We start from the raw sequence: 80,806 nt of genomic DNA, 5'->3' as shown, positions 1-80,806 counted from the left end.
CTCACGACGCACTAGAAAAAATGTCCCCGGTAGCATATGCAAAAAAATATTCTTCTGGGGCTAGCCCCAGAAGAATAAAAAATAATAACTTTATCGAAGTTTTAGAAAAATGAACAGTTCTAATTAAGGGAAGCTTACAGTATATTGCGAAGTTCTTCATTTCAAATTAACGCCAACGGTTTTGTGTATGATTTCGTTGCGTGTTTAAGCACTAAAGTTAGCAAATAAATCACAAATAGAAAGTCCGCGAGGACTTTCATAAATAGGCTATAACTAGCAATGAATTATACACGGTGTTGGCATTTCGTTGTTTTTTATTTTAGTTTTTTTTCTCTTTTTCTGATTGTTTCTTTAAGCTATAACGAGTTGAAAAACCTGTAAATGTTCCAAAAAACAAAAAGTTAAAAACAAATCTCCATATTCTAAAGTTCTCTCCATCATAATAATCAAATCCTGCCATAACTCCAGCATAAACGATTCCTCCGACTAAACCTCCGATTAATATTGATTTTAATTCTGTTTTCATTTTTTAATTAAATTTTATTCCGCAAACTTTTTCAATTCCGATTGAGTGAGCAATTATGCAACTTGCTAAATTCCGCATTCGATTAGGACTTTGCTTTTCAATTCAGTTTCCGATTCCGCAAACGAGCTAAAAGTCAAACGTTTTGTTTTAATTCACTCTTTTTTATATTTCTTATGTTCTATTTTCTTTTTTTCTAAAATCGCATAAAATTTTCGTGGCGAGATTTTCAGGTCTTTTGTTATTTCGCTCACTTTTTTCTTTCCTTTCTTATACAGCTTTAAATTCTCGTTTACTTTTTTATCAAAGTAATGTTTTTCCAGTTTCTCAACAATTAGTAATTCAGTCAGATTTGAGTCATTCGCATATTTTTCAATTTCCGATTTAATGTCTTTTAAATTACTCATAATTGTCATTTTTAACGGTTCTGCTCAATGAATGCCAACGGTTAGTATATGAAAAGTAGGCGATTGCGAAGCTCAATACTTTCGGTTAAGCACAAGGTTTGAAACGAGCCAAAAGCCTTTATTTTACAACTATTTCGCCTATTTTTTATATACATTGTTAGCGGTTCGGCTTTATTTTTTTTCTATTCCAAGTTGTAGAAACACTGACTTCCAATTGCTCCGCCACTGTATTCTAAAACAAGTTTTTTGTTCACTAAAATATATGTACAACTATCATTATACTGTTCAATCAAATTATCGGGAATTGGTTGGTCAAAAACGTTAAATGAATACATTCCCATTCCACTTCTTTGAAAACTAATATTACAAGGTTCTCCGCTTGTAACACCAATACAATTCGCTTTGTCTAATTTATCTTTAAGAGTTTTTAAATCTTCTACTGTCCAACTAAGCTTCTGTAATAATGTGTCAGCTTTACCCGAATTAATTTTTACATCCCAATTACTTTCAAATTTATCGTCCACCTTTACGTGAAAAATCCCCAAAGTGTTATTGTCTTCAAACTCTATATGAGCTAATTTATTTGAGGGCGTTATTTTGTTTACAAAGTTTTTCACTTCATAAATTTCAGTCTTCTTAGCTTCAAAGTTTTCTTTAAGTTCTGTTACTGAATAATCTTTATCAAAACCACCAAAAGCGGAAATAATCATAACTATATAACCTACGAAAATTAGAAGTCCAATTCCGACTACAATTGATATTCCGATGAGTATTTTTTTTAACATTTGATTCTCGTTTCGTTTTTCAGCTGACCGCTAACGTGTGCGTATATTGCTTGTTGCGTGAAAACACGCGCGATTTATTCGGTTGAAAACCAAATATAGCAAATTTTGATAAAACCCGGAATAAAAACTTTCGTAGCAATAAGCTATATGCGGTGTTAGCGGTAGAATTTTTATAATCTCGAATGATAGTCGGTTGTTCGATTAAAGACATACATTGAATTATTTCATTTCAGAGTGATATTTCAGGATTTACATTTATTTGCCGAATTTTTCCGTTTTTAAAAATCTATATTATTTTTTCGTTCTGCTGATAAAATTAATAAAATCGGAACTAGGGCGGAGGCAAACTATTCAGTTGAAATTAAATTTCTGGAAAAAGCGAACTTTAATTCAGTCGTTTTTCACTTTCAAATCTCGCTTAAATTTCAAATTCATTTTAGTCAAAATTCCGCGCTGCGCTTTTTATTCCGCCGAAACTTTGTAAATCTTATCTAACTTTGAGTTTTTAAAAAGCTTTTTTGAACCAGCAAAATGTCGGTTTTATTTTACCGCTAACGGTCTCGGCTATGAGTAGTTGCGTGGTTTAGTACTTAACTTAGCAAGTATACACCAAACTGAAAATCCGCGAGGATTTTCAGAAGTAGGCGAGAACAAGCAATTACTTATAGCCATTGTTAGGCACTGGTATTTTTTATCTTAACTGTAATTTCCTTATTGAATAATTCAATTAATTTTGGTAATCCGATACAGTCAATATTCAATTCCTTGCAAATTGCAGGAATCTTTTTGTATAGTTTGTTATCATTATTAGAACTAGTTTCTTCAGTCACAACAGTTATATGATTATCCAAAGTTTTTGAAATCTCAATTGCCTTAAGGATTATTTTTGCATCGGCTGATTTTAGAAAATCATTAGTTAAAGATTCAATATCAACTTCTGATAGTAATCTTTTTTGGATTTGATTACAGAACTGATTATCTAATAAGTTATAGAATTTTTTAGTTGGAAGAAGACTTGTCGTTTTTGTAATTAGATTTTTATCTGTGATAAAATCTAACTCTTTTATAACTATTTTTTTTGAAACAAAGGAGCATTCTATTGATACTTCTGATAATAAGATAAATTCACCAGCTTTAATTTTTTGTTTAAAAAAATCATATATAACTGAACTATTATCAAATGGCTTGTAGTATTTAACTAAAGAAACCCAAGTACTTGTATCAATTATAAATCTCATTAGATGTATTTCTCGATTTTTTCGGGTTTAATATTCAGTTTTTTACAGAAATCATATTCGTTAATTACTCCTCCATATAATGCTGTTTGTAATGTGTTAACAAATAATGGTGAATTAATAGGTTTTGGAACAGAACCACCTCTTTTAATTCCAGAAAGCTTATCAAGCTCCTTTTTTCTGTTTTCTTCTTCTATTTTTTTTCGATAAAGTTCATCAAGTTCGTTTTTAACGTTGTTGTAACCTTTATTTGAAATCTTTTTAGAATACAATAACCTTGTATATAAAGCTAATGTGCTTAAATTGGTTTCTCTCGAAATTCTTTGAATTAAATCAAAATGATAGTCATTAGACGAATCAGCTCTTTTTAATTTCTCGATAGTATTGGCAAAACTACCAACTAAAAAGAAATAGGAAAACTCGTTGCACCAATTTTCAATTTTGCTTAAATCCTTTTGAGAAATTGATTTAACATCAACTTCTTCAATTTCTTCCTCATTGAGTAAGTAATGACCTAATTCGTGAATTAATGTGAAAATTTCTCGTCTGAATGATTTTTGTTGTCTTTTAAGAACAATTACATTCGGTTTTAAATAAAAACCATTAATGTTTGCGGTATCTTTTTTATTCCAAGTTTCAATGAACTCAAATACCATTATATTGTTTTCTGCAAATTTAGATATGAGTTCTTTTAAAAAGTCTCTTAAAACAGGTGAAAATTCATCAGGATATAACAGCTTTCTAATTTCTTCTGCAACTTTTTTCGGATTATCCTTTATTGAATAGATTGGAATTTTTCTTTCGAAATGAATATCTGAAAGTTTAGAAATTGCCGTTAAGGAGTTTTTTAAATCTTCAAATTGATTAACAATTTTCTTTGCTCCAATATTTAAATCAGAGTTAAATTTATCCTTTCTAAAAAAAATACTAGCTTCTTTGTTTTCAGTTAAAGGTTTAGGGTTTATATAGTACTCAAGACCTTTATTAAAAACTTTATCTATTTTTTTTAAGTGACTAATTTTAATTTCACTAGAGTATAAGTCATCTTTAGTTATTGGATTTTTCAGACCTTCGCTGATTTTTTCCAATAACTCATTTAAAGTTAATCCATATAACTTTAAAAGATAATTTATACGTGATATGTTATGCTCTATTGTCAAGAATCTGATAAATAATTTTACTTATGGCAAATGTACATTTTTTTACTGAATTTTCATTTGAGTCATACTTGTGCCTAACGTGTGCGTATATTGCTTGTTGCGTGAAAACACGCGCTAATTTTTCGGTTGAAAACCAAATATAGCAAATTTTGACAAAACCCGGAATAAAAACTTTCGTAGCAATAAGCTATATGCGGTGTTAGCGGTAGAATTTTTATAATCTCGAATGATAGTCGGTTGGTCGATTAATTACATACATTGAATTATTTCTTTTCAGAGTGATATTTCAGGATTTACATTTATTTGCCGAATTTTTCCGTTTTTAAAAATCTATATTCTTTTTTCGTTCTGCTGATAAAATTAATAAAATCGGAACTAGGGCGGAGGCAAACTATTCAGTTGAAATTAAATTTCTGGAAAAAGCGAACTTTAATTCAGTCGTTTTTCACTTTCAAATCTCGCTTAAATTTCAAATTATTTTTCGTCAAAATTCCGCGCTGCGCTTTTTATTCCGCCGAAACTTTGTAAATCTTATCTAACTTTGAATTTTTAGCCACTTTTTTTGAACCAGCAAAATGTCGGTTTTATTTTACCGCTAACGTGTTTGTGTATGATTAGTTGCGTGGTTCAGCAACTAATTTAGCAAACTTTTACGAACCCGTGAAAATTCCGCAGGAATTTTCACAAGTAGGGAAGAACAAAGCAATTAATTATACACGGTGTTGTAAGTAGTGCTTTTTTATTCACTTACTTAATTTCAATATTCTAAATGCTCCTTGAATTACCAAAACAAAAACGATTGTTCCGATAATCAAATCAGGTTTGCTCGAACTCAACCAATTTACCAAAATTCCAGCAATTATTACTCCTAAATTGATAATCACGTCATTTGATGTGAAAATCATACTCGCTTTCATATGAGCCTCTTCTTTGCTTTTTGACTTTTGCAAAATGTAAAGACAAATTCCGTTTGCAATAAGTGCAAAAATCGAAACGATAATCATTGTCGAAAAATCGGGAAGTTTCTCGTTTCCAAAAAATCTTCTTAAAACTTCCACAAATCCAATAATCGCAAGTGTTATTTGAAAATATCCAGCAAGTTTTGCAATCCGCTTTTTCTTAATCAACGTTCCGCCAACCGCAAACAAGCTAATTCCGTATACGAAACTGTCGGCAAGCATATCCAAACTATCGGCAACAAGACCCATTGATTTTGAGATTATTCCTGTTGTCATTTCGATAATAAAAAAGGCAAAATTGATTGCAAGTACAGACCAAAGTAGCTTTTTTTGGTTTGCATTTTCATTAAATTCTGTTTGGTCGGTCTGTTCGGTCGAGATTTTCTTTCCGCCTAAATTTAGTTCAATAACGGACTTTTCGATTTGGTCGGATTCTCCGCTGTGAAAAACAGTCAGTTTTCGGTTCGGAATATCAAAGTCCAAATTCGCAATACTTGAAATTCCGTCCAATTTCATTCGGATTAGATTTTCCTCTGAAGGACAGTCCATTTTGGTAATTTCGAATATTGTTTTTTTCATTCGGTTTCTGGGTTTTTCGGCATTACTTACAACGGTCTTGGCTATGATGTCGTTGCGGACTCATTCGCAGAATTATTCCGCTGGTAAACGAAAATACTATTTTAACTGGAATTTTCAACAGAAAATTCCAACCCGCAATGCATTATAGCCGTTGTTACACATTGACACGACACGTTCTGATTAGGACGAAGCACTTTTCACGTTTCTGATTTTTTTCGTTTTGCTTTTCAATTCCGTCGAGAAGAGCAGAAGTTTCGCTAAATAAAACTAAATTTTCAAATTCTGTTTTCAAGAGTAAAGTCATTTGTTTTCGAACGTGATAAAAATTCCGCTGTGTTACTTTTCCAATTTTATATTTTGTTTTTCACGCTTTATTTTTCAAATTCAGATAACTGCTCAATGCTCAACATTCGTCAAAAGTCATATTTAGGATTCTGATTCGTTTATTTGGATTAGAAAACCAATTTTCGATAGAAGCGGAGATTTCGACTTTTAAAAACAGCTTTTCAATTCGTTTCAGGTAATGCTTGGTAAATTCAGATTTCCAATTGTCATATATCCGACCCGAGTTTTTTCGGAGTGTTTATGTGTAACGTGTGCGTATATGACAAGTAGCGTGCAAAAAAGAGTGAATTTTTCGGTTGCGCCACGAGCCAATTTTTTTGTTTAAGTTTTTATCTTTAAACCTCTAAAACGCCAAATAAAAAATTGGCGACATTCCAAATATACCAAAATTTTCGATTTAGAAAAGACGAAGCTATTTGTTATATACGGTGTTGTGGTTAGTTATTTTCTTTAGTTTTATTATAATCATTTATTATTTTCTTACTCTTTTCGGAAACTTTTTCATTATCCGAAACAAATACTTCTTTCTCGAAATATTTATAATGGTTAATGATTTTCCATGAAATTGAGTCTTTATTTATGTCATCGGTTTGTATTATCTTTTCTTCAATCTGTCCCTTTACAATTTGTTTTCCAAGTTTGTGGCCAAAAATGCCAAAATAAGGTTTCAAAGTTCTATTAGTGAATGTGTCATTTTTAACATTATTATCGGCGTATTTATTTTCAATAATTACAGATAAGTATCGCTTATAAACGTTATTAAAATCACTGACATAGTTTTTTACAAAACCCAAGTTTTTCCCAATATTAATAGTGTCGGGGATTTCAAGTTCAAAGTAAGTGCTTGGTTCCATTCTTATTTTTTCATTATTATCGAACACTAAACTTTGATTTTTGTGTATAATGTCATTTCCCATTGGTTTCCATTCAATTTTTTCTTTAACCATTCCGTTTTTTCTGAAGTAGATCCACCAACCATTTTCAGCCCCATTTTTTACGAGTCCTTTTTTTTTAATTATTCCATTTTCATAATAGTAAAAAAGTGTGTCAATTGGTTCTCCATTTTTATAGAACGACATAGATTTTAAATTCCCATTTGAATAAAGTTCACCGCCATATCCAGTAAAAGTAGAGTCGGTTTTGGTTTCAAAGTTATCAAGTTTTACTCTAACTAATTGTCCATTATATTCATAAAAAGCTTCTTCTTTTTCAGATTTGCAATTTAAAAGAATTAGTAAAATTAATATGTATTTCAGTTTTTTCATAATTAACCACAACGTGTTGCGTATATGGTTTGTGGCGGGCAAAAATGCGCTAATTTTTCGGTTAAGGTTTTACGTTTCTAAAAATACAAAAATTTTGGATTTGGCACTAATTCCGCCATAAACTATATGCGCTGTTGGCAGTAGTACTTTATTATTCAATCCGCTTTTCATCATTCATTTTAGTCGGATTTTGTCGTGTGTCAAAGACATCATTAATTATAATTTCATTATCTACAATTCTGTAAATCAGTTTATAATGTCCACTTATTAAGTATCGGTGATTTTTATTTAGAAATTGTCAAATTAGGTTCTACGGGACCAGAATTCGGGTTTTTTATTAATTGTTTCGAGGATTTAAGTATTTGTTTTCTGATTTTATGAGCAAGTTTTTTATTTACTTCAATAGCATAATAATCAAAAATGTCTTTTAAATTTCTGATAGCAAAATCAGTCCAAACTATTTTCATTGTTACCAATTTGCTGATATTCTCTCTAAATCTTCTTGACTTTTTACATTTCCATTTTTGAAATCCGATTCAGATTTTTCAATTCGATTAACTAATTCCTGGACAGTAAATGGTTTTAATTCAGGATTGTGTTCAATCTCTCTTTTTAGGATATAATTTTCCAATTTGTCAAATAATATCTCGTCCTTAATTTGGGCTAGATAAGTTATTAAATTGAGTTTTCGAGTTTGTAAATCCATAATTTTCGTATTTAATCAAAAATACAATTTTTTTACTAAATGTTTATTTGAAAAATGATTTTCTTGTATTACTGCCAACGGTCTAGCATATACTTTAGTGCGACCTTAATTAGTATTTATTTCGTTTTCAAGTTACAGACTTTTATAAAAATACTCAAACTTATTTTTCATACACTACCCCGAGCATTAAGTATATGCATTGTTATACGCAGTTTTTTACTTTCCGATTCAGCACTTGAATTTAATCATATTTAAACCTTAGAAATCCTCTAAAAATTTCGAATTTTTTCGGCGCGCATTGCTTTTCATCACTTTCGTATCCGCTAAGATTAATTCCACTATAATTATTAATTCGATAAGATAGCTTTAATCATATTTTCACGTCAATTTTAAATCCATTGATTTTGTCCAGTTCGTCATTATTCTCCAGTTAAAAATCCGTTTGGCTGGTTTGCTGATTTTTCACCGTAGCGATTTTCAATTCCGAAGCTTTTGGCGAGCTTGTCCTAAATCTTAGTATAAATTCCATTTGGCAAGCGACCGAATTCATTCCTATTTCCAGAGTGATTTTACAGATTTCTGATTAATTTTTGATTTACAAAATTCAATTTATAATCGAAATTATTTGAGGATTAAGTTCTGTCTTAAATTGCGTATAACGGTCTCGTATAACCGTCAGTTACGGGTGAAATTAGCGATTATTTTCGGTTAAACACAGGCTTTAGCAATTCCGAGTGGATTCGGACGTAGTCGAATCCGCCGTAATTGCGGTTATACATTGTTGTGGTGCGTTTTTTTTCCATTAATTTATTCAATCGGTAGTACTTTATTGAGCCAAGTAATTTCTTCAAGGGAATTTTTATTTTCAAATAGTTCATTCATTAAGTTCGTATCTAAAAAGCATCCTAAACAATTATAGACAAGAATTGATGAAGATTTCCAAAATTTTATTTTTTCTAATTCTTTATCTTTCAATATGTAGTTTTTATTTTGATTCAGCCGTTCTAATGTTATGATAGCAAGAAATATTTCTCCACTATTTTTAGACTCTAACCAAGACGAAATTTCAGAGTATTTTTTTTCTTTTATTAAATCAGTAATTTTATCCACAAGCGGTGTAGTTCCAGCAGAAACTCCGCACACAAAGCCAACAGTCAACTTTTCACGTTTTTCAGATTGTCCGAAAATCAAAGTCGGAATCAAAAATAAAGCGGTTAATAAAAGTAATTTATTCTTATTCATTTAATTTTTTTCAAATGCACCACAACGTGTTTGTATATGAAAAGTAGCGTAGAAATTAGCGATTAATTTTCCGCCATAAAACAAGCCAAAACTTTTGCATTTTGATTTTACCTTTACTTTTCAAAAGCCAAATCAAAAGATTTGGTGACTTACCAAATATAAACAAATTTTTAGGTTAGGGCAGAAGAAGCTATTTTTTATATACGTTGTTCTACACCGTTTTATTTAATTATTTTTATAGTTTTGAAACTTTTATTAATTGGAGTTAGTGATTCTTTGACAGTATTTAATACGTATTGATTTGTGAATATACTATCCGTTTCTATTAAAATATCTTTTCTTTCTAGCTGAAGTTTATTATTTTTTAATTTATATTCTCCTTGAAATGTACAGCTATATTCAATGCTATGATAAGTAGCACCAAAAGTTCCATTTTTATATAACTTTAAAGTTCCACTTGGAGATCTTCCCTCAACTTGAATAATTCCAGATAACTTAACTGTTGTCCAAAACTTTTTATTTTCAAGACTCATAATTATGTATCCGATTATTCCAAAGGATAAAATTAAAATTAAAGGAAATAAATCAAATTTTTGTTTCTTTTTATAGATTTTGATCAGGTTAATAATTGTTACAATAAAAAAAGTTAGGATTAGTAAACCTGCAAAAAATAAAAAATTTAAACCACTTAAAAGTCCGCTACAATAATCACCAATCGGAATAAATTGGTAAATCATAGCTATTCCAAAAAATGATAATATTCCGTATTTAGTTATATTTTTTTTCAAATGGTGTAGAACGGTCTCGTATATAATAAGTTGCGTGTGAAAATGCGCGGACTTGTCGGCGTGACCTATTTTTTTAAAAATGAAAATTACCTTTTTTCAAAACCAAAAACAAGCAATTTTTTATATACGTTGTTGCCCACCGTTTTATTTTTACGCAACACTATTAATTCCGAGTTCGTAGTAGGTTTTTTTGGTCAAATTTATTTTCAAGTTAAAATAACAATTGCCACCATCTTGAATTAAAGGAATTTCAGTTTCATAGCTTTCATCATAGTTGCATAAAAAATTTATCCAAATTACTTTATCTCCATTTTTATCAATTACCGGCACATATTGTCGATAATAATCTTTTTCAATTTGAATTTCAAATCCAGTTTCCGTCCATTGATATTCAGGATGCTGTTCGTTGTGGTCTAATAAATATTTTCTTTGATTTTCGTTATGTTCGGCAATAGCTTTTATTAAAATCGGTTCAATTTCTTCCATTTCCCTCTCTGTAAGATTAGTCGGTTTTGCATTTTCAAAAATCCAGTTATTGTCTTTGTGATATTTTAAAATCGTAAAGTCATTGTCCGATATTATCGGTTGTCGTTTTTCATTTTCTTTACAACCAAAAATAATTATTAAAAATAGAATTAATATCGATTTATTCATTCTGAGATTTTTTTTCAAATGGTGGGCAACGTGTTTGGCTATGGTTTCGTTGCGTGAAAATCCGCGAGGATTTTCCGCTGTAAACCGAAGATAGCAAATTTGCGAAGACTTTCCGAGAGGAAAGTCAGAAGCAATGAACTATAGCCGGTGTTGTGTGCAGTTATTATTTAAATTTTATTGTTCCAATTTTCCCAGTATATGGATTCAAATTTGGTGATGTTGAAAAATTATCAATTATTGTATTGTTCGGAGCTGTTCTCATATGTGATTCTACATAAGTTCCATCTGATTTGTAATATCCATCTACTTGTACGTGGTTTGGATTTGTATTGGTAGAATAATATTGAGAAGGTAAGTTCGGGACAGAAATACTGGAATAGTCACTATACGAGTTATTCCAAGTCCTAGAGGTTGAATAACTACTCGAGGGATAATTCGAGTAACTGTTATATTCCCTTTGTTTTTCCAATCTTTTTAATTCCCTTTCCAGTTCAATTTGAGCAATTAATTCCTGTCTTTTTCTTTCATTTTCTGCCTCAATTTGTTTTGCTAATTTTAATCCTCTAGAAGCTGAAGCTAATTCTAAAAGTTTTGTTGAATTTTTGTATCTAGTTGCCGTTGAGTCTATAGAATTTATTACCGAAGTAACGTAAAAAATGTCAGCTTCATAAAGTTTTATTGAATACAAGTCTTGTTCTATTTCATCTATATATCTATTTAGTTCGGTTAAATCATTTTTTTGCCATTCATAATATTTTTGGTTTTCCTCAATTTCTGTATTTAATTTTCTTAAGGTTTCAATGTAATTTTCATAATCAGAAAGAGAGTTACCGGGCTTGTAGATTAGATTGTATAGAGTATATTAAGCTCAATTCTAAACTCTTCAAGTTTATTTATTTCACTTTGTGCTTTGTCTTTTAGCTTATCAAGATTGTATTCGTCATTTTCATATGCTAGGGCTAATAAATCCACACTTTTTTCTTTAGCTTTATATTTTTCATAAGTTGTGTAATATCTATATTCTCCAGCTATATATTCAGATTGTTTATGTAGGAAAATTGAATATAAAACTGCCAAAACAACAATGATTGTTAATATTATAATCGGTTTTCTCATTTTTGGTTTAATTGCACACAACGGTCTCGTATAACCGTCAGTTACGGGATTAAAGTTAATAATTTTCGGTTAAGAACTGACGTTAGCAATTCCGAGTGGATTCGGACGTAGTCGAATCCGCCGTAATTGCGGTTATACATTGTTACCACACGTTTTTTTTATTCAGTTAATATTTCGTTTAATATAAAATTCAAGTTTTCTTTTCCAATTTTACTTAATCCACCATATTTCATATTCGGTGAAAATGGTTCAGATTCTGTCATTCCACAACTTTCCAAACATAACCAAACCTTTCCTATTTCCTTATTTTCTTTGTTGTAAAATCTCAAAATATATTCCGATTCAGATAAACTCCAAGTAGTCTCTGACCAATTGAAATTGCTTGGATTATTGAAAAATGTAATCAAATCAGCCTTATTCAATTCCGACACAGTTTTGGAAGTCAAACGACTCGTTAGAAAGTTATTCTTAAACAGCTTAATTTTCGCAACGTGTTCTCTTGGGAATTTATATTTTCCAAATCCGAAATTCTTTTCAAACGCCTTTTTTTGTTGTTCGGTCGTTTTACGCATATAAAATTCGTTCAATTCGTCAGTCGGAATGTGTTTCGAGTAGAATTGTCCTCTGTCAGCTATATCCCAAATAATAGCAAATCCTATGATTGCAAAAATTCCAATTATTAATAATATTTTTTTCAGGATATTCAATTAGTGACGATTTTTTCAAATGTGTGGTAACGTGTTTGTACATGATTACGTTGCGTGTACAGGCACTAAGATAGTAAATAAACCCGTACAAGAAAATCCGATAGGATTTTCGGAAGTAAAAGGAACTAGCAATGAATTATGTACGGTGTTAGCATACGTTTTTTAATTCAGTGTTGTTCAACCCAAACCTCAATCTTTTTGTCGTTTTCGTCAAGCGAAATTGCAAGGAAGTCGAAGTCTATTCCAAATCCGCTGTACGCTCCAACAGGATAAAGCATTAAATTCAGCGTGTCATTTTTCGATTCCACGTATCGCTTTTCCAATTCAAATGGTTTTCCAAGCAGATTTATAACTTGGGTTTTATTCATTTCTTTATTCAGATAATTTTCTCGTAAATCCGAAAGCATATTCCATCTCGGACTTTTATGATTTCCGTCATCGTTATGCTTTAACCATTCTTTTTGGTCAAACTTTATTTCCAGTTCACGTCTTTCCAGAAATTCTTTATATTCTTTTTCCGCTTCTCCAGATTCTATTGCTTTATTCAACGCATTCATATCAAAAGGGTTAGAAATAGAATCCTTTTTAGATTCCGTTTCTTTTTCAGTTTTTGATTGTCCACAACTTACTAATTGTAAAGTCAGAAGTAGAATTGTAATTGCGTTTTTCATAAATGTATGCTAACGGTCTTGTATAACAATCAGTTGCGGATTGGTTTGAAACTAAGATAGCTAAAATTACTGACTTTTATGCTTGCGCGGTTGTGTCCGCAGGACACAAAGCCGCAATTGTTGTTATACGGTGTTACCTGTAGTATTTTATTCTAAGCTTTCTAAACAATCGTTTATAGAATAATTATCTCCACGAGCCATTCTATTTTGGAAATTTATAGCAATTTGCTGCATTAAATCTAATCTTTCAAAATCTTCCATTCTCGCAGGAAATAATTTAATATAATCAGCTATGAAGATACTTATTAATATTATTGCTTCCCTTAAACTTGTATAAGTTAATTCTAAAAACGGCTTATCATTGCCAAACATTCCTTGAAATTGAAATACAGCAACATTTGTTGGATGTGTATGTAAAGAAAAATGATTATAAATATTATCAAACATTTTAGTCGTAAAACCTAATGTAGAAGTAAGATCTTGCCAATTCAAAAACTCTACATTATCAGCATCAATTTTAATCTTATAATCTTTTTTTCTGATTTTTGTAATTATTTTTTTTTGGTTTTTATCGTCAAGTGATTTAAACAAATCAGTATTAAAAATTTCTTCTTTAAGATCTTCAATAATCTTCTTTTCCGCTTCTAACTTTTCAATACTTTGATTAAGTTTTGCGGCTTCTTCAAATCGTTTTCTATACTTAAGTCCAGAAATGACCCAAAGATTATAAAGAATCGTTCTTTTCTCCTTTTTATCAGGATAAATAAAAATTAAATTAAAAATAGCAACCGTTTCGTATAGGTTTCTTATTAAAGAAGAAATAATTGTAGGATCTATAACCCTATTTAAAAAAGCATCGTCTTTTCTATATTCGACTCCTTCTAAGTTTTTCCTTAAATGAGAAATTTTAGTAAAAATCATTTGTAACATAATTTTTGCATCGGACTCTGCTTGTGAATCAACATTATGATTAGGATGATCCATAATTAACTCAAAGAGAAAATTCTGATAAATATCTAAGACTTCGAAACAGGTATCGAAGTCTTCACAATTCAATAACCTTCTTGCTTCATTTCTTAATTGTTCTTTATTTTCCATATTACAGGTAACGTCTAAGTATAACCGTCAGTTGCGGTTGGTTTGACAACTAAATTACGAAAAAATGCCAAGCCTGAGGAAAATTCGGTAGAATTTTCCGTGTAATGCAGAAACCAGCAATTGCTGTTATACAATGTTGGCAATAGTATTTTTTCCTTCAAGTTTTTCATTAATTTTCCGTTGCTTTATTTCAATCAATTATTTATGCCAAAAGTGAAGCGAAAGCTTGGCTTTTACATATTAATCCGCCAAAAGTGTTTTGCAAAAACTTTTTTGGCTAACCGCAAAGGTGCTCAAGTAGTGATTTTCCATTAAGCTATTTTTCCACGTTACGTTTTACGTTCAGCTAATTTTATCAATCGAAAACCGGAACAAGAATTTAAGTTCAAATATTTTCAGAGTTCTCTTTTTTTATTTTCCGTTATGATTTTTTTCAGCGTTGTGTTTTGGGTTCGGTTATTTTTATCAATTGGAAATCTAAATAGGAATTTTAGTTCTGCATTTCAGTTATTTCCTTTTCAGCGAGCTAAAAGATTGGATGGAAATCCGAATTTTTAAACTGATTTTATGATCAGAAATTTTTTCGGTTTATATTATTGCCAACGGTCTTGTATAACAATCAGTTGCGGATTGTTTGAGAACTAAGATAGCTAAAATTCCCGACTTTTATGCCTGCGCGGTTGTGTCCGCAGGACACAAAGCCGCAATTGTTGTTATACGGTGTTGTACAACGTACTTTATTTTTCATTATCAATAAGCCAGGGTTGTTCAAATTCCGTTGTTTCTGTTAATTCTTGGTTTAATTTTTTTCGGTTTAGATCCAATTGGGAATATTCTGCTCGTTCATAAAGCAAGTTGTGAGCAGATTGATGAAGTCCGTATTTTTTTAATTTATAAAAGTTTGATTTTGCTTTTTCAGAATTCAAATTGTCGGTATCAAACTCAATTTTTAAAAGGTCAAATAATGTGTCATTTACAAATTGGTTTTCATTATTCTGTTGTTTTTTGTTCATTTTCATTGAGTTGAATTCTCGAATGATTTCATAAATTATTGAATCATTTTTCTCCGCTTTTCTGCGATTCCAAAATTCAGCGTAATATTTTGTTTGTATTTCAGGTTTGTTATAGGTCAATTCCAAACTGTCTATTAAATTCTCGAAATTCCGTTTTATATAAATTCCTTCGATTAGGAAATGACTTTTGCTTTTTGAAATCAGATTCTCAAGTTTTCCATACCCAAAATTTTTAAACGATTCGTGAACCATTTTTAGATTTTCAGGTTTTCTAATCCACGAGTTTTTTGTCCAGTCTCCATTTCTCAAATCGAAAAATGAAGTTTGATTTTCTGTATAAAATTCCAATTCAGATTTCTTGTCGTTTTTACAGGACAGAAATAAGAAAATCAGTAGTGAAATTGTCAGCAGTTTGTTCATTTCGGGTATGTTGTACAACGGTCTTGTATAACAATCAGTTGCGGATTGTTTAGAAACTAAGATAGCTAAAATTACCGGCTTTTATGCTTGCACGGTTGTGTCCGTAGGAAACAAAGCCGCAATTGTTGTTATACGGTGTTAGCCACTGGCTTTTTTCCATTTATTCTGCTTCTTTCTCCTCTTGTCTTCTAATTATGTTCTCTACGTCAAAAATGAAAAAATCGGTTTTATGACTTTCCATTTTAATTCCTAAATCATATTGAAGTAACTCATATTTCTCAATTATTTGTTCTGTTAAATATTGTATATCAGATTCAATTGATTCTCTGTCCTTTTTCCTTTTAGCTCTTTTCTTTTCAAAAGTTTTTACCTTGATATTAGAAAGGTCATTTTTCAAGTTTTCCAAAGTTTCTTTTTTCATAAAATTCTATTTATTTTTTGAAAATATAGCAGATTCACCATCAAGAAATGAAATTTTAAAATTCAATTTTTCATCAAATCCTTTATCATAGATTTCTGTTATGCAATTTTCAATGTCAGTATAATTTTGTCGGTCAGCTTTATGCCACAAGACAGCAACGTGTCCTTCTTTATTTCTAAAAACTTTGGCTGTTTTCAAACCTTTTTCAAAATCAGAGTTATTACTTGAAGTAATTACTTCCGAAATGTTTTCTATTAAAGAGTTTAAAGTATAAGTGTCAGCTGGATTTAATATGTTTAAATTCGGTATTTTATTAAATTTTGTCGGTTTGTTAGGGTTTGGGATTTTCTTTTTTTTGACTTTATTTATGCAATAGTCATTTTTTAAGAATAATGATTTAAGTAGAAGTTCAGTGCCTATTCCAATAAATAATCTTTTTTGGATATTTCTTGCCATTAATTTAAAAGGTTCTTTTATAGAAATGTCCTTTTTTAAAATTTTGGCAGAATTCTCAAAGTAGAAATCAGCCATTAACTTAAAGGTCATCCAATCTGATGAGTCAAAAACTTTAGAATACTGATTTTTTATATCACTCTCAATGCTCATAGGTTGGTTTAGCTTGTGGCTAACGGTTTTGTATATGGCTCGTAGCGTGTAAATTAGTGATAAATGTTCGGTTAAGCACGAGCCGAATTTTTTAATTTTCTTATTCCCTTTCTTTTCAATAAGCCAAATTAAAAAATTTGGCGACTTTCCAAATATGCCTTAACTTCGATTAAATAACTCACTAGCTATGAGCTATATACGTTGTTGTGGCGCGTTTTTTCTGCTCAATTGTAAAGTCAAAAGCTCAATTTTATTTCCACTAACTTCAAGTATCTTCTCTGTTAATTCGTATTCATCATCTTCTTTCATTTCGCTTGGGACAATAAATAAAATTCCAGTTTTTATGTTCGTGTGAATTAAATATGAAAGTAATTGGTCTTCGAATATTCTTTCGTTCATAAATCCTCTTCTGTCTCTTCGATTTATTTTTACTTCAATTAATACTTTTTTCTTTTTTTCTTCTAAAATTAAATCTGGGCGTAATTGTCTATTTCCTGATTTTATAATTGGCTCTACATCTATCTTGATATTCTTGTCAAGTGCTTCAATGTACGCTGTTAAACTTCCAATTATTTCCGTTTCAAATCGGCTTCTCCGAACTTCCTCATCTGTCTTGGTAATATTACGTTTTCCAAATGCTTGCAATATTGTTTTTACTTTGTCTTTTAAAGCGAAATTTTTATAATCGTTTTCAATTCCTTTTTGAATTTTACTCAATTCATTTTTTACTGCTGTCTTTTCTTTTTTGTAATATACTTTTTCAAGTATTTGTGTCATAAAAACGTGTACAAAAGAGCTAATCGACATAATTGCCAAAAATGCTTCATCGTATGTGAAAAATAAATTGTGGTCGTGTGTTGAAGGATTTCTCCATTTCTCACGGTAGTTTGTAAGTAACTCAATTACTCTTTCGTTAAGTAATTCGTGCTCCAAAAGATGTTTTTCAATTTGGTATGGCGTTTTTCTATCTTCATTTTTTCCCGTAAGAACTCGAAAGGATTCTTTTAAAATTCCCTCGTAACTGTGATTTGTTCGGTAGATTACATCCGTGAAATATTGGTCATCTTCTTGAGCTTGTGCCAAATTCAATAAGGATTCAGCTCTTTTAATATGAGTAAAAACAGAATTTAGTCCAATTAGCGATTCATCTAATTTTGTAGCTTCGTCTATTTGGTCTTTTATAAGCTTTAAAATGTTCATAGTTTTTTTTCAAATGCGCCACAACGTGTTTGTATATGGCTCGTAGCGTGTAAATTAGCGATAATTATTCGGTTAAGCACAAGCCAGATTTTTAAATTTTCTTATTACCTTTTTTCTCAATAAGCCAAATTAAAAAATTTGGCGGACTTGCAAATATGCATTAACTTCGATTAAGCAACTAATTAGCTATGAGCTATATACGGTGTTGTGCATAGTTATTTTTTCATAGCATTAATTTCATTCAACTTTTTGATTAATTCAGTATCGTTAATCTTCCTTTTTCTTTCGGACGTTGAATATTGAAATTTCCTATTTTTAGGATCAATATTAATTTTATGAATATCAATTAGTAAAAAATTTATAGTTTTTTCTTCTAAAATATCCGCCAAGCTTTTAAAATCAGTTTTTAGAAATTTAGCGTATTCAATAATTTTTTCATCTCGTATTTCATTTAGGTGTTTTTGTACGTTTTGAATATAATCTTGTGCATAAAAAATTTCTTTTCTTAGTTCCCACTCTAACCAATGTGAATTGAAATTAACAGCATTATGGAATTTCCAAATAAAGTTCTCAAAATCCTTTTTAGAACTCAAAACGCCTGGATATGTAATGAAATAGGATTTTTGATCAATTTCGTGAGTAGAAACCATTGTTCTTAATAATTTTGTGATTTCTAAAATTTCTTCGTGAGCTTTAAGTCTTCTGTCAAAAATTTTCTCTTTTATCCTAAGTCGACTTTCTTTAGACTTTAACTTCCAACTAATAATATTTGAAACCACAACTCCTAAAACAACCCCAAATAATCCTATTGCAGCAATAATTATAGAATTAATAAATTCAGAATTTCTATAAGTTTCTTCAATCAATTTACTTTATTTTTTTATAATTATGCACAACGTATTTGCATATGACAAGTAGCGTGCAAATTGATTATAATTTTCGCCTACGCCACAAGCCAAATTTTTGTTTTCCGTTTTTATCTTTAAATTTCTAAAACGTCAAAATAAAAATTTGGCGACTTGGTAAAGTTATCAAAATTTCCGGTTTAGAAAAAATGGAGCTATTTGTTATATGCGGTGTTGGCATAAGTTTTTTTAGAACCAGTTGTCATATTCAATATCAAATCGACCATCAAGAATTTCTACTATTTCATTAGTTTCGGGATTTAAACAACTAAAATAAAACACACCAGAAATTATTTGGTTTTCTTCATCAACTAAATTAAAAGTTATTTCTCCATTATAATTTTCTGTTGTGATGTGATTGAATGAATTATAATAATAAATGTTTGGATTATCTGGGTCTTGAGTATTTGTTGAAAAACTATATTCTGCTGAAATATTACCATTATTTTTTATAGTTATTGGATAAGTTTCTCCAGTCATTATTGGTTCATTTGATGCAGGTAATTCTATTCTAATGCTTTTGTTTGTTAAAGAATTATAGGCGCTAATAGCTAGATGATATCCTGGTTCTAGTCCATAATATTCGTATTCATAGTAGCGGTATTGTGCTCTCAATACAGTAGTATAACCTGCACTAAATCCACCATTATTTTTGGGTAGAAAAGTTTCTCCGTCAATTTTACATCCAAAAGTATTTTTTCCTTCGGAAGTTATCGCAGGCAGAGAACTTCCTGTTCCATCGTCATCATTCGAACACGAATAAAGACTTAAAATCATAAATAATATTAATAGTTTTCTCATTTTTTTCAAATTTATGCCAACGGTCTTGGCTATGATGTCGTTGCGGAATCATTCGCAGAATTATTCCGCTGATAAACGAAAATACACTTTTAACTGGAATTTTCAATAGAAAATTCCAAACCGCAATGCATTATAGCCGTTGTTGCACACTGACACGACACGTTCTGCTTGGTACGAAGCACTTTTTACGTATCAAAATTTTTTTCTCAGAGCTTTTGAATTCCGTCGAGTAGGGCAGAAGTTTTGCTATATAAATCTAGATTTTCAAATTCTGTTTTCGAACGTGCTAAAATTCCGCTGTGCTGATTTTTATTCGGTTATTTTATGTTTTGCTAAATAATTGTCAGTTGTCAAATATGTTCCTAAATATCGATTAAAATCCAATTATGTAATTTATTCGTTGCTAAGATTTTCCGCTTTATTTTTTAAATTCAGATAGCTGCTCAATGCTCAACATTTATCTAAAGTCTTATTTTAAGATTCTGTTTCGTTAATTCAGATTTAAAAACCAATTTTCGTTAGAAGCGTTAATTTCGACTTTTAAAAATAGCTTTCAATTCGTTTCAGGTAATGCTTGGTAAATTCAGATTCTCAACTGTCATTTATCCGACCCGAGTTTTTTCGGAGTGTTTGTGTGCAACGTGTTTGTATATGGTTTGTTGCGTGGTTAAGCACCTAATTTAGCAAATAAAAACCGAATAGAAAATCCGAGATGATTTTCGTAAGTAGGCTAGTACCAAGCAATAAATTATATACGGTGTTGCCACCAGTTTTTTATTCAGATAATTTAATTTCAATTTTCCGAGGAATGATTGTCATTAAAATATTTTCCATTTTTCTAATATTCTTTTTCGATAATTCAAGTGGTGAAAACATTACTATGTAAAAAATAAAATCTTTAAATTCCACAAATCCAGTATATTCAGGAATTAGGTGTTTTTTATATTTAACTTTCCTCAAGACAATTTTAGAGTCATTTCTTTTTATTGTGTTTAAATATTCAATTTCAACTTCGTAATTCCCTTGCTTAAATCCTTGTTTTTGGATTTTGAGCAGGTCTTCTACATTATCATTGTTTTTTGTCCTATCCCAAAAATTTACATACATCCATTCGTCCATTTCCACATTAAATTCAGTTCCACGTTGATAAAGTGTCGCTAACCAATTTGGGGAAGTTCGAGCATCAATAATCCAACCAAATGGTGCAAATAAATCTACTGCATTATTTCCAGCGAAAGGCAAAGCATATTCCGATTGGAATTCTTTTAATTGGTCGAAATTTAATATATCAAGTTCAATGTCAGTTGGGTCATAATATGCTCGATTTATTGCAGTTTGAGAATATCCAACATTTGTTATTAAAAGACCTTTATGTGCTTCAATGTCATTTAGCATTGAAATGTAATTCTCAACCGTTTTTACATCTATTTTCTTGTTGAAAAATTTTGCGTCAATCGCAATTCTTAATTTATTTCCAGCAACGTATTGTTCAATCAGAATATCAATCTGTCGACTTCTTTTAGAATATCTACCAACGATTTTTGCATCGAAAGTTATTTCGGCATCTGGGTATTCATTTCTGAAAATTTGAAATATTTCTTTTTCGTATTTTTTCCAGTTCATTTTCAAATTGGTGGCAACGGTTTTGTGTATGATTAGTGGCGTGTTTAAACACCTAATTTAGCAAATAAAAACCGAATAGAAAATCCGCGAGGATTTTCGTAAGTAGGCGAGGACTAGCCATTAATTATACACGTTGTTGGCAGTAGTACTTTATTATTCAATCCGATTTTCATCATTCATTTTAGTCGGGTTTTGTCGTGTGTCAAAGACATCATTAATTATAATTTCATTATCTACAATTCTGTAAATAAGTTTATAATGTCCGCTTATTAAGTATCGGTGATTTTTATTTAGAATTGTCAAATTAGGTTCTACTGGACCAGAATTCGGGTTTTTTATTAATTGTTTAGAGGATTTAAGTATTTGTTTTCTGATTTTATGAGCAAGTTTTTTATTTACTTCAATAGAATAATAATCAAAAATGTCTTTTAAATTTCTGATAGCAAAATCAGTCCAAACTATTTTCATTGTTACCAATTTGCTGATATTCTCTCTAAATCTTCTTGACTTTTTACATTCCCATTTTTGAAATCCAATTCAGATTTTTCAATTCGATTAATTAATTCCTCGACAGTAAATGGTTTTAATTCAGGATTGTGTTCAATCTCTCTTTTTAGGATATAATTTTCCAATTTGTCAAATAATATCTCGTCCTTAATTTGGGCTAGATAAGTTATTAAATTGAGTTTTCGAGTTTGTAAATCCATAATTCGTGTATTTAATCAAAAATACAATTTTTTTACTAAATGTTTATTTGAAAAACGATTTTCTTGTATTACTGCCAACGTTCTTGTATATGGCTCGTAGCGTACAAAATAGAAAATTATTTTCGGATTAAGCACAAGCCAGATTTTTAAATTTTACTACTTATTTTATTTTTTTGGGAAGTTGTCAAATTTAAAAATTTGGCGACTTTCCAAATATGCCTTAACTTCGTTTAAGCAACTTATTAGCTATGAGTTATATACGTTGTTGTGAGCAGTGCTTTATTCAACTGCTAATTCCTTGCTTATTATTTCAATAAATTTCTCATTCCAAATTTTATAATCGTGTCCACCATTAAATTCATTAATTTCCGCAACTAAATTTAGCTCATTAAATTTTGTTTTTAAAAAATTAGCATCTTCCTTAAGAAAGAAAGGTTCGTCACTTCCATATTCTAAAAATAGTTTAGGGTAATCCACATTGGGTTTCCAAACATTGGTTTGAATATCTCCGCCAAATGTTGAAAAACAAAAATATGTTCCAATAATATTCGGGTGATTATTTAACATACTTAATCCAAAACCTGCACCATTAGAAACGCCATAGAAATATCTACTGCCTTTGGTAACATTTTGGTCAAATTTTTGTTCAACTGATGTAATTAGCTCTTCTTTAAAATATTGCATATGTTCTTTAAACCTATTAGCTAATTTCGGATTTATAGATTCAATAAATGGATGATTCACATATTCATAATTTCGATATTGTAAATAAACTTTCTTTCCATTACCAGTTTTTGTTGAAGTGCTATCAGCTATTTTACCATTAGAATGACTCCCAACATAAATTATAGGTTCAATAATCTTATTTTCAATCAAAGAGTCTAAAGATTTTTTGATAAAACTGTTCTCAATTTTATTACTACCGTCAGTTGCATATAAAATCGGATATTTTTTTACTTTTTCAAATCCTTTTGGTAAATAAACATTGTGTTTTCGATATTCTTTTAAATGTTTACTATAAATTGAATCAGTAAAAAATTCAGATTGCGAGAGATTAGGTGCTTTTTTTGAATCGCAAGAAGTTAAAAAAACTCCCAAAATTCCAAACAGTATTATTCCGATTTTTATTCTCATTCGATTTTTTTTTCGCATTGCTCACAACGTGTTTGGCTATGGTTTCGTTGCGTGAAAATCCGCGAGGATTTTCCGCCGTAAACCGAAGATAGCAAATTTGCAAGGACTTTCCGAGAGGAAAGTCAGAAGCAATGAACTATAGCCGGTGTTGGCAGTAGTTTTTATTTCTCCGGATTTATTTTTGGAATTTCAAAGTTTCCAACTTTTATTATTAGACTATTTTTATTTTTTTTAAGGTTTTCAAAAAATTCTCCTATTTCATTTTCGTAAGCCCTTTCACTTACAGAGAAAAGCAATACCCCTTTCGTTTTTTCAGTTTCTATATTTGTATATCTATAAATATTTCTCTCAACAACTAACAATTTTTTTCCGTCTTTTGAACTTACGCTCATTAAGAAATCAATTATTGTTTCTCCGTCTTTTTCTAAAACTGTATAATTTATTATTGGATTAGATTTTTTCGCATTTTCAAGTTCTTGTATTTTTTGATTTACTAAATCTTTTACTTTAAACTCTCCTTTTAAGAAGTCAATTGTTACCATTGATTTGAATTTCTCAAGAGTTTGTTCTTTTGTTAAATATTCCTGTTTATAATAAACTTCATTCGGGTGAGAACTCCACACTAAATTATAATTCTGATTGTCGAACTTAATTGTCTTATCCGCTTCAAGATAATTTTCAACATTCTGAGAATTCACAACAATTGATAAAAAAAGTAAAAATGTTGTAACTATTAATTTACTCATATTTTCTATATTTTTTTTTGATTTCGTTTTTTAATTACTGCCAACGTTTAGTATATGAAAAGTAGGCGATTTCGAAGCACTAAACTTTCGATTAAGCACAAATTTTGAAACGAGCCAAAAGCTTTGATTTTATTACTGTTTCGCCTATTTTTTATATACATTGTTAGCGGTTCGGGTTTTATTTTTTTTAGTCAAGTATGTCTCTTACAAATACTTCGGTACTATCAAGATTTGTCCAAATAGTTTGGATATTCCTACTGTCATCTGTCGAGAATTCATAAACCAATATTGTGTCGCCTAAAGTCGTTGGGTTAAACCAATCTAAAGTTTCTCCGAGTGGAATTTTTCCGTTCCAATTATCAGTCGAAAGTTTCTCATTATTAAAATCGTGCTTTGATAAAATCCGTTCAAGTTCCTTTGGGCAAGTTTTAAAATGAAGCCAAATAGCATAGTCTATCTTAGGAACAACTTGGTCTTGATAGTTCAAAATTTCAACACAATCTGTTTTTCTTTTGTCGAATAGTGCATCATATATCTCGTCACCCGTTCTCATTTTAAACGTGTCAGCAACTTTGTTATAGGTCTTATTGACAATTTTATAACCTGTCCAACCCACACAAACGATAAAAGCGAAGAACACAAACAAAGAAGTCAATTTTAATTTCTTATTCTTCTTTGTGAATCCTAAAATGATAGTCACGAGGAAAGTCAAGAAAACAAGTCCTGTTAATATGGTTAAGATTATTACTTCTTTCATTCTTGTCTTTTGGTGTCTTTCGGTTTTCTTACCTGACCGCTAACTGTCTTGTATAACAATCAGTTGCGGATTGTTTGGAAACTAAGATAGCTAAAATTCCCGACTTTTATGCTTGCGCGGTTGTGTCCGCAGGACACAAAGCCGCAATTGTTGTTATATGTTGTTGGGTAACGTTTTTATTAATCATTAAAATACTTTATTAATCGTTCTCCTTTTACATAGGGCACTTCTTCTTCATTGGCATACATCCAATACATTGTCCAGTTACCATATTTATCATACTCATAAGTATAGGTACGTACATCGGTAACTTTTTTACCTGCATCCATATCTTTGGCTTCTACCACATCTCCATATTCATTATAGGTGAATACAGTATAAGTACTAACAAAATTTCGTTGTATAGGAGCTCCCGGCCATATATATACTTCTTTTTTGGCGAGGTCATCTCCGTCTTCACGATAAGTATAGCTCTCTTCCCAAAATTTTTGATTATTCACCAATAAGGTCATGCTAATGATACGATCCTGATGATCGTACTGGTAGGTATGTTTAACTTGGTCACTTGAACTTACATAAAATCTCTCATCTAGCCAAACACTTAACATGCCCCAAGCATCCCTATCTTCCCAATAAAAATGTTGTGTAGCGGTAACTTGCCCTTGGTCGTTATAACTATAAGCGGTACGCTCCACCGGTTTATGATTTTTTGGGGGTACAGAATCTTTTACTGGAGTCAAAAACTCTTTATAGCCCTCTATTTTGTCATCATTTTTAAACGTATAGCGATAATCACTGAATGAATTTGGCATCGAATGGTTATATTCTTTTTTAGTTAGATAGATAGCATGATAGTTATATTTATTTAATTTTAAAAAATATGGGTGATAGACTTGGTAAGGAATTTTATAGGGAATTTTATAGTTTAAATTATTTTTATATTCAATATCCTCAGGGAAATGTTGATAAACAACGGTTTTGGTTAAAGCAATACTATCATTTATCTCTTCATTGATGGAATCTAAAGTATAGACTGTTATATACTTTTCTTTCAATCTAATAGTCATATGACTAATCATTAAACCTAAAGTGTCAAACTTAATAAGATATCCCCCTCCTTTTAAAGCTCCATCAAATGCCGCTTTATTTTTATAAAACTTTGCTTTATTCTCCGGAGCATTATTTTGATAGGCATAAACTGTCCTAAGCTCTTGTACCCGGCCTTTAAGATTGTATTGGTGCCAACCCGTTTCATAATTTTTAGATTGCGCAAAAGAAACTGTGTAAGAAAGAATTACTAAAAAGTAAAAGATGTATTTCATTATTTTTTTAATGTTACCCAACGGTCTCGGCTATGAGTAGTTGCGTGGGTTAGCACTTAACTTTGCAAGTACACACCAAACTGAAAATCCGAGAGGATTTTCAGAAGTAGGCGAGAACAAGCAATTACTTATAGCCATTGTTGTGTGTAGTTTTTATTCATTTTTTTTAAATCCGCTTCCAATTCCGTCAACGTAATTGTCAGAAATTGTCAATGTATCAGAACTTATAATTCTTATTATTCCGCTTAACACTACATTTTGGTTTTGATAGTTTCCAGTGTATGTAATAAACCTTTCTTGTTCTGTCGAATAGATTGATTCTCTCATTGATAGTTCATATGTTCCATTTGAAATTTCAGTTCCATTTTCTAAAATCTCAAACGAATAATTTGAGTTAAGATGTAATTCAATTTCAGTTCCAGTTGATTCAGGATTTTCGTGAATATGATAGGCAATTCCACCGTCAGTCGAATACCAATTCCATTTTCCTATTAAATCAGAATTGTTGATTTTTGTTTCATCATCAGAACTACAAGAAATTATTCCTAAAGTCAGAACAAAGAGATAAACCATTTTTTTCATAATTCCATTTTTATAATTAGATGCTAAAATTAGACTTTAGTTGCGTCAAATTACACACAACTCGTTATATAAGTTCAAATATACTCGTTTATAAATTAAAATCTCCGGATAACAACACTTTTTTGTCAGGATAACCCGACTGGCGTAAGCTCGATAAAGCAGAATCTAACGGACTCTTAATGTTCATTAACTGCTTGTTGCTAACGTGCGTATAAATCATAGTGGTTTCCGGTTTGCTATGGCCCAACAATTCCTGAATAAGTCGCAAATCTACCCCGTTTTCCAACAAATGCGTCGCAAAAGAGTGCCTGAGCGTATGCGGTGTCACCCGCTTCAAAATCTTGGCGCGCTTAACAGATTTCCGTAAAAAATTCCGCACACTGCTGCTACTATAAGTAGACATAGCCGTACCTTCAATCAAAAAATAACGCGGCCGGTAGGTTTGCAGGTAATTATATAACAAAGGCAAAACACTTTCAGCCAAAATAACCACTCGGTCTTTTCGGCCTTTGCCACTTCTCACAAAAACCTCTTTCCGCTCAATATCAATATCCTCCACCTTCAAATTTAACAACTCGCCAATTCGCAACCCAGACGAATAAATCAACGCAATAATAAAACGATGCTTTAAATTTTTGGTCACCTGCAACAAGCGTATAACCTCCTGCAAAGACAAAACCGTAGGCAACAACTTGCTTTTAGACGGCCGCATAGCATCCCAATCTTTTTCCAAAACCACGTCAAACAGCTCTGCATAATGCTTTAACGCACTAACGCATTGCCGGTGAGAGCTAACCGAATAGTTTTGCTTGGTAATTACCTGCTCCAAAAAATCGGTCACATCCTTATCCACGAGCGCATCCGGCTCTTTCTGGCAAAAAACCTCAAATTTTAAAGCAAAAGTGTAGTAAGTGCGCACCGTACTTTCGCTAAAACGTTTTCCGCGTAAATAAGAAACATAACGGTGCATTCTGCCAACCCCATTTTTAGAAAGATCTTCCTTATTTACTTTTAAAAATTTTGTTTTTTTACGCTTTCGCGGAAGAGACTCGGCTAGACCAAATAACTGTCGATAGTTTATATAACAATTCATATTCCGGTAATGCTCAAATAATTTAGTTTGCGTATCCCGTTCAAATAAAACATAAAAACACTTGTGCGTGCGTGACCAAAGAACCCCTTTTATTTTTTTAGTATGCTCTTTTAAAACTTCATCATAATCAAAACAAATACCTATTTGCAAACTACCCCGATGCTCAAATGGCTTTAAAATAATACTTTTCATAAGCTAAAAAATTAAAAAACAACCTTCTAAGATAACCAAAAAAATAGACAAAAACTAAAAAACTCAATCCCAAAAACCCAAAAATCAGTAAATTAAAGAAAGTTATAAAACTCACTTTCACTTTCAATTTCAATTTCAAAACAAACTCCCTTCCCTCAGGGAAGGGCTGGGGATGGGATGTACATTTTGAACTTCAACACCAAACTGATCACTAAACACTCAACTTCAATTTCAATTTCAACTTCAATTTCATTTTTTTCACAACTAATCACTCAACACTCAACACTCAACACTAATCACTGATCACTCAACACGCAACTTCATTTTCCCCCGGAAGGTTAAAAAAAAAATAAAGTATCTAGCTAAAACTTCAAAAATACCGATATTGACGCCAACACTTTTTAAACAACTACAAAACCACAAAACACACACCATGAAAATCAATAAAGTACTTGTAGCAAACCGCGGCGAAATTGCAATTAGGATCTTTAGAGCCTGTACAGAAATTGGTCTGCGCACCGTTGGTATCTACACCTTCGAAGACAGATATTCGCTTCACCGGTATAAAGCAGACGAAGCTTACCAAATTGGCGAAGACGACGAGCCATTAAAACCTTATCTAGATATAGACAAGATTATACGCATTGCCAAAGAAAATAATATAGATGCCATACATCCGGGCTACGGATTTTTATCAGAAAATGCTGCTTTTGCCCAAGCTTGCCAAGATAACGATATAATTTTTGTGGGACCAGATGTTTCTATCCTCAAAGCTTTGGGAGACAAAGTTATGGCCAAAAAAGTAGCCATAGACAGCAATGTTCCGGTTATAGAAAGCAATAAAGAAGAATTGTCTTCTGTTGATATTGCGCTAAAAGAAGCAGACAGAATTGGCTATCCGGTTATGTTAAAAGCAGCTTCTGGCGGCGGCGGACGCGGAATGCGTGTTTTACACAACCAAGACGAACTTAAAAAAGCCTATCCGGAGTCTAAACGCGAAGCTGCAAATGCCTTTGGAGACGATACCGTTTTTATAGAAAAGTTTGTAGAAAATCCCAAACACATAGAAATTCAAATTCTAGGAGATCAACACGGCAATTTGGTGCATCTTTTTGAAAGAGATTGCTCGGTACAGCGTCGTTACCAAAAAGTAATAGAAATTGCGCCATCTGTAGAGTTACCGGAAGAGGTTAAAAACAAACTCTACAAATATGCTTTAGATATTGGTAAAGCGGTAAATTATAACAACGCTGGTACGGTAGAGTTTTTGGTAGATCAAGACCAAAGCATCTATTTTATAGAGGTAAATCCGCGTATTCAGGTAGAACATACGGTTACCGAAGTAGTTACTGGAATAGATATTGTAAAATCACAATTATTTATTGCCGGCGGCTATAAATTATCAGATCAGCAAATAAAAATTTACGGCCAGGATAAAGTAAAAACTACCGGCTATGCCGTGCAATGTCGTATTACTACAGAAGATCCTAAAAACGATTTTAAACCGGATTATGGCACAATTACAACCTATCGTAGCGCCAGTGGTTTTGGTATTCGTTTAGATGCCGGTAGCGTTTATCAAGGCGTTTCGGTTTCGCCGTTTTTTGATTCTATGTTAACCAAAATTACCGCTAATAGTCGTACTTTAGACGGTGCTTGCCGTAAAATGCGTCGTGCCTTGGCAGAATTTCGCGTACGTGGTGTAAAAACCAATATGGCGTTTTTAGACAATATTTTAAAAGATGCTACCTTTAGGGAAGGAAAAGTTACTGTAAACTACATTAAAAACACGCCGGAACTTTTTGATATTAAAGAACCCCGAAACCGAGCGACAAAAATGCTCAACTTTTTGGGAGATATTATCGTAAACGGAAATCCGGATGTAAATTTTATAGATCCCAACAAAAAATTAATCAAACCGCAAGTTCCTAAGTACGATAAGCAAGCTGCTTATCCCAAAGGTACTAAAGATCTCTTAACGGAATTAGGACCGGACGAATTTTCTAAATGGCTAAAAAACGAAAAGAAAATTCATTATACAGATACCACAATGCGCGATGCGCACCAAAGTTTGTTGGCTACCAGAATGCGAACCTACGATTTGGAAAAAGTGGCCGAAGGTTTTGCCAAAAACCATCCCGAAGTTTTTAGTATGGAAGTTTGGGGCGGCGCTACTTTTGATGTTTGTATGCGTTTTCTAAAAGAAAATCCGTGGGAGCGTTTGCGTGTTTTGCGCAAAGCCATTCCTAATGTGCTTTTTCAAATGCTTTTACGTGGTTCCAATGGCGTTGGTTACACCGCATATCCAGATAATTTAATAGAGCGTTTTGTAGCTGAAGCTTGGGAAAATGGTGTAGATATTTTTAGAATTTTCGACTCGCAAAACTGGATGCAATCTATTGGGCCGGCAATAGAACACGTGCGCAAGCAAACAAAAGGTATTGCAGAAGGTTCTATGTGTTATACCGGCGATATTTTAGACCCAAAAGCTTCTAAATACGATTTAAATTATTATCTGCAACTAGCAAAAGATATAGAAAATGCCGGTGCACATATTTTGGCAATTAAAGATATGGCGGGCCTTTTAAAACCGTATGCCGCAAAAGAGTTGATTACCGCGCTTAAAGACGAGGTAAATATACCTATTCATTTACATACGCACGACACGTCTTCCATCCAATCTGCTACCTACACCAAAGCTATAGAAGCCGGTGTAGATGTGGTAGATGTTGCTTTGGCAGGATTAAGCGGACTTACCTCACAGCCTAATTTTAACGCAATGGCAGAAAGTATGCGCTACCAAGAGCGTGAAAATAAATTAGACATCAATAAACTTAACGAGTATGCAACCTATTGGTCAGATGTTCGCGAATATTATTATCCGTTTGAGTCCGGATTAAAATCTGGTACTGCAGAGGTTTACAAACACGAAATTCCTGGCGGACAGTATTCTAATTTAATTCCGCAAGCAGAATCTTTAGGTTTAAAAGATCGGTTTACAGAAATTACCGATATGTACGCGCAAGTAAACGAACTTTTTGGTAACGTGATAAAAGTTACGCCAAGTAGTAAAGTAGTGGGAGATATGGCACAATATCTGGTAAGCAACAATCTAAGCATTCAAGAGTTTTTAGAGAAAGGAGATAGCCTTTCCTTTCCGGAATCGGTTAAGAGCTTCTTTAAAGGAGATTTGGGTCAGCCGGTTGGCGGTTTCCCGGAAAAGGTGCAAAAAATTGTATTGCGGGATGAAAAACCATATACAGACAGACCAAACGCACATTTAGAACCAATAGATTTTGATAAAGAATTTGCCGACTTTAAAAAAGAGTTTAAACAAGGTATGGATAGAGAATGGGATATAACAGATTTTCTGTCCTATAAATTGTACCCTAAAGTCTTTACGGAATTGTACGAGCATTACATCAAATACGGTAAAGTGATGCAAATACCTACCAAAAATTTCTTTTACGGAATGCAACCCGGCGAAGAAATAATTGTAGAACTTGACAAAGGAAAAACTCTGTTAATAGAACTCATTTCTATAACCGAAGCAGACGACGAAGGCGAAAAAGCGGTTTTCTTTAAAGTTAACGGACAAACAAGAGCGGCAAATATTAAAGACGAAAGTATTGCCGTAGAGAAAGTGGTACACAAAAAAGTAGATAAAGACAACCCAAAAGAAGTTGGCGCTCCTTTACAAGGTTCGTTAGCATCTATTATGGTAAAAGAAGGCGATGAGGTGCAAAAAAATCAACCACTTTTTGTAATAGAAGCCATGAAAATGGGAACCACCATAACCGCCAACACCAACGGAAAGGTCAAAAAAATACACCTATCCGAAAACACAATGGTTCACAGCGACGATTTGGTAGTAGAAATGGAGTAGAAAAATAAAACTTCGTCTGCGCTCAGTGTGACAAGTAATGTCAGACTGAACGCAATTGTCAGTCTGAGACCCACTACAAAAAATTTGAAAAGTGGCAAAATTGACGTTTCAAAGCAGCGCTTTGCAATCTTTTTCTTCAGTATAAGTTTTGTTTTGCGTTAAAAAGTCTTGAAGCCTTGGAAAGATTTTAGCAAAACAAAACTGGTTTTCAGCTTTGCTGAAAAATACCTTAGAAAAAGCGCCTTTTCTTTTGTTTCGTTTTCTCTTGTATCCGACGAGCAGAGTGAGAGGAATACAAAGCAAAGAAAATGAAAAGAGATTATTTTAAATGCAATATTAAAATCGCTTTAAACCAGTTCTTTATGAAAATATGTCAATGATAGCGCAGTCAAAGACCGTTTAAAAAGTTTAAAACCTCTTAAATAAAACCTCAAAATAGCATTTCAAAACCAATGTTTAAACACCAACACCCTTACAAACCATATATTCCTGAAACTGCTACAAAACTAATAGTTGGCACTTTGCCGCCACCGCGTTTTACCACCGGAGAATTGAAGCCCGGCGATGTAGATTTTTGTTACGGAAGTCGGGACGGACAATTATGGCAAATAATAGATAAGATCTTTGAATTGGATTTAGATTTCGAAAACACAGCAAAAGCCATACAACAGCGCGAAGATTTTTTACATAGACAGAGAATTGGCATTTGCGATATGGTAGAAGTAGCTTATCGCGAAAAAATTGACGCTTCTGACATTGGCATGCAAAAAGCAGAATTGCGGCCGTTAATTCCAATTTTGAAGGAACACAAATCTATACAAACACTTTTATTTACCGGAGGCAATTCTAAAAAAGGGCCGGAGTACTTTTTTAGGAAACACGTAAAAAACTATCCGGAGATAAAATTAAAAACGGTAAACCAATCGGTGCCTAGAATTTATCAATTTCAATTAGAAGAAAATCGTATAATAAAAACCGTTTCTTTAACGGCGCCATCTGGCGCGGCAAATAGGGCAGTGGGAAGTATGGCTTTATATAAAACCTTAAAAAAACAAAACCCCAAAATCAATACTATAGATTTTAGGGTTTTGCAATATGAACCGTATTTTAAAAACTATTAACGTGAATACAATATAATAGCTTTTGCTATTTTAATTCTTTTTCTTCAGTGTAGCTAAGCTTATCCGTAAAGAATTTTTGTCCCCAAATCTATTTGGGGATTGGTTCGTTTTCTCTTGTATCCGACGAGTGAAACGAGAGGAATACAAAGCAAAGAAAATGAACAAAGCTTCTTAAAACGCAATATCTCTAATGATGTCAATATTTACGATTAAGAAGCTATTCAAATTATCATTTAATTTTTAGACGCTTGTTTCATACCATCTTCAATCATTCCAAAGAATTGATCTAATTTAGGCAGAACTACAATTCGTGTTCTTCTGTTTTTGGCTTTTCCTGCAGAAGATTCGTTTCCTGCAACAGGAATATATTCTCCGCGGCCGGCAGCTGTCATACGCGCAGGCTCTACGTTAAATTCGTTTTGTAAAATACGTACGATAGAGGTAGCACGTTTTACAGATAAATCCCAGTTGTCTTCCATACAGCTAGTACTAATTGGGTCTGTATCTGTGTGACCTTCTACCATAAACTCAAAGTCCGGCTTGTTTTTAACTACTTTAGCAACTTTTCCTAATACTTCACGTGCGCGGTTAGAAACTTTATAGCTTCCGCTTTGGAAAAGTAATTTATCAGAAATAGAAACAAATACTACTCCTTTTTCTACGTTTATCTGGATGTCCTCATCATCTAAACTTCCTAAAGCACCTTTTAAACTGGTAACCAATGCCAAAGTAACCGAATCTTTTTTATTGATTGCTTCGCGCATTGTCTTAATTTGCAAGTCTTTTTCTTTAATACTTTCTAAAGAACGCTCTAAATTTTCGGCCCCTTGTTTAGAAAGGGTAGAAAGGTCACTCTGACTTGATAATAAAGCTGCATTGGTGTTTTGCAACGTATTGATTTGTGACTCTAAACTGCTTACTTTATTTTTTTTGTCTTCCAAACAAGAATTTAATTTAACCGTGGCGGTGTTCAATAAATCTTGGGTGTCTTTTTGTTTGTCTTCTAATTCCGCATATTTTTTCTGCGATACGCAAGAAGTTAAAAAGACTGCTGCAAGTGCAGCCAATAAAAAACCTTTTCTCATAACAAGTGATTTAAAAATATTTGATGTTCAAAATTATTAAAATTAGCCTACAAACCGCTTTTATTAACATATTTTTATGGCTTGCTGGATAATTGCTCAAAATAGCGTTTTTTATACAAATAATACGCTATTACTATTGCTTTAAACGCAGGCTGTATATGTTTATTATTATAAGTTTTTCGTTTTTTTAAAAACAATGTAAAATTCCCGTAAAACGAAGCATGGGCTTTTAAAATTGCTAAAAAGTGTCGTGGTTTGCGATCTATTAAAAATTTAATTCCGGCAAGACCGTCTAAAAGCATTCGTAAGAAAATGTACAACCAAACCTTGTTGCCGGGAGTGTTTTTTAATAAATTATACAACGAATTTCTAAAATTTAAATAAGTCTTTTTAGGATGCATGGCGTGCAAAGTTGCGCCGCCAACGTGATATACCGTGCTATTGCCCAAGTAAACTACGCGATAACCTAAATTTTTTACACGCCAACATAAGTCAATTTCTTCTTGATGAGCAAAATAGTCTTCGTCTAATTTTCCGGCTTGCTCAAACACATTTTTTCTTATCGCCAAACAAGCTCCGCTTGCCCAAAAAATTTCGCAAGTATCGTTGTATTGACCTTTGTCTTTTTCTATGGTGTCAAAAATGCGACCTCTGCAAAAAGGATAGCCTAAACGGTCTATAAAACCGCCCGCGGCGCCGGCATATTCAAAATAAGCTTTATTTTTATGGTCTAATAGTTTTGGTTGGGCAGCGCCAAGTTGCAGATCTTCTTTAAAAGCTGCTATAATAGGTATTAACCAATTTTGGGTTACTTCTACATCGCTATTCAGTAAAATAAAAATATCTTCTTCTAATTGTGCTAAGGCTTGATTATAGCCTTTTGCATACCCGCCATTTTTCGCTAAGCAAATTAGTTTTACACTAGAAAATTGGTCTTTTACAAAAGCAACAGAGGCATCTGTAGAGGCGTTGTCTGCTACATAAATACTAGCTTCTGGCGAGTATTTTACCACAGAAGGTAAAAATTTTTCCAGCAAAGCTTTCCCGTTCCAATTTAAAATAACTACCGCTGTTTTCAATGTTTTATAATTTTTAATAGGAAACTAAGCATAAGCAGGAATATCGCGTAAAAACCAATATTTTTCTGCCGTGTAATCTAATCTGCAAAAATAATGATTTATCCCATTGGTGAGCATTAAATAATCTGCTTTTAAAGCTAAATTATAACGTGCAATTTGATCAAAAGTTTCTTGGGTTATCTTTACGGAAGGTGCTTTGCATTCTACAATTAAATTGATTTTTCCGTCCGGCTTAAAACCGACTAAATCATAGCGTTTGCTCAATTTATGCAAACGTATTTCTTTTTCGGCATTTAATAATTGCATGGGATAATTTTTTTCCTTCAGTAAAAATTGAACGCAATGCTGCCGCACCCATTCTTCCGGCGTAAGCACGACAAATTTTTTACGCAAGACATCAAAAATAGCCGTTTTATTTTCCTTACTTTTGAAACGAAAAGTATACGATGGGAAATTTAGTTTTTGCATAATTGCAAGCCAAAAGGTTTAAAGCGCAAACTTACAAAATTTAAAACGAGCCTTTACCGCAGTTGGCGATAAGAAATGATATGGACGACATAAAAAGAATAGTAGCAGATATAGATAAAAGGCAATTAAAGCCAATTTATTTTCTAATGGGCCAAGAGTCTTACTATATAGACCAATTGGCAAATTATATAGAAGAAAATGTGCTTACCGAAGAAGAAAAAGGCTTTAACCAAAGCATCTTGTATGGCAAAGATGTAAGTGTAGACGAGATTATTTCGGCTGCAAAACGCTTCCCGATGATGGCAGAATATCAAGTTATTATTGTTAAAGAAGCGCAGGATTTAAGTAGAAATATAGAAGATTTAATATTGTATTTAAAGCAGATGCAACCTACTACCATTTTGGTTTTTTGCTACAAGTACAAAACCTTAGATAAGCGTAAAAAACTCTACAAAGCCATAAAAGAAAAGGGCGAGGTAGTAGAAAGTAAGCGCTTGTACGATAATCAAATTCCAGATTGGATTAAACGCGTTTTACACGGAAAAAACTATAGCATTTCTCCAAAAGCGGCTATACTTTTGCTAGAATTTTTAGGAACAGATTTGGCAAAAATAAATAACGAACTGCAAAAATTAATGTTGGTTACACCACAAGGTCAGCAAATTACTCCACATATAATTGAAGAAAATATAGGCATTAGCAAAGATTTTAATAATTTTGAATTGCAAAATGCGTTAGGGCAAAAAGACTTTAAAAAAGCTTTTCGTATTATAAACTATTTCTCGCAAAACCCCAAAGAACATCCCGTACAAAAAACTACCCCCTTGCTATATCTTTATTTTTCTAAGTTGCTAAAATACCACGCGCTTAGTGATAAATCTAAATTTAACGCGGCCAAACAATTGGGTATAAATGCCTATTTTGTAAAAGACTATGTGGTTGGTGCCAAAAATTACCCAATGAAAAAAGTAAGCGCTATGATAGAGCAAATTCGTACGATAGATGCCAAGTCTAAGGGCGTTAATGCAGCTTCTGCTACCAACGCAGATTTATTAAAAGAATTACTCATAAACGCCGCCAAATAAAATGACAAAATTAAAAACTTGGATAGCTGCCGCGCGCCTGCGCACCTTGCCGTTGTCTGTTGCCGGTATTTTAATGGGAACCGCCTTGGCAATACAAAGAGGTTTTTTTGATGCAGATATTTTTATTTTGGCATTGCTCACAACCTTAGGCTTACAAATTCTGTCCAATTTTGCAAACGATTATGGAGACGGCATAAAAGGTACCGATAATCACGAGCGGGTGGGGCCAATGCGCGCTTTGCAAAGCGGTATTATCACGCACCAAGAAATGAAAATAGGAATGATTATTACTTCGGTAATAACTTTAATTTTTGCCATCGCCCTCATTTATGCGGCTTTCGGGAAAGATAATTTTTTATTTTCGCTTATCTTTTTTCTTTTAGGAATCAGCGCGTTGGCGGCTTCTATAAAATATACGGTAGGAAAATCTGCTTACGGCTATCGCGGTTTGGGAGATTTGTTTGTATTTCTGTTTTTTGGTCTACTTAGCGTGATTGGTAGCTATATTTTATATACCGAAGCATTTTGGTTTCCCAGCGTTTTACAAGCCATTAGCATAGGTTTGCTTAGTACGGCGGTTTTAAATTTAAACAATATGCGCGATCGCATTAGCGATAAAAATGCCGGAAAAAATACCTTGGTTGTAAAACTTGGCGCAAAGCGAGCAAAAAACTATCATTATAGCTTGATTGTAATCGCTGCAATATCTGCTTTAGTATATATTGTTTTGGTGCAAAATTGGTGGTTAACAATAAGCCTTTTGGCATTTATACCCTTATTTATTCATCTAAAAAAAGTTTCCAAAACTAAAGACCCGGCAACATTAGACCCCGAATTAAAAAAAGTGGCCATAAGCACATTTCTTTATGCTGTTTTATTTTTAATAATCTCTACGCTCGCTGGCGGAATTTAATAAAGTAGCTCAATATCACGCTGCTCATAATCGAAAAAGCGCAAGTTGTCAATCCAAACAGAGCCGAAGATCGTTTTTTAAAAACGCGAGTTCGATATAAGATTTAAATTATTTTCTTCTTTTTCTTCCGTATAGCTAAACTTTTCCGTAAAGAATTTTCTACTGCGCTACCATTGACGTATTTCATAAAGAACTAATTTAAAGCGATTTTAATATTGCCGTTTTTCAAATTTTTTTGTAGTGAATCTCAAACTGACATATTCACTAACTTCAAAATGCTGGTTATTAACTAAATAAATACGTAATATATGGCGGCATCTATAATGCTAAGTAGCAATAAGCTAGGGAGGACGTGTTTTTAGATAAAAAATTACACGTGCAATAATATAAATCTTTACCTTTGTTTTATTAATCATTCAAGGCATTGGAAATGAATACAAAACTCACTTTAACAATAGAGCAAGAAGTTATTAAAAGAGCTAAAAAGTACGCTAAAGATAAAAACAGAAGTTTATCTGATATTATTGAAAACTACCTAAAAACGCTTACAAAAGAAGAAAAGCATAGAGAATCAAAAAAATTAAACCCTATCGTAAAATCTTTAAAAGGTTCGTTTAAAATGCCTAAAAACATGGACTATCAGAAAGAACTTAGAAACCGCTTAGAAGAAAAATATTTATAATGGATAAGGTTTTAATCAATACGGATGTAATATTAGATTTCTTCTTTGACCGTGAACCTTTTGCCGAATTTGCCACAGAAATTTTAAATCGTTGCGAAGAGAAAAAGATAAACGGATTTACAACACCGGTTATAATTTGCAATGTGTATTATTTATTAAGAAAAACGGCAAAACATCAGTTGGTAATAGAAAAAATTAAACAGCTTTTAAGCATAATAGAAATCACAGAAATGAATAAAGACGTTGTTTTGGAAGCTCTTAATTCGGAGTTTAAAGATTTTGAAGATGCCTTACAAAACTTTTCTGCCGCTCAAAACAGCACGATAACTATTATTCTAACCAGAAATATAAAAGATTTCAAAAAAAGTGGTTTAGCTATATTAACACCAGAAACCTATTTGAAAGGAAAAGCCAGGGACTAAAAACTGTTATTTTCTTGTGAATTTTTAAGAAATTCAATACAATTTTTTTACTTTCAGCAGAGCAACCACATTTAAAAAGATACCTTATGAAAATTATATTTTATGGGCAAAACGCCTTAGGAATAGAGACAGAAGGAACCCACCTTGTTGTAGATCCGTTTATTACAGGAAACGATCTTGCAAAAGATAAGATAGATATCAATAAAATAAAAGCAGATTATATTCTCCTAACCCACGCGCACCAAGACCATATTTTAGATGCAGAAGCTATTGCAAAAAATACAGGAGCAACCATTATTAGCAACTTTGAAATTGCTAACCACTACGAAGAAAAAGGTTTTGAAGTGCACCCAATGAACCACGGCGGGAAATGGAAATTTGATTTTGGAACGGTAAAATATGTAAACGCTATTCATACCAGTTCTTTTCCGGATGGTAGCTATGGCGGACAACCAGGCGGTTTTGTGATAGAAACTAAAGAGAGAAATATCTATATTGCCGGCGATACAGCGCTAACAATGGATATGAAACTTATCCCAATGCGAACCAAATTAGATTTGGCCGTTTTACCAATTGGCGATAATTTTACAATGGGCGTAGACGACGCTATTATCGCAAGCGAGTATATTGAGTGCAATCGGATTTTAGGTTGTCATTACGATACTTTTGGTTTTATAGAAATTGACCATAAATTAGCCAAAGATAAATTCGAAATGAAAAATAAAGAGTTATTATTGCCGGAAATTGGTCAAAGTATCGAAGTCTAAATATGAAAGCAACTTACAAACAACATAACTTACAATTTAAACGCCCCAGCGGAACTTCCCGGGGCGTTCTGCATACCAAAGAATCCTGGTTTTTGATTTTACGGGATAATAACAAAATTGGAATAGGCGAGTGCGGACTTCTACGCGGGTTGAGCATAGACGATAAGCCGGATTATGAACAAAAATTGCAGTGGCTCTGTAAAAATATTCAGCGAGATAAAGGTGAACTTTTGCAAGAATTAAGACATTACCCTTCTATTCAGTTTGGATTGGAAATGGCCTTACAATCCTTAAAAGCAGAAAATCCTATGCAGTTATTTCCTTCAGCCTTTACGGAAGGAAAAGCGAAAATTCCAATTAACGGCTTGATTTGGATGGGAGAAAAAAGCTTTATGAAAGAGCAAATTGAAGAGAAAATAGAACAAGGCTTTCATTGTATCAAACTAAAAATTGGCGCAATAGACTTTGAAAAAGAAGTAGAATTGCTGCAATACATTCGAAAAGAATTTTCCGCGAAAGCGATAGAATTACGCGTAGATGCAAACGGCGCTTTTCATCCTGACCAAGCTTTAGAAAAATTAAAGCGTTTAAGCGAATTGGATTTGCACAGCATTGAACAACCTATAAAACAAGACCAAGCAGAAGAAATGGCTAGACTTTGCCAAGAAACACCCTTACCAATTGCTTTGGATGAAGAATTGATTGGCATTGTAAATAAAACCGAAAAGGAGCAACTTTTAACCCAAATAAAGCCGCAATATATAATTTTAAAACCAAGTTTGGTGGGCGGTTTTGCAGCTTCTGACGAGTGGATAAACGCCGCCGAAAAGCATAAAATTGGTTGGTGGATTACCAGCGCTTTAGAAAGTAATATTGGGCTAAATGCTATTGCGCAATTTACTTATCAAAAAGATACTAATTTACCGCAAGGCTTGGGTACAGGCAGTTTATATACCAATAATATCACCGCGCCTTTAGAGGTGAAAAAAGAATTTCTAACCTATAATCCTCAAAAAAACTGGGATTTACAATCTATTATTAATTAATGTTTATAGCACAAACACAAAAGTATGCCCACGATTTTTGGCGGTATTTAATTGGTTCTTTAATGGTTATCGTAGCTTCCACAATTGGACAAATTCCTTTGGGGGTCGCGCTGTTTTTTTCGGAAAACGGTAATATGTTGGGGAAAACCCAAAAAGAATTAATGGCGGGATTACCGCCTAATTTATTAACTTTTTTATTGCTTCTCTCTTTTGCCGTAGGCTTTGTAGGCTTGTATCTTGCTCTAAGAGTATTGCATAAACAACCGTTTAGAACCTTGACCAGCCCTGGGAAAAAGTTAGATATAAAACGTATTTTATTCGGTTTTTCGCTTATCGCGATTTTTACGGTTGTAACCACTTTTATGGATTATAACTCTAACCCGGAAGATTATGTGGTCAACTTTCAACTAGTGCCATTTTTAATTCTTTTGGTTATTGCGGTCATTATGGTTCCCATTCAAACTAGTCTGGAAGAATACGTTTTTAGAGGTTATTTAATGCAAGGTTTTGGAATGTTAGCCAAAAATAGATGGTTTCCGCTTTTAATGACTTCGCTGATTTTTGGCGGTTTGCATTTTTTTAATCCGGAAGTTGGGAAGCTGGGAAACACCGTAATGTTGTTTTACATAGGAACCGGTTTGTTTTTAGGAATTATAACCTTAATGGACGATAGAATGGAACTCGCCCTTGGTTTTCACGCCGGGAATAATTTGATAGGCATTTTGTTGGTAACAGCAGATTGGACGGCCTTCCAATCGGAATCTATTTTAAAAGATGTTTCGGAGCCTTCGGCCGGTTTTCAGGTGGTTTTGCCGGTGTTTATTATTTATCCGTTGTTTTTATGGATAATGGCCAAGGTATATAAATGGGACAATTGGAAAGAAAGATTGCTTGGTAAAATAGAACCAATCCCTTCCGTGGAAACGAAAAATAAACTGGACGATGAATTTTAAAGTGCATCCGGAATTTAAGCTTAACGGAAAAATCTATTCCGAAAAAAACTTGTTGGATTTTGCGCAAGAGTTATCTAATGCAGACACGGTTTTTGAACAAGAAACAGGTAGTTTTATTGTAGATTTTCTGAATGAAAAAGATACTATTTTAGTGCAAACTTCCGGTTCTACCGGCACGCCAAAAAAAATAGAAGTCGGTAAGCAACAAATGCTAAACAGCGCGGAAGCAACTGGCAATTTTTTTGACTTACCACCCAAAACAACTGCTATTCTCTGTATGCCGGTAAGTTATATTGCAGGAAAATTAATGTTGGTACGAGCTATGCATTTGGGCTGGCAATTAGACACATATACGCCGGCCGGCAATCCGTTAAAAAATGTAGATAAAACCTATGATTTTGCGGCAATGACGCCTTTTCAAGTAGCGCGCTCGCTAAAAAACCTCTACAAAATAAAAAAACTCATTATTGGTGGCGGCGCTATTGCTACTTCTTTACGGAAAAAATTGCAAGAGGTTTCAACTATTATTTACGAAACTTACGGAATGACCGAGACGCTTACGCATATTGCCGCCAAAAAAGTAAACCATAAACAAGCAAAAGAAGAAGTGCCGTTTACGGTTTTGCCAAACGTAGAAATAAGTCAAAATAAAGAAAACTGCTTGTGTATTTATGCCCCAAAAGTAAACCCTGGTAAAATACAAACCACCGATGTGATTGAATTGGTAGATAAACAGCATTTCTATTGGAAAGGTCGCGCAGACAATGTGATTAACTCAGGCGGGGTAAAAATTCATCCGGAAGAAGTAGAGCGCAAATTGTCTAAAATTTTGAGTCGTCGGTTTTTTATTGCAGGTTTACCCAATCAAGATTTAGGAGAAAAAGTTGTTTTATTTATGGAAGGTTTACCAGAGAAAGAAAATAAAAACAATTTAGAAAATAAAATTAAAGAATTGCCTTCGCTTAAAAAGTACGAAATCCCCAAAGCGATTATCTGGTTAAAAACTTTTGAAGAAACCCACACCGGGAAAATAAACCGCCCAAAAACAATCCAAAAAATTGAACAATAAAAGACTCGTTAAAAACGAGCACTAGCGCGTTGTTTAAAAAATTTTATAACCTTCCAAAATATCCTGCAGGGTTTTTCCAACCCTGTAGGTATCTCAAAAAGAACACTTCTTCCTGAATAGAAAGTATATGGAAGCTATTTTAAACACGCTCGATCATAATAAAGCACTCGTTACAAACGAGCGCTAAAACGTTTTAAAAAAACCTTTACAACCTCCTAAAATATCCTGCAGGGTTTTTCCAACCCTGTAAGCATCTCAAAAAGAATGCTTTTCGTGGTGTAGCAAACTGTAGATGTTATTTTTAAACGCTGGTAATAAACCAATTTTAAAAATCGAGCGCTAACGCCGACAAACTCGGTAAAAAAACCTACAGGGTTTTGGAAACCCTGCAGGTATGTTCAAAAGCGCATATTTTTTATTTAAAAAAAATATCTAGAAACTATTTTAAACCGGCATTTTAGCATTACTACCTATAAACCACGCGTTACAGACAGGCGCTAGCACATTGTTTAAAAAAGTTTTTCGAACTCTGTAGGTATCTTAAAAAGATTACTTTTTAAGTCATAAGAATATTTTTAAACGCTGATAATAAACCACTCTATAAATCGAGTGCTAGCGTAGGCGAAACAAGAACCAAACAGTAAATACCTATTCTAATTATTTTTAAACTCGTTGATAAAAATAGAAACAGCAGAAGCAATTAAAATTATGCCTGCCGCAAGGGATAGCCAAAAATCATTTGATTGAAAACTAATATTTGCAAAATCGTAATTAAGTACAATTAAAAACATTGCAAGTATAACTAGTATTGCAGTGGAATTTCGTTTAAACATAGGTTTGTTTTTAGGAACTAATCTGCTTAAATATAAGAAATCTAGTTGAAATAAGCAGAATTCTTGTTTAAAAACTAGTTTACATCCAAATTCTTCCTACAGGTTTTTTCGAACCCTGTAAGTATATCCAAAAGAATACTTTATGACCTTCTAAAATATCCTGCAGGGTTTTTCCAACCCTGTAGGTATCTCAAAAAGAATGCTTTTCGTGGTGTAGAAAATTTAGATGTTACTTTTAAACGCTGATAATAAAACAATTTTTAAAATCGAGCGCTAACGTAGGCAAACGCGATAAAAAAACCTACAGGGTTTTGGAAACCCTGCAGGTTGATAGCGTCGTGAAGCTTACAAACAAGCTTGCTAATTTTAATTTTTCTTTACTTCTACATAAAACCTATCTAAATCAACTTCAATTTTTTCCAAATCTGTTGTGGAAGCCAAGATTTGCCATTCTTTGGTTGGATAAATACGTTTTTGTTTACCATATAGTTTTAGATCCAACGGCATTTCAAAGTTTTCTGCCTTAGCTTCCCATCGGTATTGTATTTTACCGTTTTCTTTACGGAAAACAATCTGCGGAACTTGGGTATATCGTAAATACTGATTAAAAATAGGCGTTAACTCTGCCTGCGTCCGACTTTCAAAAAAGTTTACTACTTCTTTGGTATTGGTTATTTGGTGTTTAAATTCTGTATGAAAATCTTTTAAAAGTTGCCACCATTTAGCATCGTCGTTTATCACACTGCGGATGTTGTTTAGCATATTGGCACCTTTATAATACATATCGCCCGAACCTTCACTGTTTACGCCATAATCGCCAATTATAGGAATGTCGTTGGCAATGCCTCTTCTCGTACCGCGAGTGTAGGCTAAGCCATCTTCTTTACCCCACTGGCATTCTACAAATACAGCTTCCGAATAAGCGGTAAAACTTTCGTGAATCCACATATCTGCAATATCCGAAGCGGTTATACTATTCCCAAACCACTCGTGGGCAGACTCGTGAATGATGATAAAATCCCAACGTAAACCAATTCCGGTGCCGGACAAATCACGTCCCATATACCCGTTTTTAAAAGCATTGCCATAAGCTACTGCACTTTGGTGCTCCATTCCCAAATGCGGACTTTCAACCAGTTTATATGAATCTTCCGGAAAGGGGTAAGGTCCAAATTTTTCGTAAAAACAAGCCATCATAGGTTTTACTTGCTCAAATTGTTTTTTGGCGGCTTCTAAATTATAGGAAAGCACATAATATTCTAAATCTAAATCTTTGTATTGGTCAGAAAAATGCATATAATCGCCTACGTTAAGAATTATATTATAATTATTGATAGGATTTTTTACCAGCCAATCAAACTGTTTAAAACCGTTTTTTAAATTTTGCTCGCCGGTTAACCTTCCGTTAGAAACTCCCATTAGATTTTCTGGAACAATTAAATGAATTTCGGTAGTTTCCGGTTCGTCGCTTTGGTGATCTTTGTTAGGATACCATAAACTGGCGCCGGTGCCTTGTACAGCTACGCTTACCCAATCTTTTCCGTTTTTGTCTTTGTTAAAAATAAAACCGCCGTCCCAAGGTGGGTTTTTGGCAATTTTCGGTTTACCCGAAAAGTAAAAGTTGACTTCTTCTATATTACCTGGATTTAGGGCTTTAGGAAAATCTATAAAAACAGCATTATACTCACGTGCAAAAATCAATTTCTGATTTTTATATATAATTGAATCGACTTGCATATTGGCAAATAAGTCGAGTTGCATCCGCGGAAGCGAGTCTAAAACTTTAAAACGTATTTTATTGTTACCGCTAATAAATTTTTTGTTTGGTTCTACTTTTACGCTTAAATCGTATTCTAAAACGTCAAAATTACTGCGTTCGGCGCGTAAAGAACCGCGAAGTGTATCTGCCCGGGTATAGGTTTCTTTGTTGCTAAGGACTTGCGCCTCTGCAAAAGAAGCAAACACCAGAAATAATAAAAAATAAGCTAAGCGCATAGAAAATTTTTTACGGTAAATCTTTTTTAATGGATTGATATAGGCTGTGACGGTGCAAGCTGTCCGGTTGCTTGGCCAATAGGTCCTGTAATTTTTTTAATTGCCGGGTATCATTTTTATTCCGAAACTTATAAATTTGAGCTACAGAAAAAGAAAAGGGTGAATTTATGTGCTTTTCTATTTCTGCCAGTAAAAAAGCATTGATGCTTTCATCATCGGTTTTGCTTTCGTACAGTCTACCTAGTTTTTTGCTATAATCTGATACTTGATAATAAAGAGAAGAATTCTTAACGCTGTCAATTTCTATACTTTTATCAAAGTTTACACTTATAACCGGTTGATTGCCGTCTAACCATAAACGCTTGATATATTTTTTTTCTCCTGCATAAAATACCACTGTATAAAGATCATTTATTTTGCGTTTAAAGTCTAGCGATAAATAAGGATCTTCAAAATCTGTTAAACGGTATTGTTCGTAATTACTAACATCAGAAACCTCTAAGCTGTCTAAATCTTTATAACTTTCAATATAAAAGTTGAGGTCTTTTAAGTTATGATTGGTTTGCTCGTTACAACCTACAAGCGATAAAATTATAAATGCTAAAAATAAATTTTTCATTCTCTTTGTAAATTATAACAAGCGTTTTAAAAAGTTTTATGTACTATTTTAAAACGCTTGTTTTAACAAAACTCTATTTAAAATCAAGTTTGTAAAACGCCCATATTAAAATCTTTTTCAATTGGAGCGTGGTCTGCGGCTTCAATTCCCTTAGAAATCCATTTTCTGGTGTCTAACGGATTGATAATGGCGTCTGTCCAAATTCGGGCTGCTGCATAATACGGACTTATTTGCTCGTCATAACCAGCTTTGATTTTATCGTATAATTCTTTTTCTTTTTCTTCGGTGATGGTTTCTCCTTTTTTCTTTAAGGAAGCGGTTTCTATTTGTAACAAAACTTTTGCGGCAGAATTACCGCTCATTACCGCCAATTCTGCACTTGGCCAAGCTACGATTAATCTTGGATCGTAAGCTTTTCCGCACATAGCGTAATTGCCCGCGCCGTAAGAATTTCCTATTACTATCGTAAATTTTGGCACTACAGAGTTACTTACTGCATTTACCATTTTTGCGCCGTCTTTTATAATACCGCCGTGCTCACTTTTGCTACCAACCATAAACCCGGTAACGTCTTGTAAAAACACCAAGGGAATTTTCTTTTGGTTACAATTGGCAATGAAACGCGTGGCTTTATCTGCAGAATCTGAATAGATTACCCCGCCAAATTGCATTTCTCCTTTCTTGGTTTTTACAATTTTACGTTGGTTGGCTACAATTCCTACAGCCCAACCGTCTATTCTTGCATATCCGGTTAAAATGGTTTTACCATAACCGGCTTTATATTCTTCAAAATCAGAGTTATCTACCAGCCTATTAATGATTTCCATCATATCGTATTGATCGCTGCGTTTTGCCGGTAAATGACCAAAAATTTCATCGGGATTTAATTTTGGCTTTACGGATTTTTTTCGGTTAAAACCGGCAGATTCCGGTGCCCCGATTTTATCCATAATATTCTGAATTTTTGTCAGCGCATCTTTATCGTCTTTTGCTTTATAATCTGTCACGCCACTAATTTCAGAGTGAGTGGTTGCCCCGCCAAGCGTTTCGTTATCGATGCTTTCGCCAATGGCCGCTTTTACCAAATAACTTCCGGCAAGAAAAATACTTCCTGTTTTTTCTACAATAAGGGCTTCGTCACTCATAATGGGTAAGTAAGCGCCGCCGGCAACACAACTTCCCATAACAGCTGCAATTTGGGTTATGCCCATACTGCTCATTACCGCATTGTTTCTAAAAATACGACCAAAATGCTCTTTATCCGGAAAAATCTCGTCTTGCATAGGCAAATAAACCCCCGCGCTATCTACCAAATAAATAATTGGTAAGCGATTTTCTATAGAAATTTCTTGCGCGCGTAAGTTTTTCTTACCGGTAATAGGAAACCAAGCGCCGGCTTTTACCGTTGCATCGTTGGCAACCACAATTACCTGTTGGCCGGAAACTTTTCCTATTTTTACTACAACGCCGCCGCTGGGGCAACCGCCATGTTCTTCGTACATTCCATCTCCTGCAAAAGCACCAATTTCTATAGTATCTTTTGGGTCGTCTACCAAGAAATCTATGCGTTCGCGGGCGGTCATTTTACCTTTATCGTGGTGTTTTTCGATGCGTTTTTCGCCACCGCCCAACTTTACTTTTTTAAGCTTACTGTTAAGGTCTGCTACCAGTAATTTATTGTAATCTTCGTTTTTATTGAATTTTATATCCATGCATTAAAATTATAAGATTAGTACTTTGGCATTGTAAAAAACCAACGCAATGGCGACGAAAATACAAAAAATACACCTTTATTCCTGCTAAAGTGCAGCTATAAAATTGGATTATTGTAGAAATTGATTGTATTTTTGTAAATCCAAATTCCTAAAACAAACTTATGGCAATGAATAAAAATACCGTACTGGCTTGGGCTACTTTTATAATGATTGTAGTTGGGGTTGCCCTTATAGCTTTAGGCGCTTTTAGATATAACGAAGTAGCAGGTTATGGTTTTGCAGCGGTAGGCATTGGATTTTTTGCTATTGCTTGGGTTTTTAATGCGCTAAAAGGAAGGGTGTAAAAGTAAATTGGCAGAAAATAATAAAGCCATAAAACAACAATTGATTAGTCATTTGAACGGAGGCGAAGCTTTTGTGCGTCTTTCTAAACTTTTACCAAAAATAACTTTTGATAAATTAGAAATACGTCCGGCAAACTTGCCGTATTCTGTATTTATCATATCTGCATTACCCAAAAAGACCTGTTAAATTATTGCACGAAGAAAAACTATACGGCACCAAGTTGGCCGGAAGATTATTGGCCGAAATCTAAAGCTCCGGATAGTGAAAAAGAATGGCAAGAACTTAAAAACCAGTTTGAACAAACCCAAAAAAGTCTTATTGCTTTACTGAAAAAAGAAGAAACCGATTTATTACAACCTGTAGCCAGCACTAAAAAACATTCTTTATTGCGGGAGATAGGATTGGTTATAGAGCACAATGCTTACCATGGCGGTCAACTAGTAATTTTACTCCGACTTTTGGGAGTGATCGAAAACTAGTCTTATTTATTTTACTTGAGCTTTTATTGGATATAATTTTATAATCTAAATTTTTTGTCCTCTTGCCGATTATCCCAAAATGAAACAATCTGGATACTATCTTTTTTTATTTCATATAAAATTAAATAGGCTTTTATAGGTATTATCCGGGTTTTTTTATTGGAAGATAAACGCCCAATAAACTCATTGTGGGCCAAGGTTTTTAATAAATCTTCTATTTCTGCAAGAAGCTTTAAACTGTATGTCGCAGATTTATTTCTTTTAGTATAGAACGCAAGTGTGTTTTTTAATTCTGATTTGGCTATAGCCGACCAGATTATTCTTTTACCAGCCATTCTTTCATTTCCGAAATTACAGATTCATTACTAGAGAATTGACCGTTTTTTATTTGCTTTCTGCCAATTAAAATGGATTCTTCTTGCTCCGGAGATAACGCATAAAGAGCTTTTTCAGACGTATCAAATATAGTCTGTAAGGCTTTTAAGAACTGAATGTCTTCAGAATCTTTTATTCGTGCAATCAAGTTGCTTTTTATTTGAGCAGTTTTATCCATTGTAATATATTAATTACAGTTTTATCAAAAATAAGGATTTTTTATTTAATTTTTCTTCTATACTTAGATTTTAGTTAAGAACCAGCACTAAAAAACATTCTTTATTGCGGGAGATAGGATTGGTTATAGAACACAATGCTTACCACAGCGACCAACTAGTAATTTTACTCCGACTGCTGGGGATTTATTAATCGTTTTAAGTACAAAATTATTATAGGTTGAATGCTTTATTTTTTATTTAGGTAAGGCTTGTAAGTATTTGATTTTTTAGAGGTTTGTATAAAAAATAATATATTTATTTACTTGATAAGCAGTGTTTCAAAGTGATTAAAAATGTCAATTTGAACGCAGTCGAAAACTTTTTAAGCTTAGAAAGCGAGTTTCGAAATATGCATTATAACGGAGAAGCGTCTATTTTTCTTTTCTCAATATTTTGACAATTCGGTTGTACATTAATTCTGACATGTTCCAATTATAACCATCAAAATTTACCGTGTTTGTAAATTGTATGACTACGACGTCTAGGTCTTTATGGTATTTTGCTATAGTTTGATACCCGGGAATTAAACCGGTATGTTCATATTCATAGAGAGACGTATATATTGCTTGTTCTTTCTTGTCTCTAAATACTGAGCCATCGTTTAAGGCGCGAATAAATTTACTTAAATCTTCTGCTGTTGCTATAAATGAACCAACATTATCCGTTTTTAAATCGGCATCATAGCCTATATAATATCCGCTCATTACCTCCTCTAAATTTACATCTTTGATAGAACCAAATGTATGTTTTAGATTTAATGGTTTTAAAATTCCCTCTTGTATATATTGAAATTTATTATAACCAAGAATCCGGTTCATTATTCTTCCCAGTAACAAGTAATTTGTATTAGAATATCCATACTCTTCACCTGGTTTAAAGTTAGCGGGTTTATCTAAAACCAAAGCAAGTTGTTCGTCTTTAGTTTCTTTTGGATGCACCCAATAATTGTGGGTGCGAGTAAAATCTGGAATGCCGCTGCGATGTTGAACCATCATTTTTATGGTTATTTTATTGGCATTTTCTATTCTACCTTTCAATTCGGGTAAATAGTCTGCAAGTGTTTTGGTTAATGATAATTTACCGTCCCGCGCCAATTTGGCAACCGCTACTGCATTGTATAATTTGCTAACACTGGCAATTTTAAATAATGAATTAGGATCGGCTGGGATTTTGTTTTCTCTGTTTTTATAACCCGAAGTGTAAAATTCGGTTTTATTTTCTTTTGAATTTACACAAACAATTATACCGTCAAAACCATATTCTGCAGCTTTATCTACTTGTTCTTGAACCGTGTTTGGTAGTGGTTTTATCCAAGCGAATACAATTGGCCAAGGAACAAAATACAGGGAGACAATTGTACCTAAAAGTAATAAAATTTTAAATATTTGTTTTGAACTGATTTTCATTACTTTTTTCATCTAAACGACGTTGTTTGGCCATTAATTATCATTCAAATATACTTGCGTCCGATTAAATTAATTAAAATGAATGACACGTCAAAAATAGCAAAAAGGCTTGAGAGATTTTATAGTATGACACTTTGCTTTAACAATTTTTATTTTTTAAAGGCCTAAGCGAAGTTCTTGCATACGACGAGGAAGAATGACGAGAGTAATGCACAAAAAAATGATATGAGTGGAGGGTTAAGCAAACTAGCGCCAGCCGTAAAAAATTGAATAGACACAAGTAAGAGCTTTGAGCTTTAAAAATTTCTGAAAACCGGCGAATACCTTTAGTTTGCGCCGTAACGAGGGGAATTTTTAGCAAAGTTCGGTTAAGCCTAGTCCCCAACTAGAGTTGGGGATTGGTTCTCCCGACGCTTCGGGATTTGGCAATGAAAAAAATGAACAAACAAATTTTATTAAAAATTACAATTTTTAATTTTAAGAGCAAGTTTTTTGATCGACCATTAATGATCATTCAAATATAAATCATAAAGTCGGTTTATTTCTTTAAAAAACACCTGTAAACTCAGATTGCCACCTTTTCTAAGAAATTCTTTTCCGTCTATAAGCAGCAAAATAGTGGGCGCATTAAATACCATATAACTAGCGGTTAAATCTGGGTGTTTTTCTACCGGTATTTCGGTAAAGCTTATTTTGGGATATTTTTCTGCTAGTTCTTGCTTGATTTTTGGACGAAGACTTTTACAAACGCTACAGTTTTTTGCTGAAAAATATAGCAATTTTAGGCCGTTTTCTGTTTGTTTATTTTCTTGTTTTTCCATCGTATCTGATTGCTTAACCAAGCTTCAAAAATACGCAATGTTTTTCTAAGGACTTTTAATACTTTACCATTATTATTTTTCAGATATTTGCGTTAGCGATAGTAGCGGCATCCTTTTTGTTTTTTGTCTTTTTCAAAAAATAAAAAGATATAGCGAATAGCGCGGCCCCTGCACTTTTTTTGTGCGGGGGAAACGCCCAAATTAATTTTAAAAACAATAAAAATGGCAGACGATAAAAAAGTGATTTTCTCCATGTCTGGAGTTACAAAAACCTACAAAAACGCCAATACCCCGGTGTTGAAAAACATTTATTTAAGCTTCTTCTATGGGGCTAAAATTGGTATTTTGGGGCTTAACGGCTCAGGAAAATCTACCTTGCTGAATATTATTGCAGGAAAAGAGAAAAACTACCAAGGCGATGTGGTTTTTTCGAAAGAATATTCGGTTGGAATGTTGGAGCAAGAACCCAAATTAGACGAAGATAAAACCGTGTTGGAAGTGGTAAAAGAAGGGGTAAGCGAAACGGTAGAAGTCTTGGACGAATACAACAAGATAAACGATCAGTTTGGTTTGCCGGAAGTTTATGAGGATGCCGATAAAATGCAAAAATTAATGGATCGCCAGGCTGTTTTGCAAGATAAAATAGATGCTACCAACGCGTGGGAAATAGATACGAAATTAGAAATTGCGATGGATGCGTTGCGCACCCCAGACTCTGATAAAAAGATAAGCGTACTTTCTGGGGGAGAACGTAGACGAGTGGCACTTTGCCGCTTGTTATTGCAGGAACCCGATGTGTTGTTGCTGGATGAGCCAACCAACCACCTAGATGCAGAGTCGGTACATTGGTTAGAACACCATTTACAGCAATATAAAGGAACCGTAATTGCCGTAACCCACGACCGTTATTTCTTGGATAATGCGGCCGGTTGGATTTTAGAATTAGACCGCGGCGAGGGCATCCCGTGGAAAGGAAATTACTCTTCTTGGTTAGAACAAAAATCTAAACGAATGGCGCAAGAGCAGAAAGCTGCTTCTAAACGTCAAAAAACTTTGGAGCGGGAATTAGAATGGGTAAAAATGGCTCCCAAAGGTCGCCAATCTAAACAAAAAGCACGTTTAAATAACTACGATAAGTTGCTTAACCAAGACCAAAAACAAATGGATGAGAAGTTGGAAATTTATATTCCCAACGGTCCGCGTTTGGGTACCAACGTTATTGAGGCCAATGGCGTAAGCAAAGCTTTTGGCGACAAATTATTGTACGAAGATCTTAACTTTAAATTGCCACAAGCCGGTATTGTTGGGGTTATTGGTCCTAACGGCGCCGGAAAAACCACCATTTTTAAAATGATAATGGGCGAAGAAACGCCAGATAAAGGCGAGTTTAAAGTAGGGGAGACCGCAAAAATAGCTTACGTAGATCAAAGTCACGCAGATATTGATCCGGAGAAAACCATTTGGCAAAACTTTAGCGACGAACAAGAATTGGTAATGATGGGCGGACGTGAAGTAAACTCCAGAGCTTACCTAAGCCGATTTAATTTTAGCGGAAGCGAACAAAATAAAAAAGTAAATATGCTTTCTGGTGGAGAAAGAAACCGTTTGCATTTGGCTATGACGCTAAAAGAAGAAGGCAACGTTTTATTACTGGATGAGCCAACTAACGATTTGGATGTTAACACACTTCGTGCTTTGGAAGAAGGCTTAGAAAACTTTGCCGGATGTGCAGTAGTAATTTCGCACGACCGTTGGTTTTTAGACCGTATTTGTACGCACATTTTAGCGTTTGAAGGTGACTCACAGGTATATTTCTTTGAAGGTGGCTTTTCTGATTATGAAGAAAATAAAAAGAAACGTTTGGGTGGCGAAACAATGCCAAAACGAATTAAATATAAGCGTTTGACCAGAAATTAATTTCTTGCTGCTTTTCTTTTAAAAACAAAAACTGTCTTTGGATTAAATTCTTTAGGCAGTTTTTTAATTTTTCGCTTAATAGAGATGTTGTGGAAATAGCGAGGTGTTATTTCTTAAATATTTTCTGTTAGTAAAGAGAAGCCTATATTTGGTTAGTATCTTTTTACTATGTTTATTATGCTGCTATAGCATATAGTGTTTTAAAATATTCACAAATAATAATCATATTTTCATTAAACTTTTCTCCGTAAGCTTCCATTTCTCTTTTATAATAAGCTTTGTGAACGCTTTTCCAGTAACTAAGAGATTTATCTCCTTCTCCTTCTGTCTCTGCAAATTCTGCGGTGATTTTATTATAAGGAACGTGCTCAATTTTGATAGTTTCAATTATCGCTTTTGCATTTCCATCCCAATCGGTTACAATATATTGGTCATTCACTTTGGGAAGTGGTTCCTTATTCTTTTCAAACCACCATAAAGAAGTGGCAGTAGCCTGTTTTATTCCTTTAACCACTAATTCAGCACATTCATCAGCATCTTTTTTATTATCGCAAAAATAAAAAGATATGGGTGTTTCTTTTATTCGGTTATTGGGATTGATTTTTAAGAAATCTTTCCATAAGCTTTCTACTGAATTTTGATTGTTTCTTACCGTTTCCATATATTTATCATTACTTCCGGATTTAGCTTTAGAAGAGTAAATGTAAGTATTAAAATAATAACCTCTTAGGTTTTAGTGCTAATTTGATTTTGCAATGTCGTATAATAAACGGAAGAGATTTAAATGAAACATTGTATTGAAGCAAAAAAAAGGATTACCCAACCGGATAATCCTTTTTTATTAAAGATTTACTCCCTTCTTCGGGGAAGGGCTGGGGATGGGATAAACAAACCATCTCGGTTAATGTAAAACAATTTCTACTTAAAATTGATACGATAAACTAATAATCAATTCTTCTGCTTTGGTGTCTAAAGTTTGTAGGGTTGGCGTGTTCCCTACATCCTCGTTTATAATACCAATCTCGTTATCGTTAAACCCGCGGGCGTAACGCGCATCTATACCAAATCTTCCCAATTGTACGCCAAGTCCGGCGTGAAGACCTATGCTGAGGTCGTCTTTTGGATCGGTTGTGTTTAGGTTTCCTAATTCGGTATTAAAAATATACTGCAAATTAGGACCTGCAAAAACGTGTAGTGGTCCAATTACTTCTATACCTACCAAAACCGGAACATCTAAACGATCCATTTCAAAATCTGCGCCATCATATTCGCTGGTGGTTTTGGTATAAATCAATTCGGGACGTAAATAGATTATAGGTAAATCAATGGTACCAAAAACACCAACGTGATAACCTACTGCCGCATCTGCGTCGTAGGTTTCGCCTTCAGTTAAATCTTTTAATTCGCCATTGGTATTATGACTTATTCCTGCTTTTATACCAAAACCGGTTTCGCCGGACTGGGCAAGCATTAAATTACTGCAAACTAAAAATACTATTCCGAGAAAAAATACTTTCTTCATAATCAACTTATTTTCGTTTTATAACTTTTTCTACTTTTTGCTGAATTGCTTTGGCGTTTAAACCATATTTATCTAACAATTCTAACGGATTACCACTTTCGCCAAAGGTGTCTTGTGTAGCAACAAATTCTTGTGGACTAGGCATATTTTCCGCCAGAACCCGTGCTACACTTTCGCCTAAGCCTCCTAAATAGTTATGCTCTTCTGCAGTAACTACGCAACCGGTTTTCTCAACCGATTTTAAAATGGCTTCTTTGTCCAATGGTTTTATGGTGTGAATATTAATCACTTCAGCGCTAATATTATCTTTTTCCAAAGCTTCAGCTGCTTGTAAAGCTTCCCATACCAAATGGCCGGTGGCTATTATAGTAACATCCTGTCCTTCGGTTAATTGTACGGCTTTCCCAATTTCAAACTTTTGATTTTCTTCCGTAAAGTTGGCTACTTTTGGTCGGCCAAATCGTAAATAAACCGGTCCTTCGTGTTCTGCAACTGCCAAAGTTGCGGCTTTGGTTTGGTTATAATCGCAGGTGTTGATAACCGTCATTCCCGGTAACATTTTCATCAAGCCCAAATCTTCCAAAATCTGATGGGTTGCGCCATCTTCGCCCAAAGTCAATCCGGCGTGCGAAGCACAAATTTTTACGTTTTTATTGGAGTAAGCAATACTTTGTCTTATTTGATCGTAAACCCGCCCGGTAGAGAAGTTGGCAAAAGTTCCGGTAAACGGAATCTTCCCACCAATGGTCATTCCGGCCGCCATTCCCATCATATTAGCTTCTGCAATTCCTACTTGAAAAAAGCGTTCGGGATGGTTTTCTTTAAACGCATCCATCTTTAAAGATCCGGTTAAGTCTGCACAAAGTGCTACCACATTTTCGTTGGTTTTGCCCAGTTCTTCTAAACCGGCACCAAATCCTGAACGGGTATCTTTTTTTCCTGTATCTGTGTATTTTTTCATTTCTTGTTTCTTCTAAAATTTTTAAATCCGCTTTCTTTAATAGTCGCCCAAAGTTTCCGGGTTTTGTGATAGTCCGGTTTCGAGTTGTTCGTCGTTAGGCGCTTTTCCGTGCCAAGCGTGGGTGTGCATCATAAAATCTACGCCATTTCCCATTACGGTATGCAACAAAATACAAACCGGTTTACCTTTGCCGGTACGTGTTTTTGCTTCTTCTAAACCTTTTATTACGGCTTCTATATCATTGCCTTTTTGTATTTCTAAAACGTCCCAGCCAAAAGCTTCAAACTTGTCTTTTAAATTTCCTAAGGGTAAAACCGTATCGGTAGAGCCATCTATTTGCTGGCCGTTTAAATCTACTGTAGATATAAGATTGTCTACTTTATTGGCAGCAGCATACATTATAGCTTCCCAATTTTGACCTTCTTGCAACTCGCCATCGCCATGCAAAGAATAAACTAAATGCGAATCTTTATTTAATTTTTTGGTTTGTGCGGCACCAATTGCAACAGACATTCCTTGCCCTAAAGAGCCGGAGGCTACGCGAATGCCCGGTAAACCTTCGTGTGTGGTTGGGTGTCCTTGTAGACGGGAGTCTATTTTTCTAAAGGTATTTAATTCCTTTACAGGGAAAAAGCCGCTTCGAGCTAAAACGCTGTAAAACACCGGAGAAATATGGCCGTTAGATAAAAAGAAGAGGTCTTCGTTTTTACCATCCATATTAAAATTGGTGTCATAGTCCATTATTTTTTGGTAAAGCGCGGTAAAAAACTCTGCGCATCCTAAAGAACCCCCTGGGTGGCCCGAATTTACCGCGTGTACTTGCCGTAAAATATCTCTACGAACTTGTGTTACAAAATCTTCCAGTTGTTGTGTTTGTGACATAGTGTTTAAATAGGTTTGTAATCTGTCTTCTCGCAAAAGTAAGTTTATTTAAAAGCTAAAAAAAATTTTCTGTTAGTAATGTGGTTTTGCTTCCTTTACGGAAATTATAAAACGCTAATAAAATAGAAAAATTTTAGGAAACTTATAGATTGTTGCTGCTAAATTAGGTAAAATTTATTTATGCCTTTGTTTCTTTATAATGGGATGTTTATACGATTACTGCGTAAAAAAATATATCTTCTTTTACTAAAAATAGTTTTATCGGCTAAGCTAAATTTTCGTGTTTTTTACGGAATATTAGATTGAAAATAGCTTTATTTTATAAGATTTGCTTGTTCTTTTTCCGTAAAGTGAAACTAAAATTCCCAAGTTTTTGTCACAAAAATTTCCGTAAAGCATTTTTATAAAGCTTTTAAATCTGAGTTAGATTCTATGCTAAAAAAGGTTCAAAAGCTCTCAATCCGAGTAATATTGTTTTGTATACTTTCAAAAGTTTGCTCCCTTCCCTCAGGGAAGGGCTGGGGATGGGGAGAGAGAGTTTAAAGAGACAGTCCATTCTACTGACACGATTTTTTTAAGGTCGAACTCAGATTTTTAAACAGACAAATTAATGCTTGTTATTATTTGCTGTTTATTTTGAAAACGGATTATGTATCTTTGCAACTTTTAATCACGCCTATGAAGTTTGAACTGAAGCTTACCGATAAACAATCTAAAGCCCGTGCAGGAACAATTACAACCGATCACGGCAAAATAGAAACCCCTATTTTCATGCCCGTTGGGACCATTGCTACGGTAAAAGGCGTTCATCAAAAAGAATTAAAGCAAGAAATTAATCCCGATATTATTTTAGGTAATACCTACCACCTTTATTTGCGACCACAAACCGATATTTTGCAAAAAGCCGGTGGCTTGCACAAATTTATGAATTGGGACAGAAATATTCTTACCGATAGTGGTGGTTATCAAGTTTACTCGCTTTCTGACAGAAGAAAAATTACCGAGGAAGGCGTGAAATTTAAATCGCATATAGATGGGTCTTACCACGTTTTCACCCCGGAAAATGTAATGGACACCCAACGAAAAATTGGTGCCGATATTATGATGGCGTTTGATGAATGTACACCATATCCTTGCGATTATAAATATGCAAAAAACTCGATGCACCGAACGCATCGTTGGTTAGACCGTTGTATAAATCATTTTTCTAAGAAAGAACCTTTATACGGACACCAACAAGCTTTGTTTCCTATTGTACAAGGCAGCACTTATAAAGATTTGCGTCAACAATCTGCAGAATATATTGCCAATGCCGGCGCAGAAGGAAACGCAATTGGCGGCTTATCTGTTGGCGAACCCGCAGAAGAAATGTATGCAATGACAGAGGTGGTAAATGCTATCTTGCCGGAAGATAAACCACGCTATTTAATGGGCGTGGGAACACCGATTAATATTCTGGAAAATATTGCTTTGGGAGTAGATATGTTTGATTGTGTAATGCCAACCAGAAACGGTAGAAACGGGATGTTGTTTACCGCGCACGGGACCATAAATATAAAAAATAAAAAGTGGGAAGACGATTTTTCTCCCATCGATGAGATGGGTATAACTTGGGTAGATACCGAGTATTCTAAAGCTTACGTTAGGCATTTATTTACCGTAAACGAAATGCTTGGCAGGCAAATTGCCAGTATTCATAACCTAGGTTTTTATCTTTGGCTAACGCGCGAAGCCAGAAAACATATTTTAGCAGGCGATTTTGCCACTTGGAAAGATAAAATGGTTAAACAAATGGATAAACGTTTATAGGTGAAAATATTAGATTGGTACATATTAAAACGCTATTTAGGCACTTTTGTGACGCTTCTGTTACTTTTTATTCCTATTGGGATTACTGTTAATTTAGCTGAAAAAATAGATAAAATTCTAGCCAATGAAGTTCCTTTTATAGAAGTAGCTTGGTATTACTTAGATTTTACGGTATATTTTGCTAATTTGTTGTTTCCGTTGTTTTTGTTTTTATCGGTAATTTGGTTTACCTCAAAATTAGCCAACAATACAGAGATTATAGCCTTTCTAAGTTCAGGCGTTTCCTTTAACCGGTTTTTAAGACCTTATTTAATTGGTGCTACCTTGGTTTGTATTGCAGCTTTAGTGTTTAGTATGTATTTGGCTCCCGAGGCAAGTAAAGGTTTTAATGAGTTTAAATACAAATACTTAAAACGTGGAAAAACCGCCCAAGAAACGCAAGATGTCTATAGGCAGATAAACGATAACGAATTTATTTATGCTACCAACTTTAGACCTAAAACTCAAACTGCCACCAATTTTACTTTAGAACATTTTGAGGGCAATGAATTAAAATTTAAAATTAGCGCAAACCGTTTAAAATTTAATGAAGAAGATTCTACCTACAGTCTTTATAATTACGATAAGCGCATTATTGGCCAAAGAAAAGACCAATTAATAACCAAATCTAAAATAGATACTATTTTACCTTTTGAGTTTGATGCGCTTACGCCGGTTTCTTATATAGCCGAAACCTTAAATTATTTTGAGTTAAACGATTTTATTCAGCAAGAAAGACGCCGGGGTTCCGGAAATATTAACCGCTATATGGTAGTGGCTTACAAGCGATGGAGTTTGCCGGTTTCTGCCTATATTTTAACCATTATTGCCGTTTCGGTTTCTGCAATGAAACGCCGCGGTGGGATGGGAGCCAATTTGGCAGTAGGAATTTCTATAGCTTTTATTTTTGTTTTTTTCGATAAGGTATTTGGTACCATTGCAGAGCAATCTACTTTTTCACCCTTATTGGCCGTTTGGTTTCCTAATATAGTTTTTGGTATCTTAGCAGTAATTTTATTGCGACGGGCAAGACGCTAATAGCATAAAATTCTAAATTAAAAAAATGCTGTGTAATCAAACAGTTTTATATATTTGTAAGCTGTAAAAACTTAAAGCCATAGGATATTTATGGAATATTTAGATTTTGAACTACCCATTAAAGAACTCCAAGAACAATATAACAAGGCTTGTAAAATAGGAGTCGATAGCTCTGTAGATGTTTCGGATACCTGCAAGCAAATAGAAAAGAAACTAAAAGAAACCAAAAAAGAAGTTTATCAAAACCTTACTTCTTGGCAACGGGTGCAACTTTCAAGACATCCTAACCGTCCGTATACCTTAGATTATATTAAAGGTATTTGTGGCGATAGCTTTTTAGAATTGCATGGAGACAGAAATGCTTCAGACGATAAAGCTATGGTTGGTGGTTTAGGGAAAATAGCCGACCAAAGCTATATGATTATCGGACAACAAAAAGGCTACAACACCAAATCTCGCCAGTACAGGAATTTTGGGATGGCAAGTCCGGAAGGTTACCGAAAAGCTTTACGATTGATGAAATCTGCCGAAAAATTTAATTTACCTGTGCTTACTTTTATCGATACTCCGGGCGCATATCCGGGTTTAGAAGCCGAAGAACGCGGTCAAGGAGAAGCTATTGCTCGTAACATTATGGAAATGACACGACTTAAAGTTCCTATTATTGTAGTTGTAATTGGAGAAGGCGCCAGTGGTGGCGCTTTAGGAATTGGCGTAGGCGATAAAGTAATGATGTTAGAAAATTCTTGGTACTCGGTAATTTCTCCCGAGAATTGTTCCTCTATTTTATGGAGAAGTTGGGATCATAAAGAACAAGCCGCCGAAGCTTTAAAACTAACCGCTAAAGATGCAAAACGCTTAAAAGTTATAGATTCTATAATTAAAGAACCTTTAGGCGGTGCGCATAGCGATAAGGACAAGATGTTTAAGACCTTAAAAAAGACAGTAAAAAGTTCTTACGAAGAATTAAAAGAATTATCACCAGAAGATTTGGTTAAAGATCGTATGGAAAAATATTTAGATATGGGCGTGTACAAATAAACAACTTCCCATAGTTTATAATTTTGTCTAAAATCCGAAGATTTATTCTTCGGATTTTTTTAACTTATTAAAAGTTATACAGGTTTATTAACAGGTAAATTGTTTATAAACGGTTAATTATGTAAACGAAGATTTAACGCTTATATCTTAACAATTTATTTACATTCGCAGTATGGAAAAAGTCAGCACATCGCAACAGTTTAAAACCGGAAAAGGGAATATCGTAAACCTGGAAAAAGGCAAATTACCTCCGCAAGCAGTTGATTTAGAGGAAGTTGTGCTTGGCGCGATGATGATTGATAAAAAAGGGGTAGACGAAGTTATTGATACGCTTCACAACGAAGTTTTTTATAGACAAGCCCACCAGCACATCTTTGAAGCCATTCATACGTTATTTATAAATACAGAGCCAATAGATTTATTAACGGTTTCGAGCCAGTTAAAAAAAGATGGAAAATTAGAACAAATTGGCGGCGATTATTATTTAATTCAATTAACCCAAAAAGTTTCCTCTTCTGCCCACTTAGAATTTCACGCTCGTATAATTCTACAAAAATATATTCAGCGTAGTCTTATTAAAATTTCCAACGAGATTATTGAAGAGGCTTACGACGAAAGTACCGATGTTTTTGAGTTATTAGATAGTGCAGAAAACAAACTCTACGAAGTTACCCAAGGCAACATTAAACGCTCTTCAGAAACGGCCAAAGATTTAGTAATTCAGGCCAAAAAGAAAATCGAAGAAATATCAAATAAAGAAGGTTTAAGCGGAGTGCCTTCCGGATTTGCACGTGTAGACGAATTAACTTCCGGCTGGCAGCCCAGCGATTTAATTATCGTGGCAGCACGTCCCGGGATGGGTAAAACCGCACTCACGCTTTCTATGGCCAGAAATATAGCGGTGGGTCAAAATATACCGGTTGCATTTTTCTCTTTAGAAATGTCTTCCGTACAGTTAATTACCCGATTAATTTCTTCGGAAACCGGGTTAGAATCCGATAAACTTAGAACCGGCGATTTGCGGAAAGATGAGTGGGAACAGCTAAACGTAAAAGTAAAAGGCCTGGAAAAAGCGCCATTATTTATAGACGATACGCCTTCGCTTTCTATTTTTGATTTACGGGCAAAAGCTAGAAGGCTTTCTTCCAAACATGGTATTCGTCTAATAGTGATAGATTACTTACAGTTAATGACGGGTGGCAATAATCAAAAAGGCGGTAATAGAGAGCAAGAAATCTCTACTATTTCTAGAAACTTAAAAGCGCTGGCAAAAGAATTAAATGTACCGGTTATTGCACTTTCGCAATTATCGCGTGCGGTAGAAACACGAGGCGGCAGTAAACGTCCTTTATTATCAGATTTACGGGAATCCGGAGCTATCGAGCAGGATGCAGATATTGTGTCTTTTATTTACCGACCCGAATACTACAAGATAGATACCTGGGATGATGAAGAACAAAGTCCTACAGACGGTCAAGCCGAATTTATTATTGCTAAACACCGGAATGGTGGTTTGGATAATGTACGCTTGAAATTTATTGGCCAACTTGGTAAATTTGATAACCTCGAAACTTTTGATGCGCCACAAGAATTTCATTCCAAATTAAACGATAACGACGACAATCCGTTTGGCGAAAGTAAAGCTAGTTTCCCGTCGCCAGACGAAGCTTTTGGTAGTGCTATTAATCGCGATAGTGATGATGATGTGCCGTTTTAATTACCGGTAACTACTGGTATTAGACCAAAATTTGTTTATCTTTCTGCTATGAAAAAGAAACTGTTTTTTGTGCTGTTTTGTTTATGGATGCCTTTTGCATCTTTCGCATCTTACATTTTAATCCCAATGGACGATACTTCGCAGAAAGATCATTTAAAAGCCTACGGAATAACGTATTGGACCTTAAAAAAACAACAAAAAGTAAAATGGTTGCTCAATTATAGAGGCGGCTCTTTTTTGATGCCCGATACCGAAAATTTACGGAAAGAATGTAAAATTAGAGGCGTTTCTTTTGAAGTTTTAAGCAATGCTAGAACAGAAACTATTCTAAAAACCATCGAAAGTCCGTCTAAAAATATGGAAGCTGTGGTTTTAGAAAAAGCGCCAAAAATTGCAGTTTATACACCTTCCGGTAACGCTCCCTGGGACGATGCGGTTACAATGGTTTTAACCTATGCCGAGATTCCGTATGAAACAGTTTATGATAGTCAGGTTTTAGAAGACGAACTTTTATTATACGATTGGTTGCACTTGCACCACGAAGATTTTACCGGTCAATATGGTAAATTTTATGCCCGTTATCGTGCTGCACCTTGGTATATAGAAGAAAAGAAAAATGCCGAAAATTTAGCCGCAGAATTAGGTTACGATAAAGTTTCTGAAGAAAAACTGGCAGTTGCCAAAAGAATACGTGATTACGTGATTGGCGGTGGCTTTATGTTTGCTATGTGCAGCGCAACAGATAGTTTTGATATTGCCCTCTCTGCAGACGGCGTAGATATTGCAGAACCTATGTTTGATGGCGATGAAAGCAATCCCGGTTACCAAAGTAAGATTGATTACAACAACACCTTTGCCTTTACAGATTTTGTTTTGGAACGCAGCCCGATGGTTTACGAGTTTTCGTCCATAGATATGACTACCAAACGAAAAATTCCTAAAGAAACAGATTATTTTAGCTTGATGAATTATAGTGCAAAGTGGGATCCTATTCCTACTATGTTATGCCAAAACCATACATCTTTAGTAAAAGGCTTTATGGGGCAAACCACCGCTTTTGATATAGAACAAATAAAAGCAAATGTTTTGGTAATGGGGCAAAATAAAACCAACGGAGAAGCACGCTACATTCACGGTATTAAAGGTAAAGGCTTTTTTACCTTTTATGGTGGGCACGACCCGGAAGATTACCAGCACAAAGTAGGCGATCCAAAAACTGAGTTGGAGTTACACCCCAATTCGCCAGGCTATCGCCTTATTTTAAACAACGTACTTTTTCCTGCAGCCAAAAAGAAAAAGCAAAAAACCTAATTGATAAGCTTTAGGCTGTAAGCTATACGCCGTAAGCGGTAAGCAAGATTTTAAACAATGGATTTTTGCATTACAAGTTCACTATTTAACCAATCCCTAATCCCCACTATTCCGGACTCTTATAAAACTCCTTTTCCGGCAAGACAATTATTTCTACCCGCCGGTTTTGTTGCCTTCCGGTTTTGGTTTGGTTGGTAGCAAGTGGTTTATTCTCTCCAAAAGATTTGGTAGTTATCCCATAATTTTCGGGTTTTTTTATATTTTTTAATATGTATTTCTTTACGCGTTTTGCCCGGTTTTCTCCCAGCGTTAAATTATAAGCTTCGGAAGCCTGGTTATCTGTATGCCCTTCTATAATTATTTCGGCTTTTGGTATTTTCTTTAAGGCCTGCAGAAAATTATCCAAGGCTTTAGCTGCTTCTTTTTTTAGGTTATGCTTATCTACATCAAACAAAACCTGTGCGTTTATATTTACTTTTAAAACCCCGCCAATTGCGCCAATGGCATCTATATCTGCGCCCGCTGTCGGACCGTCGCAAAAGTTGCCTAAATCGGTTAATTTTATGTAATAATATATATTTCGCACTGCGTTTTCTTCCGCGGAAGCGATATCTACATAACTCGAACCGCCGCAAGTATCGCCTACATAAATCCAATTTTTACCGTCTACTGAAATTTCTACATCAAAAGCTTCAACAGAGGGACCAACTTCAAAAAAGTACAAATCCGGTCCGTCTATATTAATAAAACCATTGTTTTGAAATTGCACTACCAACTCCCCATAACAACCCAAAGAGAGATAAGTGTTATCGGGATATTTCACATAATCGGGAGCACCTAAAGCATTTTTAGGATTGCTAAATTGTGGCTTGGCTTTAGGTTTTCCTTGGCGGAAGGAAATAATCTTATCGGCAAAAGAAATTTCGCCCAAAGGCATAAAAACTTTGTTGGTTTTGCCTACTTTGTAAAATTTTTGAAATCGAATATTGGTAAAATCTACTTGCTGTGAAAACAACATTCCGGTACTAAACAAAAGAAGCACAAAAAAACGAAAACCTTGCATAAACCTTGAATTACCATTAAATTTAGCTAATAATTAATTAAAAACCAACCGAGTAATATGAAGCTATACCAAACCCAAATAAAACTAGCTGCAAAATCGCGAGGAGTGCATTTGATTACGCAAGAAATCTTGGAGAAAACAGAAGGCTTAGGAAAGATAAAAACCGGACTCTTTAAAGTTTTTATAAAACATACTTCTGCCGGAGTTTGTATAAACGAGTCGGCAGACCCGAGTGTTAGAACAGATTTTGAAACGCATTTTAATAAAATGGTTCCCGAAAATCAGTCTTACTATACACATACCCAAGAAGGACCGGACGATATGCCCGCACATATTAAAAGCACTTTATTTGGTACGAGTTTAGAGATTCCTATAACCAACGGAAAGCTTAATTTGGGTACTTGGCAGGGCATTTATTTGGGTGAATTTAGAAACGAGGCTTCTGCTAGATCCTTGGTGATAACTATAATAGGGGAGTAGGGTGTTTTTTTCTTTACGGAAGTGATACATCAAACCTAATTTTTAGATTAATAAACAACACATCTTGCAAGAAAAAGTCTTTTGAAGTTAATTCTTTTAGCGTTATTTTTTGCTAAAACAGTTCACAGATACTCCGTAGATACTCCATAGATACTCCATAGATACTCCATAGTTAGTTCATTAAAAACCTACCAATAAAAAGATTGAACTCTGAGCGTTATTTTTAGTAGCTGAGAATACAAAACGCTAAAGTGATAGTTAAAAAATAGCTTATATTTAAAGGATTTTTTAAATTTCACTTAAATTATGAAAAAAAATAAAATTTTAGCTTTAGTTCTTGTAGTAAGCATTCTAGCTTGTAACCAAGACGATGATATTATTAATACAACCAATTTGGATGGTATTTATACAGAAACTTCGCCAGTAGAGGGGCGAGCTACCCTACATTTTATAGATGAAAATAGGGTGGTTAAATCTGAAGCACAAAACCCAACTACAGATACTTTTTTTTATGAAATAGAAGGAAACACCATAGTTTTAACGCCACAATTTAATCCGGATCTTTCAACCGAATTTGAAATTACTATTATAAGCGAGTCTGAATTTGAAATAGAAAACTTATATGTTGGTATTCCGGAAGAAGAAACCATTTACATGCGTTTTAAGAAATAACACTAAGATCTATTTTATAAAGTCTTAAGAGGGTATTAGTTTCTTATCTTTAAGTATATATTTGTTTCAAACATCAGACTGAGCGTAACAGAAGTCCGTTTTTCTAACCGTAAACAATTTTTGATTGCGGTTATATTAACATTTTTGTTGACTTAAAAATTAACTCCCAACCCTAAAAATCAGGCATAAAAAAAGTTGTTTTAAAGTTTTTACGCTTCAAAACAACTTTTATTATAAGCAGGATTATATGTTGTATTTTATTTTACTTTATTTACAATAGCTTCAAACGCTTCTGGGTTGTTCATTGCTAAGTCTGCTAAAACCTTTCGGTTTAACTGAATATCGTTAGCTTTTACTTTTCCCATAAACTGCGAGTAAGACATTCCGTGCAAACGGGCGGCCGCATTAATACGGGTAATCCATAAGGTACGAAAATTTCTCTTTTTGGTTTTGCGGTCTCTATAAGCATACAACATTGCTTTGTCTACCGCGTTTTTAGCTACTGTCCAAACGTTTTTACGTCTACCGAAATAACCTTTGGCTTGCTTCATTACCTTTTTTCTTCGGGCTCTAGAAGCAACTGAATTTACTGATCTTGGCATAATTTACTTGTTTTTTTGTAGCAGGCGTCCGTTTTTGTTTTTACTACGGCACTTGTAAAGGCCTGACTCCAGGGTTATATAATTGTTTTAACCGGTTAAACCGAATTACTTTAAACGTAATTGCAGTTTAACATTGTCCTCATCTGCTTTGTGTACCAAAGTACTGTGAGTTAATTTAAGCTTACGTTTTTTAGACTTCTTTGTTAAAATGTGGCTTTTAAACGCGTGCTTTCTTTTAATTTTACCGGTACCGGTAAGCTTAAAACGCTTTTTGGCACTGGATTTTGTTTTCATTTTAGGCATAATTATCCTTGTTTATTATTATCGCTGCTTATAATTCTTTTATTTGCTCTTTTTTGGGGCAATAAACATATTCATACGTTTACCTTCCATTTTTGGCATTTGCTCTACTTTGCCGTATTCTTCTAAATCTTGCGCTAAACGCAAAAGTAAGATTTCTCCTTTGTCTTTAAAAACAATAGATCTACCTTTAAAGAAAACGTAAGCTTTTAGTTTTGCACCTTCTTCTAAAAATTTTTGCGCGTGGTTTTTCTTAAATTCATAATCGTGGTCGTCTGTATTGGGACCAAACCGAATTTCTTTTACCACCACTTTAGAAGCTTTTTGCTTCATGGCTTTTTCGCGCTTCTTTTGTTCGTATAAAAACTTTTTATATTCCATTGCTTTTACAACAGGAGGCTTTGCATTTGGCGAAATTTCGACCAAATCTAAGCCCAATTCTTCTGCAATGGATAAAGCTTTTTGGATAGGGTATACACCCATTTCTACATTATCTCCTACTAAACGAACTTCTTTGGCACGAATTTTATCATTAATTCTATGCGGATCTTCTTTTACCTTTCTATAAGGCGCTCTGGATTTTTTTCTACGAATTGCTATGGCTATTTATTTTTAAATTAAACTTCAAATGTTTTGAGAGAAGCATTTATTTCTCGGTTTATAAGGCTTGCAAATTCTTCTATAGGCATTGCTCCCAAATCTTCTCCACCGTGTTTACGAACAGAAACCGTGCCGTCTTTTTCTTCTTGCTCTCCAACAATCAACATATAAGGGAGTTTATTCATTTCTGCCTCCCGTATTTTCTTGCCAACGGTTTCACTTCTATTATCGCTCGTACCGCGAATTTCGTGATTTTCTAATAAATTTAAAACTTTTTTTGTGTATTTTTCATATTTTTCACTCAACGAGAGCACAATAGCTTGCTCTGGCATTAACCATAATGGGAAATTCCCGCCGGTATGCTCTAATAAAATTGCTACAAAACGCTCCATACTGCCAAAAGGTGCACGGTGTATCATAACCGGTCTGTGTTCTTCGTTATCACTGCCTTTATAGGTTAAGTCAAAACGTTCCGGTAGATTATAATCTACTTGAATTGTACCCAATTGCCAACTTCTGCCCAAAGCATCTTTTACCATAAAGTCTAATTTTGGACCATAAAAAGCAGCTTCACCGGTTTCTACAACATAATTTAAACCTTTTTCTTTAGCAGCGTTGATAATTGCGTTTTCGGCCTTTTCCCAATTTTCGTCAGAACCTATGTATTTTTCTTTATTTTCTTGGTCGCGTAAAGAAACTTGCGCGGTAAAGTTTTCAAATCCTAAAGACCCGAAAACATACAACACCAAATCGATTACTTTTTTAAACTCTTCGTCCAATTGGTCTGGCGTGCAAAAAATATGCGCATCGTCTTGGGTAAAACCTCTTACTCTTGTTAAACCGTGCAACTCACCACTTTGCTCGTAACGATAAACTGTACCAAATTCTGCAAAGCGCTTGGGTAAGTCACGATAACTCCACGAAACAGCATTATAAATTTCGCAGTGGTGCGGACAGTTCATTGGTTTTAATAAAAACTCCTCGTTTTCGTTGGGTGTTTTTATAGGCTGAAAGCTGTCTTCCCCATATTTTGCGTAATGTCCCGAAGTTACATACAATTCTTTCTGGCCAATATGTGGCGAAACTACTTGTTCGTATCCGGCTTTTTGCTGTGCTTTTTTAAGAAAATTTTCTAAACGTTCGCGCAAAGCAGCTCCTTTTGGTAACCAAAGCGGTAAACCTTGTCCTACTCTTTGCGAAAAGGTAAATAGCTGTAATTCTCTTCCTAATTTGCGGTGATCGCGTTTTTTGGCTTCTTCCAATAAAGCCAAATATTCTTTAAGTTCTTTTTGCTTCGGAAAACTTATTCCGTAAACTCTTGTTAATTGCGGATTGTGTTCATCGCCACGCCAATATGCGCCGGCAACGCTCATTAACTTTACCGCTTTTATCACGCCGGTGTTTGGAATGTGGCCGCCGCGGCATAAATCTGTAAAAGTAGCATGGTCGCAAAAAGTAATATCGCCATCTTGTAGATTTTCTATCAATTCTACTTTATACGGATTGTTTTCTTCTTTATAATAAGAGAGGGCGTCTGCTTTAGAAACTTCCCGCAGTTCAAATTCGTGTTTTTGACGCGAGATTTCCAGCATTTTATCTTCTATCTTTTTAAAATCGTTGTCAGAGATTTTATGCTCCCCAAAATCTACGTCATAATAAAAACCATTTTCAATGGCTGGGCCAATGGTTAATTTTATTCCGGGATATAATTCTTGTAAAGCTTGCGCCAACACGTGGGCAGAACTGTGCCAAAATGCTTTTTTGCCTTCGTCATCTTTCCAGGTAAAAAGTATCAAATCACCATCTTGGGTAAGTTTGGTTTTGGTTTCTACGGTTTCTCCGTTAAACTTTGCAGAAAGTACATTTCTAGCCAAACCTTGACTAATGCTTTCGGCTACTTCTAAAACTGTAGTACCTTGCTCAAATTCTTTTATACTTCCGTCCGGTAAAGTGATTTTTATCATGGGTAAAATTTAAGGCACAAAGATAAGAGTATTATTTTTTTTACCAAGCTTTTAAAATGTGCAATTTACGTTCTTTATATAGCAATTTTTCTTGCGTTTTCCGGAACCTTAAAACTACTATAATTTCCGGTTAAAAATTTTAAATTTTCAATACGAGCATTACCAATTTGCTCGTCTGTTTTATTGGTGTTGGCAGACCAGGAATAAATTTTCCAGCTACTGCAAACCGGTATTTTTTTGGTAGTGTAGTAGTGCTCGTAAAACACCACAAAAGTTTGGGGTTTTACTTTAGAGGCGTTTTCTACCTTTACGGCTTTTACCAAGTTGGTTTTTTTATCGGTAAAAACACGCAGGTTTTTTATGCTGTTTTTTAAGTTCTCTTTCGGGGAAAATTCAAAGCTTGTTAAAGTATCCTCTAATAAAATTTGTTCTTTTTTATCTGTCCAATCGCCTTTATAGGTATTTATTTTCTGCGGAAGCGTAAAAAGAGAAGCCCAAAGTAAAGCTTGTTTTTCGGTTGGGGTAGGAGAATAGCTATTTGGCGTGGCAAAAGCTCCTTCTTCCGTAAAGAATATTTTATTGCCGTTTTGCTTGGTTATAAGTAACTTTTCTTGCTTGATAGCTTGTATAAATCTTGCCTCCAGCTTGGTGTCTTTTAAAGTTAAAGCAAGATTAAAACCCAAGGCATCAAACTTTAAAAATTCTTCTTGCTCGTGAGTTTGCGCAATATTTTTTATAAAAGGTCGTAATTTCTTGTTGGTTTCTTCTGTCTTTTTGGGCGCAACATTGTTAGTCTTTTCTGCCGGCTTGTCTTTGCAAGCGCTAAATAAAATTAAGGCAATTAAAAGGAAGCTAAGAGAAGTAATTTTATGCATACGTTAAATATTTCGGTAAAAATAAAAGAAGCTGTCTCAAAACTAAAAACTTATTGTTTTTTTCGGTTAAACCGAAGTAGAAAATTGGTGAGTTATAAATCCTAATTTTCTGCTGCAGTAAAAAACCGTGTCCTGAGACAGCTACTTATGTAAAATTTATCGCTTTTTATTGCGCTTGTTTGTTCTGAATTAAATCAAAACTGCGTTTTACAAAATTGGTAAGTTCTTCTCCCTTTAATAAATTTTGAGATAAACGCGCCAAGTCTAAAGCTTGTTTGATTACTTCTTCTTTTTTCTCGTCTTTTTCTAAGCTCAAGATATCACTGCTTAACGGGTGATTGGTGTTTACCGCCAAATTATACATTTCCGGCATATTGCCCATTCCCATCATACCGCCGCCGGTTTGCTGCATCTCTTTCATACGGCGCATAAACTCCGGTTGGGTAATAATAAGTGGTGCGGCATCACTATCCATCGCTTGCAATTGCACCGTATATTTTTCTTTTGGTACAACTTTTTCAAAAGCGGTTTTTAAAGCTTCTTGCTCTTCTTCAGAAAGTTTAGAAGTTTTGTCGTCGTCTTTTTTAATAAGATTGTCTATTTGATCGCTATCTACACGCACAAAAGAAAGCTTTTCGTTTTCGCTCTCTAATTTCTGAATTAAATGCGGCACGATAGGCGAGTCTAAAAGTAATACTTCATAACCTTTTGCTTTGGCGGTTTCTATATAACTGTGTTGCTCGTCTTTGTTAGAAGCGTATAAAACAATGGTTTTCCCATCTTTATCGGTTTGCGCGTCTTTTATTTTTTCTTTTAGTTCTTCTAAAGTGTAAAAATGCTCGTCTACGCTTGGATAAAGGGCAAATTTTTGAGCCTTGTTAAAGAATTTATCTTCGGTAAGCATACCGTATTCTATAACCACTTTAATATCGTTCCATTTGCTTTCAAAATCGTCGCGGTTGTTGTTGAAAAGCGATTTAAGTTTATCGGCTACTTTTCTGGTAATATAACTGGAAATCTTTTTTACCGCGCCATCTGCTTGTAAATAAGATCTTGAAACGTTTAACGGAATGTCTGGCGAGTCGATAACTCCTTTTAGCATCGTTAAAAACTCGGGAACAATACCCTCTACATTATCGGTTACAAAAACTTGGTTTTGGTAAAGCTGAATTTTGTCCCGTTGCATGGTCATATCGTTCGAAAGCTTTGGGAAATACAAAATCCCCGTCAGATTGAACGGATAATCTACATTTAAATGAATATGAAACAAAGGCTCCTCAAATTGCATTGGGTAAAGCTCGCGGTAAAAACTGTTATAGTCTTTATCTTCCAACTCTGTTGGTTGCTTTGTCCAAGCAGGGTTCGGATTGTTTATAATGTTATCTACCGTTACCTTTTTTGGTTCTTCGTCTTCTGGAGCATCTTCTGCTTTTGGTAATTCTTTTTCTTTGGTCCCAAACTTTATAGGGATAGGCATAAACTTGTTGTATTTGGTCAACAATTCGCCTATGCGATTTTCTTCTAAAAATTCTTTATCCTCTTCATTTATATGCAAGATAATTTCTGTACCGTGTTCTTTTTTCTCGGCGTCTTCTAAGGTAAACTCTGTGGTTCCTTCGCAAATCCAGTGCGCTGCTGGCGCATCTTTATACGATTTTGTAATAATCTCTACTTTGTTGGCAACCATAAAAGCCGAGTAGAAACCTAAACCAAAATGGCCAATAATGCCGCTGTCTTTGGCAGAATCTTTATACTTTTCTAAAAACTCTTCGGCACCGGAAAAAGCTACTTCGTTAATGTATTTTTCTACTTCTTCCTTGGTCATTCCAATACCTTGGTCTGTAATATGCAAGGTGTTGTTCTCTTTATTTACTTTAACTTCAATAACCGGGTTACCATATTCTACATCGGTTTCGCCAATGTTGGTAAGGTGTTTTAATTTTAAAGTTGCATCGGTAGCGTTAGAAATTAATTCGCGCAAAAAGATTTCGTGGTCGCTGTACAAAAACTTTTTAATAAGCGGAAAAATGTTTTCTACAGATACATTAATTTTTCCTGTTGCCATATCGTATTTTATTTATTTTTTAAATTTAAATTCTTCGCCTTCATCAAGTCAAAAAAAGTACCACTTATTTAAGAGTGACAAACTGGCATATTTCCGTAAAGAAAATGTACAGGTTTACTTTACGGAAGCTACTAGGGATAAATTTATATGGTTTTATTCGTTAAAAAAACTTCAGCAATTTTTTTTTCCGTAAAGCGAAAAGAAGTTTTATCCCACAACCAACGTTAACTATTTGTAATCTTTACGACAAAGCTTGCAAGCAGTAGTATAAAGGAACGATACTTGCAACTTAATTACCTAGTATTAATTTAACAAACTTTTGTTTAATAAATTATAATTAAAATTAAACAAAACAGTATCTTTGCTAAAAATCAGATTATTATGGCCAAAAAACAAAATACAACCACAAAAAAGAAAAGCATTTCTAAAACAAATTGGATAAGTAAGTATATGGACTATGTTTTGGAGCATGAAAAGCATCCTAAAACAGTTTATAAATTTACAAAAGAAAACAAAGCGAAAGAAGAAGACTTCTATAAGCATTTTGGAAGCTTTCAAGCTTTACGCGAAGAAATCTGGCATCAATTCCATCAGAAATCAATAGATCTATTAGAGAAAAGTCCGGAAACGGCCAATTTTGGAAGCCGTGAAAAATTGCTCACCTTTTATTTTACGTTTTTCGAAATGCTAAGCCTAAACCGTAGTTATGTTCTTTTTGTGTTGCAGGAAGAAAAAGACAAGTTGAAATCTTTAGCGCAATTAAAAGGTTTGCGCAAAGACATAAAAAATTTTGCCAAGACTTTAATACAAGAAGATAACGAGGAAAAGCAAACTAAAATTTTACAGAAAAATGAAAGCATATTTTCTGAAGCTACTTGGGTGCAAACCATGTTTTTATTAAAATTTTGGATGGACGACAGTTCTGCCGAATTTGAAAAGACAGATGTAGCAATAGAAAAATCTGTAAACACGGTTTTTGATGTTTTTGACAACACACCATTAGACCGAGTATTAGATTTAGGAAAATTCCTGTATAAAGAACGAATGGCATAAGATATGAAAGCGATAGACAAAATACCTACCGGAAAACTGAGTCGGACAACAGAGTTGATGAAGACCGGCGTTAAAGTTGGCGGTAATTACTTAAAATATTACAGCAAAAAAGCCTTTGACCGTGATCTGACGCGAGACGAGCTAAATGAAAGCAACGCAGAAGATATTTATGACAGCCTTAAAAACTTGCGTGGTAGCGCGTTAAAAGTAGCGCAAATGCTTTCTATGGAAAAAAGTTTGCTGCCCAACGCTTATGTAGAAAAATTTAGTTTGGCGCAATTTAGTGTGCCGCCACTTTCTGCACCATTGGTTAGAAAAACTTTTAAAAAATATAATGGCGCGTATCCCGAAGATTTGTACGATGCTTTCACGGCAGAATCTGTTAATGCTGCCAGCATTGGGCAAGTTCATCGAGCAGAAAAAGACAGTAGAAAATTGGCTGTAAAAATCCAATATCCCGGGGTGGCAGAAAGCATAAGTTCTGATTTAAAAATGGTAAAACCCGTTGCCATTAAAATGTTCAACTTGCAAGGCCAAGATTCCGAAAAGTATTTTAAAGAAGTAGAAGGAAAGCTTTTAGAAGAAACCGATTATATTTTGGAAGTAGAGCAGAGTAAACATATTTCTCTCGCTTGCGCGGAAATAGACAATCTAAAATTCCCAAAATACTACGAAGATCTTTCCAGTGAGCGCATTATTACAATGGACTGGATGGAAGGAAAGCATTTGAGCGAGTTTGTAAAAGAAGATTTTACCAAAGAAGAAGGTAATAAATTGGGGCAAGCTTTGTGGGATTTTTATATGTATCAAATGCACGAACTTAAAGAAGTGCACGCAGACCCGCATCCGGGAAACTTTTTGGTAGATGCAGAGCGTAATTTGATAGCCATAGATTTTGGGTGTATTAAAAAAGTACCAGAAGATTTTTATGTGCCGTATTTTGAGTTGGCAAAACCGGAAAACATAAACAACCCCGAATTCTTTTTGGCTAAATTGAGAGAATTAGAAATTTTACGCCCGGACGATACGCAACGGGAAATAGATTATTTCTCTAAACTGTTTTATGAGATGTTGAGTTTATTTACCAGTCCGTTTCACGAAGAAACTTTTGATTTTTCCGATGAAGCTTTTTGGAATAAAATTACCAACCTGAGCGAAAAATACAGCAAAGACACAGAGCTACGCAAAATGAATGGTAATCGTGGCAGCAAGCACTTTTTATATATAAACAGAACCTTTTTTGGACTTTATAATTTGCTACACGATTTACAAGCAGAAATAGATATTAAAAATTACGAAAAGTATATAAAATAATTATTGGTTTTTAGTTAATTAAAATTGGTAAAAAAGTCGTTTATAACTCCGGTTTAAAACGGCTTTTTTTGTTTTATAAACTTCCGTAAATATTATGTACGCATAAGAGTTTTTCCGTAAAGTAAAATAGAAATACGTATCTTTCGCACCCAATAGTTATTAAAAAAATACTATGTTATACCAATCCAAAATTGCCGGCTTAGGCCATTATGTGCCAGAAAATGTGGTAACCAACAACGATTTATCTAAAAAGATGGACACCAACGATGCGTGGATTCAAGAACGTACCGGCATACAAGAAAGAAGACATATTAAAAAAGGCGATGGCAATTCTACCGCAAAAATGGGCGTAAATGCTGCCAAGATTGCCTTAGAACGCGCCAAGATAAATAAAGACGATATAGATTTAATTGTATTTGCTACTTTAAGTCCAGACTATTATTTTCCTGGTTGTGGCGTGCAAGTACAAGAAATGTTAGACATAAAAACTTGTCCGGCTTTAGATGTGCGCAACCAGTGCAGTGGTTTTATTTATGGTTTATCTGTAGCAGACCAGTTTATAAAAACCGGAATGTATAAAAATGTATTGCTTATTGGTAGCGAAAACCATAGTGGCGGTCTAGATATGACTACGCGTGGCCGCAGTGTTTCGGTAATTTTTGGCGATGGGGCAGGAGCCGCAATTTTAACCAGATCAGACCATAACGGCCAAGGCATTTTATCTACACATTTACATTCTGAAGGGAAACACGCTTTAGAATTATCTTTAAAAGGGCCAAGTACAGAACATTGGGTGCCGGAGATTATCGCAGAAGATCCGCAAGAAGATATTCCGTATTTCCCGTATATGAACGGGCAATTTGTGTTTAAACACGCGGTAAAACGCTTTTCGGAAGTGATTATGGAAGGTTTAAACGAAAACGGAATGGAGGTAAGTGACATAGATTTGCTAATTCCGCATCAAGCTAACTTGCGTATTTCGCAGTTTATTCAGCAAAAATTTAAACTTAAAGATTCGCAGGTTTTTAATAATATTCAGAAATACGGAAATACTACCGCAGCTTCTATTCCTATAGCTTTATCGGAAGCTTGGGAACAAGGCAAAGTAAAAGAGGGCGATAAAATTGTTTTAGCTGCTTTTGGAAGCGGATTTACTTGGGGAAGCGCTATTTTAAGCTGGTAAAAAAAAGAGGTCTTGCGCTTGTGAGCCCAAGACCTTATATAGAATTTGTTAGTGTATAAATTTAAAGGCTAATTCAAATATACTAACCAACACTCACTATATAAGACGTATAAAATTTGCTTTTGTTGCATAGCTTAACAGAGTTTAACACTTTGATTATCAATAGTTAGTAAATTGCTAAAAGCCTTAACTTTTCCGTAAAGGAAAATTAAGGGCGTATCTTTGTAAAAGAAAAAGATGATACAATGGAGAAAAAAACTTTGGTTATAGGAGCTTCTTTAAAAACAAGCAGGTATTCTAATATGGCAATTAAAAAGTTGCGTAAACACAAGGTACCAACTTTGGCTTTAGGTTTACGGAAAGGAGTGGTGGAAGATGTGCTAATAGAGACAGAAAACCTGAATTTTGAGAATGTAGACACGGTTACACTTTATTTAAATCCTAAACGCCAAAAAGAATATTACGATTATATTCTTGCTTTACAACCGGAACGTGTAATTTTTAATCCGGGTACAGAAAACCCCGAATTTTACGAGAAATTACGAAAAGCAGGCATAGAAGTTTTACCGGCTTGTACCTTGGTTTTGCTTTCTACTAATCAATATTAAACCTAAATAGGTAAACAGCCCGTTTACAATAAGCAACTCGTAATTAAAATGGTAGCCGCCTAAATAACTGCTGGGTAAATTACCTAATACAAAAGTAAGTCCTACAGATATTAAAGCGACTAACCAAACCCATTGGTCTTTTATTTTCTTTTTGGTAAAAATACCAAATGCAAACAAGCCAAGAAGTGGTCCATACGTATAACTGGCAGCGGTTAATAGTAAATCTATTACGTTAGAAGTTAAAAAATACTCAAAAGCAATAATTACCAAAACCAATAAAATACTTATTAAAATATGGACGCGTTTTCGTAAACCTTTTTGCAATTGCGCTTCTTTTTTTTCAATATCTAGAAAATCAACACAAAAACTGGTAGTTAGTGAAGTTAAAGCACTGTCTGCACTAGAATAGGCAGCAGCAATTAGTCCTAAAATAAACATTATTCCGAGCCCAAAACCCAAGTTGCCATTAAGCGCAATTTCTGGAAACAATAAATCTGTTTTTGCTTCGCCGTTCATACTGGGTATTTGTATGCCTTGTTGGTTGGCGTAGACGAATAAGAGAGCGCCAAGAAATAAAAACACCAAGTTTACCGGTATAAAAACCAAACTGTAGGAAAGCACGTTTTTCTGGGCTTCTTTCAAATTGCGACAAGTAAGGTTTTTTTGCATCATATCTTGATCTAAACCTGTCATACAAATCGTGATAAACATACCGCCAAGAAAACTTTTCCAAAAGTAATTTCTGGCCAAAAAGTCGTCTAAAAAGAAGGTTTTAGTATAGGCTTTAATTTCGTTGGCTTGTATTGCCTGGCTTATGCTCCAGTCTAATTCTGTTAAAATAAAATAGATAGCTACGGCTACAGAACCAAGCATAAACAGGGTTTGCAAAGTGTCTGTCCAAACTATGGTTTTAATTCCGCCGCGAGCGGTATAAATCCATATCAATAAAATAGAAAGAATAACGGTTATAAAAAACGGCACACCCCAATCTTCAAACACAAAATACTGCAACACACTTGCTACCAAAAACAGTCTGAAAGAAGCGCCTAAAACCCGGGAAACAAAAAAGAAAAAGGCCCCGGTTTTATAACTTACTTTCCCGAAGCGTTGCTGTAAATATTGGTAAATACTGGTAACATTTAAACGATAATAAATGGGAAGTAACACGTACACAATAACCAGATAGCCAAATAGATAGCCTAAGACCACTTGCATATAACTAAATTGGGAATCTTTTACCCAACCAGGAACAGAAATAAAAGTTACCCCAGAGAGCGAGGCGCCAATCATACCAAAAGCCACTACATACCAAGGCGATTTACTTTCTGCTTTAAAAAATGCGGCATTACTGTCTGTTTTTCCGGTGTAATACGAAATAAGCAAAAGCACAATAAAATAAAGGCCTATCAATAACAAGATATGTATGGGCTGCATACGCTTAGTTTTGTGCAAACATACTGCATAAAACGCAAAAAAAATGCACAATTTATTGGCAAAATAATCTGCAATAGAAATATTGCTGTTTCCTTTACGGAATGTTTTAGGAGACTTTTAATGAAATTATAAAACTAAAGAAGTTTATTTTCTTCTTTATTGCTAGTATAATTTTTAAAATTGAGCTTACGAATACTATCTTATTTATCTTTTAAACAAATAATAGAGTGGTTAAAAAGCCTTGAAATTTGGTTTTAAACGAAACCCTCAAAAAAACTTGTGTGTAGACCGATAAAAACTGTATATTAAAGCTGTGTTAAATTAGTAAGGTCAATATTAAATTCTTTAAGATATTTTTGTTATTTTTCGCAATTCAAATAAAAAAACACCCTATGATTACCCAACTAAAACCCCTACTTATTACCGTCCTGGTGCTGTTATGCCTAAATCTAAGCGCCCAGGAGCAGGACGATTTTAAAGAACGCTATTACCAACCGGATTTTGAAAATTTAGACCAATTTGCAAAAGAAGTATATGGTCAACAGGCTAACGCTTTAGTTTTACAGAACGATTATAAACTGAAATTTTATAAAGACTTATTTACTAATCGGTTAAAAATAGTAAAGCTTGAACAGGATCCAAATATATACGAGTACTTAACCGAAGTGCCGGTTTATAATAAAGAACTTATACAGCCAAACGGTCAATTTGAACCAACTAAATTCAATCCTTTAAATTATAAATTGAATTATTTTAATAAAGACGATAAAGTTTTTTATAGAGCTTATAATACCAATTATTATATTGTTATTGAAAAGTTTAACCCAACTAAAATTCAATAGAAGAGACTTACCCTAAATTATGAAAAATTTTTACTCCCTTACTATATTATTTTGTTTGCTGCCAATTTTTTTGACAGCTCAAGATGTCTATATGAATGCAGATGACGGCCAATCTATTGGTTTATGTACAGGAACTTTTCAGGATCACGATCCAACCACCGGCTTGTACTTTTTAGATGCGCCGGAAATAGTTACTATCTGCTCAGATGATGTTAACTCAGATGTTCAGGTTGATTTTACAGATTTTATTCTTATTAGTGGTTTTACCTTAACTATTTATGATGGTGATAGTACTGCATCACCGGTTATTGGAAGCTATAGCAACCAGAACAGTCCCGGGACGGTCTTCCCATCAGGAATGAATAATTCAGGTTGTTTAACCTTCGAGTATACTTCAGATGGTAGTGCTTTCCCAGGTAATGCTTTTGGTTGGGAAGCCGAAATTTCTTGTAAAGAACCTTGTCAGGAAATAACGCCGAGTATTGTCTCTGTTTTGCCATCAGAATATGATGCAGGAACAGATACGTATACCATTTCTTTTAACCAGTCTATTCTTTTTCAGGGAGCAGGAAATTTTGAAGTAGATTCTGATGGAGCTACCTATCAGTGGGATTTTGGCAATGGAGATACTGCTACAGGCCAGAATGTTAATTATTCTTATGGCGAGACCGGCACTTTTACAATAACTCTTACAATTATTGATGCCTTTGGTTGTATTAGCGAAGTGGTTACCTCAAACGTTGAAGTAACTGGAGAGGTTGCCGGTTTATGCTCTGAAATAAGACCGTTCTGCGCGGGTAGTGGTGAACTTGTTTTTCCTAACGCGCATCCAGGTAATTCCAATCAATCTGTTGGTGAGCCTGGCGTAGATTATGGATGTTTAGGGTCAGAGCCCTATCCGGCTTGGTTTTATTTGCAAATAGAAAATGGGGGAGATTTAACCTTTACTATAGAACAAAATACACAAGCAAATTTAAACGGTACAGGATTAGATGTTGATTTTGTAGCCTGGGGGCCTTTCGATTCTATAGATAATTGCAATAATTTGAATTCTAGTACCCAAGTGCCTGGTGTAACTGGCGCTCCTAATGATGGTTGTGATTTTTCTGGTCAGGATATAGAAACCTTTGGTGTAACCAATACGCAACCAGGAGAGATATATATAATAGTAATCACCAATTATTCACAAGATGCTGGTTTTATTAGTATGCAGCAGACTGGTGGTGTAGGTAGTACAGACTGCTCTATTTTAGAACCTGTACTTGGTGATGATAGAGAGATTTGTGGTGCAGGAACAGAAACTTTAGATGCTACTACTTCTGGTGCAACAAGCTATCAATGGTCTGTGTTTAATGAAGCTACAAGTAATTATGATAATTTACCTGGAGAAACTAATCCAACTTTAGATGTTAGTACTTCTGGCATTTATCAAGTACAAATTACAGATCCCGAGGGAAGTGTTTTTGCAGATGTTATTGAAATTACTTTTTACGATGAACCGGTTTTTGAAGCAACTATCGGGCAAATAAATACTTGCAACTCCGGAGAAGGTTCTACCTATAATTTGCTTAGTAATAATAATACATTTTTGGGTAGTCAAGATCCGGATAACTTTAATGTAATTTATTATGAATCTCAGGCAGATGCTGATGCCGGCACAAGTCCGATTACAGATCCAGAAAACTATCCCTTTCCAACAAATGATTGTGTAGACTTATTTGTAAGAATAGAAAACAGTGATTTTACGAGTTGCTACATAACTGATAATTTTGAACTTTGTAATGCTGATATCAACGTCGGCACCAACTTAGAAGACTTAGAAGAATGTGACAACGATAACGATGGTTTTGCCATATTTGATTTAACGGCCAATGAAGCTTTAGCGTTAGATGGGTTAGACCCGGCAGAGTTCCAGGTAGAATATTTTGAAAGCCAAGGTGATGCAGATGCCGGCACCGATGCAATTACCACCCCAGATGCTTTTGAAAACACCACAGCAGGCGGGCAGACAATATATGTACGCGTGTCTGACACAGATGAAGGAAGCTGTAATGCCAGCGACAATAGTTTTGAAATAACTGCATTAGAAGTAGCCGAAACGAATGAAGCAGAACCCATCAACTTCTGCTATCAAGGTGGGGGAGAGACGGTAGAGCTCACCCAAAACGAAACCACGATATTGGGCAGTCAAGACCCGGCAGACTTTAGCTTTTCGTACTACGAGAGCCAGGCCGAAGCCGATGCCGGCGACCCTGCCACGGCCATCCCGGACCCAAGCGCTTACGAGCCTGCCATAGCCCAAGACTGCACAAGTATTTATGTACGAATAGAAAACACAGACAATGCCGATTGCTTTACTACGACCAGTTT

81 protein-coding genes are annotated in these 80,806 nt (G+C 34.3%); 27 read left to right on the top strand and 54 right to left on the bottom strand.

Features of this window, described 5'->3' with window-relative positions:
* Positions 1-319: 319 nt before the first annotated feature.
* The 32 genes from FKR84_RS12565 to FKR84_RS12405 all read right to left on the bottom strand — a co-directional run bounded on the left by FKR84_RS12565 (position 320) and on the right by FKR84_RS12405 (position 27,762).
* Positions 320-526: a hypothetical protein gene (locus FKR84_RS12565; RefSeq protein ID WP_141422667.1), complete on the bottom strand. Its 207-nt coding sequence runs from the start codon at positions 524-526 to the stop codon at positions 320-322.
* A 152-nt stretch (positions 527-678) separates the two neighbouring features.
* On the bottom strand, positions 679-930 hold the full coding sequence (locus FKR84_RS12560) for a hypothetical protein (protein ID WP_141422666.1): 252 nt from the start codon (positions 928-930) through the stop codon (positions 679-681).
* 182 nt (positions 931-1,112) lie between these two features.
* The gene (locus FKR84_RS12555; RefSeq protein ID WP_141422665.1) at positions 1,113-1,715 is read right to left on the bottom strand and encodes a hypothetical protein; all 603 of its coding nucleotides are present in this window, start codon (positions 1,713-1,715) and stop codon (positions 1,113-1,115) included.
* 674 nt (positions 1,716-2,389) lie between these two features.
* A complete protein-coding gene (locus tag FKR84_RS12550; RefSeq protein WP_141422664.1) occupies positions 2,390-2,953 on the bottom strand; it encodes a DUF4411 family protein in 564 nt (187 codons plus the stop codon).
* A complete protein-coding gene (locus FKR84_RS12545; protein ID WP_141422663.1) occupies positions 2,953-4,110 on the bottom strand; it encodes an ImmA/IrrE family metallo-endopeptidase in 1,158 nt (385 codons plus the stop codon). Before FKR84_RS12545 ends, FKR84_RS12550 begins: the two co-directional genes overlap by 1 nt.
* Before the next feature lie 743 nt (positions 4,111-4,853).
* The gene (locus tag FKR84_RS12540; RefSeq protein WP_141422662.1) at positions 4,854-5,648 is read right to left on the bottom strand and encodes a cation transporter; all 795 of its coding nucleotides are present in this window, start codon (positions 5,646-5,648) and stop codon (positions 4,854-4,856) included.
* A 782-nt stretch (positions 5,649-6,430) separates the two neighbouring features.
* Positions 6,431-7,258, bottom strand: a complete 828-nt coding sequence (locus FKR84_RS12535) for a toxin-antitoxin system YwqK family antitoxin (protein WP_141422661.1) — start codon at positions 7,256-7,258, stop codon at positions 6,431-6,433.
* Between the two features lie 284 nt (positions 7,259-7,542).
* Positions 7,543-7,725, bottom strand: coding sequence for a type II toxin-antitoxin system RelE/ParE family toxin (locus FKR84_RS12530; RefSeq protein WP_141422660.1), 183 nt, complete (start codon positions 7,723-7,725; stop codon positions 7,543-7,545).
* Between the two features lie 2 nt (positions 7,726-7,727).
* Complete coding sequence (locus FKR84_RS12525) at positions 7,728-7,964, bottom strand: hypothetical protein (RefSeq protein WP_141422659.1); 237 nt, start codon at positions 7,962-7,964, stop codon at positions 7,728-7,730.
* Between the two features lie 807 nt (positions 7,965-8,771).
* Positions 8,772-9,206, bottom strand: coding sequence for a hypothetical protein (locus FKR84_RS12520; protein ID WP_141422658.1), 435 nt, complete (start codon positions 9,204-9,206; stop codon positions 8,772-8,774).
* A gap of 221 nt (positions 9,207-9,427) precedes the next feature.
* Complete coding sequence (locus FKR84_RS12515) at positions 9,428-9,994, bottom strand: hypothetical protein (RefSeq protein ID WP_141422657.1); 567 nt, start codon at positions 9,992-9,994, stop codon at positions 9,428-9,430.
* 150 nt (positions 9,995-10,144) lie between these two features.
* Positions 10,145-10,648 carry a hypothetical protein gene (locus FKR84_RS12510; protein WP_141422656.1) on the bottom strand — a complete coding sequence of 168 codons (504 nt, stop codon included), beginning with the start codon at positions 10,646-10,648 and terminating at the stop codon, positions 10,145-10,147.
* Between the two features lie 163 nt (positions 10,649-10,811).
* Positions 10,812-11,336, bottom strand: coding sequence for a hypothetical protein (locus tag FKR84_RS12505; RefSeq protein WP_141422655.1), 525 nt, complete (start codon positions 11,334-11,336; stop codon positions 10,812-10,814).
* Between the two features lie 155 nt (positions 11,337-11,491).
* On the bottom strand, positions 11,492-11,764 hold the full coding sequence (locus tag FKR84_RS12500) for a hypothetical protein (RefSeq protein WP_141422654.1): 273 nt from the start codon (positions 11,762-11,764) through the stop codon (positions 11,492-11,494).
* Positions 11,765-11,922: 158 nt separating this feature from the next.
* Positions 11,923-12,471, bottom strand: a complete 549-nt coding sequence (locus tag FKR84_RS12495) for a hypothetical protein (protein WP_127845462.1) — start codon at positions 12,469-12,471, stop codon at positions 11,923-11,925.
* Between the two features lie 167 nt (positions 12,472-12,638).
* On the bottom strand, positions 12,639-13,142 hold the full coding sequence (locus tag FKR84_RS12490) for a hypothetical protein (protein ID WP_141422653.1): 504 nt from the start codon (positions 13,140-13,142) through the stop codon (positions 12,639-12,641).
* A gap of 147 nt (positions 13,143-13,289) precedes the next feature.
* On the bottom strand, positions 13,290-14,240 hold the full coding sequence (locus FKR84_RS12485; RefSeq protein WP_141422652.1) for a DUF5677 domain-containing protein: 951 nt from the start codon (positions 14,238-14,240) through the stop codon (positions 13,290-13,292).
* Between the two features lie 737 nt (positions 14,241-14,977).
* Positions 14,978-15,673 (bottom strand): hypothetical protein, encoded by a 696-nt coding sequence (locus FKR84_RS12480; protein WP_141422651.1) that lies wholly within the window; start codon positions 15,671-15,673, stop codon positions 14,978-14,980.
* 160 nt (positions 15,674-15,833) lie between these two features.
* On the bottom strand, positions 15,834-16,094 hold the full coding sequence (locus tag FKR84_RS12475; protein WP_141422650.1) for a hypothetical protein: 261 nt from the start codon (positions 16,092-16,094) through the stop codon (positions 15,834-15,836).
* 6 nt (positions 16,095-16,100) lie between these two features.
* Positions 16,101-16,700, bottom strand: coding sequence for a hypothetical protein (locus tag FKR84_RS12470; protein ID WP_141422649.1), 600 nt, complete (start codon positions 16,698-16,700; stop codon positions 16,101-16,103).
* Between the two features lie 192 nt (positions 16,701-16,892).
* Positions 16,893-17,900, bottom strand: coding sequence for a hypothetical protein (locus FKR84_RS12465; protein ID WP_141422648.1), 1,008 nt, complete (start codon positions 17,898-17,900; stop codon positions 16,893-16,895).
* A 215-nt stretch (positions 17,901-18,115) separates the two neighbouring features.
* On the bottom strand, positions 18,116-18,766 hold the full coding sequence (locus FKR84_RS12460; RefSeq protein WP_141422647.1) for a hypothetical protein: 651 nt from the start codon (positions 18,764-18,766) through the stop codon (positions 18,116-18,118).
* A gap of 228 nt (positions 18,767-18,994) precedes the next feature.
* Complete coding sequence (locus tag FKR84_RS12455; RefSeq protein ID WP_141422646.1) at positions 18,995-19,606, bottom strand: DUF6252 family protein; 612 nt, start codon at positions 19,604-19,606, stop codon at positions 18,995-18,997.
* A 774-nt stretch (positions 19,607-20,380) separates the two neighbouring features.
* Positions 20,381-21,229, bottom strand: coding sequence for a restriction endonuclease (locus FKR84_RS12450; protein WP_141422645.1), 849 nt, complete (start codon positions 21,227-21,229; stop codon positions 20,381-20,383).
* A gap of 153 nt (positions 21,230-21,382) precedes the next feature.
* Positions 21,383-21,697: a type II toxin-antitoxin system RelE/ParE family toxin gene (locus tag FKR84_RS12445; protein ID WP_093246105.1), complete on the bottom strand. Its 315-nt coding sequence runs from the start codon at positions 21,695-21,697 to the stop codon at positions 21,383-21,385.
* Positions 21,698-21,699: 2 nt separating this feature from the next.
* On the bottom strand, positions 21,700-21,936 hold the full coding sequence (locus tag FKR84_RS12440) for a hypothetical protein (RefSeq protein ID WP_092447518.1): 237 nt from the start codon (positions 21,934-21,936) through the stop codon (positions 21,700-21,702).
* Between the two features lie 279 nt (positions 21,937-22,215).
* A complete protein-coding gene (locus tag FKR84_RS12435) occupies positions 22,216-23,070 on the bottom strand; it encodes an alpha/beta hydrolase (protein WP_141422644.1) in 855 nt (284 codons plus the stop codon).
* A 161-nt stretch (positions 23,071-23,231) separates the two neighbouring features.
* Positions 23,232-23,816: a hypothetical protein gene (locus FKR84_RS12425; RefSeq protein ID WP_141422643.1), complete on the bottom strand. Its 585-nt coding sequence runs from the start codon at positions 23,814-23,816 to the stop codon at positions 23,232-23,234.
* Between the two features lie 187 nt (positions 23,817-24,003).
* Positions 24,004-24,573, bottom strand: a complete 570-nt coding sequence (locus FKR84_RS12420) for a hypothetical protein (protein WP_141422642.1) — start codon at positions 24,571-24,573, stop codon at positions 24,004-24,006.
* Between the two features lie 179 nt (positions 24,574-24,752).
* On the bottom strand, positions 24,753-25,895 hold the full coding sequence (locus tag FKR84_RS12415) for a hypothetical protein (protein ID WP_141422641.1): 1,143 nt from the start codon (positions 25,893-25,895) through the stop codon (positions 24,753-24,755).
* 153 nt (positions 25,896-26,048) lie between these two features.
* The gene (locus FKR84_RS12410) at positions 26,049-26,477 is read right to left on the bottom strand and encodes a hypothetical protein (protein ID WP_141422640.1); all 429 of its coding nucleotides are present in this window, start codon (positions 26,475-26,477) and stop codon (positions 26,049-26,051) included.
* Between the two features lie 88 nt (positions 26,478-26,565).
* On the bottom strand, positions 26,566-27,762 hold the full coding sequence (locus FKR84_RS12405; protein WP_141422639.1) for a tyrosine-type recombinase/integrase: 1,197 nt from the start codon (positions 27,760-27,762) through the stop codon (positions 26,566-26,568).
* A gap of 433 nt (positions 27,763-28,195) precedes the next feature.
* On the opposite strand from FKR84_RS12405, the gene FKR84_RS12400 reads away from it, so the two are divergent.
* A complete protein-coding gene (locus tag FKR84_RS12400) occupies positions 28,196-31,648 on the top strand; it encodes a pyruvate carboxylase (RefSeq protein WP_141422638.1) in 3,453 nt (1,150 codons plus the stop codon).
* A gap of 452 nt (positions 31,649-32,100) precedes the next feature.
* A complete protein-coding gene (locus FKR84_RS12395) occupies positions 32,101-32,769 on the top strand; it encodes a uracil-DNA glycosylase family protein (protein WP_141422637.1) in 669 nt (222 codons plus the stop codon).
* Between the two features lie 233 nt (positions 32,770-33,002).
* Here FKR84_RS12395 and FKR84_RS12390 read toward each other — a convergent pair whose 3' ends face one another.
* The 3 genes from FKR84_RS12390 to FKR84_RS12380 all read right to left on the bottom strand — a co-directional run bounded on the left by FKR84_RS12390 (position 33,003) and on the right by FKR84_RS12380 (position 35,401).
* Entirely contained in the window at positions 33,003-33,854 is an 852-nt protein-coding gene (locus FKR84_RS12390; RefSeq protein ID WP_141422636.1) for an OmpA/MotB family protein, read from the bottom strand.
* A 74-nt stretch (positions 33,855-33,928) separates the two neighbouring features.
* Positions 33,929-34,933 carry a glycosyltransferase family 2 protein gene (locus FKR84_RS12385; protein WP_141422635.1) on the bottom strand — a complete coding sequence of 335 codons (1,005 nt, stop codon included), beginning with the start codon at positions 34,931-34,933 and terminating at the stop codon, positions 33,929-33,931.
* A gap of 24 nt (positions 34,934-34,957) precedes the next feature.
* Positions 34,958-35,401: a type I restriction enzyme HsdR N-terminal domain-containing protein gene (locus FKR84_RS12380; protein WP_141422634.1), complete on the bottom strand. Its 444-nt coding sequence runs from the start codon at positions 35,399-35,401 to the stop codon at positions 34,958-34,960.
* An 80-nt stretch (positions 35,402-35,481) separates the two neighbouring features.
* On the opposite strand from FKR84_RS12380, the gene holA reads away from it, so the two are divergent.
* From holA to FKR84_RS12340, 8 genes are all read left to right on the top strand, one after another.
* On the top strand, positions 35,482-36,486 hold the full coding sequence (holA, locus tag FKR84_RS12375; protein WP_141422633.1) for a DNA polymerase III subunit delta: 1,005 nt from the start codon (positions 35,482-35,484) through the stop codon (positions 36,484-36,486).
* A gap of 1 nt (position 36,487) precedes the next feature.
* The gene (gene menA / locus FKR84_RS12370) at positions 36,488-37,399 is read left to right on the top strand and encodes a 1,4-dihydroxy-2-naphthoate octaprenyltransferase (RefSeq protein ID WP_141422632.1); all 912 of its coding nucleotides are present in this window, start codon (positions 36,488-36,490) and stop codon (positions 37,397-37,399) included.
* A 430-nt stretch (positions 37,400-37,829) separates the two neighbouring features.
* Entirely contained in the window at positions 37,830-38,081 is a 252-nt protein-coding gene (locus tag FKR84_RS12365; protein ID WP_141422631.1) for a DUF6364 family protein, read from the top strand.
* The gene (locus FKR84_RS12360; RefSeq protein ID WP_141422630.1) at positions 38,081-38,503 is read left to right on the top strand and encodes a type II toxin-antitoxin system VapC family toxin; all 423 of its coding nucleotides are present in this window, start codon (positions 38,081-38,083) and stop codon (positions 38,501-38,503) included. The genes FKR84_RS12365 and FKR84_RS12360 overlap by 1 nt, the downstream gene beginning before the upstream one ends.
* Before the next feature lie 86 nt (positions 38,504-38,589).
* A complete protein-coding gene (locus FKR84_RS12355; protein WP_141422629.1) occupies positions 38,590-39,270 on the top strand; it encodes a metal-dependent hydrolase in 681 nt (226 codons plus the stop codon).
* Between the two features lie 2 nt (positions 39,271-39,272).
* The gene (menC, locus tag FKR84_RS12350) at positions 39,273-40,316 is read left to right on the top strand and encodes an o-succinylbenzoate synthase (RefSeq protein WP_141422628.1); all 1,044 of its coding nucleotides are present in this window, start codon (positions 39,273-39,275) and stop codon (positions 40,314-40,316) included.
* Positions 40,316-41,269, top strand: coding sequence for a CPBP family intramembrane glutamic endopeptidase (locus tag FKR84_RS12345; RefSeq protein WP_141422627.1), 954 nt, complete (start codon positions 40,316-40,318; stop codon positions 41,267-41,269). The genes menC and FKR84_RS12345 overlap by 1 nt, the downstream gene beginning before the upstream one ends.
* A complete protein-coding gene (locus tag FKR84_RS12340; protein ID WP_141422626.1) occupies positions 41,259-42,338 on the top strand; it encodes an AMP-binding protein in 1,080 nt (359 codons plus the stop codon). Before FKR84_RS12345 ends, FKR84_RS12340 begins: the two co-directional genes overlap by 11 nt.
* Before the next feature lie 1,199 nt (positions 42,339-43,537).
* On the opposite strand, the gene FKR84_RS12335 is transcribed toward FKR84_RS12340, so the two are convergent.
* The 3 genes from FKR84_RS12335 to FKR84_RS12325 all read right to left on the bottom strand — a co-directional run bounded on the left by FKR84_RS12335 (position 43,538) and on the right by FKR84_RS12325 (position 47,497).
* Positions 43,538-45,166, bottom strand: a complete 1,629-nt coding sequence (locus FKR84_RS12335; protein ID WP_141422625.1) for a M1 family metallopeptidase — start codon at positions 45,164-45,166, stop codon at positions 43,538-43,540.
* Positions 45,167-45,176: 10 nt separating this feature from the next.
* Positions 45,177-45,785: a hypothetical protein gene (locus FKR84_RS12330; protein ID WP_141422624.1), complete on the bottom strand. Its 609-nt coding sequence runs from the start codon at positions 45,783-45,785 to the stop codon at positions 45,177-45,179.
* Between the two features lie 83 nt (positions 45,786-45,868).
* Positions 45,869-47,497: an acyl-CoA carboxylase subunit beta gene (locus tag FKR84_RS12325; RefSeq protein ID WP_141422623.1), complete on the bottom strand. Its 1,629-nt coding sequence runs from the start codon at positions 47,495-47,497 to the stop codon at positions 45,869-45,871.
* Between the two features lie 170 nt (positions 47,498-47,667).
* Here FKR84_RS12325 and FKR84_RS12320 point away from each other — a divergent pair, with 170 nt between their 5' ends.
* The 3 genes from FKR84_RS12320 to FKR84_RS13420 are packed head-to-tail and all read left to right on the top strand — an operon-like array spanning position 47,668 to position 48,324.
* Positions 47,668-47,844: a CAL67264 family membrane protein gene (locus FKR84_RS12320; protein ID WP_233357767.1), complete on the top strand. Its 177-nt coding sequence runs from the start codon at positions 47,668-47,670 to the stop codon at positions 47,842-47,844.
* Positions 47,845-47,851: 7 nt separating this feature from the next.
* Positions 47,852-48,031, top strand: a complete 180-nt coding sequence (locus FKR84_RS13425) for a hypothetical protein (RefSeq protein ID WP_233357765.1) — start codon at positions 47,852-47,854, stop codon at positions 48,029-48,031.
* A complete protein-coding gene (locus FKR84_RS13420) occupies positions 47,959-48,324 on the top strand; it encodes a DinB family protein (RefSeq protein ID WP_317129115.1) in 366 nt (121 codons plus the stop codon). The genes FKR84_RS13425 and FKR84_RS13420 overlap by 73 nt, the downstream gene beginning before the upstream one ends.
* 38 nt (positions 48,325-48,362) lie before the next feature.
* Here the strand turns inward: FKR84_RS13420 and FKR84_RS12310 are convergent, their stop codons facing one another.
* From FKR84_RS12310 to FKR84_RS12295, 4 genes are all read right to left on the bottom strand, one after another.
* Positions 48,363-48,659 (bottom strand): type II toxin-antitoxin system RelE/ParE family toxin, encoded by a 297-nt coding sequence (locus tag FKR84_RS12310; RefSeq protein WP_141422621.1) that lies wholly within the window; start codon positions 48,657-48,659, stop codon positions 48,363-48,365.
* Positions 48,641-48,877: a hypothetical protein gene (locus FKR84_RS12305; RefSeq protein ID WP_141422620.1), complete on the bottom strand. Its 237-nt coding sequence runs from the start codon at positions 48,875-48,877 to the stop codon at positions 48,641-48,643. The genes FKR84_RS12310 and FKR84_RS12305 overlap by 19 nt, the downstream gene beginning before the upstream one ends.
* Before the next feature lie 411 nt (positions 48,878-49,288).
* A complete protein-coding gene (locus tag FKR84_RS12300; RefSeq protein ID WP_141422619.1) occupies positions 49,289-50,335 on the bottom strand; it encodes a serine hydrolase domain-containing protein in 1,047 nt (348 codons plus the stop codon).
* A 491-nt stretch (positions 50,336-50,826) separates the two neighbouring features.
* On the bottom strand, positions 50,827-51,144 hold the full coding sequence (locus tag FKR84_RS12295; RefSeq protein WP_141422618.1) for a thioredoxin family protein: 318 nt from the start codon (positions 51,142-51,144) through the stop codon (positions 50,827-50,829).
* Positions 51,145-51,366: 222 nt separating this feature from the next.
* Here FKR84_RS12295 and ettA point away from each other — a divergent pair, with 222 nt between their 5' ends.
* A complete protein-coding gene (ettA, locus tag FKR84_RS12290) occupies positions 51,367-53,061 on the top strand; it encodes an energy-dependent translational throttle protein EttA (RefSeq protein ID WP_141422617.1) in 1,695 nt (564 codons plus the stop codon).
* A gap of 175 nt (positions 53,062-53,236) precedes the next feature.
* Here ettA and FKR84_RS12285 read toward each other — a convergent pair whose 3' ends face one another.
* The 4 genes from FKR84_RS12285 to FKR84_RS12270 form a co-directional block, all read right to left on the bottom strand.
* Positions 53,237-53,722, bottom strand: a complete 486-nt coding sequence (locus FKR84_RS12285) for an ASCH domain-containing protein (protein ID WP_141422616.1) — start codon at positions 53,720-53,722, stop codon at positions 53,237-53,239.
* 261 nt (positions 53,723-53,983) lie between these two features.
* Positions 53,984-54,583 (bottom strand): outer membrane beta-barrel protein, encoded by a 600-nt coding sequence (locus FKR84_RS12280; RefSeq protein WP_141422615.1) that lies wholly within the window; start codon positions 54,581-54,583, stop codon positions 53,984-53,986.
* Positions 54,584-54,590: 7 nt separating this feature from the next.
* Positions 54,591-55,544, bottom strand: coding sequence for a transketolase family protein (locus tag FKR84_RS12275; protein ID WP_141422614.1), 954 nt, complete (start codon positions 55,542-55,544; stop codon positions 54,591-54,593).
* A gap of 36 nt (positions 55,545-55,580) precedes the next feature.
* The gene (locus tag FKR84_RS12270) at positions 55,581-56,426 is read right to left on the bottom strand and encodes a transketolase (protein ID WP_141422613.1); all 846 of its coding nucleotides are present in this window, start codon (positions 56,424-56,426) and stop codon (positions 55,581-55,583) included.
* Between the two features lie 678 nt (positions 56,427-57,104).
* Here FKR84_RS12270 and tgt point away from each other — a divergent pair.
* The 5 genes from tgt (at position 57,105) to FKR84_RS12245 (ending at position 63,381) form a co-directional block, all read left to right on the top strand.
* Entirely contained in the window at positions 57,105-58,235 is a 1,131-nt protein-coding gene (tgt, locus tag FKR84_RS12265) for a tRNA guanosine(34) transglycosylase Tgt (protein WP_141422612.1), read from the top strand.
* On the top strand, positions 58,236-59,312 hold the full coding sequence (locus tag FKR84_RS12260; protein WP_141422611.1) for an LptF/LptG family permease: 1,077 nt from the start codon (positions 58,236-58,238) through the stop codon (positions 59,310-59,312).
* 90 nt (positions 59,313-59,402) lie between these two features.
* Entirely contained in the window at positions 59,403-60,353 is a 951-nt protein-coding gene (locus FKR84_RS12255; RefSeq protein ID WP_141422610.1) for an acetyl-CoA carboxylase carboxyltransferase subunit alpha, read from the top strand.
* A 172-nt stretch (positions 60,354-60,525) separates the two neighbouring features.
* Positions 60,526-62,070, top strand: coding sequence for a replicative DNA helicase (gene dnaB, locus FKR84_RS12250; RefSeq protein WP_141422609.1), 1,545 nt, complete (start codon positions 60,526-60,528; stop codon positions 62,068-62,070).
* Between the two features lie 48 nt (positions 62,071-62,118).
* Positions 62,119-63,381 (top strand): asparagine synthetase B, encoded by a 1,263-nt coding sequence (locus FKR84_RS12245; RefSeq protein ID WP_233357764.1) that lies wholly within the window; start codon positions 62,119-62,121, stop codon positions 63,379-63,381.
* 106 nt (positions 63,382-63,487) lie between these two features.
* Here FKR84_RS12245 and FKR84_RS12240 read toward each other — a convergent pair whose 3' ends face one another.
* A complete protein-coding gene (locus FKR84_RS12240) occupies positions 63,488-64,444 on the bottom strand; it encodes an OmpA family protein (protein WP_141422608.1) in 957 nt (318 codons plus the stop codon).
* 57 nt (positions 64,445-64,501) lie between these two features.
* Between FKR84_RS12240 and FKR84_RS12235 the strand changes: the two genes are divergently transcribed.
* The gene (locus FKR84_RS12235) at positions 64,502-64,924 is read left to right on the top strand and encodes a secondary thiamine-phosphate synthase enzyme YjbQ (protein WP_141422607.1); all 423 of its coding nucleotides are present in this window, start codon (positions 64,502-64,504) and stop codon (positions 64,922-64,924) included.
* Between the two features lie 306 nt (positions 64,925-65,230).
* Complete coding sequence (locus tag FKR84_RS12230; RefSeq protein WP_141422606.1) at positions 65,231-65,596, top strand: hypothetical protein; 366 nt, start codon at positions 65,231-65,233, stop codon at positions 65,594-65,596.
* 257 nt (positions 65,597-65,853) lie between these two features.
* Here the strand turns inward: FKR84_RS12230 and rplT are convergent, their stop codons facing one another.
* The 6 genes from rplT to htpG form a co-directional block, all read right to left on the bottom strand.
* A complete protein-coding gene (rplT, locus tag FKR84_RS12225; RefSeq protein ID WP_141422605.1) occupies positions 65,854-66,198 on the bottom strand; it encodes a 50S ribosomal protein L20 in 345 nt (114 codons plus the stop codon).
* Positions 66,199-66,303: 105 nt separating this feature from the next.
* Positions 66,304-66,501 carry a 50S ribosomal protein L35 gene (gene rpmI, locus FKR84_RS12220; RefSeq protein ID WP_141422604.1) on the bottom strand — a complete coding sequence of 66 codons (198 nt, stop codon included), beginning with the start codon at positions 66,499-66,501 and terminating at the stop codon, positions 66,304-66,306.
* Positions 66,502-66,540: 39 nt separating this feature from the next.
* The gene (gene infC, locus FKR84_RS12215; protein WP_262710724.1) at positions 66,541-67,092 is read right to left on the bottom strand and encodes a translation initiation factor IF-3; all 552 of its coding nucleotides are present in this window, start codon (positions 67,090-67,092) and stop codon (positions 66,541-66,543) included.
* A gap of 23 nt (positions 67,093-67,115) precedes the next feature.
* Positions 67,116-69,062 (bottom strand): threonine--tRNA ligase, encoded by a 1,947-nt coding sequence (gene thrS / locus FKR84_RS12210; RefSeq protein ID WP_141422602.1) that lies wholly within the window; start codon positions 69,060-69,062, stop codon positions 67,116-67,118.
* A 74-nt stretch (positions 69,063-69,136) separates the two neighbouring features.
* Positions 69,137-69,937: a hypothetical protein gene (locus tag FKR84_RS12205; RefSeq protein WP_141422601.1), complete on the bottom strand. Its 801-nt coding sequence runs from the start codon at positions 69,935-69,937 to the stop codon at positions 69,137-69,139.
* Between the two features lie 166 nt (positions 69,938-70,103).
* Entirely contained in the window at positions 70,104-72,002 is a 1,899-nt protein-coding gene (gene htpG, locus FKR84_RS12200; protein ID WP_141422600.1) for a molecular chaperone HtpG, read from the bottom strand.
* Between the two features lie 381 nt (positions 72,003-72,383).
* Here htpG and FKR84_RS12195 point away from each other — a divergent pair, with 381 nt between their 5' ends.
* The 4 genes from FKR84_RS12195 (at position 72,384) to FKR84_RS12180 (ending at position 76,160) form a co-directional block, all read left to right on the top strand.
* Positions 72,384-73,055, top strand: a complete 672-nt coding sequence (locus FKR84_RS12195; RefSeq protein ID WP_141422599.1) for a TetR family transcriptional regulator C-terminal domain-containing protein — start codon at positions 72,384-72,386, stop codon at positions 73,053-73,055.
* Positions 73,056-73,058: 3 nt separating this feature from the next.
* Complete coding sequence (locus tag FKR84_RS12190) at positions 73,059-74,369, top strand: ABC1 kinase family protein (RefSeq protein WP_141422598.1); 1,311 nt, start codon at positions 73,059-73,061, stop codon at positions 74,367-74,369.
* A 172-nt stretch (positions 74,370-74,541) separates the two neighbouring features.
* Positions 74,542-75,552, top strand: coding sequence for a 3-oxoacyl-ACP synthase III family protein (locus FKR84_RS12185; RefSeq protein ID WP_141422597.1), 1,011 nt, complete (start codon positions 74,542-74,544; stop codon positions 75,550-75,552).
* A gap of 245 nt (positions 75,553-75,797) precedes the next feature.
* Positions 75,798-76,160, top strand: coding sequence for a CoA-binding protein (locus FKR84_RS12180; RefSeq protein ID WP_141422596.1), 363 nt, complete (start codon positions 75,798-75,800; stop codon positions 76,158-76,160).
* Here the strand turns inward: FKR84_RS12180 and FKR84_RS12175 are convergent.
* Positions 76,116-77,594, bottom strand: coding sequence for a sodium:solute symporter (locus tag FKR84_RS12175; protein ID WP_141422595.1), 1,479 nt, complete (start codon positions 77,592-77,594; stop codon positions 76,116-76,118). The two genes, FKR84_RS12180 and FKR84_RS12175, sit on opposite strands and share 45 nt — an antisense overlap.
* Before the next feature lie 392 nt (positions 77,595-77,986).
* On the opposite strand from FKR84_RS12175, the gene FKR84_RS12170 reads away from it, so the two are divergent.
* A complete protein-coding gene (locus FKR84_RS12170) occupies positions 77,987-78,436 on the top strand; it encodes a hypothetical protein (protein ID WP_141422594.1) in 450 nt (149 codons plus the stop codon).
* Between the two features lie 19 nt (positions 78,437-78,455).
* A partial coding sequence (locus FKR84_RS12165) for a PKD domain-containing protein (RefSeq protein WP_141422593.1) occupies positions 78,456-80,806 on the top strand: 2,351 nt, incomplete at its 3' end.

It is taken from the genome of Haloflavibacter putidus (assembly GCF_006546625.1).
In the GTDB taxonomy this organism is placed as follows: Bacteria; Bacteroidota; Bacteroidia; order Flavobacteriales; family Flavobacteriaceae; genus Mesonia; species Mesonia putida.
Note: the sequence above shows the minus strand (reverse complement) of the source record. Positions and strands in the feature narration are given on the sequence as shown.

Excerpts from the sequence above, each read along its gene's own strand:
- FKR84_RS12565 (WP_141422667.1), bottom strand. The coding sequence starts at position 526 with ATGAAAACAGAATTAAAATCAATATTAATCGGAGGTTTAGTCGGAGGA.
- FKR84_RS12560 (WP_141422666.1), bottom strand. The coding sequence starts at position 930 with ATGAGTAATTTAAAAGACATTAAATCGGAAATTGAAAAATATGCGAAT.
- FKR84_RS12555 (WP_141422665.1), bottom strand. The coding sequence starts at position 1,715 with ATGTTAAAAAAAATACTCATCGGAATATCAATTGTAGTCGGAATTGGA.
- FKR84_RS12550 (WP_141422664.1), bottom strand. The coding sequence starts at position 2,953 with ATGAGATTTATAATTGATACAAGTACTTGGGTTTCTTTAGTTAAATAC.
- FKR84_RS12540 (WP_141422662.1), bottom strand. The coding sequence starts at position 5,648 with ATGAAAAAAACAATATTCGAAATTACCAAAATGGACTGTCCTTCAGAG.
- FKR84_RS12535 (WP_141422661.1), bottom strand. The coding sequence starts at position 7,258 with ATGAAAAAACTGAAATACATATTAATTTTACTAATTCTTTTAAATTGC.
- FKR84_RS12530 (WP_141422660.1), bottom strand. The coding sequence starts at position 7,725 with ATGAAAATAGTTTGGACTGATTTTGCTATCAGAAATTTAAAAGACATT.
- FKR84_RS12525 (WP_141422659.1), bottom strand. The coding sequence starts at position 7,964 with ATGGATTTACAAACTCGAAAACTCAATTTAATAACTTATCTAGCCCAA.
- FKR84_RS12520 (WP_141422658.1), bottom strand. The coding sequence starts at position 9,206 with ATGAATAAGAATAAATTACTTTTATTAACCGCTTTATTTTTGATTCCG.
- FKR84_RS12510 (WP_141422656.1), bottom strand. The coding sequence starts at position 10,648 with ATGAATAAATCGATATTAATTCTATTTTTAATAATTATTTTTGGTTGT.
- FKR84_RS12500 (WP_141422654.1), bottom strand. The coding sequence starts at position 11,764 with ATGAGAAAACCGATTATAATATTAACAATCATTGTTGTTTTGGCAGTT.
- FKR84_RS12490 (WP_141422653.1), bottom strand. The coding sequence starts at position 13,142 with ATGAAAAACGCAATTACAATTCTACTTCTGACTTTACAATTAGTAAGT.
- FKR84_RS12485 (WP_141422652.1), bottom strand. The coding sequence starts at position 14,240 with ATGGAAAATAAAGAACAATTAAGAAATGAAGCAAGAAGGTTATTGAAT.
- FKR84_RS12480 (WP_141422651.1), bottom strand. The coding sequence starts at position 15,673 with ATGAACAAACTGCTGACAATTTCACTACTGATTTTCTTATTTCTGTCC.
- FKR84_RS12475 (WP_141422650.1), bottom strand. The coding sequence starts at position 16,094 with ATGAAAAAAGAAACTTTGGAAAACTTGAAAAATGACCTTTCTAATATC.
- FKR84_RS12470 (WP_141422649.1), bottom strand. The coding sequence starts at position 16,700 with ATGAGCATTGAGAGTGATATAAAAAATCAGTATTCTAAAGTTTTTGAC.
- FKR84_RS12465 (WP_141422648.1), bottom strand. The coding sequence starts at position 17,900 with ATGAACATTTTAAAGCTTATAAAAGACCAAATAGACGAAGCTACAAAA.
- FKR84_RS12455 (WP_141422646.1), bottom strand. The coding sequence starts at position 19,606 with ATGAGAAAACTATTAATATTATTTATGATTTTAAGTCTTTATTCGTGT.
- FKR84_RS12450 (WP_141422645.1), bottom strand. The coding sequence starts at position 21,229 with ATGAACTGGAAAAAATACGAAAAAGAAATATTTCAAATTTTCAGAAAT.
- FKR84_RS12445 (WP_093246105.1), bottom strand. The coding sequence starts at position 21,697 with ATGAAAATAGTTTGGACTGATTTTGCTATCAGAAATTTAAAAGACATT.
- FKR84_RS12440 (WP_092447518.1), bottom strand. The coding sequence starts at position 21,936 with ATGGATTTACAAACTCGAAAACTCAATTTAATAACTTATCTAGCCCAA.
- FKR84_RS12435 (WP_141422644.1), bottom strand. The coding sequence starts at position 23,070 with ATGAGAATAAAAATCGGAATAATACTGTTTGGAATTTTGGGAGTTTTT.
- FKR84_RS12425 (WP_141422643.1), bottom strand. The coding sequence starts at position 23,816 with ATGAGTAAATTAATAGTTACAACATTTTTACTTTTTTTATCAATTGTT.
- FKR84_RS12420 (WP_141422642.1), bottom strand. The coding sequence starts at position 24,573 with ATGAAAGAAGTAATAATCTTAACCATATTAACAGGACTTGTTTTCTTG.
- FKR84_RS12415 (WP_141422641.1), bottom strand. The coding sequence starts at position 25,895 with ATGAAATACATCTTTTACTTTTTAGTAATTCTTTCTTACACAGTTTCT.
- FKR84_RS12410 (WP_141422640.1), bottom strand. The coding sequence starts at position 26,477 with ATGAAAAAAATGGTTTATCTCTTTGTTCTGACTTTAGGAATAATTTCT.
- FKR84_RS12405 (WP_141422639.1), bottom strand. The coding sequence starts at position 27,762 with ATGAAAAGTATTATTTTAAAGCCATTTGAGCATCGGGGTAGTTTGCAA.
- FKR84_RS12400 (WP_141422638.1), top strand. The coding sequence starts at position 28,196 with ATGAAAATCAATAAAGTACTTGTAGCAAACCGCGGCGAAATTGCAATT.
- FKR84_RS12395 (WP_141422637.1), top strand. The coding sequence starts at position 32,101 with ATGTTTAAACACCAACACCCTTACAAACCATATATTCCTGAAACTGCT.
- FKR84_RS12390 (WP_141422636.1), bottom strand. The coding sequence starts at position 33,854 with ATGAGAAAAGGTTTTTTATTGGCTGCACTTGCAGCAGTCTTTTTAACT.
- FKR84_RS12380 (WP_141422634.1), bottom strand. The coding sequence starts at position 35,401 with ATGCAAAAACTAAATTTCCCATCGTATACTTTTCGTTTCAAAAGTAAG.
- holA (WP_141422633.1), top strand. The coding sequence starts at position 35,482 with ATGGACGACATAAAAAGAATAGTAGCAGATATAGATAAAAGGCAATTA.
- menA (WP_141422632.1), top strand. The coding sequence starts at position 36,488 with ATGACAAAATTAAAAACTTGGATAGCTGCCGCGCGCCTGCGCACCTTG.
- FKR84_RS12365 (WP_141422631.1), top strand. The coding sequence starts at position 37,830 with ATGAATACAAAACTCACTTTAACAATAGAGCAAGAAGTTATTAAAAGA.
- FKR84_RS12360 (WP_141422630.1), top strand. The coding sequence starts at position 38,081 with ATGGATAAGGTTTTAATCAATACGGATGTAATATTAGATTTCTTCTTT.
- FKR84_RS12355 (WP_141422629.1), top strand. The coding sequence starts at position 38,590 with ATGAAAATTATATTTTATGGGCAAAACGCCTTAGGAATAGAGACAGAA.
- menC (WP_141422628.1), top strand. The coding sequence starts at position 39,273 with ATGAAAGCAACTTACAAACAACATAACTTACAATTTAAACGCCCCAGC.
- FKR84_RS12345 (WP_141422627.1), top strand. The coding sequence starts at position 40,316 with ATGTTTATAGCACAAACACAAAAGTATGCCCACGATTTTTGGCGGTAT.
- FKR84_RS12340 (WP_141422626.1), top strand. The coding sequence starts at position 41,259 with ATGAATTTTAAAGTGCATCCGGAATTTAAGCTTAACGGAAAAATCTAT.
- FKR84_RS12335 (WP_141422625.1), bottom strand. The coding sequence starts at position 45,166 with ATGCGCTTAGCTTATTTTTTATTATTTCTGGTGTTTGCTTCTTTTGCA.
- FKR84_RS12330 (WP_141422624.1), bottom strand. The coding sequence starts at position 45,785 with ATGAAAAATTTATTTTTAGCATTTATAATTTTATCGCTTGTAGGTTGT.
- FKR84_RS12325 (WP_141422623.1), bottom strand. The coding sequence starts at position 47,497 with ATGGATATAAAATTCAATAAAAACGAAGATTACAATAAATTACTGGTA.
- FKR84_RS12320 (WP_233357767.1), top strand. The coding sequence starts at position 47,668 with ATGAATAAAAATACCGTACTGGCTTGGGCTACTTTTATAATGATTGTA.
- FKR84_RS12310 (WP_141422621.1), bottom strand. The coding sequence starts at position 48,659 with ATGGCTGGTAAAAGAATAATCTGGTCGGCTATAGCCAAATCAGAATTA.
- FKR84_RS12305 (WP_141422620.1), bottom strand. The coding sequence starts at position 48,877 with ATGGATAAAACTGCTCAAATAAAAAGCAACTTGATTGCACGAATAAAA.
- FKR84_RS12300 (WP_141422619.1), bottom strand. The coding sequence starts at position 50,335 with ATGAAAAAAGTAATGAAAATCAGTTCAAAACAAATATTTAAAATTTTA.
- FKR84_RS12295 (WP_141422618.1), bottom strand. The coding sequence starts at position 51,144 with ATGGAAAAACAAGAAAATAAACAAACAGAAAACGGCCTAAAATTGCTA.
- ettA (WP_141422617.1), top strand. The coding sequence starts at position 51,367 with ATGGCAGACGATAAAAAAGTGATTTTCTCCATGTCTGGAGTTACAAAA.
- FKR84_RS12285 (WP_141422616.1), bottom strand. The coding sequence starts at position 53,722 with ATGGAAACGGTAAGAAACAATCAAAATTCAGTAGAAAGCTTATGGAAA.
- FKR84_RS12280 (WP_141422615.1), bottom strand. The coding sequence starts at position 54,583 with ATGAAGAAAGTATTTTTTCTCGGAATAGTATTTTTAGTTTGCAGTAAT.
- FKR84_RS12275 (WP_141422614.1), bottom strand. The coding sequence starts at position 55,544 with ATGAAAAAATACACAGATACAGGAAAAAAAGATACCCGTTCAGGATTT.
- FKR84_RS12270 (WP_141422613.1), bottom strand. The coding sequence starts at position 56,426 with ATGTCACAAACACAACAACTGGAAGATTTTGTAACACAAGTTCGTAGA.
- tgt (WP_141422612.1), top strand. The coding sequence starts at position 57,105 with ATGAAGTTTGAACTGAAGCTTACCGATAAACAATCTAAAGCCCGTGCA.
- FKR84_RS12255 (WP_141422610.1), top strand. The coding sequence starts at position 59,403 with ATGGAATATTTAGATTTTGAACTACCCATTAAAGAACTCCAAGAACAA.
- dnaB (WP_141422609.1), top strand. The coding sequence starts at position 60,526 with ATGGAAAAAGTCAGCACATCGCAACAGTTTAAAACCGGAAAAGGGAAT.
- FKR84_RS12245 (WP_233357764.1), top strand. The coding sequence starts at position 62,119 with ATGAAAAAGAAACTGTTTTTTGTGCTGTTTTGTTTATGGATGCCTTTT.
- FKR84_RS12240 (WP_141422608.1), bottom strand. The coding sequence starts at position 64,444 with ATGCAAGGTTTTCGTTTTTTTGTGCTTCTTTTGTTTAGTACCGGAATG.
- FKR84_RS12235 (WP_141422607.1), top strand. The coding sequence starts at position 64,502 with ATGAAGCTATACCAAACCCAAATAAAACTAGCTGCAAAATCGCGAGGA.
- FKR84_RS12230 (WP_141422606.1), top strand. The coding sequence starts at position 65,231 with ATGAAAAAAAATAAAATTTTAGCTTTAGTTCTTGTAGTAAGCATTCTA.
- rplT (WP_141422605.1), bottom strand. The coding sequence starts at position 66,198 with ATGCCAAGATCAGTAAATTCAGTTGCTTCTAGAGCCCGAAGAAAAAAG.
- rpmI (WP_141422604.1), bottom strand. The coding sequence starts at position 66,501 with ATGCCTAAAATGAAAACAAAATCCAGTGCCAAAAAGCGTTTTAAGCTT.
- thrS (WP_141422602.1), bottom strand. The coding sequence starts at position 69,062 with ATGATAAAAATCACTTTACCGGACGGAAGTATAAAAGAATTTGAGCAA.
- FKR84_RS12205 (WP_141422601.1), bottom strand. The coding sequence starts at position 69,937 with ATGCATAAAATTACTTCTCTTAGCTTCCTTTTAATTGCCTTAATTTTA.
- htpG (WP_141422600.1), bottom strand. The coding sequence starts at position 72,002 with ATGGCAACAGGAAAAATTAATGTATCTGTAGAAAACATTTTTCCGCTT.
- FKR84_RS12195 (WP_141422599.1), top strand. The coding sequence starts at position 72,384 with ATGGCCAAAAAACAAAATACAACCACAAAAAAGAAAAGCATTTCTAAA.
- FKR84_RS12190 (WP_141422598.1), top strand. The coding sequence starts at position 73,059 with ATGAAAGCGATAGACAAAATACCTACCGGAAAACTGAGTCGGACAACA.
- FKR84_RS12185 (WP_141422597.1), top strand. The coding sequence starts at position 74,542 with ATGTTATACCAATCCAAAATTGCCGGCTTAGGCCATTATGTGCCAGAA.
- FKR84_RS12180 (WP_141422596.1), top strand. The coding sequence starts at position 75,798 with ATGGAGAAAAAAACTTTGGTTATAGGAGCTTCTTTAAAAACAAGCAGG.
- FKR84_RS12175 (WP_141422595.1), bottom strand. The coding sequence starts at position 77,594 with ATGCAGCCCATACATATCTTGTTATTGATAGGCCTTTATTTTATTGTG.
- FKR84_RS12170 (WP_141422594.1), top strand. The coding sequence starts at position 77,987 with ATGATTACCCAACTAAAACCCCTACTTATTACCGTCCTGGTGCTGTTA.